Origin of the sequence: Cedecea selenatireducens (assembly GCF_042138895.1) — a bacterium.
In the GTDB taxonomy this organism is placed as follows: Bacteria; Pseudomonadota; Gammaproteobacteria; order Enterobacterales; family Enterobacteriaceae; genus Cedecea; species Cedecea selenatireducens.
The window spans coordinates 1-114170 of sequence record NZ_JBHIKW010000012.1 but is presented as its reverse complement, the minus strand read 5'-3'; the positions used below and the strand labels follow the sequence as shown (position 1 = coordinate 114170).

Sequence of the window (114170 nt, the reverse complement as noted above, 5' to 3'; positions counted from 1 at the left end):
GCGCCAACGTTGCCGTGCGCCTGGCTTACCTGGAAGCATCGCGGCTGAAAGCCGTGGCCTGCCTTGGGCCGGTGGTTCACGCGCTGCTGAGCGACCCCCAGCGCCAGGCCAACGTGCCGGAAATGTACATTGACGTGCTGGCCAGCCGCCTCGGCATGACCACCATCTCCGACAGCGCGCTGAGCGTGGAGCTGAACCGCTACTCGCTGAAAACCCAGGGCCTACTGGGCCGCCGCTGCCCAACGCCAATGCTGTCTGGTTTTTGGGAAAACGATCCGTTCAGCCCGGAAGAAGAATCTCGTTTAATCACTTCGTCATCTGCCGACGGCAAATTACTCCAGATCCCGTTTAACCCGGTGTATCAAAACTTTGACAAAGCGCTTAAAGAAATTACCGGCTGGGTGAAACAAAGATTACGTTAAATATTTGCTAAATTTTGGCTGTTTGCTAAAACAGTTGCTTCACAACAGGAGATCGTAATGACGTTACCGAGTGGACACCCGAAAAGTAGACTGATCAGAAAGTTCGCCGCGCTTGGCCCGTACATCCGGGAAGAGCAGTGTGCAGATAACCGTTTCTTCTTCGATTGCCTGGCGGTGTGCGTTAACGTAAAGCCCGCGCCGGAGAAACGTGAATTTTGGGGATGGTGGATGGTGCTGGAAGCCCAGGAAAAGCAGTTTACCTACACCTGGCAGTTCGGCCTGTTCGATAAAGACGGTAAATGGACGGCAACCCCGGCAAAAGACAAAGAAGTGGACGAAAAACTGGAGCAGACGCTGCGCGGTTTCCACAAACGCCTGAAAGATTTACTCGCCAGCCTTGAGCTTGGGCTGGTACCCGCCGAGAACTTCGCTGAAAAAAAGCTAAAACTCTCCGCCTGAAAATAAAAAATCCCCGTCAACCTGACGGGGATTTTTTTGTCCGCAGTATCGCGAATTAGAACTGGTAAACCATACCAACCGCAACAACGTCGTCGTTGTTCAGCTTCAACTTATTGTTGTCGCTCAGCTGGTTGATTTTGTAATCAACAAACGCAGACATGTTTTTGTTGAAGTAGTAGGTGGCGGCCACGTCGATGTATTTCACCAGATCCGCATCACCAATCCCTTCGATGTCTTTCGCTTTAGACTGAACATAGCCCAGGGATGGACGCAGGCCGAAGTCGAACTGGTACTGAGCGATGGCTTCGAACGCCTGGTTTTTGTTAGCAAAACCAGACACGCTGCTGCTGGTGCCGGCCAGGGAACCCGGGACGCTGATTGGGTTCATGTTACGGGTTTCAGCATACATGGTTGCCAGGTAAACGTTGTTCTTGTCGTACTTGATGCCGGTGGTCCAGGCTTCAGCTTTGTCGCCTTTACCGTAAACAGACGCTTTCTGCGCGTTGGTACGGTTAGAGTTGGCGTAGGCTGCGCCCACGCTCAGGCCGGTGTCAGCGATGTCGTAAGACAGGCTGGTGCCGAAGCCGTCACCGTTCTGGCGAGAGGTGTCGCTGCGGGTGTTCGCGCTGTCAGCCCCGTTTTTGCCCTGGTATTGCAGAGCCATCTTCAGGCCGTCAACCAGGCCGAAGAAGTTGTTGTTGCGGTAAGTCGCCACGCCGGTCGCACGGCCGGTCATGAAGGTGTCGGTTCTGACGAACGAGTCATCGCCGAACTCTGGCATCATATCGGTGTAAGAGGCGATGTTGTACAGCACGCCGTAGTTACGACCGTAGTCGAATGAGCCGTAGTCACCGGCTTTCAGGCCCGCGAACGCCAGGCGAGTTTTGGTGCCGGTAGAGTCGTTTTCTGCTTTGTTACCCGCAATCTGGTATTCCCACTGGCCGTAACCGGTCAGCTGGCTGTTAATCTGAGTTTCACCTTTAAAGCCCAGGCGAGCGTAGGTCTGGTCGCCGTCAGAGCCGGTGTTGTCGCTGAAGTAATGTTCAGCTTTTACGCGGCCGTACAGGTCAACCTTGTTGCCGTTTTTGTTATAAACTTCGGCTGCCTGAGAAGCAGAAGCAGCCACGATGCCCATTACCACTAATGCCAGTGTGCTCTTTTTCATTTGTTATCCCAAGAATGATGAAAGCTTGCAAAATTGTTCCAGGAGTCGGGCTCCCGCTAAAAACAGGAAGGGTTTTATCGTTCTCAGATTAAAGATTTATGACAATTTAGGAGAAAGATTAAATAAACGTAATAAAGTTTATATGTCATAAAAATGTAAAATATATCCGCTATTTTCAGCGATCGCTTTTCGCTTATTAGCCCTTTTCCCACGCGCCTGTTGGCAAGCCGCGCGAGTCCTGTTACAACGTCATCTGGCTTTTTAATTTCCCCTTTTTGTAGAAACGGCAGAGAATCATGAGTGACAGCCAGACGCTGGTCGTAAAACTAGGCACCAGCGTATTAACCGGTGGCTCCCGCCGCCTGAACCGCGCCCATATTGTTGAACTGGTTCGCCAGTGTGCCCAGCTGCACGCGGCGGGGCATCGTATTGTGATTGTGACCTCCGGGGCGATTGCCGCCGGGCGTGAACACCTCGGTTACCCCGAACTCCCCGCCACCATCGCGTCCAAGCAGCTGCTGGCCGCGGTAGGGCAAAGTCGCCTGATTCAGCTTTGGGAACAGCTGTTCTCTATTTACGGCATTCACGTCGGGCAGATGCTGCTCACCCGCGCCGATATGGAAGACCGCGAGCGCTTCCTTAATGCCCGCGACACGCTCAGAGCTCTGTTAGATAACAACATTGTGCCGGTCATTAATGAAAACGACGCCGTGGCGACGGCGGAAATCAAAGTGGGCGATAACGACAACCTTTCTGCGCTGGCGGCGATTCTGGCCGGGGCCGACAAGCTGCTGCTGCTCACCGACCAGCAGGGCCTGTATACCGCTGACCCGCGTAACAACCCGGCAGCGGAACTGATCAAAGAAGTGCACGGCATCGACGACGCGCTGCGCGCCATTGCAGGCGACAGCGTTTCTGGCCTTGGCACAGGCGGCATGGGCACTAAACTGCAGGCTGCGGACGTGGCCTGCCGCGCTGGCATCGACGTGATCATCGCCGCAGGCAGCAAGCCTGGCGTTATTGGCGACGTGATGGCCGGGAACCCCGTCGGTACACGCTTCCACGCGCAGCAGTCTCCGCTGGAGAACCGCAAACGCTGGATCTTCGGCGCCCCGCCAGCCGGTGAAATCACCGTGGATGACGGCGCATTGTCCGCTATTCTGGAACGCGGAAGCTCATTGCTGCCTAAAGGCATCAAAAGCGTGAGCGGTAACTTCTCCCGTGGTGAGGTGATTCGCATTCGTAGCCTGGAAGGGCGCGACATCGCCCACGGCGTTTGCCGCTACAACAGCGACGCCCTGCGCCGTATTGCCGGGCACCACTCCCAGCAAATCGACGACATCCTCGGCTATGAATATGGCCCGGTGGCCGTGCATCGCGACGACATGATTGTTAATTAAGGAGCAGATAAATGCTTGAACAAATGGGCAAAGCGGCAAAAGAGGCCTCTTACCAGCTGGCACTGCTCTCCGGGCGCGAGAAGAACCGCGTGCTGGAAAAAATTGCCGACTACCTTGAAGCGCGTGCGGAACATATCCTGACCGCGAACCAGCAGGACGTGGACGAGGCGCGTAAAAACGGCCTCAGCGAAGCCATGCTTGACCGCCTGCAGCTCACCCCGGCCCGCCTGAAAGGCATCGCCGACGACGTGCGCCAGGTTTGCAATCTCGCCGATCCGGTAGGGCAGGTGATTGACGGCGGGCTGCTGGACAGCGGGCTGCGCATCGAACGTCGCCGCGTGCCGCTCGGCGTGGTGGGCGTGATTTATGAAGCCCGGCCGAACGTCACCGTAGACGTTGCCTCTCTGTGCCTGAAAACCGGCAACGCCGCCATTCTGCGCGGCGGGAAAGAAACCTGGCGCACCAACAACGCCACGGTGGCGGTGATCCAGCAGGCGCTGGAAGAGTGCGGCCTGCCGAAAGCGGCGGTCCAGGCGATTGAAAACCCCGACCGTGCGCTGGTGACCGAAATGCTGCGCCTCGATCGCTACATCGACATGCTGATCCCTCGCGGTGGCGCGGGCCTGCATAAACTTTGCCGCGAACAGTCGACGATCCCGGTGATCACCGGCGGTATCGGTGTGTGCCACATCGTGGTGGACGACACCGCCGAGTTTGAACCGGCGCTGAAAATCATCGTTAACGCCAAAACCCAGCGCCCGAGCACCTGCAACACGGTGGAAACGCTGCTGGTGCACCAGGCGATTGCCGACAGCTTCCTGCCTGCGCTGAGCAAGCAAATGGCCGAGTCTGGCGTGACCCTGCATGCTGACGAGAAATCGCTGCCTGTGCTGCAAAACGGCCCGGCGGCGGTGGAGACGGTGAAAGAAGCGGACTACAACGACGAATGGCTGTCGCTGCATTTGAACGTGAAAGTGGTGGCCGACCTGGACGATGCCATCGCCCACATTCGCGAGCACGGCACCCAGCATTCGGACGCCATCCTGACCCGCACGCTGCGCAACGCGAACCGCTTTATTAACGAAGTGGATTCCTCTGCCGTATACGTCAACGCCTCAACTCGCTTCACCGACGGCGGCCAGTTTGGCCTTGGCGCGGAAGTGGCTGTCAGCACCCAGAAGCTGCACGCCCGCGGCCCAATGGGGCTTGAAGCCTTAACCACCTACAAGTGGATCGGCTTCGGCGACGACACGATTCGTGCGTAATTAAAAGCAGGGTGATGCAAAAACCAGCAGTCAGTTTGATAAGTGGTTGACGCATCACCCAATCTTCCTTACCCTTTTACACCGCAGTCACGCTCGTGGCGCGCCCTGAAAGCCGATATAGCTCAGTTGGTAGAGCAGCGCATTCGTAATGCGAAGGTCGTAGGTTCGACTCCTATTATCGGCACCATTTCAACTTCCTCAAGCGTCCGTATTAGTCCTTAAATCATCTGATTTATAAAGGTTTTTCTTGTTTTAAGTCCATGTTAGTCCGTAACTATCCAGTAGAATCCGGTACTGAATGTGTATAGGAATGTGTGTATGTTCCTGTTCGGTCCTGGACTCCTATACACATGCTTTTAAACGATATGCAGATTCGCCGCGCTAAGCCTGAAGCTAAAGCCTATACACTTGGGGATGGGCAAGGGTTGTCATTGCTTATAGAACCCAATGGAAGCAAGAGTTGGCGGTTCCGCTATCGCTATGCCGGTAAACCCAAAATGATCTCGCTTGGTGTTTATCCAACAATCACACTTGCCGATGCTCGTTCACGCCGTGACGATGCCCGAAAACTGGTTGCTGAAGGAAAGAACCCGAGTAAGGTTCTTAAAGAGCAGAAGATCGCTTTGCAAACTGAGTCTGAAAGCGCGTTCGAAAAGATAGCCACAGAGTGGCATCAGATGAAATCTGCTAAATGGTCGGCTGGCTATGCCTCAGACATCATGGAAGCGTTTCAGAACGACATATTTCCTTTTGTAGGGACGAGGCCAGTAGGTGAAATTAAACCGTTAGAGCTGTTAAACGTGCTGCGTAAAATTGAGAAACGTGGCGCGTTAGAGAAAATGCGCAAAGTTAGGCAGCGTTGTTCAGAAGTTTTTCGTTATGCCATTGCCACAGGAAGGGCTGAATTTAACCCTGCTGCGGATCTCTCCAGTGCTCTTGAAGTACATCAATCCAATCATTTCCCGTTCTTAAAGGCTGATGAGATACCTGATTTTCTTTGTGTTTTAGACAGTTACACAGGTAGTCGGCTTGTCCAGATTGCTACGAAGTTACTGATGATTACGGGTGTAAGAACCATCGAATTACGTGCGGCATTGTGGTCAGAGTTTGATCTGGATAACGCTATTTGGGAAATTCCAGCAGAAAGGATGAAAATGCGTAGGGCACACCTTGTGCCACTGTCGTCTCAAGCGTTAGATTTACTTAATGAACTCAAAATGATGACAGGGAATTATCGTTATGCATTTCCGGGGCGGAACGATCCGAACAAGCCTATGAGTGAGGCTAGTATCAACCAAGTCATAAAGCGTATTGGATATGCTGGGCGCGTTACAGGGCATGGATTTCGGCATACGCTTTCTACCATCTTGCATGAGAAAGGATATGACTCACAATGGATTGAGATGCAATTAGCCCACGTAGATAAAAATTGTATTCGAGGAACTTATAATCACGCTCAATACATTGAAAAACGGCGGTCAATGCTTCAATGGTATTCAAGTTTTTTATTTAACATAAAAGGATGATCTTATGGGTGAGTTTTCTAAACTAGTAGGGGATTATGGTGAGGACATAGTCTCGCATTTTCTTAATATATTTGGATGGGAGAACCATGCGGCAAATAAATATGTTGACTGCCACACGCGTAAACATGAAAAAAACACACATGGTATCGATGCATTATTTGTCTATAATTCACCGTTAGAATCGAAGACTATAGAGAATGTGATAGTATCATCAAAATATTCTTCAAATCCTTATTCTAAAGTGGCTTCCACCTTTAAAAGTCATTTCGAAGATATCGCTACAGCTATAGAGTGTTATGCAAAATCCTCGCTAAAAAAAGAAATCAATCAGCAGGTGATTTCTGCTGGTCGATATAATGGTTGTAAAAAAGTTGATACGGGTGTTCTTTTTTACATTAATAATGACAGTAACCCGGATAAACAAGATATTATTAGTTCTATTAAGAGTTCACAAATTAGCAGTGATCTTAAATACAGAACTATACATGTTGTGGATAATAAAAGAGCATCTTTTTTATATGAGAGTATTACTTATATAAAGAATAAATACGGGGATGATAAAGTTAATTTTTTCTATCCTCCAACATCTCTAAATCTTACCATTACTGGTAAGCGGTATTTTGGGAAAATATTCCCAGTTGAGTATATTTCTTCCCCAATAATTCCTTTTGTCATTGAAAGAGGTAATCAAGAACAACCTATTATTTGTTTGGTTTCATCTGAACCATTTTCCACTAATGGTATTGAGCATTTACTATCATGTACAAGGGATTTAGTAGCTGATATATCTAAAAATCTTTTATTCGTATTTAGTCATTATAACAAGCTGAATGCTAAAGAAGATTTGGACAGATTGCGTTTATCTCTTGACAGAGAGATAAATATTGAAATTGATTCTTACAATACCGATTTTAGAGGGTAAGATAATGGACTCTATGATTTTGCCAAGTGGCGATAATTTAAAAACTCTCTTGTCTCAATCAAAGATAAGTAAAAGTGAAGTGAAGTCCGTATTACGAGGGAGGGGAGTATTTTGTTCTAGTGACGAAAAAAATAATACGGTTCCATTATTGATTAAAACTCTAGTGAGTCCGTCGGAGTACTATTTCCTTCAGGATAGAATTAAAACCAAAGAACATAGCACAAAAATTAACATGAGGACTCTGAAATGGGACTCAGAAGAGTCTTTAATTGATTCTATAGGTGATGATTTCAACCTATCTGATTTGGTAGATGATCCTTTTTGTAATTATGAAGTGACAAATGTTTCTGACTTTTATGTAAAAGATAATGATGATTCTATAGCTTTAGACTTCACCATAAAACGTATAGATCTAATGAATGGTTGGCATGAAGCAGAACAGTATTTTTCTGGTAGAATTGAATTGGAAAAAAATAGTGAGAAGAAAGATGATGTCGAAGTAAATATTTCTCTCAATCACACATCTCAAGAAACAAAGTTAGTTGCAGATAAAATACTGAGAAGGTTAAATTCCCATTTGAAGGCCCAAGGACATATTAAGCAAAACTCTGAGATATTAAAAATTCAGTTTAATCATTTTGATAATGCTAAAAGAATACAATTTCTTGAGAATATTGCCAAATCTCATGTCCAAAACGAATTTTATTTTCAAAAAATTATAGATGTTGATTTCTATCCGGATGAAACAACCACTTTTCCAGATGATCTAAAGTGGTTAGAAAGAAATATTGAAGAATTAAAACTAAAAGGTACTTTAGGTGAGTCAATATTCTTCAGAAATAAAAGCCTTCACCCAAATCTGAAAATATCAAAGCTCGTGGCCAGTTACACAATGCAAGATATTGACTATGACGCAGAGTGTAAGATCTCATATGAATTTCCGGAGTATTCAACTAAGAAATCAGAAGTTGCTGAGCTTGTTATTGATTTTAAAGCATTTAATGGCAAAGGTGCTTCTGTTTCAAAAATTAATGAAATCAAAGCCAGTATTATGAAAACAATTGAAGCAAAAAAAGTAAAAGCCTATGATTTATATAAGTTTGTCGCTGATTAATTCGTTTGGTGATTTTTAGATTAATGTGTTAAGGCCGCGTAAAAAGGTGGCTTTAACACGTAATTGTCATCGTTCTTCAAATCGGTACTTACTTTAAGTGGAATATATAATTATTTATATTTCCAGCGCGCAATGCTCTCCCCGCCACGCCTGCCCGCTTCAGGGGGCGGTTTTAATGCAGGTGCATGAAGGTGTAAGTATCCCACCAAAACGGCCCATTCATTTTTAGAGATCTTCCGACATACTGATTATGTCACCTGAGGAGATCGCTATGCGTAAGATCCGATTCACCGAGCACCAGATCATTGCCGTTCTGAAATCTGTAGAAGCTGGTCGAACCGTCAAAGATGTGTGTCGTGAGGCTGCTATTTCTGAAGCCAGCTATTACAACTGGAAGGCGAAATATGGCGGTATGGAAGCCGCTGATATCAAAAAGATCAAAGATCTTGAAGACGAGAATCGTCGTCTGAAGCAGATGTTTGCCGATCTGAGTCTGGAATGCCGGACGCTGAAAGACGTCATAGAAAAAAAGCTTTAAAACCAGCGATAAAGCGTGAGCTCGTCAACTATCTGACCACGCAATTTACGATGAGCATACGCCAGGCATGCAGGACGTTATCGCTGAGCAGGACGGTGTTTCGTTATCAACCGGATACACGACGTGATGAACCGGTGATCCAGAGGCTGACCGAGGCAGCTGAACACTATCCTCGCTACGGATTTAAGAAGCTTTTTCAGGTGCTTCGCAGGCAGGGGCACGTCTGGAACCACAAGCGTGTACACCGGATTTACTGTCTGCTAAAACTCAATTTTCGTCGTAAGGGTAAACAACGCTTGCCGGTGCGCAATCCGGCTCCGCTGGCAACGCCGGAAGCACTGAACCAAAGTTGGTCGATTGATTTTATGCACGACGCGCTGACATGTGGCCGACGTTTTCGGACTTTCAATGTTGTCGATGATTTTAACCGTGAAGCGCTGGCTATCGAAATTGACCTGAATATCCCGGCGCAACGGGTCGTGCGGGTGCTGGACAGAATAGTAGCAAACCGTGGATATCCACTGAAGATGCGGATGGATAACGGGCCGGAACTGATATCACTGGCTCTGGCACAATGGGCTGAAGAGCATGTCGTGATGCTGGAATTTATCAAGCCAGGCAAACCGACGCAAAACGCATTTATCGAACGGTTTAACCGGACGTACCGGACTGAAATACTGGATTTTTATCTGTTCAGAACACTGAATGAAGCACGGGAAATAACGGAACGCTGGCTGAATGAATACAACAGCGAGCGGTACCATGAATCCCTGAATAACCTGACGCCGGAAGAATATCGGCTGATGGCTGAGAAAACGGAAAACTCAAAAAGTGTGTGGAACTAAAGCTGGGATACTTACAAAGGAAATTAGTGCCGATGGTGATTTTATGGTAAGTATGTTGAATATATGATTAAATCAGTATACAAAATTGAGTTGCGAGTGTATTACAAATCCTGGAATAGGAAAATGAAAAAATTTGTTAAGCTCAGCATTAAAGAACCAATATGAAGATTGTAAATCAACAGTAACGGAATGAAGAGCATGAGTGAAATAATTGTAGAAAAAGATGGCGATTATGAGATTGTTAATATTTTTTCGTTAAGTAATTTAAATAAAAATTTGGTATGTGAATTCTTTGCGATTTTCTCACGGTTTGAGTTCGCCATGAAGGAGTGTGGGAAATATAAGGCACCTAAGAGTCAGGACCCTAAGAAGGATCGAGTTGAGCCGAATTGGGATGAGTTGATAAATAAGCTTGCACCAAAATTGTGTTTAAAAACAAGTGGTAAGCTTGAGAGTGCTGTTAGAGATTTAGTAGGCAGCCCTCCAAAAGTCCAGACATATGATCTTTCCTTTAAAAATACCAAACCCTCTCGTCCTAATGATAACTATGCCGAAGCAATATCACTTACTCGGCGGGTGAGAAATAATTTGTTTCATGGAGGAAAGCATTCTGAACTATCAGAAGCACAGAAAGAAAGAGATGAGCGTTTATTAAGGGCATCAATTGTTGTATTAACTCACTGTCTTATTAACTGTCAAGAATTGCGGATCGATTTTGAAACATCTAAATGGTAAGTGTTTGTATAGGGCTTATTGCACCAATTACGAGGTTGGGTAACAAACATATATTTTGCATGGTGCAAGTGCGGTTTGACACATAGATTTTACCTATTGTGGACCAATGAAATATTGACCTGTGGGCATTGCAATGTTGATCACTACCAGCAGGGAGAGATGCTATGACACCATGCGAAATCGAGTTACTGACCATTGCTAAGCTTGAACATGATAGCCATCAGCTCAGCCGGTAGAACTGCGTGAAGTTCAGCGGCAGATTACGTAAGGGAAAACGGCAGTGATACGTTACTGGGAGATGATGAACGGACCTGCGTACAAATGGAATAAACCATTGCCGCGGCGTACTAAGTGATTAGCACCAACCCAGAACCAGACAAGTCTTGTGCTGGTGGATTCGGTCTGCATTGCTCCCATCCATGGTGACTATTCGTCGGTGTGTTGGTTCAAAATCGGGGAGTGTTGGTTCAATTTTTGGAAATAATTCATTTAAAAACAAATGTCTTTACAAATTGAACCGACTGAACTAACACTTTTTGAGTACACATGAAAGAATTTCCATAGCTTGGGTCTGTTCACGTTCAAAAATAGTGTCTTCGATATGATCACCGGCATGATGAGTCAAGCTCAATGGTGGTTGCATGTCAGAGAAGAGCATAATTCAACTAGTTCCTAATAAGTGAGTATCCGAAGAGCTGTTGATGGCAATCACAGGGCTAACTAAACATGGCATCAAATCTGCTCGGGAGAAGTCCTGGATGGAAGGCCGGGAGTATAGGCACTACTCTGGTGACTGCCAGCCAAAAGATAACAGTCCAATCATGTATAACCGGCTAGAAATTGATAATTGGGTTGAGCGCCAGAAGCGCGCAAAACCACGAACAAAACGCTCGGCCGGATAACTGGATTTCACCGGCATTGTGTTGATCATAGATTTTATACAAGGACGATGCGACTTTCGCGAAGTCTATGTGATGCCAAAACGCAGAATCTCTATTATTACGCCAGTTTCTTTAGTTTCTGGCGAAATCGTGATGTTCTCTTCCCATAAAGCTAGGAAACTGGCGTAATAGAAAAAGTGCTTACACCAGAAATCTAAGAAAATGGAGTGACGGAGTATTATTAAAGATTGTTCATATCCATACGGTTTAAGTTGAGATACTCCTCCAGCGATATCCCTATACTGCTTGCTACTTTTGAAAGGTGTTCGATGAGAAGCTCTTTTCTGATGGTTTCATTTGGAGCAAACATTTTGATTACTGTTACTGCGGTATCCTGCCCCTTACTGAATCGATCAAGAGAGGATGCGAAATTGTGTGACAGTTCGGATTCCATGAACTCGCTTTCGGTCAGCCCCAGGTTTATGGCGTGACGAGTAGCTTCGTGCTCAATTTCTAGAAGTAGTGCCTGATTTTCCTGTATAAACTGCGCCCTGGCAGCATCGAAGCAATCTTGTATAGTCATCAGTTTTATCCTTTTGTTATTGTTATCAAGGATAGCGACAACTCGCTGAAGTTTGAAGCTGGGTGGATTCATTATCATGAGTAAAAAACGAACGATTAATCATGACGAAAAACAATGTGAGGGTACTTCTGGGGGTATGTTTAAAAACGTAAAAAATAAAAAGTCATTTAAATCATGATGTTTTATTCCTATTATCGCACTATTTTCTTCTATCCTATTGATTTAATTAATCTTAAGTTCATGCAGAGTGAAATCGCGTAGCCTCTACTATTTCTTCTTTTCATTAGGACGCCGCTGGGAACCAAACTGTGTCGTCCTTCTGAAGCTGTTCTGGATTTCCTTCCTGATGCTCAGAAAGGGGCTTTCTCTCAGGAGATGGCGAGAAAGTTGTTGATGATGCAGGTAAGCGACTGAAATAAACATTAAGGGGGCAATTACCCCCTTATTTGTTAATTCGCCATACCCTTCCGCAAGTCTGTGCGAACCGGTTCATTATGATGATTACCATTGTCTTTTCTAGATTTTGCAATAGTATCATGTGGTTAATTGCATCTAAGTTTGCTTCATCTGGAGCACCATATCACGATGGTAATGAATTTATACCTTTCATTAGGCAACTGCAGATAATGAAACCGATGTATCAAGTTGATCAACCATTTCGCCGATTTGCGATTGTTCATAGCTCAGGACTGGTCGTTGCTTAACCACACTTACAACAAGTGGTTTAATCAGCATATTGGCCGTTGCTCGGTCTTGCTCTTTTGCGGCGAAGATAACCTCCAGGGCTTTTTGGTCAATTACTGTTGCCAGATTCGCGTTCAGGTTTTCAAGTTCGTGTTCTGTAAGCATGAAACTTGTTGCAAGCCATGTAACCTGTTCCTGGATGAGAGCCAGCACTTTTACTCGGTCGTCTTCAACCAGTGCACCCGCTATTTTTTTGGAAATCACTGTGGCAATCATTCCACCTAACAAGCCACCAGCTGCGCGTCCCGCTAAAGCACCGAAAGGGCCTAATGGACTAAGCATCATTCCGCCAGCAATAGAACCAATTGCACCCCCAGCTACACCAGATGAAGTAATTGCCAGATTTTTTATAAACTGTGCTCCAGAAATATGACCTCGCACCATTTTGATCATATCCGGACCAGTGGTCACGGCGACCAGTGCGAAAGAGGTAACTAGTGTGCCACGCATCATCTTGTTAAGGGAGTTGAGATTGTTAGCCCCGACTCCCTGTTGAAGCGCATTACGAACTGTCGGGCTGGCAGCGGCAAAATCAATATTTTTAAGTAACCCCTGAACGGCACTGATACGATGTAATTGCTGTACCGTCACATAAACTGTCAGTGTGCGGATAAATGTTTTACCTGCCTGTATTGCTGCCGTTTGCAATGCAGCCTTACGATCGCCGGTATTGAGGTAGAAAATAGAAGCTGTCAGACCGAAGCTGATACCTCCAGCTGCGAGGCTGATGATAGACCCTTCCGCAATGTCGTAAGTGATCGATTCGAACGTGCCAAATTTAGTGATGTTTTGTGCCTGGCTATAAGTCAGGTGTCCCTGACGCACAAGCTTTGTGGCTTCTGCAGGATCGGTAACGCCGGGGACTTTGCCATCGCGAATTTTGTTCTCCATCGTTTCAAGCGCTTTCGAATACTGGTCTTTAGGAACCTCTAACTGCATTGGGGCTCCGTTACTGTCATAATAGCGATAAATACCGTTTTGTCCGTCAAAACCAGCACCTACGCTACGTGCAGCAGTTGCACAGTATTTGGTCTGAATCTCTGAACCGTTAACCAGCCTGTCTGCACCATTTTTCGCATTATCATCACCGAGAATATGTGCATCTTTTAGTTGGATTTTATCCGTAAGATGATTTCCCCGTTCGGCTGCAAAACCATGTCCTTGTCCTCCCACCGCAAACATTTTTTCGTTAGTATTCCAGGCCTCCGGGAGTGTCATGAGAATCAGACCGTTTGTTGCTGCACTGGAAATAAATTCAGCCTGTGGGCGCTTGTGAATTTCAATGCAGAGTTTTTCCGTTTCCCGGCAAATATCAGAGCAATACCATTCCTGGCTCCCATCACCGTCCCGGAGTTTTGCGCTTTTAATCTCACTCAAACCGCATGAAGTGCAGGTACAAAGCTCGTCGACATAGTGAAACGAGACAAATTTTCGGCCATCCGAAAAAGAATAATAGTTCCCACCATCAAGATAACGGTTCAGGAGATCATCATTCGCTGCAGAGGGTAAATTCAGCCTATTACCAAAAAGACTTTTTAGCTCATCTGATGAATGTACAATTTTACTGTTTAACTGCTCATTAAATTCAGCCATTTTTCGTTCATACCAGGCATCATTCAAAAGCCAGTTTTCACCAGCCAGATCCTGCTCACGAGTGTCACCTTGAAAAATATGCTGTGAGACCAATTTCAAATAGATAGTCTCTACGAATTCCGCTGAGAGGTTACTTCCTTCTTTTAGTTCCGTCAGCCAAAGTTGGTTATTGATCCCTTTATGCTCATTTAACCCCGTATTGATGGCATTAGTTAACTTCTTGAGCTCCTGAATTTGGCTTGCTGCATAGAACTGTGTCAGTAAGGCTGCAATCCAGTATAGCAATCCTGCCCACCACATCAGTGAAGAAGAGATATTATATTGCCAGGCTATAAACGGTGTGGCCGCAGAGCAGGCCATCAAAAAGTAAGACGTATAAAAACAGCAATAATACTCTTTAAGTTTGGCATTGATATCGGCTGGTATAAGCCCGTTTTGTAGAATAGCCTTGGTTTGTACAGGTACTGCAAGCAGGCCACTGGCAAATGCAGCGGTTAAAATAAATTTCATTGAATCAAATGAATAAGCTTCGTAGGCAATATGTTTACCATCAAGTCCCCACATAAAGCTAATCACCATTCCTGCTATGGCAAGAGGTACACCCAGCAGCCAACGTGAGTGCAGCGCATAGGTTACTCGCTCTACAATATAGCCCGCCAATAAAGGTGGGCCCGCAACAATCAATGCACCCAATCCTAATATCACACCTAGAATATTGAGCGATGCCTTAAATAACGCTTTTATAATAACAAACCCTATTGCCAGTAAAATTAACGCACCAATTATCTGTAGCATTGTGGTTTTATCCTTGCTGTAATTTTTATTCGAGTGCTATGCCATCATAAATGTGTCAAGGTCATCCGCATTTTTGATTATCTTCGCCTCTTCAACACCGTGAGCTTGGGCAAGCGTGATGCTTGCTTCCAGCAACTGGCGGTTGTTTTCCACGTTAAATGCAGCTGCGGTGAGCTCGCCTAGCGCCGCGAACTCGTTCAGAATTCGGTTAAGTGCTTTCTGCTCAATCTCACTTAAGCGACATGTAAATTGTTCCATTTTTTTCGCCAGCAATTGGCGTGCTTTACAGTCCAGATTTTTAGCTACGGTAACCATAAACTTCCCTGAGATAGAACCAACCAATGCCCCCAAAACAGGTACAGGGATGATTGCCTGACCTGTGACAGACATTGCGCCAACAATGGCTGATTCCGCGCAGATGATAAGGCCAAGATCGGTAAATTCATCAGCATTAATCTCACCGCGCTGATAGGAGAGAGCAAGATTGCCTACACCTTTAGCGGCAGTGACCAGCGCGCTGGCGAACGGGGCTCCCAGAGAGGCATAATTGGTCAGGGTATAAATTGCCCCGGCAGACACACCGCCGATAGCGGCACCTTTCAATGTATCTAAGCCGACATCCTGCCAGTCCTGTCCATTGAACTCTCCACGAAATATATTTTTACCGTCACGATATTTGCTATATATACCCGTTACAAGAGCAAAGGTTCCACCGAAAGCTGCTCCCATTGTGGTTGCGCGCATACCTTCACTTAGGGAAGGTTGGTGATCATCAATAATTTCTGCTTTTTTTTCCTCGTTCTGTTCCGCTAATTCCTGATCATGATTATCAAGCGTTTCGTCAATTTTTCCCCACTGAACATCTTTGTAATCCGAGATTCCAGGATGCACGACATCATTAAAGGATCTTCCCGTTGTACTTTCAATTTCCGCAACTTTATCCCTGATAGCCTGTATTGTTTTTTCGCTCAAGCCCTCCACCGACTTTCCACCAATAACATCCTGAATCGTTTGCCAGGAGTCTTTGGGGATATGGTAAAAGGATTCTCCCTGGGTGAAATTGGGATAGGTTTCCATGTGCTGAAGGACATGATTCAGGTTATTATTAACTCCGTTGATAAACTTTGACTGTACGTCAATGCCATCTATCATATAATCTGCCGGAGCGGTTCGACCCACTCCGTCAAACGTGGCGCTAAGATCTGAGGCATCCTGAACACTTTCTTCTATTGCCTGGCGAGAGTTGCGTACGCCAACCTCTACCTGCTCAGCAATCTCACCGTGTTTGGTGCTCATAGAGCCCAGGATGTTACCCGGTGATGCGATGAAATCACGCACCTTTTGCATTTGTTCGCCAGCCAACTCAAATGCACGATCCTGCTGCGATAGTTTTACCAGTTCATTATCAATGCGGGTCTGATTAATGGCGTTAACCGCGCTGCCGATAAGCTGATCGCCAACTGCATTATGGTTATTGCTCATTACTGGATTTTCTTGTTGATCAGTTTTGATAATGCATTGATATGGTTAATCAATGCTCCTAATTGATCTTTCTGATGGGTATTAAACTGGCAATAATCTTGCGGCGCAGTCTTTTCCAGCACATCAACAATGCTTTCTGTACCATGATAGTGTTCGGATGTGAGCATCTTGAGTTCTTGCGCACCACGTTCCATTACCCGAAGTTCGCTGGTTTTTGCGCGAACTTGGCGCTCTTCCCGTTGTGCTTCATCAATGATTTTACCGTTTTTGCGACGTGCCAGTAAGGTTCCGCCAGCGATGCCTACAGCACCAATACCCCAGCCTATTGGACCCGCCAGAGCCAGTAGTGCGCTTCCTGCCGACATACCACCTCCACCCGCAGCTAGTGCGCCGCCGCCGAGCCATGCCAGCGCTGCATTTGTTGCGGCAGCTCCGCTTAACGTAGCGATAGCGGTACCCGTGGATGCTGTACCAAAAGTTGTTGCGACCGCCAGCGCAGCCGTAGGGGCAAATGCGGCGACGCCTGCTCCTACGGCAACCCCCGCAGTAGCCGTTCCTTTACCAATATGTGATGCGCGGTATTCTTCTTCCAGTTTTTCCACCACGTTATCAAATTCAGCGATTTTCGCTTTCAATTCACTCCAGGATTTATCAAATTCTTTGGGCGTATTCGCCAGTCGATTAACAAAATTTTCACCACGAGCAATAAGGTTCATGCTGCATTTCTGGCGTAAAAGAAAGAGGGCAGTGATCTCATCCTGAGTGTCTTTAGCCTGTACTTCATAACGGTTAGTTGCACTTTTGAGACTGGTTAATGCTTCTTTTCTCTCTGAACCACGTAACATTTTTTACTCCTGCTGTATGTTGTCAAAAATAATTTCACTGCTATGGGATTTCATTTCTATTATCTGCTGGTTGAGCTTCTGATAAAAATGTTGTTGTAGGCCAACTGGGGAAATAATAGTGAGGTTTGGTAACCAATAACGTAGTAATGGAAATAGCTGGTTTTCGTGTGCCATTTTGGTTTGCACGATCAAGTCGCCATTAGGTTCCTGACGAATTAACTTTTGGGCAGGAAGTACATTTCTACGTTTAAAAAAATAGCTTACGTCGGCTGAAATTTTAAGGAGTACAGTCTGCTTATCCAAAGAAAACCAGACATCATCTTCTTCAGCAAAATATTGCGTGATATGGGGTTGTGGTGTGAAGTACTCTGGTTTAAGTTTCAGCCAATGAATTTTGGTGAGCTGAAATCCTTTAACCTTTTCATTCTCTACCGCACCTAGATACCAGACGCTCTTTATATTAATAAGATTATAAGGCGCGACGGTGCGATGTTTCCCTTTATAATGAAATTCACAAAGGTTATTTTCACGAATCGCTTTATCGAACAAACTATAGTTATTCTCAAATATGCGTTTCGCTTCTGGATCTCCGGGCAGCGCTCTGATGATTAGTGAAGTCAGGTCAGGCTGGGAGAATATTTTTTTTGCGGGGAATAATTCTGCCATGCCCAGGACACTGATGAGATTTTGTTGTTCTTTGAGAGCCAGAGGTTTAGCGTAAGCGGGAGCCAGCCTGTAAATACCATCACCATCGGGGATGATTCTGTCGCCCAGACGATTAAGATCACGATACAAAGTACGTTCACTGATGTTGAATTCGTCCATCATCTTCTTACGTGATACAAAACCGCACTGGTAAAGTTCCGCAATAATAGCGGTTATTCTTTGTACCATAACCTCATGCCCGCTCATGCGCGTTCTCCTTGTAATTTTTCCTTGAGATTACCAATCGCTACTGACAGGGCATGTCAGTAGCGATTGGAGGATCATGTTTTCATATCGGCAAATTTTTCACATAACTTAAGGAGATTAAGTCGAAAAGTCAGTTAGTGGCTTTTGCGGTCAATAACATAATCAGTCTCCTGCAGGTAGTCGCTGACCAGCTCCCCATTAATTAACACACCCCAATGTGACCAATGTCCTCATCAGCTACATAAGGACACCCCATAAAAAAGCGTTTTACTGCCAACCAGCGCATAGCCATTCTGAAGCAAGCCTCGATCGGAACGCCCGTGACATTGTAAATAGACTCGTTCTGGGGCTATGGGGCATCAGCCGCAGCGTCTATAATCCGGGCAGAGGTTTGTACTGCTAAAGCCGTGGCTAATCGTCGGTTGAGATAGCATAAAACCTTGCGACATCCGGGGTCCTGGTTGCCGTGAGCGACCTACATTCACAAAGGTTAATATGAAACAAATTACGTTCAGCGATCTACAAAAACAAAGCGAGCAAGCCGCAAGCTCTCCTCGCTTACGTGCCCATCGTAATCTCCATCCTGAATTGAGCGATCCTGTTCAGCGCCTGGCTATTGCTATGGAGCCGGGTACCTATGTTCGCCCTCACCGCCACCCGCATACGTTTGAGCTGCTGACATCCCTTAGCGGGCGCTTTTTGGTATTGAATTTTGATGACAATGGCAACGTGACCCACCGCGTTGTGTTAGGTGAAGACTGCAAGGTGCTGGAGACGGAGGCTGGGACCTGGCATGCGGTGTTGTCGCTGGATAAAGGTGGGGTTATTTTTGAGGTAAAACATGGGGCGTACCAGCCTGTAGCTGAGCAAGATATGGCCCCATGGGCACCCGCCGAGAACGAGCCGGGAACGGCTGAGCTGGTGAAATGGTATGCCCTGGCGCAAGTGGGAGATGGCGGTTTTTCCCTGTAATATTACCGCACCCACCCATACTCTTTCCTGGCCTGGCGAAATAAGCGTAAAGCCGTATACAACGGCTTTAGCCCGTTCTTATCTCGTGTTTTCAACTGTAAGTAACCTAACTGGCCATCTCCGGGAATGTGGCAAGCACAAAGCGGAGTACCTGGTCGCCATCGAGTGACGCATAGGGCAGGCTTTCTATCACGGCAATCGGTCGTTGTACTCCGACGGTAGCCCTGATTTCATCGAGCTTGTATTGAATGTGCGGCGCAACCAGAAAACCATCAAATGCAGGCTGGACGCTGGCAAAGTTATCCAGCCCTACGGCGCTGACCAGCAGCTTATAACCTTCCTCGTCCGCTACTTTCTGCATTTTCTTCGCCAGAGAACCGGCCGTGTTCCCGAACAGGCAACATATGAGTAACTTTTTCATGAGTATGTCCTCTTGATTACTGAGGCATACACTATTCCTGGTGGTAACCATAAAGTGTGTGTGGGTTCATGTTTGCAGACAAAACTGCCAGAGAAACCATCTTTACAACTTGCCGTTGTTATCTTTTTGCTTTTAGGTTTCTTAAAGAAGTTTCGTCTTTGGAATATTAAATCTGGTAGTTGTACGAAATATAGACTCTCGATAGTATTGAATGAATCTTAATTTAAGATAAGGGAGCTTAAGTGGCTAATAAATCTGGTCGTAAATTTAAATACGGCGATCTTCCTATAAGATCAACCACCGTCAAGGTCGTGGAAATGATGGGGGGGGCTACCGTGTCTCAGGTTGATGAATATCTAAGAAATAAATTCCCGAATTATAAAGATAACACTAATGCAAACCTTATCGTTAACACCGTTAACTGCAACCGCAGCTATTGGAGTTTCAATAAAACGGCCCGGCGCACTGACGATGTAACACATCGCCATCACCAATACGATCGGCTCTTCAAAAGAGGCAACATTTTCGAAATTTATAACCCGGCAATACATGGCGTGTGGGAGCTATACGAGGATCTTCAGGGAAAATGGTGCTTCCGGGAAGTAAAGTCTGAATTTGAAGAGGCCGTAGATCGGGCATCTAGGCTAACGCCGGCCCAGCGCAGGCAGATTTTAGCGGCAGAAAGTAAAAGTCCTGAAGTTATAGAAGTGACCAGCCGTGCATTCAAGCGTAATCCATACGTTGTGGCTGAAACATTGTTCAGAGCAAATGGGACATGCCAGGGCTGCAAACGCGAAGCACCGTTTAAGAAGGCCGATGGAACACCTTATCTGGAGGTGCATCACATTGAATGGCTTTCCAGAGGAGGGGAGGACTCGGTAGAGAATGCGATTGCGTTATGCCCAAACTGCCACCGGCAAGCACACTTTGGCGAACTTGAGTTGGTTAAAGTCAATGGGGCTATTAAATAACAACCCGGGTGCTTTATAATCCTGGCACCAAAAATACCTCAGGGAATTTATAATGAAGTCAGTGATTGCTGGCAGCGCCATCGTGGGTGTTGCCCTTATTGTTTCATCCTTAATTAGTTCCGGCCCGGTTTTATTCAAGAATGAAAATATTATCTCCGTCACCGGCGGTTCCGTTAAGCTGGGTAACATCTACGATGAGCATAAAGTTGTCTCGGTGAAAATGATCTTTGATGACAACGTCTCGAATCAGGAGTTTTTGGAACAGGCTAATGCGGATGATTATAAAGTCGCCTTTAAAGACAAGCTCACCGAGCTGGCGAATTTAATCAATAAAGGCCGCAAAGAAGACGAGAAAACAACGGCAGAAAGCCTGACGCTGACTAAAGCAGCAAAATTAGAAATCACCACCGCAGTAAGATACCGCAGCGAATATCAGCCGGTATTTACCCTGGTGCTGGGGACTAAAATGGTCGATTTACCGGTAGGCACCCATCTGTATGGAAAATCCACTGAATCTGTTGACGCCTTCCTGAAGGAACAGCAGCCACAGTTTAACGCCGCGTTGTATCTGAAAAAGTAATTCTTTCAGGCTGATAAAGTCCGTTTGAAATAAAAAGCCCCCGGAGGCAGTAACTCCCGGGGGCTTCCAATCTGCCGCAAGAAACGCTTAGCCGCGGTTTTCTTCAATATAGCCGGCAAGCGTCGCCGGGGTTTTCAGCACGTTCGCCACTTCAGTTGGTGGAATGGTGCAGCCGTACACGTCCTGCACTTCCAGTACCAGATCCACCGCCAGAATAGAGTCGAGAATATCGGACTCAATCAGCTCATCGTTAAAGCCCACTTTGCGGGACAACACTTTTTCAAACAGGGCGAGAATTTCTTGTTCCATCTTTGTTTCCTGAGTCATTAATTCGTGCGAGCCTGGGTGTCCAGCAGCTTGCGGTCGATTTTGCCGTTAGGGTTCAGCGGCAAAGCGTCTTTAATAATGATTTGTGAAGGCACCATATAAGGCGGGATCACCTTCGACAGCGACGTTTTGATGGCTTCCGGCGCCAGGCCGGTGACGCAAAACGCCGCAATACGCAGCACGCCGCCGCCGGACTTCATCAGCGGCAGCACCACGGCCTCGCTAATGCCGGACATCGCCAGCAGGCGGTTTTCAATCTCGTTGATCTCAATGCGGTAGCCGTTCAGCTTGATCTGGCTGTCGTTGCGGCCCTGGCAGTAAAGCAGCCCGTCTTCGTAGCCGAGATCGCCGGTCCGGTAGCCCCGGTACTGCTCAGTTTCGCGGTACAGCAATTTCGCCGCGTTTTCCTGCGGCAGCCCGAGGTAACCGCGCATGACGTTTTTCCCCCAGATGATCAGCTCACCTTCCGGGGTAATTTCCATCCTCGACTCCGGCATCATGGTGCCCACCGGCAGCACGTCGTTTTCGCTGTGCAGGATCTCGTCGGTAATTTCAATCACCGTGGTGGCGATGGTCGCCTCCGTCGGGCCATAGGAATTCAGGATTTTGGCCTGCGGGAAGCGGCGGCGCAGCTGTTTTACCAGCGCCTTATTTAATACTTCGCCGATGAATACAAACACGCTCAGCTCGGGTAAATAGTCGCCGTTAAACTGCGGGGAAAGCAGTTTCTGGTAGGCAAAAGATGGCGTGGAAACCCAGGCCGATACGCCGTTGGTTTTCAGGCGTTCAAGCCAGTTCTCAGCGGCGATGTCCTCTTTCGCATTCAGCACGATGTGCCCGCCGGTGGCGAGGTTTGCCAGCAGCGGGATAAGGGAAAGGTCGAAGCTGAATACCGCGTGGTTCATCAGCACCGGCACGTCCGGCAGCGCAAAGTCCTGGCGCACCCACTGCATAAAGTGCCACAGGCTCTCGCGGCCAATCTGCACGCCCTTCGGTTTCCCGGTGCTGCCTGAAGTAAACATGATGTAGGCCAAATCTGGTTCGGCCAGCACGCTGCCCGCTTCTCCGGTCGCCACAAACTGCTTCGTTACCACATCGTAATAGTAAGGAGCGCTGGCAAGCTGGCAGATCTCTTTCAGACGCTCCTGCGGGTAGATGCAGTCCACCGGAATGTACGGGATGTTGTGCAGCAGGCAGCTATAGATAGCCACCGCAAACTCGGCCTGCTGATGCCCGTACAAAACTACCGGCGTGCCCGCCGGCTGCTGGTGCTGCGCGTAACGCTGCGCCCAGTCGGCTGCGGCGCTAGAAAGCTGCTGCCAGGTCAGGGCGCTATCGCTGCCGCTGATGGCTAACTGGTGTGGGCGAGCGGGATCGAGTAATGCCGCTCGCAGAAAATCCTGCAGTTCATGAAGCTCGGGGTGAAGGTTCATAGAGGTGACATTCCACTAAAGATGTAGAGGGAGGCCGCGGCGCTTGCCAGCGTCAGAATTCGTCCTAAAAACGCGATAACCGGATGGCGTAACCCGTTGCTCAAAGCAGGGCTGCTTTTGGCTGACCACAGCAGCATGTTATGCGCGACGGAAATGGCGCCGAACAGCGCGCCGCTGATGACATAGTGCCGTTCAAGCCCGTTCCATGCCCCCATGCAAAAGAGCGTGCAGAAAATGCCCACGTTCTGTGCCAGAGTTTTGTTTTGACGGAAGAAATCGAGCTTCATCAGATTCATGTAAATCGGCATAAAGACCACATCGCGCAGCCATTCAGACAGGCTGATGTGGAAGCGACGCCAGAAGTCCTGTGGGTTTTTAGCCAGAATCGGCATATTGAAGTTGGTCGGAATGTTCAGGCCAAACAGACGCCCGGCGCCGATCGCCATATTGCTGTAGCCCGCAAAATCAAAATAGAGGTAGGCGCTGTAGGCCAGCGACATCACCACGCCGACGGTGAAGGTAAACGGCCGGTGGCTCCAGGACTCAATCACCAGATTGTCGAGAAGCATCGCGAATAAGAACTTCTGCACAATGCCGGTGACGATTTGCTCCACGGCCAGCAGAAACTGTGCGCGCTCAAGCCTGAACACCGGCTGGTTGATATCGTTAACCCAGGTTCTCCAGCGGTACATCGGGCCCGCGAGGATCGCAAACGGCATAAACAGATAGCAGAAGTAATGCAAAAAGTTGCGGCCGTCCTTTTTGCTGCGGTAGAGCAGCACGTCAATGGCGCGGAACGTCATAAACGACAGGCCAATCATGCCCCAGTGGTTATTCAGGTGGAGTTTTACTAAAAACAGCGGCAGCAGGGTCAGGCTGACCGCCTGCCATGTCTTTAGCCAGCCTTTCTCTTTGAAGGTGACGAGAAGATAAAACGCAAAGAATACCGCTCCCGGAACAAGATAGTCGCCCTGGAAAATATATCCCCAAGCCAGCGCGGCGATGACGGAAAAAGCCGCCAGGTAGGTTAGCCGGTAATGCAATATGCGGTTAACCAGCGCAAACAGCAGCGCCGATGAAAACAGAAAGAAAAAAAATGTCCCGGAGCTATACATCATTCATCCTTCAGAATTTTTGGTATTCAAAGTGCACTTTGATATTCATGCTGTCGTCCACGGACGACCACGCAATAATGGTCACCGCCAGCAGCAGGTAAAGTACAAACAGGCGAACGGCGGTTTTCATCGTGCGAAGCTCTCAGCAATAAAGCGGTCCATGGCGACCCACGCCAGCTCGGTCGGATGCAGGCGGTCCCAGTTCCAGCCGTTTTGGTAAGGCTGGGCGTACATATCGAAATAGCGCACCTGGTTTTGCTCGAGATATGCCCTGATCTGGCGGTCGACGGGCTGGAATTTTTGGGGGTTTTTCAGCGCCCAGGGGTTAAGCGGGTCAACAATCACCACAAACTGGGCATGGCGCGACTTCAGCAACTCGATGGTGGCCTTGAAGGCTTCCATCTGGCTGTTTACCACCGGCGTTTCATACCACTCTTCCGCCGCTTTCTCGTCGTCATAAACGCTTTTGTCCATCCACAACGTCGCGGCGCTTTCCTGGCGGACCAGGTTTAACTCACGGGCGTGAGCCAGCTGCTGGTTCCAATCGGGAGCCACGTAGCTTTTAGCCGATTGCGGCCAGGGGCGGTGCGTCTCAGGCACAATACGCAGCAGCGCCAGCCAGTGGTTTTTGACCATCGTGCAGAAGTTAGCAAACTCATAATTAACTTCCTGCCAAATAATTTGCGGATGCCAGCCATATATTTTCATTTCGCCAAAGGTTAAATGGCTAATGTCCTCTCTATCAATGTGATGTAAATAATTGACGAGGTAAGGACGGGCTTTTTCATCCTCCATCAGGGGATTAAAAATAGCGGCCGGGAAATGATCGGCAAAAATGGCTGGAGGAATTGTGTCAAAATAAAAACTGTCCGGGGCAAACAACAGAACCACTTTACTGTTTGCGTTAAGGTCATTTTTAAAACGCGAAAGCAGCAGGAACTGAGTGATGTTATCCACATAACTATCCCCGTAGGCCACCACCGGCTGATGTAATTGCTTATTAAAGTAATTATATACCGCGTAATGTTCATCTTCCGAGGTCGACACTTCGGAGGCCCCGAGGAAAAATAGCGCATTGCCTTGTAATGCATGGGAAATCGTCGCTATTTTCTCTTTTTGTTCTTTCGGCGTGCCCTCCATTGATTTAATCAACGGCTGGAATGTTAGCGGCGTGGAGAAGCTCGTCACCAGGGCGGGAACGCAAAGGAGCAAGACGGCAAGAAGCGCCATCAGGATATGCAGGCAGAGTGTATTTTTGATGTTCATTATTAATGTAAGGTTACATGACTACCGTTTGTTTAAAATTTGTTATTTTTTATCAACACAACAAACCATCCCTGTGTACCGCAGCACTATATACCAGGCATCCCCCCGATGATGAGCGTTGCTGTGTAACGGTATGTACAATGAACGTAGCGGGGTAATAATAATTAGCGGCGTTATGTCAACATAAATCTGGTCAGGCTGTGGGGATTTTCACGGTCGTTTATGTCAGGTTGTCGATCTCTCCTGTATCGATTTATGATAAAGACAATCAATGCCCGGCGGATAAGCAAAGATGAGAGAAATAACTTTTTTCACCGGCGGAGGAACTTAATTGTTTATTTATGAGTGATGTTTTTGAGTAATATTTTAAATAGTGGTAAATAAAATAAATTCTTAAGGTTAATTTAATATATTGATGCTTTGGGTGTTGTTAATGGCATTGATTTTACTGGCTTTTATTTTCATGGCGTACCTGGCTACCTGTCGTGGAAGGGATAAAGAAAATAAAGCTGCATTTTATCGGCGGCTGGAGCAATATGTTTGTCCGTTCCGTTATGAGTTGCCTGAAACCTTCACCGTGAGTTAATGCCATGAGTTTGAAAATACGCAGAGCAAAACCTGAAGATGCCCCGCTTTTGGCGGCGCTGGGTAGCACCAGCTATCGCTATCACTTTGAACAGTATTGGGTTTCCGATGAGGAACTTCAGGCCTTTATTGAGCAGGAATACGCCCAGGATACGCTGGCCGAAAGCCTGGCCGATCCTACGGTCAGCTGGTTTATTGCCGAGGCTGAAAAGCCGGTCGGGTTTACCAAAATCAGCTGGAACCGCCCGGTACCGGAGCATTCTTTTGCCGGCGCTTTGCTTAACAAGCTCTACCTGGCGCCCGGCGAGACGGGTAAAAACTACGGCAGGCTGCTGTTCGAAGAAGTGCTGCAGCTGGCGCAGAAACGAGAGCAGAGTTACCTCTGGCTGGAAGTGCTGGAGGGGAACCTCGGCGCAAGGCGGTTTTACCAGGCCCAGGGTATGCGCCACTTAACCAGCGAAACGTTTTCCAGCGCCACGCAAACCAGCACCATACATATTCTGGGCAGGAGTCTTTAAACGTGATCAAATCAGGTCTTCTGTCTGCTTTTTTGATTGCCGCACTGAGCCTGCCTGCGGCGGCCATTGCCACACCGAACGTTCAGGTTGGCTTTTCGCCGGAAGGCTCGGCGCGGGCGCTTGTGCTGCAGGTTATCGCCGGGGCGAAAAAGTCTATCCGCATGATAGGTTACTCCTTCCAGGCTCCCGACATTGCTCAGGCGCTGGTGGACGCGAAAAAGCGGGGCGTTGAGGTGCGCGTAGTGGTTGATAAAAAGCGCAATCAGAACAAAGCCAGCCTGAAAGCGATGAACTTCGCCGTCGCGAACGGCATTCAGCTGCGCATCGACGGGCATTATCACATCCAGCACGACAAAACGATCATCGTGGATGATCAAACCGTTGAAACCGGTTCGTTTAATTACGCGCCTTCAGCGGAAACAGAAAACAGCGAAAACGTGGTGGTGCTCCGCGATATGCCGGACATCGCCCGCCAGTACGTTTCCCACTGGGAAAGCCGCTGGGCGCTGGGCGTGCCTTTCAAATTAATTCAATAAACTTTTCCACCCCATACCTTCACTCGTCCTTGTGAGCCCTTTTGAAAACCTGATTGATGTTTTATTTGTTATGTTATAACGTTCTTTCTTTTCGTGTAAGGGATACACAAGGGGACATTATGATCATGAGAAAATCGGCGTTTATTCTGGGCATGGGCGTTTTGCTGGCTGGGCATCAGGCGCTGGCGCACGGTCATCATCACGGCAAGCCGCTGACGGAAGTGGAACAAAAGGCGAGTGAAGGGATCTTTGACGACGTGAACGTGAAAGATCGCGCCCTGTCCGACTGGGACGGCGTCTGGCAGTCGGTCAATCCGTATCTGTTGAGCGGGGATCTGGATCCTGTGCTGGAGAAAAAAGCCAAAAAGAGTGGCAAGAGCCTGGCGGAGTACCGGGCGTATTACCAAAAGGGCTATGCGACAAACGTGGAGACGATGGGTATTGAAAATAACGTCATCGAGTTTCACGTCGGCAAAGAGGTGCAAAGCTGCCGCTACGACTACGCCGGACACAAAATCCTGACCTACACCTCGGGAAAGAAGGGCGTTCGTTATCTGTTTGAGTGCAAAGATGCGCAGTCAAAAGCGCCGAAGTTCGTCCAGTTTAGCGACCACATCATTGCCCCGCGTCAGTCGCAGCATTTCCATATCTTTATGGGGAGTGAATCACAAGATGCCTTGCTGAAAGAGATGGATAACTGGCCGACGTTTTACCCGTACAATATGACCAAAGCCCAGGTTGTCGACGAGATGCTGCATCACTAACGAAGTTAAGCGGGCGCGTCTTCGCGGCCCGCTGCTTTGACGCTTAGAACAGGTAACGAGTCCCAATGGTGAACTCGCTGGAGGCCAGGCGAGCCTTCATCTGCTCGTCCTTCAGGCCGCGCACGTTGCCGAAAGTGTTGTAGCCACTTTCCACTTTTCCCATATCCACATAGCGGTAGCCAACGTCGATGCTCAGGCGATCGACTGGCGAGTAGCTGACGCCCGCGCCCAGCGAATAAGCGAGATTGTTTTGCGTGCTGTCGGCATATTCACGGGACGTGTTGCCCTGCCAGCCGCCGGCTTTCACTTTTGCAACGCCGACGCCAGCGGTACCAAATAGCGACACGCCATAGCCGAGATCGTAGTCGCGATAAACGTTAAGCATCAGCCGCTCGGTGTTCAGCTTCAGGTGGTTGAAGCTTGTCGGGAAAGCGGTGGAGCCGCTGGTAAACTCGGTTTTCTGGCGGAAGGTGTATTCCCCTTCGGTGCGCCAGCCGTTGCCGTACTGGTAGCCCGCCGCCAGCGAAGCGCCGCCGAGCCTGTCTTTTTCTTTGCCGTCAACAAACTGGCCAACGCCCGGGCGGCTGCTGGTGTCCTGGTCGCTGGCACGCTGTTCGCTGTGCACGTATTTCGCCGAGGCGTAGTAGCCTTCATCGCTGGTGGCCGCGACGGCATGTCCAGCGCTCAGCAAAAGCGCCAGCGCCAGTAAACTTTTCTTGTGATTCATATCCCGCACCTTGTCGTGTTAGCCCGCGTTCAGCTCTTTATCAATGCTTTTCAGCCCTTCCAGCGCACAGGCCTGATCCAGATGGCCGCCCGGTGCGCCGCCGACGCCGACCGCGCCAATCACCTGTTCACCGGCCTTCACCGGCACGCCGCCCGCCAGCAGCAGGAAGCCTGGGATATCACGCATATTGGCCGCACCCGCGTTGGACTGAGAGCCTTTCATCACGTTGTCGGTTGGGTTTTTAGTGGTCAGGGAAGTGAAGGCCTTCATGCGGCTGGCTTCCACCGTGTGCGGCCCGGCGTTGTCCATGCGCTTCATCACCAGCGGCGTGCCTGAGCGGTCAACCACGGTGACAGCCACGTTGTAGTTATCTTTGGCGCACATCTGAAGGACGCTTTGTGCCAGCTTGTCGGCCAGCTCAAGGGAGATGTTTTTCTGGCTCAGCACGCCGGTGGCGGCGCTGGCGGTAGAGACGATGCCGCCCAGCAGCAGGGCGCTTAACAGAAGACGTTTCATGATGTTGCTCCAGAGTTGTTGGTTATGGGGCAATATTATGAAACGAGGCGCAGGCGGGAAATTGACGCGAACACCTAACTTTCCAGGTAGTTTTACTTAGGCTCTTTGGCGATGTCGCCGTAGGTTTTTAGCAGCTTAGGCAGGGAATTCACTTCCAGCTTGGAGAAAATATTGGCGCGGTGCGCTTCCACGGTGCGAGGGGAAAGCGAGCACTGCTGGGCAATTTCCTTGCTGGAATAACCCTGAATGAGCTGCTCCAGCATCTCTTTTTCTCGCGCGGTAAGCGTCGCCAGTTTCTCCTGCAGCGGCCGCCATTTTTGCCGTGCCTCAAACCGGGCCTTTTGCTGTTCCATCGCCGCCCCGACGGCCTCGAACAGCAGATCGGCATCAACGGGCTTGGTCAGAAACTCAAAGGCACCGTTCTTAAAAGCCCGGCGGCACAGGTCGATGTTGCCGTGTCCGGTCATGATAATCACCGGCAGCGTCAGGCCTTGCTGCGTCCATTCCTCCAGCAGCGTCAGCCCGGTTTTTCCCGGCATCCGAATATCCAGCAGCATGCAGCCGTCGAGCTGGCTAAGGTCACCGGCGTGCTGCTGAAAAGCCAGGGCGCTGTCGAAAGCGTGAGTTTGCCAGCCGACGGTAGAAAGCAGGAGGCTCAGCGAGTCGCGAATGGCGGCGTCATCGTCAATCAGCCAGATGCGCGGTTCCATTATTTCTCCTCATCCCGTAGCGGGAACCAAAGGCGGAAGCAGGCTCCGCTTCCTGGCGTGTTGCCGGCTTCAATGGTGCCGTTCAGGCGCTGTATTAGCGTATCGGCGAGCGCCATTCCCAGCCCGATGCCTTGCGCACGGGTGGTGAAGAACGGGATAAAGACCTGTTCCAGCGCTTCGGGGGAAAGCCCCGGCCCGCCGTCGGTCAGCGTCAGCGCGATACCCTGATTTTCAATCCTGGCGTCCAGATGTATCCAGCCTGTACCGCCGGTTTGTGCCTGAATCGCGTTACTGGCGATGTTATGCAGGATTTGCTCCAACCAAAGCGGCGGGGCAAACAGCGGCGGCAGGTCGTCAGCAAACTGGCTGGTGGCGCGGATTTTGCCGCCGCGAAGTTCGTTATCCAGAAGTTTACACACCCGCTGCCAAAGTCTTTGGAGATCGACCTGCTGGTACTCGGCACGTTCACTGGTGAGCTTCTGGCGGAACTGGCTGAGCAGGGCGTCGATGCGCTTGATTTGTAGCACGGCGGCATCCAGCAGGTCAGGAACCTGGGCCGGATTCTCCTGCTTGATCAGCCTCACCGCCGCCTGGTTGTAGCTCATAACGGCGGTTAGCGGCTGGTTTAGCTCATGCACCATGCCTGCCGCCAGCTCCCCCATGGTATTCAGCCGCGTCAGTTCGGCGTAGCGGGCGCGTAGATCGGCAATATCCCGGCGGCGCTTATTCGCCTGATACAGCGTCAGCAAATAAATCGCCAGCGCCCAGAAAAGTGCAGGAGAAAAGATAAGCCACCAGGGCAGCTTCGCCCATTCAGGGCTGTCGCTGACCGAAACTAAAAACGGCTGCGTAGGGCTGGCGACGGTTTTATCCCACCGCCAGTAATCTGCGGCGGCGTCGCCATGTTCGCAAAGTATTGTGTTATTCCAGCTGATGGCCAGATGCCTGAAGTTCTTTTTCTCGCCGAGCGTGTCGAGCAACGTCGGGAGATCAATCAGCAGCGAAAGGTTAGGGCGGTTCAGCCAGTAGCGGCCATGGGCTTCAGCAACGACGGGCAGGCGCGGTTCAAGGTTGTTATGCCGCCGCCACAGGACAAGCTGCGGCAGGATCTTTTGTACTTCACCGGCGTCCTGACTGGCCGGCAGCAGCGGGATGATGGCGTCGTGCTGCGACAGCTTGACCGTAATTTCACGATAAAGAATGCGGAAGTCGGCGGACTTCTCTTCGTACTGCTGCTGCAAGAACCAGGCACCAAGCCCCGCGCAGCTAAGCAGCGTGAGCAGCAGCCAGCTGATTATCCTTAACATGCGGAGTCCTTTTGTCGGCGACGGGTTAAAACGTGGGCTTCAGTATGGAGTAACTTTTAGGCAAAAAAAAGACGGGCGCTTGTGTGCCCGTCTTGTTCAGCTTTTAGAAAACTCAGTGTTTGTTACAGCCCGCGCACTGTTTGTTCTGGATCTGCTGGAAGAAGTCGTTGCCTTTGTCATCCACCAGGATAAACGCCGGGAAGTCTTCCACTTCGATTTTCCAGATGGCTTCCATACCCAGCTCAGGGTATTCCACCAGTTCAAGGCTCTTGATGCTGTTTTGCGCCAGTACGGCAGCCGGGCCGCCGATGCTGCCGAGGTAGAAGCCGCCGTGTTTGTGGCAGGCGTCCGTCACCTGCTGGCTGCGGTTACCTTTGGCCAGCATTACCATGCTGCCGCCGTTGGCCTGCAGCTGATCCACGTAGGAATCCATGCGGCCTGCGGTGGTTGGGCCCAGGGAACCAGAGGCATAACCTTCAGGCGTTTTAGCCGGGCCCGCGTAGTAAATCGGGTGATCTTTCACGTACTGCGGCAGCTCTTCCCCGTTGTCCAGGCGCTCTTTCAGCTTCGCGTGGGCGATGTCACGCGCCACGATGATGGTGCCGCTGAGCGACAGACGGGTGGAAACAGGGAACCCGGACAGCTGAGCGAGGATCTCGTTCATCGGGCGGTTCAGGTTCACTTTCACCGCTTCGCCTTCCCCGGCCTGACGCAATGCTTCCGGAATGTATTTGCCTGGGTTGCTTTCCAGTTTCTCAATCCAGATGCCGTCTTTGTTGATTTTCGCCTTGATGTTACGGTCGGCGGAGCAGGAGACGCCCATGCCGATCGGGCAGGATGCGCCGTGACGCGGCAGGCGAACCACGCGGATGTCGTGGGCGAAGTATTTGCCGCCGAACTGGGCGCCCAGGCCGAGCTTCTGCGCTTCTTCCAGCAGTTCTTGTTCAAGCTGCACGTCGCGGAACGCCTGGCCGTGCTCGTTGCCTTCGGTTGGCAGACCGTCGTAGTAATGGGTCGACGCCAGCTTCACGGTTTTCAGCGTAGATTCAGCGGAGGTGCCGCCGATAACAAACGCCACGTGGTACGGCGGGCAGGCTGCGGTGCCCAGGGTACGCATTTTCTCAACCAGGTAATTTTTCAGCTTCGCCGGGGTGATCAGCGCTTTGGTTTCCTGGTAGAGATAGGTTTTGTTGGCCGAACCGCCGCCTTTAGCCACACACAGGAATTTGTATTCGTCGCCGTCCACGCTGTAGAGGTCAATCTGCGCTGGCAGGTTGGTGCCGGTATTCACCTCTTTGTACATATCCAGCGCCGCGTTCTGAGAGTAGCGCAGGTTATCTTCAATATAGGTGTTGTACACGCCCTGAGACAGCGCCGCTTCATCGCCGCCGCCGGTCCAGACGCGCTGGCCTTTTTTACCCATGATGATGGCGGTGCCGGTGTCCTGGCAGGTTGGCAGAATGCCTTTGGCCGAGATTTCGGAGTTACGCAGGAACTGCAGCGCGACGTATTTGTCGTTTTCGCTGGCTTCCGGGTCGCTCAGGATGCTCGCCACCTGCTGCTGATGGGCCGGGCGCAGCATAAAAGCCGCATCGTGAAACGCCTGCTGTGCCAGCAGGGTCAGCGCCTGAGGATCCACCTTAAGAATGGACTGGCCTTCAAATTCGCTGACGGAAACGTGGTCGCGGGTTAACAGGTAATATTCGGTGTCGTCATGCGCCAGCGGGAAGGGATTTTGGTAAACAAAAGGTTTGTTCGACATAGCTCATTACTCCATAAAAATAAACCGCCGGAGGTCACCCTCCAGCGGCTTTAAATCAGAACATCAGGGACATCCACGGATAACCAATCACCAGCAGCGCGACCAGGAACAGGCCGCCGAAGATGGTGCCCAGGCGCCAGTAATCTTTGGTTGGCAGGTAGCCGCTACCGTAGTAGATAGGGCTCGGGCCGGTGCCGTACGGGGTGATGATGCCCATGATACCCAGCGAGGTCACCATCAGCAGACAGAACACTTCCATATTCATGCCCGGAATGGTGGAGGCGATGGTCAGCATCGCCGGCAGCAGCGCGGTGGTATGCGCGGTGGTGCTCGCAAACAGGTAGTGCAGCAGGTAGAACGCCAGCAGTAGCACGATGGTCGCGGTGCCAGGGGCGATGCCGGTCATCAGCGCGCCGCCTTCTTTACCTAACCAGGAGATGAAGCCGGTAGAAGACAGACCATCGGCCAGGGCAACCAGGGTGGCGAACCAGACGAAGGTGTTCCACGCCGCTTTGTTATTGGTGATGTCGTTCCAGTTCAGGACGCCGGTCCACAGCATCAGGACGATAACCAGCAGGGCAGCCAGCGCAGGCTCAATCCAGCTTGCCGCGAAGATCCACATCACCAGCGCGGAGCAGACGAACACCAGCAGCAGGATTTCGTTGCGGGACAGTTTGCCCAGTTTTTCCAGCTCACGGCTCGCCCATTTCGGCACTTCGTCGTTCACTTTCACTTCAGGCGGGTAGAGCCAGTAGGCCAGCAGCGGCATGGTCAGCAGTAACAGCAGGCCAAGCGGCAGGAAGGCGAGGAACCACATGCCCCAGGAGATGTTGATCCCGACGATGCTTTTCACCAGCGCCAGCGCCAGCAGGTTAGGGGCCAGGGCAGAGAGGAACATTGAGCTGGTGATACAGGCTGCGGTAATCGCCACCCACATCAGGTAAGAACCGATTTTACGTGCGCTCGGGTCGTTAGGTTTAGAGCCGTACAGCGGCGGCAGGTTGGCGATAATCGGGTAGATTGTCCCGCCGCTACGTGCGGTGTTGGACGGGGTAAACGGCGCCAGCAGCAGGTCGGCGAAGGCAATGGCGTAGCCCAGCGTCAGGCTGCGACGGCCAAGGTATTTCACCAGAATCAGCGCCAGGCGACGGCCAAACTGGGTTTTATCGTAGCCGGCGGCGAACATAAACGCGCCGAAGATAAGCCAGACGGTAGAGTTACCGAAGCCGCTGACCGCCCATTTAAAGGAGGCACCTGCCAGCTTGAATTTCGGGTCGGCCATTTGCTCCGGGCTGAACAGCAGCCACTGGCTGCCGAGCGAAATGACGACGATCCCGGTCAGGCCGATAACGGCGCCCGGCAGCGGCTCGAAGATAAGCCCGACGATGACGCCGACGAAGACAGCAAAGAAGTGCCAGGCGTACGGCGGCAGGCCGTCCGGAACCGGAACCAACAGCAGCAACAATGCCACAATGACGGGCAGCGCCATCATCAGCCAACGTTTGTTGCTGCCTGCTTTTTTAGTGCTCTCTTTGAGCGGCGGTAGATTGGTGGTTATTACACTCATAATGACACCGTTATAAGGAGTTAAGGATTCTGTTTTTATTTCCGCTTACTTTAGTTTTTAAACTTTCTTTATTAATTAAATGTTGGTTTCTGGTTGTAGCGGAAATAACCATTCATCGCTTTTTATCAGCGGTGAATTAAATTCTTTGGATAATTATATATTGCGCTTTCGGGGTATATGACAATTGATCGAGATCAAGAAACAGCATTCTGTTTATTCTTTTATAAAAAAATAATAGTTCGCCTGTTTGCAGGGTTATTTACGCAAAAAAGTTATCAATTTGATCATTAAAAATGCGCCTTTAAGTCCATTTTTAGTGGTTTAAGCTGACTCGATTCCGCTCCTTGTAAGGCCTGGCTTGTGTTTTTGTTGTTCGTGAGCAAGGTAACTGAAATGTTATATTAATTTAATAATCTGTTATCTTTTATATTTTAATTAATAACACGTTGTGGGTAATTGTGTTATCACCGTTCTTCAATAGTTTTTAAACTAACGTAAATAGTTTGGTAACTAAAAATAGTCTTATATTGTTGATATGCGAAATGGCCAATAACCAGAATGAAAATAGTGCCAGCAACCCAATTCTCAGTTTTAAAATTTAAAGTTTGGAGTCGACATTATGAGCACCGACAAACACATGTTAAGCCCATTTACTTTACCTAACGGTACGGCGTTAAAAAATCGTCTGTTAATGGCACCGATGACCACCTGTACCGGGTATTTTGATGGCACCGTGACCGAAGAGCTGGTGGAATACTACCGCGTACGCGCCGGCAGCATCGGCACCATCGTGGTGGAATGCTGTTTTATTGACGATCTGGGCCTCGCTTTCCCGGGCGCTATCGGGATTGATAACGACGAGAAAATTGCCGGACTGGCGAAAATCGCCTCCGCGATTAAGGGTGAAGGCTCCAGAGCACTGCTGCAGATTTACCACGGCGGCCGCATGGTCGACCCTAAGCTCATCGGTGGCCGTACGCCGGTTGCGCCAAGCGCGCTGGCTGCACCTCGTGACGGCGCAGCTACGCCGAACGCCCTGACCACTGAAGAAGTGGCAGGCATGGTGGGCAAATTCGGTGACGCCGTTCGCCGCGCAATTCAGGCCGGTTTTGACGGCGTGGAAATTCACGGCGCAAACACCTACCTGATCCAGCAGTTCTATTCCCCGAACTCAAACCAGCGCGACGACGAATGGGGCGGCAGCCGCGACAACCGCGCTAAGTTCCCGCTCGCTGTGCTGGATATCACCCATCAAATGGTGCGCCAGTACGCCGACGACGCGTTCATCATCGGCTATCGCTTCTCCCCGGAAGAGCTTGAAGTCCCTGGGATTCGCTTTGACGACACCATGTACCTGCTGGAAAAACTGGCCGCTCGCGGTCTGGACTACCTGCACTTCTCCCTGGGCTACTCGCTGCGTCCGTCGATCAACGACACCACTGACCCAACGCCGCTGATCAACAAATACTGCGAAATGCGTTCAGAGGCGCTGGCGCAGATCCCGGTGATGGGCGTGGGCGGCATCGTGAATGCTTCCGACGTGGAAACCGCGCTGGAGCACGGTTATGACCTCGTGGCCGTAGGCCGCGCCTGCATCGCCTACCCGGACTGGACTGCCCGCATCGCCAACGGCGAAGTGCTGGATCTGTTTATCGACAGCACCAAACGTGAAGAGCTGACCATCCCTGAGCCGCTGTGGCGCTTCTCGCTGGTCGAGGCGATGATCCGCGACATGAGCATGGGCGGCGCCTCTAAGTTCAAACCGGGGATTTTCGAAGAAACCGTTAGCGATGACGTCAACCAGCTGGTGATCAACGTCAGCTTAGACAGCGATCGTATCGCCGATATCGCGCTGGCCTCTGGCCCACAGGACGACGTTGAATTCACCACTAACTTCGAAGAAATTCGTACCCGCATTCTGACCGCTAACTCGCCGTTTGTGGACGCCATTTCTGGCGCAACGTCCCAGAGCGAAGCGGTGAAAAAAGCCGTTTCTAAAGCGATGGTGAAATCCAGCAAACAGCAGGCGTTTGAAGAAAGCGGCGGCGTTAGCGCCCCGCAGAGCTACGACGTTGTGGTCGTAGGCAGCGGCGGTGCCGGTCTGGCGGCGGCGATTCAGGCGCATGACGAAGGTGCCAGCGTTCTGATCGTTGAGAAAATGCCGTCCATCGGCGGGAACACCGTTAAGGCTTCAGCCGGGATGAACGCGGCGGAAACTCGCTTCCAGCGCGTAAAAGGCATTTTCGACAGCAAAGAGCTGTTCTACGCCGAAACCCTGAAGGGCGGCTACAACAAAAACAACCCTGAGCTGCTGCACCGCTTTGTGGAAAACGCCCCGCAGGCGATTGAGTGGCTGGCGGACCGCGGCATCATGCTGAACGACATCACCACCACCGGCGGGATGAGCATTGACCGTACCCACCGCCCTCGCGACGGATCGGCGGTTGGCGGCTATCTGATCAGCGGCCTGCTGCGTAACATCAACAAACGCAGCATCGACGTGCTGATGGAAACGGCGGTAACGGACATTCTGTTTGAGCAGGGCGCGGTGAGCGGCGTAGCGCTGCTGACGGACGAAAACGAAGCGCTCACGGTGCACGCGAAAAGCGTTATCGTGGCGACCGGCGGCTTCAGCGCCAACAGCCAGATGGTGGTGAAATACCGTCCTGACCTGGAAGGGTTTGTAACTACTAACCATAAAGGCGCGACCGGCGGCGGTATCGCCCTGCTGGAAAAACTGGGTGCCGGCACGGTGGATATGGGCGAAATTCAGATTCACCCAACCGTAGAGCAAACTACGTCGTACCTGATTTCTGAGTCCATTCGCGGCGGCGGGGCTATCCTCGTGAACCAGAAAGGCAGCCGTTTCTTTAACGAAATGGAAACCCGCGATAAAGTGTCGGCGCAGATTATCGCGCTGCCGGAGAAATTCGCTTATATCGTGTTCGACGAGAACGTGCGCACTAAAAACAAAGCGGCGGATGAGTACATCGCCAAAGGCTTTGTGGTTAGCGCTGAAGGTCCACGCGAGCTGGCGGAAAAACTCGGCATGGATTACCACACGTTCCTCGCCACGCTTGAGCGTTACAACGGCTTCGTGGAAAATCAGTACGACGAAGATTTTGGCCGTAAAACCGCGCTGCGTAACCCGATTAAAGATGGTCCGTTCCACGCCATCCGTATCGCCCCAGGGGTGCACCACACCATGGGCGGCGTGACCATCAACGCTGAAACCGAAGTGCTGGATAAACAGCATCAGGTTATCCCTGGCGTGTTCGCCGCGGGTGAAGTGGCCGGTGGGATTCACGGCGGAAACCGCATCGGCGGTAACGCGGTGGCTGATATTATTGTCTTTGGTACCCAGGCGGGCCATCAGGCGGCAAGCTGGGCAAAACGCTAAGCCCGAATGCGCTCCGGCCAGTGCCGGGGCGCAACCCTTTCAGCTAAAGGAGCCGCTATGTCACAAACCGAAGGTGTTTACGGGTACTCCGCGGTATTAATGGGCTCGCCCATCCTCCTCAAACTGTTCGAACATAACGAAACGCTCGCCTCTCAGGTGTTCCGCCTGATTAAACAATACGAAGACCTCCTGACCGTTAACCGGGCCGAATCCCAGGTGATGAGCATTAATCACGCCGCGGGCAGGCACCCGGTCACCGTCGGCCGCCCGGTGTTTGAGCTTATTAAGTGCGCGAAAGCCGCCAGCCTGTTTCCCGACAGTATCTTTAATCTGGCCATCGGCCCGCTGGTGAAACGCTGGAAGATTGGCTTCAAGGGCGACAGCGTCCCGCCGGAGCAGGATATTGCCGCGCTGCTGCCGCGCACGCAGCCGCATCAGGTGGTGCTGGACGAAGCCGAAGGCAGCGTTTATCTGGCGCATACCGGCATGGAAATCGATCTTGGCGCGATAGCCAAGGGCTATATTGCCGACCGCGTACGTGACTTCCTGAAGCGCCAGGGCGTGGAGCAGGGGCTGATTAATCTCGGGGGCAACGTGCAGACCCTGGGCTCGCCGGAAGGCGGCTGGTCCATTGGCCTGAAAAAGCCGTTTAGCGGCCCCGACGAGATGCTGGGCGTGATTGAGGTGGCAAACAAGTCGGTGGTGACGTCCGGCGTTTACGAGCGCTATTTCGAACTGGACGGCAAACGCTATCACCACATTCTCGATCCGCGTACCGGCTACCCGCTGGACAACGATCTTGATAGCGTGACGATCGTTTCCACCGACTCCATAGACGGGGATATCTGGACCACGTTGATTTATGGCATGGGCGTAGAAAAAGGCTGTGCGGTGTTGGCAAATCGCCCCGATATCGAGGCGATTTTTGTGACCAAAAGGCGAGAGATTATTCTCTCTTCCGCCAGCCAGTTCCGCTTTACGTTACTGGCTGACGGCTACCAACTGATTACTGGCAGTACTGCTTAAGCAGGCCAAGCTGCTCAACCTGCAGGCGGTAGCGGTAAACCGGGCGGCCGGTCATGCCGTAGTGAATGCTGGTGAACAGAATATTAATCTGTGCGAGCCAGATCAGATACTTACGGCATGACACGCGAGAGATATTCACCGCCGCCGCCAGCTCGTCGGTGGAGAACTCTTCCGTTGGGTGCGTGTCGATCCACTGGCAAATGGTGCGCAGCGTTTGCGGCGTCAGCCCCTTCGGCAGGCGCTTGGCGTCCGCCACCACCGGCGAGCCACCGTGCAGCAGACGGTCGACGTCAGCCTGCTCATAATATTTATGGGTGCCCATCAGGTTTTTCTTTTCGCGCCAGTTGGTTAGCGCCTCTTCAAAGCGCGGGAACTGGAACGGTTTAATCAGGTAATCGACCACGCCGTAGTGCATCGACTTCTGGATGGTGGCCGCGTCGGCCGCCGACGAGATAACGATCACGTCGATGGTTTTCCCCGCTTCACGCAGCGTAGGCAGCAGATCCAGGCCGTTATCCTGCTGCATATACACATCCAGCAGAATTAAATCTATTTTTAACTCCGGGTTGCTGACCATCTCCCGCGCCTGTTTCAGCGTGGAGGCGGAACCGCAGCAGCTAAAGCCCGGGATTTGGCTGACGTAGGCGCGGTTAAGCTCCGCGACCATCGCATCATCATCAACAATTAAGACATTAATCACGCATTGTTCCTTTCACTATCCCAGGGTAACTGCACAAAGAATTGGGTGAAGACGCCGGGTTCTGACTCCACCTGAATACTGCCGCCAAGCCGCTCAATCTGCTGCCGGGCGAGGAACAGGCCTACGCCACGCTGCTCGCCTTTGGTGGAGTAGCCTTTGTCAAAAATAGACTGAATATGGTCCGGCTCGATGCCCGGCCCGTCGTCGCTCACTTCGACGCTCAGCACGCCGTTCTGGTAATGCAGCAGGACGCCGACTTCGCCGTCAGGCTGGCCGCTCATTGCGTCCAGCGCGTTTTCGATCAGGTTGCCCAGCGCGGTAATCAGCGCCATCACCTGCAGCTCGTTCGGGTTGTCCGGCAACTGGCATTCCTCGGCAAGCGCCAGGTGATGGCCCGCTTCACGCGCGCGGTTAATCTTGCCAATCAGGAACCCGGCAATCACCGGCGACTTAATTTTGCTCTGCAGCGTGCCAATTTCCGTCTGGTAATTGCTCGCGGTTTGCAGAATGTACTCTTCAAGCTTGTCGTAATGCTTAAGCTGCAGCAGGCCGAGGATCACGTGCAGCTTGTTCATAAACTCGTGTGAGCGCTCGCGCAGCGCGTCGACATAATTCACCATGCCGTCTACACGCTGGGTCAACAAATTGATTTCCGTTTTGTCGCGGAAGGTGCTGATGGCGCCGATCACCTGGTTATTTATACGAATTGGCACGGCATTACACAATACCAGCCGGCCGTAGCTGATGATTTGCCTGTCCTGAATTGACGTGCCGGTGTGGAGCACTTCGCACAGCGTCGCCACCAGCGGCCCCGGCGGCACGGTTTTGCCGAGGCGGAAATCGTCCGGGGAGAGCAGCAGCTTGCGCGCCGCGTGGTTGATGAGCGTTACCCGGCCCTCGCGGTCAACGGCGATAATGCCCTCTTTAACGGACTGAAGCATCGCCTGGCGCTGCTCGAACAGCGCGGAAATTTCATACGGTTCGAAGCCGAACAGAATGCGCTTCAGCACGCGCACCAGCACCCAGGTGCCGAGCGAGCCGAACAGGGCGCTGAACAACACCGTCCAGAGCACGCTCCAGCGGCTTTTGCTGATCTGCTCGTCCACTTTGCTGAGCGAAATACCGATGGCTACCACGCCAATCTGCTTATGCTGCTCGTCATAAACCGGGGTAAATACGCGTAAAGCCTCTGCCAGCACGCCGTGGTTTATCGAGACGTTCTCTTTGCCTTCCAGGGCCGGGAAAATGTCATCACCGATAAAATGGGAGCCAATATTGCCGGGCTGAGGGTGTGAAAAGCGGATGCCGTTCATGTCGGTCACCACCACGAACAGCAGATCGTTACGTTCCTGCACGCGGGTGGCGACCGGCGGAATAATGTCTTTGCCGTGCGGCTGCGTCAGGCCGTATTTGATGGTCGGGTCGTCGGCCAGGGTTCTCGCCACCGCCAGCGCGGTGTCTTTCAGGCCGCTGCGGGTGGCGTTGCTTATCTGAATAAAATACAGCGCATAGACCACAAGCAGCACCGAGCCGATGACGGCGCACAGCATCAGCGTCACCGAGGTGCTGAGTTTCATCGGGCGTTTGGCCGTTGTTTGCGGGGGCTTCGTGTCGCTCATGGTTGTTCCGGTCCGGGGCGCAAACGCTGATTATCGCCGAAGGAACCGGATTGTAAAAGCCGTGTCAGAGATAGCGGCCAATATACCTCTGCGGAGAAACGCCCAGCTTTTTCCGGAACATAGCGATAAACGCGCTGCTGCTGGCGTAGCCGAGCGTGCTGGAGAGCGTGCTGATGGTGGTGCCGCGTGCAAGATGGCAGACGGCTTCCACCAGGTGCATCTGCTGCCGCCATTCGGTAAAACTGAGCTGCGTCTCTTCCCGGAACAGCCGCGACAGGGTTCTTTCGCTCGCACCAACCCGCTTGCCCCACCAGGCGAGGGTTTCGCGCTGGGAAAGGTCGCTGCACAGCGCGTCGCAAAGCTGGCGAATGCGCCGGTCGTGGGGCAGGGTGATGTGGCACAGGGCGATGTCCTGCAGGCGCAACAGTTCGTTGTGCAGCAGGTCATGCAGCAGCCAGAGGCGCTGAGGGTCGGCTGGCTTTTCCAGCCCCGCCACGGTGAGGGACTGAAACAGCGGCGTGACGGCCAGGCTGCGGCTGCGGCGGCTGAACGCGGCCGAGGCTGCAGGCGTCATGTACAGGTTGTGGGTCACCACTTTGCCGATGGCCTCTAAGCCGTGCGGCAGGCGCCCCGGCAGCCAGAGCGCGTGGCCGGGGGCGACGACCCAGACGTTTTGCTCGCTGCGGATCTTCGCCACGCCGCTGACCGGGTAAATCAGCTGGCCCTGTTCGTGGGCGTGAAACGGTTCCTGGCTTCCTGCGCTATAATGGAGTTCTCGTACTTCCAGCAACGCTTCCTGCGGACTCTGCTGTGTGCCTTGCTTTATCATCTGTTGCCTGCCGTTCGTCCGATTCTCGCCATTTCATGACGCAGTAGCGCGTTAAGACAATCTCTGTCCGCTTTGCGATATCCCTCCATCCGATCGCGCTATTCTGCCACGGGTGCTCTTCTCTTTTAAAGGTGAATAATTATCATTTCGATCCTCTTCTTATAACATGATACGGTCGATATGAAACAGGGCGGATGGGTAAACGGGAACATGCCTTTAAAGGCGTTAAGTTGTGCAGTCTTTGCGGCGTGCGCGGGCTTTGCCCAGGCAGCGGACAAGCCTGCTACGCAGGACGGCACGATGGTCGTTACGGCCACGGCACCTTCTTCTTCCGGCCAGGAAGATGAAACCAGCATTGTGGCGCATGAGGCGGTGGCGGGCACCAAATCCAGCTCGCTGATTAGCCGCACGCCGCAGAGTATTTCGGTGGTGACCCAGGCGCAAATCGCGGCCATGGCGGCAAAGAACATTCCGGAGACGCTGCGCTATGTGGCGGGCGTTTCTTCCGAAAGCGCAGGGCCGGATACCCGCTTTGATACCATCATGGTGCGCGGCTTTGAGGCCGACGAATATCTGGACGGCCTGCGCCTGCCGCGTGAAGCCTGGTGGAGCCGCCCGGCGTGGGACCCGTTCCTGCTCTCCCGCATTGAAGTGGTCAAAGGACCCGCTTCGGTGCTTTACGGCCAGGCGAACCCTGGCGGCGTGGTGAACCTCGTCAGCAAAACGCCGCAGGCCCAGCCGGGCGGCCAGGTTTACGTCAGCGCCGGGAATAACAGCCAGTTCGGTACCGGCTTTGACGTCACCGGCCCGCTGACCGACAGCAAAGAGTGGCTCGGCCGCGTGGCGGGCACCTTCTTCGATACCAAAACCCAGGTCGATCACACCCGCTACCAGCACTACGATATTGCGCCGTCCGTCACCTGGCAGCCGAACGACCGCACCAGCCTGACGCTGCTGGCGCAGCTGCGCCAGGACCCCGATACCGGCTTCTACAATATGCTGCCGATGAAGGGCACGCTGGTGAACAACCCGAACGGTCACATCGGCACAGATTTCTACGGCGGCCAGCCTGGATTTGACTCCTACACCCGCAGGCAGGGCAGCATCGGCTACCAGTTCCGCACCGAGCTGAACGACAGCGTCACCCTGCGCCAGAACGTCCGCTACAGCAGCAGCAGCGCGGATTACCGCATGGTGTACCCGTTCGGCACCTACGCGACCCAGCCGCTGGTGGACCGTTACTCCATGAACCTCACCGAGACGATGAGTAACTTTGCGGCGGATAACCAGGCTGAATTCCGTTTCGATACCGGCCCGGTGTCGCACACCGCGCTGCTTGGCGTGGACGTGATGCACTCTTCGGTGCGCAGCCGGGCGGGCTACGGCGACGCTTCGCCGCTGAATTACCTCCACCCGGACTACAGCACGCCGGTTGAAGTGCCTGAGTTCACCAGCAGCAGCCATTCGACGATGGATCAAACGGGGCTTTACCTGCAGGATCAGCTGGCGCTGGACAACTGGGTGATGAGCCTGGCGGGGCGCTACGACAGCGCGCAAACCAAAGCCACTAACCTGCTGAACGACACTCACCAGACTCGCAACGACTACGCGACAACCGGCCGCGCGGGGCTGCTGTACCACTTTGATAACGGCATTGCGCCATACATCAGCTACTCGACCTCGTTCGTACCAGGCGCCGGTACCGACTTTAACGGCAACGCGTTTAAGCCAACCAAAGGCAAGCAGACCGAAGTCGGGCTGAAATACGATCCGGTTGGGATGGACGCGCTGTTTACGCTTGCGCTGTTCGATCTGCGCCAGACTAACGTCGCCACGCCGGATCCCGATCACGTGAACTACAGCGTGCAGACCGGCGAGATCCGCTCCCGTGGGATCGAGCTGGAAGGCAAAATTAACGTTACGCCAGCCTGGCAGATCCTCGCTTCTTACTCGCTGACCGATCCGGAAGTGCTGCAAGCGAACGACGGCAGCCAGGGCAAACACCCAACGGGGATTTCACGCAACCTGGCTAAACTCTGGAGCCAGTACGCGTTCAGCGGCCCGCTGGACGGCTTCTCCCTCGGCGGTGGCGTGCGTTACGTCGGCCCAAGCTATGCCACGACCGACAACTCGCTGCAGGTGCCGGGCGCTACGGTGTATGACGCCCGCATTGGCTGGCAGTACCGCCAGTGGCAGGTCGCGCTTAACGCCGCCAACCTGACGAACAAAACTTACCTCGCCGCCTGCCAGAACAACGGCTGTGAGTACGCGGTTAAGCGTCAGTACGTGGCCACGTTAAGCTACCAGTGGTAAGCGAATGCTCTCCCGCAGACGTTTACTAACCTTTGCGCTGGCTGCCCCGTTTATCGGGGCGGCTGGTGCCGTTTCAGGTCCTCCGCAGCGCCTGGCCGTGCTCGACTGGGGGCTGACCGAGCTGATTCTGGCGCTCGGCGTCACGCCGCAGTCGGTTTCTGCTCCCGACTGGTACCGTAAGCTGATTGGCACCCCGGAACTGCCCGCCAGCGTGGTGGATATTGGCCTGCTGTTTCAGCCGAACCTCGAGACGCTGTACGCGCTGAAGCCCGATCTTATGGTGATCACCCCAGGCCATGCGCTGCTCAAGCCCCAGCTGGAGCGCATCGCGCCGACGCTTACCCTGCCAACCGGCAGCCTCGCCGAATGGAAAATTGCCCTCAATAAGCTGGCTATCGTGCTGCAGCGTGAACCTCAGGCTCGTGAGGTTACTGCTGCTTTTGAGCAGGCTGCGCTTCGTGCCAGAGAAGCTGCTCAGGCTTATCGACGCCCGCTACTGATCGCCACGCTGATAGACGCCCTGCATATGCGGCTGTACGGCGCAGGCAGCCTTGCGGGAGATGTCTTAACCCGCTGCGGGTTCCGTAATGCCTGGCAAGGCGGCGTTAATTCCCAGGGTGAAGCGATGGTCGAGCTGGCGCGCATCGGCACGGAAGATGCCGGGCTGATCCTGTTGCCGGAAGATGGCCAGCTGCCGCTGATTCAGCGCTGGCAAAGTTCATTGCTGTGGCAGCGCCTGCCGCTGACTTCTCAGCCTCAGCTGGCTTTCCCTGCGCAAAAATTCAATTCCGGCGGCGCGCTGGTGACGGCGACACGTATAGCCGAAGCGCTGGGGCAAATTGTGACGGGGTGGCAACGTGGCTGAGACGGGAAAAACGACGGCTTCCTGGCTGCTGATAGCCGCACTCTGGGCGGCAAGCCTGATCGTGGCGCTGCAAAGCGTGGCGCAGCACGGCGGGCTTGTTCACGGCCTGAGCGTGCTGTTCAGCTCGCAGATGCCGGATGCGCAGGCGGTGATCCTGCATTCCATGTGGTTCCCGCAGCAGGTGATGGCGTGGCTCGGCGGCGCGGGGCTGGCGATTTGCGGCTGGCTGATGCAGCGGGCGCTGCGCAATCCGCTGGCGGAGCCGATTACCCTCGGCATGACCTCCGGTGCGACGCTGGCTTTAGGCGTGGCTTCGATGTGGTTCCCGGCCACGCTGCTAACGGCGCGCACCGGCGTGGTGATTACCGGGGAACTTGCCGCTTTGCTGCTGGTTCTGCTGCTTGCGTGGCGGCAGCGCCTGTCGCCGCTGGTGATGATTCAGGCGGGGATGCTGGTCAACCTGTGGTGTGGCTCGCTGACGATGATCATGGCGGTAATCAACGATCGTTTTCTGCTGTCGGTGCTGATGTGGGGCGGCGGCTCGCTGGCGCAGCAGGACTGGGGCGGCGTGACGACGATCCTGCCCTGGCTGGGGCTGTGTTTGCTGGCATTGCTGTTGTTGCTTCGCCCGCTGGCGCTGCTCAGGCTGCCGGAGGCGATGGTGAGCAGCTTAGGTGCTTCTCCGCTGCTGATCCGTTCGGCGGCGATGGCGCTGGCTTTAGTGATGAGCGCTTTCATCATTAATAGCGTCGGGGTGATTGGTTTTATCGGGCTCGCCGCACCGCACCTGGCCCGGTCAGGTGGGGCGCGAACCACGCGGCAAATGCTCTGCCATTCGCTGCTTATCGGCGCCGGTTTGCTGTGGTTCACCGACCTTTGCGTGAGTCGCATTACGCTGCTGGACGGGCAACTGCTGCCCGTCGGCATGCTAACCGCCTTAACCGGCGGGCCGCTGCTGATCCTGCTGGCCTCTAAAGCCCGGCATCAGGTGCTGGACACCACGCCTTCGGCCTGGGAAGGCGAGGCGGGTGGCGGGCGCTTCCCGGCGGGCATGGCCTTTGCGCTGCTGCTGGTGGCTATCGTGCTGTCGCTGTTTGTCGGGCAGGGGCTGCACGGCTGGCACTGGACGACGCTTGCGGAACAGCACGCTCTGTTGCCGATGCGGCTCCCGCGGCTGCTGGCGGCATTAAGCTCCGGAGCCTTGTTAGCCTCGGCGGGCGTGCTGATGCAGCGCATCAGCGGCAACCCGCTGGCAAGCCCGGAGATCCTCGGCATCGGCGGCGGGGCGGCCATGGGCGTGACGGCGTTTCTGCTGCTGTTTCCTGGCGGAGGCACGGGACTGATGATCCTCAGCAGCGCTGCCGGGGCATTAATAAGCCTGCTGGTGACGCTGTGGAGCAGCCGCCAGAGCGCCTTTAACCCGCAGCGGGTGCTGCTGAACGGCCTGGCGCTGAACGCGCTGTTCCAGGCCATCGCCAGCATCGTGATGCTCAATAACCGGCAGGCCAGCTCAATGCTGTTGCAGCTGATGACCGGCAGCACTTACTACGTCAACAACGGCATCGCCATCGGCGTGTTCTTCGCCATGCTGGTGCTGCTTGCGCTTTCTCCACTCTGCAAACGCTGGCTGCTGCTGTTGCCCCTCGGGCAGGTGAGCGGCTCGCTAGGCGTGAACGTGGCGAAAGCGAGGATTAGCGTGCTGGCGCTGGCCGCCTTGATGACCGGGCTTGCCACGCTGATCGTCGGCCCGGTGTCGTTTGTCGGGCTGCTGGGGCCGCACCTGGCGCGCAAGATGGGGGCAAAACGCCCGATGGCGCAGCTGTTCACCGCCGCGCTGCTGTCGGCGCTGATTATGGTGCTGGCGGACTGGATGGGGCGCAATTTTCTTTATCCGCGTCAGCTGCCCGTGGGGCTGGTGGCGTCGCTGGTCGGCGTACCGCTGCTGGTATGGCCGCTGATCCGTAGCCGGGCGCATACACATCAACAATAGCGCCGGGAGAGTAATGTCGAAAAGGAAGCAACAATGTCTCTGTTAATGATGCTGTTCCGCCTGGTGGGCGGCTGGCTGGCACTGGCTGCCTTTGCCAGCGTGGTCAGCGGGCTCAGCAACGCCTCGCTGCTGGCGGTGATCAACCATAGCCTGACGCTGCCGCCCGATGGGCTGGCCGATGTGGCGCTGAAGTTTGTGCTTCTTGCCGCGCTGATGCTCACCACTCGCGTGCTGGCTGAAACGCTGTTTATGTGGCTCGGGCAAAAGGTGAAGGCGACCTTGCGTAAAGACGTGGTGAATCACGTCAGCCAAACCGCCTGGGCACAGCTGGAGAAAACCGGCATGGCAAAGGCGGTGTCTATTCTGACGCAGGATCTCGACACGCTGGTGGTCTTTTTCGTCAGCCTGCCGGGGCTGCTTATCTATGGGGCGGCGATTGTCGGCTGCCTGATCTACCTCGGCACGCTGTCGTGGCAGGTTTTGCTGCTGGCGCTGCTGGTGCTTGGCCTGGGCGCAATGGGCTACCGCGCCGCCCACGGCAAAGCGCTGGGGCTGCTGCGTAGCTCACGGCAGCGGGAAGATACGCTGATTGCCCAGTGCAAGAAACTGTTCGACGGCGGACGTGAGTTTCGCCTTAACCCACCGCGCAGGCGGCATTTCGTCGACGGGCCGCTGAGCGAAAATATCGAAGCGGTTCGCCTCGAACGCACGCGGGGCTACGTGTTTTATGGCCTGGCAAAAAGCTGGGGCAGCGTGCTGTTCTTCGCGTTTATCGGCGTGGTGCTTTATTGGCTGCGGGAGTCCCTGGCGCTTAGCCCGGCGGTGATGACCGGTTATACGATGATTTTTCTGTACATGATTGTGCCGGTAGAGGGCGTGCTCTCGGCCTTGCCAACGCTGACCAGCGCCCGCATCGCGCTCCAGCGAATCGCCCAGCTTAAAGCCGATCTGCCGCAGGAAAAGCTGCTGCCGCTGAAAAGGCCGCCCCATTTTGACAGCCTCGAGCTGACGGACATTCGCTACGAATATCAGGGCGAGGAGGGTGAACGTTTTACCCTCGGGCCGCTCAATCTTTGCTTCACCCGGGGCGAGCTGGTCTTTCTGGTGGGCGGCAACGGCAGCGGGAAAACCACGCTGGCGAATTTGCTGGTTGGCCTTTACCCGCCGGACGGCGGTGAAATCAGGCTTAACGGTATGCAGGTTACGGCGGAGCAGCGTGAAATCTACCGCCAGCACTTCGCCGTGGTGTTCAATGACTTCTTCCTGTTTGATGACGTGGACAACGTGCATGAGCGCACGGTGGACCAGGTGAATAAGCTGCTGCATCTGCTGAAGCTCGACCACAAAGTGGCCTTCCGCGACGGGCGTTTTTCGACAACCGCGCTTTCCCAGGGGCAGCGTAAACGCCTCGCGCTGCTGCAGGCCTGGCTGGAAAACCGGCCTTTCTATCTGTTTGACGAGTGGGCGGCGGACCAGGATCCCGGCTTTAAAGAGGTGTTCTACAAGGTGCTGCTGCCAATGTTAAAAGCGGAGGGCAAAACGGTGCTCGCCATTACCCACGACGACCGCTATTTCCCGCTGGCGGACAGGCTAATTAAGCTGGAGTCCGGGAAAGTGGTGGCAGACAGCGTGGTCAGGCCGCTGTCTGCCTGAATCGTGGATCTAAACCAAATGGCACGCGACGCGGTGAGCGTGGCCCACTTCACGCAGCACGGGGACTTCCTGGCGGCAGCGGTCGGTCACCAGCGGGCAGCGCGAGGAGAAGCGGCAGCCGGAAGGCGGGTGAGAAGGATCGGGGATTTCGCCCTGAATAGCGGCCACCGGCTCGCTGTTTGGATCCAGCGTCGGGACCGCGGCCAGCAGTGCCTGGGTATACGGGTGCAGCGGCTGGCTGAATAGCACGTCGCGGCTGGCGGTTTCCACCAGCTGGCCGAGGTACATCACCGCCACGTCGTCGCACAGGTGTTCCACCACGCCGAGATCGTGCGAGATAAACAGGAACGTCACGCCGCGTTCGTCGCGCAGATCGGAAAACAGATTGATGATCTGCGCCTGAATGGAAACGTCGAGCGCCGAAATCGGTTCATCCGCGATAATAAAATCGGGGTTAAGGATCAGCGCACGGGCGATGCCAATGCGCTGGCGCTGGCCGCCGGAGAACTCGTGCGGGAAGCGGTTGTAATGCTGAGGCGAAAGGCCGCAAATATTCATTACTTCCAACACGTTATCCCGCAGTTCGGCGCGGGTGCAAAGCTTGTGCTCCAGCATCGCCTCGCCGATGGCGTCTCCTACGCGGATGCGTGGGTTTAGCGAGCTGTAGGGATCCTGAAAGACGAGCTGAATTTTAGGCCGCAGCGCCCGCGACTCTTTGGCGCTCAGCTCGCTTAGCTCTTTGCCGCGATATTTCACGCTGCCGGCGGTTTTGTCATACAGGCCGAGCAGGGTGCGCCCAACGGTGGTTTTCCCGCTGCCGGACTCGCCTACCAGGCCGAAAATCGTGCCCTGACGAATGTTAAAGCTGACGCCGTCGACCGCGCGAAGCTCGCCGGTTTGCTGGCCGAACAGCCCGTCACGTAGCGGGAAGTGTTTTTTGAGTCCTTCGACTTCAATAACGTACTGATTGTTCACGATGCGGACTCCGCTAACTCGCTGTAGAAACAGGCGGCCTGTCGCCGCTGGCCGAGCAGCGCCGGAATGCCCTGGCGGCAGCGATCGGTGGCGTGCTCGCAGCGATCGGTAAAGGCGCAGTAAGGCGGCAGGGCAGCCAAATCGGGGACCTGACCGGGGATCGAATAGAGCCTGCGGCGGCGCTCGCCGGGCACCGGCCGGGAAGCGATCAGCCCTTTGGTATACGGGTGCAGCGGATGGCGGAGTACGTCAGCCGTTGGCCCTTGTTCGACGATGCGCCCGGCATACATCACCACGACGTGCTCCGCCATTTGGGCGATAACGCCGAGATCGTGGGTGATCAGCATCAGCGCCATGTGGTGCTGGCGCGCCTGATCCCGCAGCAGGCGGAGGATCTGAGCCTGAACGGTCACGTCCAGCGCCGTGGTGGGCTCATCGGCGATCAGCAGTTTTGGCCGGCAGCTCAGCGCCATGGCGATCATTACCCGTTGCAGCATGCCGCCGGAGAGCTGATGCGGATAGCTGGCCATCAGGCTCTCCGCTCGCGCCAGCCCGACGTCGGTCAGCATTTGTGTCGCCAGGTTCCAGGCGGCTTTCGGCGTTTCTCCGCGATGACGGATCGGCGGCTCACAAAGCTGATCGCCGATGGTCAGCACCGGATTCAGGGCGGTCATCGGCTCCTGGAAAATCATAGCCAGCTCGTTGCCGCGTAAATCTGCCATTTGCGCAGGCTTAAGGCCGAGCAGGTTCTTGCCCTGAAAGAGGATCTCGCCGCCGTCAATCCGCGCGGCCTGTGGAGGGAGTAAACCCATCAGCGACATGGCGGTCACGCTTTTGCCACAGCCGGACTCCCCGACGACGCCAACGGTTTGCCCGGCATGAACGGTAAACGACACGTCCTGCACGGCGCGCACGCGGCCCTGCTCTCCGGCGAAGGAGAGGGAGAGGTTGTTAAACTCAATCAGCGCTTCGCTCATTTCACGCCTCGCTTCATTTTCGGGTCCAGCGCGTCGCGCAGGCCGTCGCCCAGCACGTTAATCGCGATCACGGTGATAAAAATGGCTATTCCCGGCGGCATCCATAACCACGGGCGGCGCTGGAAGTCGATCAGGCTGTTGGCGCTGTCCATCATATTGCCCCAGGAAGGGGTGGGCGGCACGACGCCGAGGCCCAGGTAGCTCAGCGCCGACTCCATCAGAATGGCGTTTGCCACCGCCATGGTGGCCATGACCACCAGAATTGGAATGGTGTTCGGCAGCAGGTGGCCGAACAGGCGACGGCGGGCGGATAGGCCCAGCACGCGAGTTGCCAGCATAAAGTCGCGTTCGCGCAGAGAAAGGATTTGCCCGCGCACCAGTCGCGCCAGCTTCGGCCACTCCAGCAGGCTCAGCATGATTACCACCATGTAAATACGCGAGTCCGGCGAGAAGTCGAGCTCCGACAGCATCGCGCCCGCGACGATCAGCAGCGGCAGGCTGGGAATGGTCATCACCAGATCTGCCAGGCGCATAATCAGTTTGTCGGTCCAGCCGCCCAGGTAGCCGGAAACCGCGCCGAGCAGGTAGCCGAGGGTGACCGATAGCAGCATGGTCAACAGGCCGATGATTAACGAGATGCGCCCGGCAAGCAGCAGGCGGGTGTAGACGTCACGCCCGAGGAAGTCGGTGCCCAGCCAGTGCACTTCGCCCGGAGGTTTGTTGATCATCAGCGCGTCGGTGGCGTCGTCTTTCCACGGCGACCAGAGCGGCCCAAACGCGCACCATACCGCCATCACCATCAGCAAAATCAGGCACAACATCGCCAGATGGTTGCGCCTCAGCGCCTGCCAGGCCTGACGCCACGGCGAAGGCGTGACCTGCGCCAGCGCCGGGATTTCCGCCTTGCGCAGGCGGCGATTGGTAGAAAACAGAGAGCTTAACATCACGACCTCACACGAATGCGCGGGTCGGCCCACGCGTAAAGCACATCGGCAATCAGGTTGCCGAGGATCGTCAGCACCGCCAGAAACAGCGTGAAGCCCATCAGCACCGGGTAATCACGGGCGGCGAGTGAATCAATATGAATGTGGCCCGCGCCCGGCCAGTTAAAGACTTTTTCGGTAATGATCGCGCCTGAAAACAGCCCCGGCAGCTCAAAGCCCAGCAGGGTGATGATCGGCAGCAGCGCGTTGCGCAGGGCGTGTTTGAGGATAACGGTGCGCTCGCGCAGCCCTTTGGCGCGGGCGGTGCGGATAAAGTCCATCTTTACTACGTCCAGCATGCTGGCGCGGAAATAGCGCGTCAGGCTGCCTGCCTGCAGCATCACCAGGGCGAGGACGGGCAGCACAAGGTGGGCGGCAACCTGCACCACGTAGGCCCAGCCGGTTGCGTCGCTGCCGGTATTGGTCATGCCGCCGACCGGCAGCCAGTGCAGATCCACCGCGAACCATTTGATAAGCAACAGGCAGAGGAAAAAGGTCGGGAAAGACATGGCGGCGAACACCAGCACGCTCACCAGGTGGTCAAACAGCGAGTTGGGCTTCATGGCCGAGACAATGCCCACCGCCAGGCCAATGCCCCAGTAAAACACCAGCGCGATGGAGGCCAGCAGGAAAGAGTTCCAGATGTACTGGTTTAGCAGCTGGCTGACCGGAATCTGGTATTGCAAAGAGAAGCCTAAGTCGCCGGTCATGAGCTGACCAAGCCAGTGGATATAGCGGGTGAACAGCGGCTGGTCGAGGCCGTAAATAGCCTTTAGCTCGGCGACGCGGGCGGCGGTCAGCGTAATATTCCCGTCGATAAAGTCGCCGGGCGTTTTCGCGAACAGCATAAAGATAATAAACGAGGCGAGCAGCAGCATCGGCAGGGTTTGCAGCAGGCGGCGCAGAATAAAATTTTTCATTACGTTCTCACTGCCGCCGCCCCGGTAAAAGGGCGGCGGCGAGGTTTACTGCATTACTTAACGATTTTCACATCCGGCAGGCTGCCGGTCAGGCCGTTGTAGATGTCCGGCTTAAAGCCGGTGACGCGGGCGCTGCTGGCGGACAGTATTTTGCGGTTGCCGAGCAGAATCGCCGGTGGATCCGCAGCCAGCACCTTATACAGCTCGTGGTAGATAGCTTTACGCTTCTCTTCATCCAGCGTGGCGTTGCCTTCGTTTATCAGCTTATCGACCTGCGCATTGCTGTAGCCGGAGGCCTTCGCTTCATTGCTGTAGAAGTCCCAGACGCCGTCGTGCGGATCGTTCAGCGTGCTGGTGCTGAAGGAGGCCAGATCGTAGTTACCCGCTTTACGCTGTGCCATCAGGGCGTTGAAGTCGACGACCTGCGGCTTCAGCAGCACGCCGATTTGCTGCCAGTTCTCTTTAGCGATCGGGATCAGCGCGTCGTTCAGCACTTTTTTGCTCGCCAGCAGCGTCAGTTCCAGACGTTTGCCGTCCTTCACGCGGATGCCGTCCGGGCCTGGTTTCCAGCCGGCTTCATCCAGCAGCTTTTTCGCTTGCGTAGGATCGAATTTATACGGATTTACGCCTTCCGGATTATAGGCCCAGGAGATCGGCGAGATCGGTTCGTTGGCGACCGTGCCGTAGCCCTGGTAAACCACGTCGATCAGCTTCTGGCGATCCAGGCCGTAGATCAGCGCCTGGCGGACTTTTACGTCCTGCAGCGCCGGGCGACGAACGTTGAATTCAACCTTGCTGTAGTCGCTGGAGCCGTAAAGGTTGATATTGGCGAAGCCCAGCAGTTTCAGCTGTTCAATATCGTCCGGGCGTGAGGTAAAGGCGTCGTAATCCGTCTCGCCGGTCTGGAACAGCTGGAAGTTGGTGGACGGGTTAGTCACGCGGTAGATAAAGCGCGGCGTTGGCGGCGTGCCGCGGTAGAAATGGGTGTTGGCGTGGAAGCGAATTTCCTGCCCCGGAATGTACTTATCGTAAACATAAGGACCGTTGCCCAGCGGTTTACCGTGCAGGGTACGCAGGTAATCCAGGTTGCCGGGCTGGTAGCCTTTGCCGTAGTAAGCTTTCGACAGTACCGGGCCGCCAATCTTGCCCAGCGTTGTTGCGCCCGGTTGGGTGGTGGTGACCTGCAGCGTAAGCGGATCAATAACCTTCAGGCCGCTGACGCGGTCGGCTTTCCCGGCTTTGTAATCTGCGCCGCCGGCAATGTTGGCCAGCGTAATGTCGGTATCGCCGTCATATTTCGGGTCATACAGCACGGTGAGGGTGAACGCGACGTCTTCGGCGGTCAGCGGAGAACCGTCGCTAAAGGTCAGGTCAGGGCGCAGCTTGATGGTGTAGACCTTGCCGTCCGGGCTGACTTTCCAGCTTTCGGCGAGGCCTGGCACCAGGTTGCCGTGGCTGTCCCAGTCAATCAGGCGCGAGAAAATGACGTTGGTGACGTTTTCATCCCAGCCGTTAACGAAGAAGTAAGGGTTAAAGATGCCCTGTGGTTCAGAGATCCCGGCCACAACCGTGTCTTTGCGAAGCTTAGCGGTGGCAGGGATCTGGCTTGCGTCGGTGGCGGGCGTGATGCCTTCTTTTAAAATGTCATCGGCTGCTGCTGCGCCGGAGAAAACCACCACGCTGCTAATCAGGGCTGCCTGTAATGCCAGGCGAAAGCGCGTGGGTTTTGTTTGTAATGCGTCAAGTAACCTGGCCAATAGCATTCCCTCAAGATTTTTTGCTGTAAAATTTACAAATCATGACGAAAGATAAAAGCCGGAATTGTCACTGTCTAACAACGAAACGCTATGCCTTATAGCGATTTGTTCCTTTGCGCGGGGGAAGAGAATGATTTGTGCTGAAGCTGATTTTCGCCCAGGAGCCTGCATAACATTCCTGGAGGGGTATTTTCGAAGTGTAACCATTCCTTGCCACTCCCGACGCCAAATGTTAAAAGGTGCCCCTTTGACAAATCACAAAGGAGCAGGGCGTGAAAAACACGTCAGTCGCATCTGAGCCACAGGGCCAGAATGCGGGGCCGGAGGATGGCCATCAATTACAGCGCGGGTTGCAGAACCGCCATATTCAGCTGATTGCGCTGGGCGGCGCGATTGGCACCGGACTTTTTCTCGGCATTGGCCCGGCGATCCAAATGGCGGGGCCTGCCGTACTGCTGGGCTACGGCGTGGCGGGGATCATCGCGTTTCTGATCATGCGTCAGCTTGGTGAAATGGTGGTTGAAGAGCCGGTTTCTGGTTCGTTTTCCCATTTTGCCTATAAGTACTGGGGGCCTTTCGCCGGGTTCCTGTCCGGCTGGAACTACTGGGTGATGTTCGTGCTGGTCGGCATGGCGGAGCTGACCGCCGGCGGCATTTATATGCAGTACTGGTTCCCGGACGTGCCGACCTGGACGTGGGTGGCCCTGTTCTTCGTGGTGATTAACGCCGCGAACCTGGTGAACGTGCGCCTGTATGGCGAGATGGAGTTCTGGTTTGCGCTCATTAAGGTGCTGGCGATTGTCGGCATGATTGGCTTCGGTATCTGGCTGCTGGCCTCCGGCCACGGCGGAGAACGGGCGAGCGTCAGCAACCTCTGGCAGCACGGCGGCTTCCTCGCCACGGGCTGGCACGGGCTGATTCTGTCGCTGGCGGTGATCATGTTCTCGTTCGGTGGCCTGGAGCTTATCGGCATTACGGCGGCGGAAGCGCGCTCGCCGCAAACCACCATCCCGAAGGCGGTTAACCAGGTGGTTTACCGTATTCTGCTGTTTTATATCGGCTCGCTGGTGGTGCTGCTTTCGCTCTATCCGTGGCTGGAAATTAAGTCCAGCAGCAGCCCGTTCGTGATGATTTTCCACGAGCTGAACAGTAATGTGGTTGCCTCGGCGCTCAACTTCGTGATTCTGGTGGCTTCGCTGTCCGTTTATAACAGCGGCGTGTATTCCAACAGCCGCATGCTGTTCGGGCTGTCCGTGCAGCGTAATGCGCCAAAATTCCTGGCGAAAGTCAGCCGTGGCGGCGTGCCGGTGAATTCGCTGCTGCTGTCCGGCGCAATCACTTCGCTGGTTGTCGTTTTAAACTACCTGCTGCCGCATGAGGCCTTTGGTCTGCTGATGGCGCTGGTGGTGGCGACCCTGCTGCTGAACTGGATCATGATCTCGCTGGCGCACATTAAGTTCCGTCGGGCAATGCGCAGCCAGGGGCATGAAACCAGCTTCAGGGCGCTGCTGTACCCGTTCGGTAACTATCTGTGTATTGCCTTTATGATGATGGTGCTGGGGCTGATGTGTACCATCGACGGTATGCGTCTGTCTGCGATGCTGCTGCCGGCCTGGATAGTGTTCCTGTTTGTCGCCTTTAAGCTGCTGCGCCGTAAAGCCAGCTAAAGTCCAACAATAACGCCAACTGTTTTTAATAGGGTTGGCGTTATTTATCTTAAATTTAAAAAGAGCGCTTAATTTACCTTTGGGAAATAGAATCTTTCTGCCATAACAAAATAAACTACAGCGCTTTTACAATTAACGCCTAAGTTAATGACAAATTAATTTTCATTTTCGCCGCTTATCAAATAGTCCTTTCTTATTTACCTCGTTCGGCAGAATATATCGCCGCACACTGCAGCGCATCGCGCCAATAAATAACAACATCGCATACCTTTTGCCACGCTCGCTGGCACTCTTCTCTTTTACAGCTTGGGATTTATATGAGAGTTAACAACCCTGTTACGCAGCAGGAGCATCTTCTCAGGGACGGAGAGGCTTTGATGTCGACCACCGATATTCACAGCCATATTACTTATGCCAATTCTGCTTTTATTAAAGCCTGTGGTTTTACCGAACAAGAGTTAATGGGCGAGGCGCACAATCTTATTCGCCACCCCGATATGCCGCCCGAGGCGTTTGCCGATATGTGGGCCACTTTACAGCAGGGAGACAGCTGGACGGGGATGGTTAAAAATCGCCGGAAAAATGGTGATTTTTACTGGGTCCGTGCGAACGTGACCCCGGTTTACCATGACGGCGAACTGACCGGGTATATTTCGGTGCGAACGGTGCCGGAGCGAGAGGAAGTGGCGGCAAGCGAAGCGCTATATCAGGCCGTCAGAGAGAAACGTGCCGGGCACCTGCGCTTCTTTAAAGGGCTGGTTATCCGTCGCGGCTGGAAAAGCGTGCTGTCGCTCTTTCAGTGCCTTTCATTGTCTCAACGGCTCTTCGGGGCGCTGATTACGTTAGCGCTGGCCGTTGGCGTGATGCCGCTGGTGCATTTGAACAGCGGCGGGCAGGCGGCGCTGACCGTTTTGCTGCTTGCCGCGCTGGGGAGCTTTCTCCAGCAGCAAATTATCAGGCCGGTAAAAACCATCGTCCGGCAAATGCAGAGAATTGTCTCCGGGCAAAAAACCGGGCTGATTCAGCTTAATCGCGTGGATGAGATAGGCCTGATGATGCGTCTGGTAAACCAGTCGGGGCTTAATCTGCGCTCGCTGGTGGATGATGTGGGCGGCCAGGTCAGCGGCATCGGCGGGATAAGCCAGCAGCTGGCAGGTAGCAGCCGGGCGATGAGCGAACGTACCGATGAAACCTACGCCCAGCTGCAGCAGACGGCGGCGGCCATTGAGGAGATCTCCGGCGCGGTCGAGCAGACGGCGGATTCTGCCGCGCAGACGTCGCAAATGGCAGACAGGGCCAGCCAAAGTGCGCTGGAGGGCGAGCAGATGATGAAACGCACGCTGACGATGATGGAGTCGATGGCGGAGGCCAGCGAGCATATCGTCGAGATAATCAGCGTTATCGACAAAATTGCTTTCCAGACTAATATCCTCGCGCTGAATGCGGCGGTGGAGGCGGCCAGAGCGGGCGTTTCCGGGCGGGGTTTTGCGGTGGTGGCCGCTGAAGTCCGTAACCTGGCACAGCATTCCGCCTCGGCGGCGAAAGAAATTAAAACGCTGATCGATCGTAACGCAGCCAGCGTCAGCTCGGGCGTTGCCGAAGTGAAAAGTGCGGAAAAGCACATCAGCGAAATGGCAGAAGAGATAGTCAGGATGGCTGGGTTGATAAGAGAAATTGGCGATGCGACCCGCGAGCAGACCAGCGCGCTTGGGCTTATTAACCATTCGGTGGAGCAAATAAGTACCATGACGCAGAACAATGCCGACATGGTGGTGCAGGCAGGCGCGGTCGTTGAAAATCTTAATCAACGTGCGCGGCGCTTAACCAGCGCGATTAACGTCTACGGCAGTTAATTTTGCTGTGCCGGACGTGGGTGACAGTGATGTCCGGCACCTTATCCTCCTGGATTTACGCTATCATGCTGGCCTAAATTAAGCGGAAGTTTGAAAGGGCAGGGTGATGAGCGTTAGTCGGAAAGGGATGCTGTATGTGTTGTTTGCGGCGGTGCTGTGGGGAAGCTCCGGGGTGTGTGCGCAATACATTATGGAGCAGAGCCATATTTCCTCGGCGTCGCTGACCATGCTGCGGCTGCTGTTTTCCGGCCTGATTCTGCTGATGCTGTCGTTTATGCACGGGGACAAAATCTTCGCCGTGTTTAAGCTGCGTGAAGACCTGATTTCTCTGCTGATTTTTACCCTTTGCGGCGCGTTAACGGTGCAGTTGACCTTCCTGCTAACCATCGAGCAGTCCAACGCCGCAACCGCCACGGTCCTGCAGTTCCTCTCGCCAACCATTATCGTGGCCTGGTTTGCCTTCGTGCGTAAAAAGCGCTCTGGCAAGCTGGTTTATGCGGCGATCGGAACCTCGCTCATCGGGACCTTTGTGCTGGTGACTCACGGCAACCCTGCGTCGATTACCATCTCGGGCAGCGCGCTGTTTTGGGGGATTGCCTCCGCGTTTGCCGCAGCGTTTTACACGACGTACCCCTCGAAGCTTATCTCCCGCTACGGCACGTTACCGATAGTCGGCTGGAGCATGCTGCTGGGCGGCGCGGCACTGCTGCCGTTTTACGCCAGCCAGCCAGGCAGTTTTACCGCGAGCGGCGGCACGCTGCTGGCCTTTTTCTACCTGGTCATCGTGGGCACGGCTATTACCTTCAGCCTCTATCTGACCGGCGCGCAAATGATTGGTGGGGCAAAGGCCAGTATTCTCAGCTGCGCGGAGCCGTTAAGCAGCGCGCTGCTGTCGGTATTGCTGCTGGGGATTAGCTTTACGCTGCCGGACTGGCTGGGATCGCTGCTGATTATCTCTTCCGTGGTGCTTATCTCTTTGGATTCCCGAGGTAAGCTGCATTCGCGCTAAAGCTCTACATTTTGCAAGGTTTAATTGTCGACAGAAATATCATATTTTGGTGGGTAGAAGTTACCGTTGTGATAGGGTAAAAAGTGCGCTTCCGGGCGTAAGTCTGCACCACCGATAAAGGTATTTCAGTGTGATGATTGATAATCTAATTGAGCGTATCTCCACCGCCTTAGACGCCGAATATACCCTGGAAGGTTTGGTCAGACAGCTGTTGGAGATGCTGGAGCTGGTGACCAATATGGAATCCACCTACCTGACCCGCATCGACGCGGAGGGCAGCCAGCAGCATATTGTTTTTTCCCGCAATACGAAGGCGATGAATATCCCCGAGGGGCTCTCCGTTCCCTGGGAAGACACGTTGTGCAAACGCGCGTTGGACGAAGGCCGTCGCTATACCTGCGATGTGGCGAGCGTTTGGGGTGATTCTGAAGCGGCAAAGGCGCTGGGGATTGTGACCTACGTCAGCACGCCCGTGACGCTTGCCGATGGCTCGCTCTACGGCACGCTGTGCGCCGCCAGTTCCGAACAGCGCATCCTCACCGATCATAGTGAACAAGTGTTGCAGCTGTTTTCTCAACTGATTGCCCAGCAGATCCAAAATGAGCAGCTGATGAAGAAGCTGCAGCAGGCCAACGTCGCACTGACCACCGCCAGCTACACCGACGATCTCACCGGGCTGCCTAACCGCCGTGCGGTCTTCGATCAACTTCCTCGCCTGTTCTCCCGAGCCAAAGACGACGCCCGCTACGTGCTGGTGGCGTTTGCCGATCTCGACGGATTTAAGCAGATAAACGATATGCACGGCCATGAAACCGGAGACGATTTCCTTTGCGCGATCGGCAAGCGGCTCAAAGAGGGCGTGAGGGGCGATGAGATTCTGGGCCGAATTGGCGGGGATGAGTTTATCGTCGCCGGGGCAGGGCCGACGGAATACAGCGAAGCCTTGCGCGCGGCGACCGCCTTTCGTAACAGATTGTCAGCGCTGCTGAGCGGAGAGTATCAGCTAAAATCCTGCGTGATTGACTATGCCGGGCCAAGCATCGGCGCTATCGCCATTAATCCCGCGATCACCACCCCGGACGATGCGCTACGCGAGGCGGATACGCTGATGTATGTCGATAAGAAACGCCGTAAGAATAGCGCGGCGGTAAACTAAACGCCGCGCTCAGGCTTCAGGATGCTGGCGTCACCGGGACTGCACTGCCACTTAGCTCGGTGACCAAATCGTTCACGCCGTCGCTCATGTTGACGAAGCGGGTTAGCGGCGAGCGCGTAACCACCACGAAAACGCCCACGTTATTTTGCGGCACCATCGCCATGTAGGTGATGAAGCCACCGCCGCCGCCGGTTTTCTGAATAATGCCCGGGCGGCCCTCTTTCGGCGACATCCACACCCAGCCCATGCCCAGTGCATCGGCTTTGCCCGGCACGTCCATGCCAATAACCTTATGCAGCTGGCTGCGCTGATAAATCAGGGTTTGCATTCTGTCGGCCTGATTCCCGCGATGATGGAAGTCGGAGGAGAGGAATTGCTGCATCCAGCGCATCATATCTCCCGGCGTGGAATAGACGCCGCCGCTGCCGACGGCCGCCAGCGTGTTATCGCAGGGGCTGGCCCCTTTCTCGGCGATCATCAGGCGTTTGCACTGGTCTGGCGAAGGGGTAAAGGTGGTGTCTTTCATGCCCAGCGGGCGGGCAATCTGCTCATCGAACAGATCTGCGTAAGGCCTACCGGTTGCGCGAGACAGGGCATCGGCCAGCAGGTCAAACGCCAGGTTTGAATAGGCGGCGACGGTGCCCGGCGCGGCCTTCAGCGTAGCCTGTGAGAGCCAGTTCCAGCGCTGATCTCGCGTTGGCCAGGTAAACACCGTGCGGTGCGCTACGCCGCCGGGCTGTTCGCGCGGCAGAGAGCTGGTGTGGGTGGCAAGGTTAACCAGCGTGATCGGCTGGCCGTTAAAGGTCGGCACGCGCGCGCCGGGAGGCGCATACTTGCTGAGCGGATCGTTAAGCTGGACTTTTCCCTGATCGAGCATTTTAACCAGCATTTCGCTGGTCATTAGCTTTGTCAGGGAGGCGATGCGAATCACCGAATCCAGCTGCGGGCGAACGTTATTGCCCGGTCGGGTATCGCCGAAGCTGCGAAACACCCGCTGGTTGCCGTCAATGACTACGATGGCCATCCCGGTCGCACCGCTGCCGTAGTAGATGTGGTTTGCGTAGCGATCGACCACGTCGGCGGCGAATTCTGGCGCCGGTGATAGTTGCGCAAAACTAAGCGCTGGAAGCAGGGCTGCGGCCAGCATAAGAAGACGAGGGAGACGAGTTTTCAACGCAAAAATCCAGTTAGAAAAATAAAGCGGTATTGCAGGTATTTATACTACTCTGCGCCCTTATGCAAAGCGTCAATTCAGCGTTTGTGGCATGAAAAGCGTAACCGTGCGTTACATCACCAGATGGCGTACAAAACTTTGTCAGCCGGGGCTTCATGCAGCATTTTTTGTCTGTTTGTTCGTCGGTCCTGCTGACTGCGCGCTTTGACCGTAAAGAAAGATCTTAAATAAGAAGAAAAACTGACAATTTCACTACGCTGCTTTAGCAAAAAATGCGTATTATCCTGCCTGTTATTTATTGCGTCGCTGCAACTATTTTCCTTACGCAGCATCTTAGTTATAGCCCAAGGCGTACCGCTACTGATTGAGTTCTTTATGCGATACATAACCCTCTCGCATTAAGAAGTTAATATGTCAAATAAGCCGCTGTTTTATAAATGTCTTTTACACCCTCGCTACTGGTTGACCTGGTTTGGACTGGGTGTGCTTTGGCTGTGGGTGCAGCTTCCGTATCCGGTATTGATGAAGATGGGCGACCTCATTGGTCGTTTCTCCATGCGTTTCCTGAAGCGCCGGGTCACCATTGCCCGTCAAAACCTGCATCTTTGCTTCCCTCATTACACTGAGGCGCAGGTCGAGATGATCGTTCAGAAAAATTTCGGCTCGCTCGGTATGGGGCTGATTGAAACCGGCATGGCCTGGTTCTGGTCAGATGAACGCGTGCGCAAGTGGTTTGACGTCCGCGGCCTCGAGCACATCAACGCCGCCTGCGACAAAGGCAAGGGCGTGATGGTTATCGGCGTGCATTTTATGTCGCTGGAGCTCGGCGGGCGCGTCATGGGGCTGTGCCGCCCGATGATGGCAATGTACCGCCCGCACAATAACAAGGTGATGGAGTACGTGCAGACTCGCGGGCGTTCGCGTTCCAACAAAGCGATGCTCGACAGGCGCAATCTGAAAGGGATGGTGAAGGCGCTGAAATCCGGTGAGGCGGTGTGGTTTGCCCCTGACCAGGATTACGGCCCGAAAGGCAGTTCCTTTGCACCATTCTTTGCCGTTCAGGAGGCCGCGACAACCAACGGCACCTTTACCATTGCTCGCCTGGCAAAACCCGCCATTCTGACCACGGTTTTGATTCGTAAGCCCGGGGGCTCCGGTTATCAACTGGTTATTGAGCCTGAATTTTGTGACTATCCGGCCGAAGATGAGCAGGCCGCCGCGGCCTACGTGAACCGCAAGATTGAGCACGAAATCATGCGCGCGCCGGAGCAGTATCTGTGGCTGCATCGCCGCTTTAAAACCCGGCCGTTCGGCCATGCCGGGCTCTACACGATTTAATCTTCCGGCAGGTATGCTACGCTTTTTCCTTCTTAAATCTAAGGAGAGTCAGCATGCCTGCACCCCGCGTTGTGATGGTTATCGATATGCAAAACGGCGTTCTGGCGTCCCCCCGCCGGGCTCGCGAACAAACCGCCGCCAGAATTAATCAACTTATTGATGCGGCGGAAAAAGTGATTTTTATCCAGCATCACGAGGCGGAGCTTCAACCAGGCAGCCAGGCGTTCGACATTATTCCCGAACTGCATCGCCCGGCAGGGGCGCTGTATGTGACCAAAACGGCCTGCGATGCTTTCTACCGCACTACGCTGGATTCTTTGTTAAAACAAAATGAAATCAATGAGCTGGTGGTGTGCGGCTGCGCCACGGATTACTGCGTGGATACCACCGTCAAAAACGGCGTCAGCCGGGGCTATGCGATTACGGTTGCCAGCGATGCCCACACTACGGCTGACCGCGCGTCGGTAAGCGCCGAAGCGCTTATTCAGCACCACAACGAGGTTTGGGCTAATTTGTCGATTCCGGGCAATACGCTGGCGGTGAAAACGACCTCGGCCATTCTCAACGGCTGGCGCTAAGTTATGTAAACCCTCTCACTCCTTGATACAACATTCAGCAAGCATTATCGTAGAACGTTCGCTATAACCAGCAGATATAACAACAAAAAGTCGTATCAGGAGTGCTGTAATGTTTAAATCTTTCTTCCCGTCGCCGAAGCTGTTTTTTCTTTCGGCGGCACTATGGGGACTACTCGCAATCATATTTTGGCAGGCCGGCGGCGGCCTGTGGTTAGAAAACCTTGCGGGCGCCAGCCAGCAAATCCCCATTAGCGCGGCACGCTTCTGGACGCTAAAAGCATTTGTTTTTTATGTTTTTTACGCTGTCTGTGTCGGGCTTTTTGCCGGTGTGTGGGCGTTGGTGAGCCCACATCCCTGGCAACGTTGGTCGATTCTCGGCTCGTCGCTGATCGTCTTTGTGACCTGGTTTATGGTTGAGCTGGGCGTGGCGATTAACGCCTGGTATGCCCCGTTCTTTGACCTTATCCAAACCGCGTTGGCTTCCCCAAATAAAGTCCCTTTGCAGCGGTTCTATAGCGAAACCGGCGTATTCCTCGGCATTGCTCTTATTTATGTCACCGTCGGCGTGCTGAATAGCTTCTTTATCAGCCACTACGTCTTCCGCTGGCGCACCGCGATGAACGACTACTATATGGAAAACTGGCAGAAGCTGCGCCATATCGAAGGGGCGGCCCAGCGTGTGCAGGAAGACACCATGCGCTTTGCCTCCACGCTTGAGGATATGGGCGTGAGCCTGCTGCAGTCGGTGATGACCCTGATTGCCTTCTTGCCTATTCTTGTCGCGCTGTCTCCACACGTTAAAGAATTGCCGATTGTTGGCGCGGTGCCTTATGGCCTGGTAATTGCGGCGATTATCTGGTCGCTGATGGGAACCGGCCTGCTGGCTGCGGTCGGGATAAAGCTGCCGGGACTGCAGTTTAATAACCAGAAAGTGGAGGCCGCCTACCGTAAAGAGCTGGTTTACGGGGAAGATGACGCCAGTCGCGCGACTCCGCCAACGGTGAAAGCGCTGTTTGGCGACGTTCGACATAACTACTTCCGGCTCTACTTCCACTACACCTATTTCAACATCGTGCGCATCCTTTACCTCCAGATAGACAATGTGTTTGGCCTGTTCCTGCTGTTCCCTTCGATCGCCGCAGGTGCAATTACCCTGGGCCTGATGCAGCAGATAACCAACGCTTTTGGCCAGGTACGCGGCTCGTTCCAGTATCTGATCAGTTCCTGGACCACGCTGGTTGAGCTGATGTCTATCTACAAACGTCTGCGCAGCTTCGAGCGCACGCTGCAGGATGTGCCGGTGCCGGGTACCGAAGAAGCCGTCTAAGGCAAAAAGAAAAGGGATGGCGTAATGCCATCCCTTTTTTGATTAGTGCCCTGCGGAAGGGGCCCCCGGTGCGCCTGCCCGTATAAACGGCGGACGGGCAAACCAAATCACCACAATCAGCGCCATAAAGCCCCAGCCCAGCAGCCAGAAGTAGTCGATGGTCGACATCATATAGGCCTGCTGTTCGATGGTTTTATCCACCACGGCGAGGTGCTGCTGCGTAGCGCCGCCCATCTTATGCAGATAATCCATCGCCGAAGGGTTATAGGCCGACACGCTTTCCGTCAGGTTGGCGTGGTGGTAAACCTCGCGGCGGGACCAAATCCAGGTGGTCAGCGAAGAAGCAAACGACCCGCCGAGCACGCGGAAGAAGGTTGCCAGGCCAGAGCCTTCTGCGACTTCAACGCCGTGCAGGTTCGACAGCACAATGGTGGTTATCGGCATGAAGAAGAACGCCACGCCAATCCCCATGAACAGCTGCACTTCGGCAATAGTGCGGAAATCCACGCTGGTATTAAACTGCGCGCGCAGCAGGCACGAAGCGCCCATGGTCAGGAACGACAGCGTGGCCAGCAGGCGCATATCCACCTGGTTGGCGTAGCGCCCGACAATCGGCGTCAGCAGCAGCGGCAATACGCCCATCGGCGCGGCGGCAAGACCGGCCCAAATAGCGGTATAGCCCATCTGGGTCTGCAGCCACTGCGGCAGAATAATGTTGATGGCGAAGAACGCCGCGTACCCCAGCGTCAGCGACAATGTGCCGATGGCAAAGTTACGGTCGGCGAACAGCCGCAGGTTAACGATTGGGTGGCGCTCACCCAGTTCCCAAATGACAAACGATACCAGCGAAACGGCCGAGATAACCGACATGGTGATGATTTCCGGCGAGGCAAACCAGTCGAGATCGTTCCCCTTGTCCAGCACCACCTGAAGCAGCCCGACGCCGAGCACCAGCAGCGCAATGCCGATGTAGTCGATTGGGGCGATGGTGGTGGTCTCTTCGCGTTCACGCAGCTGCGCCCACACCACGATGGCGGCAAAGATCCCGATCGGCACGTTGATGTAGAAGATCCACGGCCAGGAATAGTTATCGGTTATCCAGCCCCCGGTGATCGGCCCGACAATCGGCGCGACAACCGTTACCATCGACAGCAGCGCCAGCGCCATACTTCGCTTGCTGGACGGGAAGATTATCAGCAGCAGCGTCTGGCACATCGGGAACATCGGCCCGGCGAAAAAGCCCTGCAGCGCACGGAAGATAATCAGCTCGGTCATGCTGTGGGCAAAACCGCACAGGAACGAGGTGAGGGTAAACAGCGCCACCGACCCGACGAACAGTTTGAGCTGCCCAAACCGGCGGGTAAACCAGCCGGTCAGCGGCAGGGCAATGGCGTTACACACCGCGAACGAGGTGATAACCCAGGTGCCCTGATCGGCGCTGACGCCGAGGTTACCGGCGATCGTCGGCAGCGCCACGTTAGCGATGGTGGAGTCCAGCACCTGCATAAAGGTGGCCAGCGACAGCGCGATGGTCGCCAGCAGCAGGCTGGGGGGCGTAAACGCCGCCTTATCTTGCATAACGACTCTCTTAGCGGTTGCCTGACGCTACCGGCTGGCTGTTGTCATGAAGGATTTTGGTGACCAGCTTGTCGGCTTCGTCCAGCGCGTTCTGGTAAACGTCGGTGGTGAAGCGCGGTGCGGCGACGGTCTTTTGCGGCAGCAGGTGGCCGTCAGCATTGCGGATATCCACGCGAGCAAACATCGACAGCCCTACGCGAAGCGGGTGCTTCTGCATGTCATGCGGGTCAAGCGTGATGCGGACCGGCAGGCGCTGCACGATTTTGATCCAGTTGCCGCTGGCGTTCTGGGCCGGTAACAGCGAGAAGGCGCTGCCGGTGCCGATGCCGAGGCTTTCAATGGTGCCCTGGTATTCCACGTCGTCGCCGTAGAGATCGGCGGTCAGCGTTACTTTCTGCCCCAGGCGCATGGCCTGCATCTGGCTCTCTTTGAAGTTGGCGTCAACCCACACCTGGTCCAGCGGCACAATCGCCAGCAGGGTAGTGCCGGAATCGACGCGCATGCCCAGCTGAACGGCGCGCTTAGCGACAAATCCGCTCACCGGCGCGACGATGGTGCTGCGCGCGTTGTCGAGGAAGCGCTGGCGCAGCGTGGCCACGGCGCTTTTAATTTCCGGATGGCTGTCGATGACCGTGTCATCCACCATTGCGAGGTTAGTGCGCAATGCCTGCTGGGCGGCGACCAGGTCGCTCTGCGCGCTGGTGACCGCATCGCGGTAGTGGGACAAGTCTTCAGCGGCAATCGCGCCGGTGGCAAAGATTTTCTGGCGGCGAGCGTAGTCGCTTTGCGCGGTTTGCAGCGCAACCTGCTTCGCGGCAACCTGGGCACGGTAGTTGTCCGCGGTGCTGTAAAGCCCGCGTACCTGGCGCACGGTGTTGGCAAGGTTGGCTTCCGCCTGCTGGAGCGCAATTTCGGTATCGCTTGGATCAAGCTGCACCAGCGGCTGGCCTTTTTCGACATAGTCGCCTTCATCGACGCTGACCTGAGTCACCGTCCCGCCGATTTGCGGCGTCAGCGTGACCTGGTTGCCGTTGACGTAAGCGTCGTCGGTTGTTTCGTAGTAGCGCGCGTAGAGCATGTACCACGCCACGCAGCCTGCGCCGATGAGCAACAGGATGATGAGAAAGATGGCGAAGTTACGCTTGCGTTTGCCCGGCGCGCGTTCAACCTGCTCGGTAGAGGTTTGCATTTTTTGTGGCCTTAATCAGAAAGCTCAGAGGTGGCGCTCGGTGATCTCATCCGGCAGCATTTTGATTAGCAGTTCATTGAGCTGCTTTGATTCTTCAGGCGTCAGGCGCTCGGTAAGGGTGCCGATAATCGACGCCAGCGCGTCGTTCTGGAAAGCTTCGCATAGCTCTTGCCCTTTCTCGGTCAGCGCCAGAATCACCTGACGTTTATCTTCGGGATTCACGTTTCGCACGATCAGATCTCGCTTCACCATTCGTTCAAGCATGCGGCTCATGGCGCCGGTATCCATCACCAGATTTTTGCTGACTTCAACCGGGCTGTTGAAGCCCTTAAAGATACTTATCAAGACTTTAAATTGCGCACCGGTAATGCCCATCGGCGAAAAATACTGGGTAATGAGCTGGTCTTTGAACTGGTTCGACAGGTGAATCAGCAGGCCAAGGTGCAGTTTAGAAGGAGGGATACCCGTAGAGTTACTCATGATATTTGCCTGGTCAGTAGTTGCAAATGAAATTACTGACCAGGCATCTAATTGTCAACGTTATGTCAGGATGAGAGCACGTTTTGTCAGCCAACCAGCCAGGACTGGGCCTCTTTTTTCATCGCAATTTCGAGGTCTGAGCCTTGCGTTGCAAACACGCGCTGTACAGGAAAACCTGATTTTTCCAGCAGATATGCGAGGGGGGCGTAGGCTGCCGGGTAGCGTTTTGCCGCCTCTTTATCAATGTCCACCGGGCCAAACGGGAAGTCGAATGAGCCAAAATCGTAAACCACCTGGCGGCGCAGAATTCGCCAGACGCCCTGGCGTTTTTCCAGCATGTCATAGAAACGGTTATGGCAGGTGGCGCCCATTTCTAACCTGTGGTTTTGGCCAATAATCATGGCGTTGGTTTCAGAGATCGCCTTGTCTTGTGCGCTATTGAAGCTGACGACCGGCGTACCAATCAGGTGTTTGGTGCTGATGTCGGACTTGCCCATCCGCATCGAGCCCTGGATAAATTCGCTGGCAAGGCCCTCAAACCAGGTGACTTCGATAGTGCCTTCCGGGTGGAAGAGCGCAGATAGCTTGTCCCACTGGGCAAGATCCCGGTGCATCCAGCCGTTGATTAAGTCGTTAATGGCGAGGCGGTCCTGCAAATAGTCACTGTTCATATAAGGCTCCTGTCAAGGTAAGGAGCCCATTGTTGCTCCGCGTTATTGATAAATGAAATATATTGATATGATGATTCAATCATTAAAATTGATGGCTGATGAGCATGGAATTAAGACACCTTCGCTACTTCGTGACGCTGGCCGAAACCGGTCATTTTGGCCAGGCCGCCGCGCGGCTGCACATTGTCCAGCCCGCGCTAAGTATGCAGATTCGCACGCTGGAAGACGAAGTAGGCGGGCCGCTGTTTACGCGCACCAGCCGTAAGGTCGAGCTAACGGAAGCGGGAAGATTGCTGCTGCCGGAGGCGAGACGCACGCTTGAACAGGCCGAGCACGGTAAAAATATAGTTCAGAGAGCGCTGCGGGGCGAAACCGGCCTGGTGAGAATTGGCTTTGCCGGTAACGCCGTGGTTTCCGGGTGCTTGATGAACGACGTTCGCGCTTTTCGCCGGCTTCTGCCGAAGGTCGAGCTTCAGCTTCAGGAAATGTCACCCCTCGCGCTCGGTGAGGCGCTCAGGCAGCGGGCTGTCGACGTAGCTTATACGCCGCTGATGGGCGAGCTTGCCGAAGATATTGAGGCGGTTAAAATTGCGGAATGGCCGATGATGGTTGCGGTGGCCGAAGGCAGCCCGCTGGCGGCCGAAAAGCGGATCACGCTTGAGATGCTGGCGCAGGTTCCTCATATTCAGTTCGCCGCCGGCGAGGGCGACGAAGCCCTGGAGCAGGTTCGGGAGCGGTGGGGCAGTGAAGTCCCCGAGCCGCTATACCGCGCATCCAGCACGCTTGGCGCACTGGCAATGGTGGCCTCCGGTTTTGGCATTGCGCTGCTGCCGCATTCTTTTACCCACATGGCTATCCCGCACCTGGTTTATCAGCCAATTTCCGATCGGCGACTGACGGCTGAATTGCTATTGTTAAGCCGTCGCGATGAAACTCAGGGGGCCGTTAAGGCCTGGGTTCGTCTGGCCCTGAAAAATAATCACAACGAAACGTTATGAGGATGACTTATTGAACAGGCAGCATGGATTGATGGCGCTCTCTCTGGGAGCCTTGTTGGTATTGACTGGGTGTACAACCAAAGGCAGCACGCCGGCCTCTACTACGACCGCGGCAGCTAAGCCAATAGATATCGAAACCGTTGCCCGGCGGAAAATCCCGGAAGGGGTAAAGGATAGGGCGGGCCTGGCAAAAGACCTGCTGACGACCTTAAAAAGCCAAAACCTTGAGCCGAACGAAGAGAACATCTGTTCCGTACTGGCCGTGGCGTTACAGGAGTCCAATCTGCAGGCTGACCCGGCGGTGCCGGGGTTGAATAAAATCGCCTGGAAAGAGATAGACCGCCGCGCCGAGAAAATGCACATTCCACCGCTGCTGGTGCATACCGCACTGCGCATTAATTCCCCCAACGGCAAGAGCTACAGCGAAAGGCTGGATAACGTCAAAACCGAAGGGCAGCTTAGCGCCATTTTTGACGACTTCCTGACGATGGTGCCGATGGGGCAGAAGCTGTTCGGCAGCTTTAACCCGGTGCGAACCGGCGGCACGATGCAGGTCAGCGTGGCCTTTGCCGAGAAGCATACCGACGGCTATCCGTGGAAGATGGAAGGCTCCGTGCGCCAGGAGGTCTTCACCCGCCGCGGTGGGCTTTGGTTTGGCACCTACCATCTGCTGAATTATCCGGCTAACTACAGCCAACCTCTTTATCGCTTTGCCGACTACAATGCGGGCTGGTACGCCAGCCGAAACGCTGCCTTCCAGAGCGCGGTCAGCCGCGCGGCGGGCGTGAAGCTGGCATTGGACGGGGACCTGATCCTCTATACCAGCGACAAGCCGAGCAGTACCGAGATGGCGGTGCGCAAGCTGTCAAAACAGCTGGATATGAGCGACAGCGAAATTCGCCGGGCGCTGCAAAAAGGGGACAGCATTGGGTTTGAAAAAACCAGCCTCTACAAGCAGGTCTTTGCGATAGCGGAGAAAAAGGCGGGTCAGCCGTTGCCGAAAGAGGTGCTGCCCGGCATCACGCTTGAAAGCCCGAAAATTACCCGCAATCTGACCACGGCCTGGTTTGCAAAACGGGTGGACGATAGACGGGCGAGCTGTATGCAGCGCTAAGCCGGAGCGGGCGGAGTCTGAAGACTTCCGCCTTTTGACTCAGTAAAACCAGGCTGAGTTGCGGCGGTGCCGCAGGCGTAGCGCCAGGGCGACGATGCCAATAGTCAGCGCGCCCAGCAGGAAAGGAATGAGTCCAAAAATGGTGCTGACCGCCAGGCCCATCTCAATGCGTGGGCGGCTGGCATCGTTGCTTTGGGCCAGGTATTCCAGCACGCCGGGAGCCTGAACGATAAGATTCAGCATTTGGGTGGCAACCCAGAAGCAAAACAGAACGAACAGCGCGTAGGCAACGTTGCCGGGCACCGACCCTTCCGTTTTTGTCGTCATTATTACCCGAGTTGCCGGAATAACGGCTTTCGAGAATGAAACATCAGCCATCATGACCTCCCGTAAAAGCGTAATGCGAATCAAATGTGTGACTCCCCATAGCGCGGATTTTGGCAGGTCATAAGCGTTGTCAATATCAGATTGCTGGTAATTTGTGGGGCAGAATCCTCCTGGTTTTGCGTTTTTTGCTTAACTTCACATTTTTGTAACTTAACGGAAATTTTATTAACATTATGCTAGCCGAGCCTGCGGCAACAGCGCGTTTCCCTGCCGCTGATGTGCGACAATGCCGGCAGGTTTATTTCTCAATGCGTGAGGCGGCTATGTTAACCCTGAAAATGCGTCGTGACTGGCACTACTATGCGGTGGCGATAGGGCTGATTTTTATTCTTAACGGCGTGATTGGCCTGATGGGGCTGGAAACGACGGGCTGGCAGAATTATGCGGTGGGGCTGGTGACCTGGGTGATTTGTTTCTGGCTGGCAGGCTTTATTATCCGCCGCCCCCGGGAAGAGTCGGAAACGGCGGAGCCTTAAGCGTTACGAAGTGATGGAGCTTTTCAGCGCACAATCCTGCTGGTGGCGCTCAAGGGCAAGCTCAATCAGGCGGGTGATCAGTTCCTGATAGCTGATGCCGCTGGCCTGCCACAGCTTGGGATACATGCTGATGTTGGTGAAGCCCGGCAGCGTATTGATCTCGTTGATGATAACTTCGTTGTTTTCGGTCAGGAAGACGTCAACGCGGGCCATGCCGCTGCACTCCAGCGCCTGATAAGCGCGAACCGCAATTTTACGAATCTTATCGTTAACGTCTGCGTCAAGCACCGCAGGGACGACCACCTTCGCGGCCTGCTCATCGATGTACTTGGTGTCGTAGGAGTAAAACTCGCTGTTGACCACGATCTCGCCGCAGGTGCTGGCCTGCGGGTAATCGTTCCCCAACACCGCACATTCGATTTCACGGCCTTTAATGCCGGTCTCGACCACCACTTTATGGTCAAACTCAAAGGCTAACGCCACCGCCGCGTGATACTGCTCTTCGCTATTGGCTTTGCTAACGCCGACGGAGGAGCCCTGGTTGGCTGGCTTAACAAACAGCGGCAGGCCGAGCTGTTTTTCTACCTCGGCGAAGCTGATTTTTGCACGGTTAGCGCGCGTCAGCGTAATGAATGGCGCCACGTTCAGACCCGCGTCACGCAGCAGGCGTTTGGCAATGTCCTTATCCATACTCACCGCTGAGCCCAGCACGCCCGAGCCAACAAACGGCAGATTAGCGACGCGCAGCATGCCCTGCAGGGAACCGTCTTCACCCAGCGTGCCGTGCACAATCGGGAAAATCACGTCGACCTGAGAAAGCTGTTCCGCGCCGTTAGCTTCAATAAGCTGATGCTCGGTCTGGCCTGGAACCAGCGCCACGTTCTTCTCTGACCGGTTCAGGGCGATAAGCGCCGGATTATTGGCGTTCAGCAGGTAGCTGGACGCATCGTTGATATGCCACTGGCCCTGTTTATCAATCCCCAGCAGCACCACATCAAATTTCGACTTATCAATGGCGTCGACGATATTTTTTGCCGACTGCAGCGACACCTCGTGTTCTGCCGATTTCCCACCAAACACGATACCAACCCGCAGTTTTGCCATGCCTTTAATCCACCCATCACTTTACGAAAGTGGACAACATAGCACGCTCATAACGGGGATTCATGTGGTTCCTGCATCAACAGGCCCGGTGGGGCAGGATATGTGCTTTAGTAAGCAATCATTTCCATATCGTAATGGTATGCCCGGCGTGCTGACGGCACTATTCATTAGTGTGATAAGCTTTCCAGAAATCGTTCTGTCTGGTTGCATCCCCTTTGAAAAAGCGCGCTATGGAGTCCTGGAAGGTTAACCTCATTTCAGTCTGGTTCGGCTGCTTCTTTACCGGCCTTGCGATCAGCCAGATTTTGCCTTTTCTTCCGCTCTACGTTGAGCAACTCGGCGTCACCTCCCACGAAGCACTCTCCCTTTGGTCCGGCCTCACCTTCAGCGTCACGTTTTTAGTCTCGGCAATTGTCTCTCCGATGTGGGGCAGCCTGGCCGACCGTAAAGGGCGCAAGCTGATGCTGCTCCGCGCCTCCTTCGGCATGGCAGTAGCTATTCTGCTGCAGGCTTTTGCCACCAACGTCTGGCAGCTGTTCCTGCTGCGGGCGGTGATGGGCTTGACCTCAGGCTATATCCCTAATGCCATGGCGCTGATTGCTTCGCAGGTTCCGCGTGAGCGCAGCGGCTGGGCCATCAGCACGCTGTCTACCGGGCAAATCAGCGGCGTGATCGTGGGCCCGCTGCTGGGCGGTTTTATGGCTGACCACTTGGGGCTCCGGCCGGTTTTCTTTGCCACCGCTGGGTTGCTGATGGTCAGTTTCCTGGTGACGCTGTTGCTGATTAAAGAGGGCGCACGGCCTAAAATCAGCAAGGATGAACGCCTGACCGGAAAGGAGGTGTTTGCCACGCTGCCTTATCCCTGGCTTATTTTCAGCCTGTTTATTACCACGCTGGTGATTCAGCTCTGCAACGGCTCGATTGGGCCTATCCTGGCGCTGTTTATTAAACAGCTTTCCCCGGACAGCCTTAACATCGCTTTTATGAGCGGGTTTATCGCCGCCTTGCCGGGGATTTCCGCGCTGTTTGCTGCGCCAAAACTTGGCAAACTGGGCGACCGCATTGGCACCGAACGTATTTTGATGGCGACGCTGTGCTGCGCGGTGGTGTTATTCCTGGCAATGTCCTTTGTGACCTCTCCGGTGCAGCTTGGAATATTGCGTTTTATGCTGGGCTTTGCCGACGGAGCCATGCTGCCAGCGGTGCAAACGCTGCTGCTGAAATACTGTAGCGACCAGGTGACCGGGCGCATCTTCGGGTATAACCAGTCGTTTATGTATTTAGGGAACGTCGCCGGGCCTTTAATGGGGGCAGGTGTGTCCGCAATGGCCGGTTTTCGTTACGTTTTTGCGGCAACCGCCGTGGTTGTGCTGCTCAATGTCTGGCAGCTTGCCGCTGCTCTTAAACGGAAAAATGCCCGGCAGCAGATACTCGACAGAAAAACCTGAGCGCTGTTTTTTTGTGGCGGCTGGCTATATTAATGCGTGAAATATGAAAATTGATGTCGACTTATTTTTCATTCGCTCAGCAGCCTGTGACTTAGTGAATAATATTCCATTATTCTTTTTTTGTAGTGCGAAAAATTCGCTTCCGGGATTATTATCAGACTGAATCGTTTTAAGCCTGCCGCTATTTGCTGTTCCGCACATATTTAACCCGGCATATTGCTCTCGGGTGGATCTGAGTGTTAACGTCATATCCTAACCCCGCAGGGACAGAGAAAATGAAAAATCTTATTGCAGAGTTATTGGTTAAACTCGCCGAAAAGGAAGAAGAGTCAAAAGAGCTGGTCGCTCAGGTGGAAGCCCTGGAAATAGTGGTGACGGCCTTATTGAGACGGCTTGAACAAGGCGAACGTTCGGCATTAGTTGCCAGTATTGAAGGGGCGTTAGATGATGCCTCCCCAAAGACCGCAGTGCCCGTCCAGGATACCGAATTACTCCGTCAATATTTAAAAAAGCTCCTTATCCATCCCCGTAGTTGAATCAAATTTTGCTGTCATATTAGTGTCATAAGTCATTTTTATACTCGCTCTGTTTTTATTTATATTCAGTAGTTACTACATGGAGAAAATAAAGTGAAACAGAGCGTAATTATCGCCAGCCTGCTGCCTTTGCTGCTTGCCAGCACCCCATCACAATCACAAGAAACATCATCATCCCCTCTGGAAAATCGCGCAGCTCAGGGAGATTTAACTCAGCCGGGTGGCGCCCGCCGTATTACCGGCGATCGGACAGAAGCTATTCGCGCCTCGTTAAACAATAAAACGGCAAAAAACATTATTCTGCTGATCGGTGACGGAATGGGCGATTCGGAAATAACCGCCGCCCGAAACTATGCCGAAGGGGCCGGTGGCTTCTTTAAGGGAATTGATGCGTTACCGCTCACCGGGCAATACACCCATTATTCTTTAGACAAGAAAACGAAAAAGCCGGATTACGTGACCGATTCTGCGGCCTCCGCCACGGCGTGGAGTACCGGCGTAAAAACCTACAACGGCGCGCTGGGCGTGGACGTTGACGGAAAAGACCACGTGACCATTCTCGAGCTGGCGAAGGCCGCCGGGAAGGCCACGGGGAACGTTTCAACGGCTGAAATTCAGGATGCGACGCCTGCCGCACTGGTTTCCCACGTCACCGGGCGTAAATGCTATGGCCCGAGCGCGACCAGTGAAAAATGCTCGACCAACGCGCTGGAGAACGGCGGCAAAGGCTCCATTACCGAGCAACTGCTGAATACCCGAGCCGACGTCACGCTTGGCGGCGGAGCAAAAACCTTCAGCGAAGTGGCGAAAGCCGGAGAGTGGAACGGTAAAACGCTGCGCGAGCAGGCGGATGCCCGCGGTTATCAGTGGGTAGACAACGCGGCAGGTCTTGCGGCGGTGACCGTCGCCAACCAGCAGAAACCGCTCATTGGCATGTTCGCGGACGGCAATATGCCGGTGCGTTGGGAAGGCCCGAAGGCAACCTACCATGGCAATATTGACCAGCCAGCGGTGACCTGTACGGAAAATCCAAAGCGCGACAGCAGCGTGCCGACCCTGGCGCAGATGACTGAAAAAGCTATCGATCTGCTTAAAGGCAACGAAAAAGGCTTCTTCCTGCAGGTTGAAGGCGCTTCTATCGATAAACAGGATCACGCCGCTAACCCTTGCGGGCAGATTGGCGAGACGGTCGATCTCGACGAAGCCGTGCAGAAAGCGCTCGAGTTTGCCCGTAAGGACGGCAATACCCTGGTCATCGTGACGGCGGATCATGCCCACTCCAGCCAGATTGTGGCTCCGGACACTAAAGCCCCAGGCCTGACTCAGGCGCTAAATACTAAAGATGGCGCAGTGATGGTCATTAGCTACGGTAACTCCGAGGGAGAATCTCAGGAGCACACTGGCACCCAGCTGCGCGTGGCGGCCTATGGCCCACATGCGGCAAACGTGGTGGGGCTGACTGACCAGACCGATCTGTTCTACACCATGAAATCGGCGATGGCGCTGGAATAAAGGTGTACAGACGTAACAGGTGAGAAAAAAATGCGGCGGAAACGTCGCATTTTTTTTGCCTTAGGCCAGGCTTTAATCGTCACTATAAAAAAGGAATAAGGTATGAAATTTTCATTATTAGCGGTGTTACTGGTAGGGCTGGTTGGGTCGGCAACGGCGGCGGATAAAACGATGACGCCGCAGCAGCAGCGCATGACGAGCTGTAATCAGCAGGCGGCATCGCAGTCCCTGAAAGGGGATCAGCGTAAGAGCTATATGAGCAGCTGTCTGAAAGGGGAAGCGCCTGCCGCGGCAGGGAAAACCCTGACGCCTCAGCAGCAAAAAATGAAGGATTGTAATGCGGATGCCGCGAAGCAATCGCTGAAGGGCGACGCCAGAAAAACCTTTATGAGCAACTGTCTGAAGAAAAAGTAAGTCGTTTTTAATGACCCTCACCCCGGCCCTCTCCCTGAAAGGGAGAGGGGGAAAATCGAAGATTGATGCTCGATCCAATTCCCTCTCCCCTGTGGGGAGAGGGGTAGGGTGAGGGGCTATTCCAGAATCAGGACTTCCCGAGCAGCTCCGACTTCGCCATACACTTCACCATCGCTTCCATCACGGCAGCGCGGAAGCCTTTCTCTTCCAGCACTTTGACGGCCTCAATGGTGGTGCCGCCAGGGGAGCAGACCATGTCTTTCAGCTCGCCCGGATGCTTTCCGGTTTCCAGCACCATCTTCGCCGAGCCCATCACCGCCTGAGCGGCAAACTGATAGGCCTGCTTGCGCGGCATACCGCCCAGAACGGCGGCGTCGGCCATGGCTTCGATAAACATAAAGACGTAAGCCGGTGCTGAACCGCTGACGCCCACCACCGGGTGGATCATCGCTTCGCTTACCACTTCTGCCTGGCCAAAGCTGCGGAAAATGCTTACCGCATCGGCAATATCTTCAGGCGTGACCAGCGCGTTTGGCGTCACCGACGTCATGCCTGCATTCACCAGCGCCGGGGTATTCGGCATTGCACGGATAATCTTGCGGTCGTGGCCCAGCACTTTGGCGAGGGTTTCCAGGGTAATGCCTGCGGCAATGGAGATAACAACGCTGTCTTTATTCAGCTCGGAATTCACTTCGCTCAGCACTTTCAGCATGATGTTTGGCTTCACCGCGCCAAAAACGATGTCGGCTATCTGCGCGACTTCCTGCGCGCTCTGCGCCGGATTAATGCCGTATTCTTCGCATAATGCCTGCACCTTGTCCGGCGACGGGGTATAAACCCAGATATTGCCCGCCGGCACCAGGCCGCTGGAAATCAGGCCGCCAAGGATCGCTTTGCCCATGTTACCGCAGCCAATAAAGCCAATTTTCTTATCCATAGCATTACTCCATGGTGATGTGTTTTGTTATCTGATGGTGATAGCTTAACGCGCTTTTTACCGCTTAGGCTACGTTTGCACTCAACGAGGTACGGTCGGGGGGCTGAAACAGATAAATTTTGCCATTCGGCAAAAGCACGGCAAAATCGCCCCATTCCCACCGACAGTCAGGAGCCATAATGCAAATTTGGGTGGATGCCGATGCGTGTCCAAAAGTGATAAAAGAGGTCCTTTTTCGCGCGGCCGATCGCGCTCAGGTGATGGTCACGCTGGTCGCAAACCAGGGGATGAAAACGCCGCCATCACGCTTTATTCGCAGCCTTCAGGTTGCCTCGGGGTTTGACGTGGCGGACAACGAAATTGTTCGTCGCTGCGAGAAAAACGATCTGGTGATCACCGCCGATATTCCGCTGGCGGCGGACGTGCTTGAGAAAGGGGCCATTGCGTTGAACCCCCGGGGCGAGCTTTACACGCCAGCAACCATTCGTGAACGCCTGACGATGCGTGACTTTATGGATACCCTGCGCGCCAGCGGCGTACAAACCGGCGGGCCGGATAGCCTGAACCAGCGCGACCGCCAGCTGTTTGCCAATGAACTCGAAAAGTGGCTGCTGATGGTCGCGCGGGCGCAGAAATCTTAAATAAAGCTGTCGTCGTCGTCGCCGTAATCGTCACCACCGAAATCATCGTTCCCGAAGCCGGTGTTGTCGTTAGCGTTGTCCTGTGACGGCCAGCCGCCCTGGTTCTGGAACTGGCGGTCGTCGACCTGGCTGTAGTCGTTGACTGAATCAAACGAGCTATTGTCGAAGGTTGGAGCCGGCTCGTTGATGATATTCACGATCTCTTCCGGCTGGCTGCGGTGGAACATGCTGGTCAGCATTTCTGCCACCACAACGCCCCCGGCTACGCCCGCAGCGGTTTGCAGCGCACCAGAAAGGAAGCCGCCTCCCGCACGCGGAGCGCTCGCAGGTGCCGCCTGTGGTGCACCATAGCCGGCAGGAGCACCGTACCCGCTTTGAGGTGCGCCGTAGCCCGGTGCGGCTGATGTGCCATAGTTCTGGCTGCCCGGAATCGGGTCGGAACCGCGAGGGCTATTATTGCTGTTGCTGCTGCCGCCGAATAATCCGGCCAAAAAACCGCCGCTGCTCTGCTGCTGGCGAGACTTCTGTTCAAGTTCGGTGACTTTCGCTTCCAGCTCCTGAATTTTACCGTTCAGCTGTTTCATGGCCGCTTCCTGGATAAGGATCGTCTGCGCCATGTAGTAGGCGGCACCTGGCTGCTGGCTGAGGTGTTGCGCAATCCGCTGTTCTGCGGCCGCATCCCGGGTGGCACTTTGGCTCTCGGCCTGTTTCAGACGGTCAAAAAGCCCGTCGATAAGACGCTGCTCTTCAGATTGCATGGTTCATACCTCTGTCATGATGAAGTCTTAAAACGAGTCTGGATCAACTTGAGCGTAGGTGAAACGCCTTAATCGTAAAGCTAACCATAAATGTGTTACCGAATCTCAGATTAAGGGTTGTCATTGGCCTGGCGTTTAAAGTATTGTGACGCTGCTGGCGGGTGGTGGATTTAGTTTACACTTATTAACCTCCAGTTAAGGCCGTTATTACTGGCTTCTTTGTGGTAGAAATTGTGATTGTAACTATAAGTTTACGTTTTGTTGCGTACTAGTTTGATGGTATTATCGCGTTCTGTTTCCTGCTTTTATCCCTACTGGCCTGAGGCCTGCACTTCCGAGGATTATCCCTGATGACTCAACCCCTTTTCTTGGTCGGCGCGCGCGGCTGTGGCAAGACGACCGTCGGTCAGGCTCTGGCGAGAACGCTGGGTTATGCATTTGTCGATACCGATAGTTTTCTGCTGACCCACACCGGAAAGAGCGTGGCGGAGATTGTGGCCGAAGAGGGCTGGGAAGGGTTCCGTACCCGTGAGTCTGATGCGCTTCAGCGGGTGACGGCGCCGGCGACCGTTGTGGCCACCGGCGGCGGCATGGTGCTGGCAGACAGCAATCGTCAGTTTATGCAGGAAAACGGCATTACCATTTGGCTGCACGCTCCGGCGCAGGTCCTGGCTTCACGCCTGAATGCTTCTCCGGAGGAAGATCAGCGCCCAACCCTGACTGGAAAAGGCGTCACCGATGAAATCGTGGATGTGCTGGCCGCTCGAGAAGGGCTGTACCGCCAGGTTGCCCGTCACATTGTGGACGCAACCTGTCCCCCGGATGCGGTGGTGGAAGCTATCCTCAGCGCATTACAAATGGCCCGCGCCAGTTAGCCTATACTTAACGCTCATCCATAAGAAATAAGGACGAGCGATGGCAACTCAACCTCCTTACCCCCGTGAAGCCCGAATTGTCGAAGTGCAGAAAGGCGTGCCGGGTTCAACCGTCACCGGGTACCAGCTGCGGGCGGATCACCCTCATCAGGACACGCTGATAAGCGAACACGAAACGCATCAGGAAGCGCTGGACGCAAAACAGCGCTATGAAGATCCGCAGAAATCCTGATCGATGGCTGCAGACGTTGGTGTTTCATCTTTGATCAGAGAAACTTTTATCTCGTTAATTTACTTAAAATATATCTATTTAGAGATGTTGCACAGTAGTTGATGTTTCGTTAAGGATTTCGATATCACTCTGGTTGTATGCTGCGGATTACGGCGAGCAAAAAACGATCGACCCCGGCGGAGTTATTTCATAGCGGACGTGGAGCAGTGCAGCGAAAAGGGCGGTGACTGAGTAATAGCGGAGCGAAGCATGAAACCAACTGTAGCCATTCTCACCGTCGGCAAAGTGTCAGTGAGTGAGGTTTTGCCATTTTTAACCGAACATATCTCTGAGCAACAAATCTCGCAGGTAAGCCTGCTGGGCAACCTCTCTCCTGATGAGGTCCGGCGCCAGTTTTCCCCTTCGCCCGGAGAAGAGTCCTTGCTCACTTTGCTGGCGGACAACACCATTACTTCGGTCGGGCGCGACAAAATCTCCATTGCGATGCAGGGCATCATCGAACAGCTGGATAATCAGGGCTACGAAGTCATTCTGCTGATGAGCACCATGCCGCTGACGGGGCTTAGCGCCCGTAACGCGATTCTGCTGGAGCCTGAGCGTATTATTCCGCCGCTGGTGGCTTCGATTGTGGACGGTCATCAAGTGGGGATTATCCTGCCGGTCGCCGACATGATTAAGTTTCAGGAGCTGAAGTGGCGCAAGCTGACCCATCCCCCGCTTTATGCCCTCGCGAATCCGGTGCACGGCAGCGAAGCCGACTTGCTTGAGGCCGGAAGAAAGCTGATGGCGGACGGGGCGGATGTTCTGGTGCTGGACTGCCTTGGCTACCATCAAAAGCACCGGGATTTACTGCAAAAGCAGCTGGATGTGCCGGTACTTTTATCCAACGTGCTGGTCGCCAGATTAGCGGCAGAATTGCTTATCTGAACGGAATTAACAATTTGCGTGACAGGCCAGAGAGTTCGCCTCTATAGTGGATTTTTCACTAAAGTCGATTAAGGGCCTGTCCATGCTTCAGAGTAACGAGTACTTCTCCGGTAAAGTAAAATCCATCGGTTTTACCAGCAGCAGCACTGGCCGTGCCAGCGTTGGCGTGATGGCGGAGGGGGAATACACCTTCGGGACCGCCCAGCCGGAAGAGATGACCGTTGTGAGCGGCGCATTACACGTTCTGCTGCCGGGGGAAACCGAGTGGAAAACCTATGCTGCGGGCGAAGTGTTTAACGTGCCGGGCCACAGCGAGTTTCATCTCCAGGTTGCCGAGCCAACGTCCTACCTTTGCCGCTACCTGGCAGATAAATAACTGAATTTTTTAGCCCCTCGTTTACGGCGAGGGGCTATCTCTCACGACTCAGCCGCTTAATTAACGCTGCGCTTCGCCGCCCAGCGCTTCTACCAGGTTAGTCACCAGCGCCGACAGTTCACCGGTCATCAGGATGAAATCGGCATCGAAACGTCCGCCAAAATCTTCCCGGTCGATATCGTCGTTCTGTTCGCGCAGGATATCGGCAAACTTCAGGCGTTTGATCGAGCCGTCGTCGGCCAGTACGAACTGAATACGCTCCTGCCAGTCCAGCGCCAGCCTGGTGACCACTTTGCCGGTTTCAATGTGCGCCGCGATTTCGTCGCACACCAGCTCCTGCTGCTTGCAGCGGATCACGCCGCCGCCTTCAAGGATAGCCTTGAGTTCAGCTTCGTCCATCAGCGCAAAACCTGCCGGAACATCTCCTGAACGCACCCACTCGGTAAGGGTCAGCTCGATAGGGTTTTCCAGCGCCAGCGGTACCACCGGCAGCGAACCCAGACTTTTACGCAGCAGTGCCAGCGTGTCTTCCGCTTTTTTGGCGCTGGCGCAGTCGATCATGATCAGGCCGTTGACCGTATCTACCCACATCATTGTCTGGCTAAAACGGCTGAAAGCGCGCGGCAGCAGGGAGTGCAGGACTTCGTCTTTCAGGGCGTCTTTTTCGGTCTTTTTCAGCTTGCGGGCCTGCTCTGCTTCAAGCTTATTGATTTTGGCTTCCAGAGCCTGTTTGATGACCGGGGCCGGCAGAATTTTTTCTTCTTTACGGGCGCAAATCACAATCTGGCCGTTGGCAACATGGGTTAATGCATCGCTGTGCGAGCCCATCGGCGACACCCAGCCGGTTTTAGCCATGTCCTGGCTGCCGCAAGGGGTGAAGGTGAAGGCGGCTAACTGTTTTTCCATTGCATCCGCCGTCAGCGTGATGTCACGGCTTAAACGGTAAACCATTAAATTTTTAAACCACAGCATGATTCTGTCCCAGGTTGTCAGTTAAACGCAGCGGGCATGATAACGAATTGACGGCCTCGTTTCATTGCCTTTGCTTACGCTGCATTTTATGTTGTTGATAATTATCACCAAATGAGGAAGCTCTTGTGCGCATAGGTATCGATCTCGGTGGGACTAAAACAGAAGTGATTGCGCTGGCAGACGACGGGAAACAGCTCTACCGCCACCGTTTGCCAACGCCTAAAAATGACTACCAGGCCACTATCAAAAACATTGTTGAGCTGGTGCGGCTGGCGGAAGAAGCCACGGGCGAGACCGGTACGGTAGGGCTTGGGATCCCGGGGTCGATTTCCCCTTATACCCGGGTGGTGAAAAATGCGAACTCAACCTGGCTTAACGGACAGCCGTTTGATAAGGATCTCAGCCTGGCGCTGAAGCGAGAAGTCAGGCTGGCTAACGACGCCAACTGCCTGGCCGTTTCGGAAGCTATCGACGGTGCCGCTGCTGGCGCACAGATCGTCTTTGCGGTGATCGTCGGCACCGGGTGCGGGGCGGGCGTGGCGATTAATGGCCGCAGCCTGATTGGCGGCAACGGTACGGCGGGCGAGTGGGGGCATAACCCGCTGCCGTGGATGGACGAAGACGAGCTGCGTTTCCGGGAAGAAGTGCCGTGCTACTGCGGCAAGCAGGGGTGCATTGAGACCTTTATTTCCGGCACCGGCTTCGGCACCGACTACCAGCGCCTGAGCGGAAAAACGCTGAAAGGGCATGAGATCTTTAGCCTGGCCGAGCAGCAGGATCCGCTGGCCGAGCTGGCCATCAGCCGCTACGAGACTCGTCTGGCGAAGTCGCTGGCGCATATCGTGAATATTCTGGATCCGGATGCGATCGTGCTGGGCGGTGGAATGAGTAACGTGGAGCGTTTATACCGGACGGTGCCCCAGCTGATTAAGCCGTGGGTGTTTGGCGGTGAGTGTGAAACGCCGATTCGCAAGGCGGTACACGGCGATTCCAGCGGCGTTCGCGGTGCGGCGTGGTTGTGGCCTCTGGAGAAGTAAATCGCCCCTCACCCCGGCCCTCTCCCAGAGGGAGAGGGGGGAAACAGCCGATAGAGAACATTCTTTTTTCCCTCTCCCTTTCAGGGAGAGGGTTAGGGTGAGGGTAAAAATATGAAGCGAGGCACGGTTCCGGCTTAAATCGCCTCGTTTTCTCTCCGACTGGCCAGGGTCCGGACGTCGGGAACGGCCGGAGGCTGAGAGCGTCGGAAACGCATCTCAGCCGCCCCAGGGCTGGAAGTGAACGGAACCTTAGCCGATCCTTCATAAGCGTATTTGTGACGACCAGACACTTCCCTGGGAGTGAGCCAGGGTCAAGCTCAATCCACTGCAAAAACCTTATCCAGTCGGCTCACGCCCAGGCCGTTGATCTTCTTCACCTTAATTTGCACCGGGATCCGCTCTTTCATCGCCTCAACGTGGCTGATGACGCCGATAGTTTTGCCGCTTGCGTTCAGCGTATCCAGCGCGTCGAGCGCGGTATCCAGCGTCTGCGCATCGAGGGTGCCAAAACCTTCATCCAGAAACAGGGAGTCAATGCGGGTTTTATGGCTCACCAAATCGGATAACGCGAGCGCCAGCGCCAGACTCACCAGGAAACTTTCTCCGCCGGAGAGCGTGCGTGTATCCCGCACCGCATCTGCCTGCCAGGTATCCACCACCTGCAGCTCGAGCGCTTCGTTGTCTTTGCGCTGAAGCAGGTAGCGCCCGTGCAGGCGGTTAAGCTGATTGTTTGCCAGCCAGACCAGATTATCCAGCGTCAGCCCCTGGGCGAATTTACGGAATTTATCCCCTTCTTTGGAGCCGATGAGCGAATTGAGGTAGCCCCAGTCTTCCGCCTGCGCCTCACACGCTTTGATCTCCTGCATCAGCGCCTGCTGGCGAACCCGATTTTCCTCGTCATGACGCAGCTGCTGGGTGATTTGCCCCTGGCGAGAGGCGTTTTCGCGCAGCTGGAGAGTAAGCGCTGCGATACGTTCATCCAGCATGCTGACTTCGGTCTCTTCGCTCAGGGTTTCTGGCCGCCCTGAGAGATGCTGAGCCAGCGCGCTTTCAGCCTGTTCCAGCAGCGTAGTCTGTTGCTGCTGTTGGCGTTCCAGCTGCTGCTTACGTTGCTCAAGCTCAAGTCGCCCGGCCTCTTCCAGCAGCGCGCTTCGGAAGTCGGCTTCGTCGCTGAACTGGCTGGCCGAGAGCGCATTGCTGAACTGCTCCTGTGCCGCCGTGGCTTCTCTTTCACTTTGCTTCAGCTGTTCTTGCAGGGACTGACGCTGTCCTTCGAGCAGGTTGCAGTCGTTATGCAGCGTCTGCCAGTTTTGCAGCGCAGCCTGGCGCTCGTTTGCCTCCAACGGCGGCGGCGTTGAGCCGTCGTCCATTAGATTGGAGAGCAGCATCTCAAGGCTGGAAAGCTGCTGGTGAAGCTGCGGCAGCTTGTCCTGCTGTTGCTGCCATTGCAGGGATTCTTTTTGACGAGCTTCGAGCCAGTTTTGCTCTTCTCCCGGCTCGGGGCGCACAAGACCGGCCCGCTCCAGCGCTGCCTGTAGAGACGTGCGCTGTGCCATAAAGTCGGCACTCAGCTTTTCATGCTGCTGGCTGTCGCGCTGAAACTGCACCTCCAGCGCCTGACGCTCGCCTAGCTGGCGCAGCTGCTGTTCACGCTGTTCCTGCTCGTTAAGCCAGGCGGTGAGATCGTCCTGCGGCGTTAAAGCGATACCTGCTTCTGCACACTGCTGCTGCCAGCGGGCGGACAGAGAGGCTTCCTCTTCCTGCAGCGCGGTGCTTACCTGCACCAGTTTTTCGCGCTGTTGGCGTTGGGTATCAAGCTGACCTTTCAGGGCGAAGCCAAGCTCCGCGAGTTTGGCGACCTCTTGCTTAAGGGCGGCAAGACGCTGCTGGTTCTCGCCCGGCTCCAGCGTTTTATAGGCTTCTACGGCGGGATGTTGGGTTGAGCCGCAAAGCGGGCACGGGGAATCCGGTTGTAAAAGCGCACGCTCGGCTTCAAGGCTTTGAATGCGCCTTTCCTGCTCGACGACTTTTTCCAGATCGGCCTCATGCTGGCGTTTGTCTTTGTATTGCTGACGTTTTTGGCTGAGCTCAGCATCACGCCCGGCAATCAGTTTATCCAGTTCGGCAAGCTCCCGCTGCTGCTCGGCTTTACGTTTCTCCAGCGTGGCGAACTGTGGCTGCAGGGCGGCCAACTGCTGGCGAGCAGGCCGGGTTGCCAGCATTCGCTGTAAATGAGCGCTCACTTCATCAGGAGAAAGGCTAAGCGTCGGCTCCGGCAGCGCCTGCAGCTTTTGCTGGCTGGCCTGCAGCGTCTGCTGGAGCTCAGCCAGCTGTCTCTCATCACGCTGCTGCTGCGTAAACGCCATGCGCCAGCCCGTCAGCTCGGCGGCCCACAGGCGATAGCGGTCATTGGCGGTGAGCCAATCCTGTACCCGCAGTGCTTCTGACTGAAGCTTTTGAGCCTGCCCGGCGGCTAACAGGCGGGTTTGCTGACGACGAACGGTGAGCTGCTGTAAGCGGGTATTCACTTTCTCTGCGGCTTCGCCGTTTTGCCTTAACGTCTGCTGCTTTTCCTGCAACCGCTGCCAGTGAGGCCGCAGTTTTTCGGCAGGCAGGGCGCGGGTCAGCTTCGCCAGCATCGGCTCTGCGTCTTTAAGGGCCTGACTGGCACCGTTCAGCGCCTGCAGCTTCTGCTCTTTGTCGGCGGCGAGCCGGGCGCGCTGGCTGAGCCAGTGCTGATGTTGCTGTTGTTGCTGCTGTTCGTCCGACAGCTTTTTTTCTTCAAAAGTAAGCGCCTGCAAACTCTGCGTAAGCTGCTGTTGCTGCTCCTCATTCAATAGCGCAACGCCTGAAGCCTGGGCCAGCAGGTTTTCAAGACGGCTTTTGATTTGCTTATGATTTTCAAAGACCGCCGCAGACACGGTGCCGTAGATTTCGGTGCCGGTCAGCTCCTCAAGCAGCGAGGCGCGGTCGTTGGCGTCGGCGTTTAAAAAAGCGGCGAACTGCCCCTGGGAGAGCATCATCGAGCGGGTGAAGCGGTCGTAATCCAGCCCGGTAAGCGAGGCGACAATCTCAAGCTTGTCTTTAATTTTATCCGCGAGGATTTTGCCGTCGCTGATTTGGGCCAGCTCCACGCGCGGTGCCTGAAGGTTGCCGTTTGCCGCGTTACGGGCGCGGTTCTGGCTCCAGAAAGCCCGGTAGCCAACGCCTTTGACCTCGAACTCCACTTCGGCCAGGCACTCAGCGGTGTCCCTGGTCATCAGGTCGTTTTGCGACTGAGAAACGGTGCTGAGGCGCGGCGTTTTGTGGTACAGCGCCAGGCAAATTGCGTCGAGCAGGGTGGTTTTGCCCGCGCCCGTCGGGCCGGTGATAGCGAACAGCCCGTTGCTGGCGAAGGGCTCCTGGGTGAAATCAATTTTCCATTCGCCTTTCAGGGAGTTTATGTTTTTTAACCGCAGGCTTAAGATTTTCATGCCTGTTCCTCCTGCTGGTGCAAGTCTGAAAGGGTTTGTGCAAACAGCGTTCTTAACCGTGCGGCACGCTCGTCGCTGGTCTCTTCCTGGCTCAGCCGTCGCTCAAAAACTTCTTCAACGCTTAACTCGCTCAGCGTCTCTTTATGCTGGCTGGCAATGACCCGCTCGCGCTGTTCGCGGCTGCGGCGCAGCAGGACGACTTCGACCGGCAGTTCGTCGGTAAGCGCCTGGACCTGGCGCTGCATATCGTGCAGATATTCATCGGTGGCGATTTCGATATCCAGCCAGACTTTCGGCTCAGCCGGCGCATTTCGCCACTGTTCAAGCTGCTGCTCAATTTCACCCAGCGAACCTTTGACGATGGCCAGCGGCTGGCTAATGGGTACCTCCAGAGGTTCGACGCTTGCCAGCGCCGCGCCGCTAAACTCTACGAGAAACACACTTTTTGCTTTGCCGGTTTCGTCGAAACTCAGCGGAATAGGCGAACCGCTGTAGCGAATATGCTCGCTGCCGCCGATTTTCTGCGCGCGATGAATATGCCCGAGCGCGATGTAGTCGGCTGGCGGGAAGTGCTGCGCCGGGAACGCGTCCAACGTGCCGATATAAATGTCGCGAACCGCGTCAGATTTTGTTACGCCAACGGTAGTCAGGTGCCCGGTGGCGATAATCGGCAGCGGCCTGTCGCCGCGCAGGGCAACGGCGGCCTCATAGCAGTGCTGATAATGTTCGCTGATGGCTTCCATTAAAGAACGCTGTTTCTCATGACCAGACAGCCCGGCCTGGCTGCTTTGAATGTCGCGGGGGCGCAGGAAAGGAATGGGGCAAAGGATAGCGCCTGGCGTGCCGTCTTTTTGATTAAGGACCAGTGCCTGCTCGTCTTTGTTGTGGCGTGCGCTGGCAATCACTTGGGTATTCAGGCAGGCCAGCAGCTCGCGGGATTCGTTGAGCGTGGCAACGGAATCGTGGTTACCCGCCAGCACCACGAGCTGGCAGCCGGTGGCCTGCAGCTGCACCACAAAGCGGTTATACATTTCGCGGGCGTAGCTCGGCGGTGAGCCGGTATCAAAGATATCCCCCGCGACAATAATCGCCTCCGCCTGATGTTCGAGCGCGGCGTTTATCAACCAGTCGAGAAAGGCCTGGTGTTCAGAAGCCCGGCTTTTGGTATAGAAGTTTTGGCCGAGGTGCCAGTCTGAAGTGTGGAGAATGCGCATAACCTGTCCCATGGCAAAGAGGCGAATGACCGATTATAAGCTATTGAGTCAGAAGCGTAACCGTCAGCAAAAATCTGGGGCTGTCATAATTCAAAAAGGTGAAATATCTGGCCGTAATCTTTTTCATAAATCTGTCACAAATCTGACGCATACTGGCGCACAATTAATAAGAGATGGTCTCTTTTCAACAGGGTAAATCATGGCGAGACGCATTTTAGTCGTAGAAGATGAAGCTCCGATTCGTGAAATGGTGAGCTTTGTGCTCGAGCAAAATGGCTTCCAGTCGGTAGAGGCGGAAGATTATGACAGCGCGGTTAACCTGCTGATTGAACCTTTCCCCGATCTGATCCTGCTGGACTGGATGCTGCCAGGTGGTTCAGGGATCCAGTTCATCAAGCACCTGAAGCGTGAGGCATTAACTCGCGAGATCCCGGTGATGATGCTGACCGCCCGCGGCGAAGAAGAAGATCGCGTCCGCGGCCTTGAGGTCGGTGCCGACGACTACATCACCAAGCCGTTCTCCCCGAAAGAGCTGGTGGCACGTATCAAAGCCGTGATGCGCCGTATTTCACCGATGGCGGTGGAAGAGGTGATTGAGATGCAGGGCCTGAGCCTTGACCCTTCATCGCACCGCGTGATGACCGGTGAAGATCCGCTCGACATGGGGCCAACCGAATTTAAGCTGTTACACTTCTTTATGACCCACCCGGAGCGCGTTTACAGCCGTGAACAGCTGCTTAATAACGTGTGGGGGACTAACGTTTACGTTGAAGACCGTACCGTAGACGTGCATATTCGCCGCCTGCGTAAAGCTCTGGAAACAAGTGGTCATGACAAAATGGTGCAAACAGTTCGCGGCACGGGTTATCGTTTTTCAACCCGTTTCTAATATGCTGACAGGAGCGTGACGCGTGCTGGAACGGCTGTCATGGAAAAGGCTGGTACTGGAGCTGATGCTCTGTTGTTTACCGGCGGCGATTCTCGGATTGATTTTTGGCCATCTGCCGTGGTTCTTACTGGCGGCAGTGACCGCCCTGTTAAGCTGGCATTTCTGGAATTTACTTCGTCTCTCCTGGTGGCTGTGGGTTGACCGCAGCATGACCCCGCCGCCCGGGCGGGGAAGCTGGGAGCCTTTGCTTTACGGGCTGCACCAGATGCAGCTGCGTAATAAAAAGCGCCGTAAAGAGCTGGGCAACCTTATTAAGCGGTTCCGCAGCGGTGCGGAATCACTGCCTGATGCGGTGGTACTGACCACCGAAGAAGGCACTATTTTTTGGTGTAACGGCCTGGCGCAGCAACTGCTTGGCCTGCGCTGGCCCGACGACAGCGGCCAAAATATTCTCAACCTTCTGCGTTACCCTGAATTCACTCAATACGTAGCGAAGCAGCAGTTCGGCCGCCCGCTGACGCTGGTGCTGAACAACGGCCGTCATCTTGAGTTCCGCGTGATGCCTTATGCCGACGGGCAGTGGCTGATGGTGGCGCGTGACGTCACGCAGATGCACCAGCTTGAAGGCGCTCGCCGTAACTTCTTTGCCAACGTCAGCCACGAGCTGCGCACCCCGCTGACCGTGTTACAGGGTTATCTGGAGATGATGCAGGATCAGGCGCTGGAAGGGCCGCTCAAGGACAAAGCGTTGCATACCATGCGTGAGCAAACGTCGCGTATGGAAGGGCTGGTCAAACAGCTGCTCACCTTATCGAGGATTGAGGCTGCACCGGCGATTTCGATGAACGAAAAAATCGACGTGCCGCTGATGCTGCGCGTGGTGGAGCGCGAGGCGCAAACGCTAAGCCAGCAGAAGCAAACGCTCACTTTTAACGTCGAGCCTGGGCTTCAGGTTTACGGCAACGAGGAGCAGCTTCGCAGCGCTATCTCGAACCTGGTGTATAACGCCGTAAATCACACGCCGGCCGGGACCCATATTACGGTCACCTGGCGCAAGCTGCCTCACGGCGTGGCGTTTAGCGTCAGGGATACCGGGCCTGGAATTTCCGCCGAGCATCTTCCTCGCCTGACCGAGCGCTTTTACCGGGTCGATAAGGCGCGCTCTCGCCAGACGGGCGGCAGCGGGCTTGGGCTGGCTATCGTTAAGCATGCCCTTAGCCACCATGATGCGCGGCTGGAGATCGAAAGCCAGCCGGGGCAGGGATCGACGTTTTCGTTTATTCTGCCAGAACGCCTGATTGCTCATGATTCTGCGGCGGTTGCACATTAACTCGCCATAACCGTCAAGTCCGCTTTCCACAGGCCAGTTTTCTGGCCTTTTTTGTGCGTATTTTCACCACTCGTTAAGTGATGAATATCGAATTGATGCTTTTTTGTCCGAATGATAAGCCATAACAAAAGCGTATAATCAACTTTATTCACTGGTTATGCGTATTTATAAAGGATATATTTCTGGTTTCCCGATCCCTTCTTGTCTTCAAACGCTATAAGCGTTTTAATTGCCCCCCTGTTATTACCAGACCGACTGAAATTGAGTGGTAATTCGACTAACTATTCTTCGCCACCGATCTGGAGAAGCATATTCCGCTGTCGTTACCGGTAATAGCCGCGTTTTTACCGAACGTTATCTGGACTGAACCTCGGTTTAAAAATTTGAGCATTTTCAACACCACACATCCACAGGCTGCTTTATTTTATGACCTATCATTTGAAATCTCGTGACATCATCGCTCTGGGCTTTATGACCTTTGCGCTGTTTGTGGGCGCGGGCAACATCATTTTTCCTCCTATGGTCGGCTTACAGGCTGGCGAGCACGTCTGGACGGCGGCGCTTGGCTTCCTGGTGACCGCAGTAGGTTTACCTGTTCTGACTATCGTGGCGATCGCACGCGTGGGCGGGGGTATTGATAGCCTCAGCTCGCCGATTGGCCGCCGTGCCGGCATTTTGCTGGCAACCGTCTGCTACCTGGCCGTAGGGCCGCTGTTTGCCACGCCGCGTACCACCACCGTTTCTTTTGAAGTGGGGATTGCTCCGCTGACAGGCATGGGCGATATGCCGCTGTTTATCTACAGCCTGGTGTACTTTGCGCTGGTGATCGGCATTTCTCTGTATCCCGGCAAGCTGCTGGATACCGTGGGCCACGTGTTGGCGCCGGTGAAAATCATCGCGCTGCTGATCCTGGCGGCCGGTGCAGTGTTGTGGCCAGCCGGCGGCCTGAGTACGGCGACTGAAGCCTACCAGAACGCGGCGTTTTCTAACGGCTTTGTGAACGGCTACCTGACGATGGATACCCTGGCTTCGCTGGTGTTCGGGATTGTTATCGTTAATGCTGCCCGCTCCCGTGGCGTGACCGAATCTCGCCTGCTGACCCGCTACACCATCTGGGCTGGACTGATTGCCGGTATCGGCCTGACGGTTATCTACCTGGCGCTGTTCCACCTGGGGTCCGATAGCGCGAACCTGGTCGATCAGAAAGCCAACGGTGCGGCTATTCTGCACGCCTATGTCGCTCATACCTTTGGTGGGGCAGGAAGCTTCTTCCTCGCGGCGCTGATTTTCCTGGCCTGCCTGGTCACTGCCGTTGGCCTGACCTGTGCCTGCGCGGAGTTCTTTAGCCAGTATCTGCCGCTCTCTTATCGCTCGCTGGTGTTTATCCTCGGTCTGTTCTCGATGATTGTATCCAACCTGGGCCTGAGCCATCTGATTCAGATCTCTATCCCGGTGCTGACGGCAATCTATCCGCCATGTATCGCACTGGTGGTGCTGAGCTTTACTCGTCCGTGGTGGAACAATTCCACCCGCGTTATTGCGCCGGCGATGCTGATAAGCCTGCTGTTTGGTATGATTGACGGCGTTAAAGCTTCGGCCATCAGCGACGTGCTGCCTGGCTGGGCGGCGAAACTGCCGCTGGCGGATCAGGGACTTGCCTGGCTGCTGCCGACCGTCGCGATGGTGGTTATCACCGCTATCTGGGACAAAGCAGCAGGGCGCCAGGTGACCTCCGCCGCCCACTAAGTTTTTGATTGCTATGTAACCACGGAGTCGTCCTCCGTGGTTTTTTTATTGTAAAGCGTGGTACTGGATTAATGGAAAACACCAACAAGCTCAAGCGCGGTTTGAGCACCCGGCACATTCGATTTATGGCGCTGGGGTCGGCGATTGGAACAGGGCTGTTTTACGGTTCGGCGGACGCCATCAAAATGGCGGGGCCGAGCGTGCTGCTGGCGTATATTATCGGCGGCGTGGCGGCCTACATCATCATGCGCGCGCTGGGCGAAATGTCGGTGCACAACCCTGCGGCCAGCTCGTTTTCACGTTATGCCCAGGACTACCTGGGGCCACTGGCAGGTTATATCACCGGCTGGACCTACTGCTTTGAAATATTGATTGTTGCCATCGCCGACGTGACCGCCTTTGGGATCTATATGGGCATCTGGTTCCCGGCGGTGCCGCATTGGGTCTGGGTGCTGAGCGTGGTGCTTATTATCAGCGCCATCAACCTGATGAGCGTGAAGGTATTCGGCGAGCTGGAGTTCTGGTTCTCGTTCTTCAAGGTTGCCACCATCATCATTATGATTATTGCCGGGATCGGCATTATCGTTTGGGGGATTGGCAACGGCGGCCAGGCGACCGGTATCCATAACCTGTGGAGCAACGGCGGCTTCTTCAGCAACGGCTGGCTCGGGATGATAATGTCGCTGCAGATGGTGATGTTTGCCTACGGCGGGATTGAGATTATCGGCATCACGGCAGGCGAAGCGAAAGATCCGCAGAAGTCTATTCCGCGCGCCATCAACTCCGTTCCGCTGCGTATTCTGGTGTTTTATGTGGGCACGCTGTTCGTCATCATGTCCATCTATCCGTGGAACCAGGTGGGCACCGAAGGCAGCCCGTTTGTGATGACCTTCCAGCATATGGGCATTACCGCCGCGGCCGGTATTCTGAATTTTGTGGTTATCACCGCTTCTCTTTCGGCGATTAACAGCGATGTGTTTGGCGTGGGCCGTATGCTGCACGGCATGGCCGAGCAGGGCAGCGCGCCTAAAGTGTTCGCCAAAACCTCTCGCAACGGTATTCCGTGGGTCACCGTCGTGGTGATGGCCTGTGCGCTGCTGCTGGCGGTTTACCTGAACTACATCATGCCGGATAACGTCTTCCTGGTGATTGCTTCCCTGGCGACCTTTGCCACCGTGTGGGTGTGGATAATGATCCTGCTGTCGCAGATTGCCTTCCGCCGCCGCCTGTCGCCGGAAGAGGCGAAAGCGCTGAAGTTCCCTATTCCCGGCGGCGTTGCAACCACGGTTGTTGGCCTGGTGTTCCTGGTGTTTATCATCGCGCTGATTGGCTACCATCCGGAAACCCGTATTTCGCTGTACGTGGGCTGCGGCTGGATTGTGCTGCTGCTTATCGGCTGGCTTGTTAAGCGCCGGGTGAACGCGCAGTAATCGATTTTTGCCCCTCTTCCTGAAAGGAAGAGGGGACAAATTATCCTCGCCTCCACCCCTCCCATCCTCCCCAAAATTAACCCTCAATGATGAGTGATAAAGCCTTATGCTGTGGCAAGGTGGCGTCATTTTTAAGCGATGGGAAAGTTACTATGTTGAATGCCTGGCACCTTCCGGTGGCGCCGTTTCTTCAGAAGCGTGAGCAAAGCCTGACCATAACGCTGTGGCTGGCGGGAGATGACCTGCCGGAAAAAGTGGTTCTGCGCGGCGAAAAAGATAACGAAGAGATTTCCCTGGCCATGACGCGTCAGAAACACGCTCCCCTGGAGGGCGTTGTTGCCTGGAAGGTGACTCTTGATACCTCCGAAGGGCAGCCGCGCCGTCGCTACAGTTTTAAACTGCTCTGGCAGGACCGGCAGCGCTGGTATACGCCCCAGGGCCTGCGGAAAACTCCGCCGGCTCGCCTGGAACAGTTTGCTTTTGATACGCCTGATACCGGCCCTGACTGGGTGCAGGATCAGGTGTTTTATCAGATCTTCCCGGATCGTTTTGCACGAGGATCAAATCGCCAGCCGGCTCAGAACAACGTTTATTTTCATCATGCGGCAGGGCAGGACATCGTTCGGCGTGAATGGGACCAGCCGTTAACCGGGGAAGCGGGAGGATCGACCTTTTACGGGGGCGATCTCGATGGTATCAGCGAGAAGCTGCCGTACCTAAAAAAGCTTGGCGTGACGGCGCTTTATCTGAATCCTATTTTTACCGCGCCCAGCGTGCATAAGTACGACACTCAGGATTACCGGCAGGTGGACGAGCAGTTTGGCGGTAACGCCGCTTTCCTGCGGCTGCGGGAAAATACGCGCAGGCAGGGGATGAAGCTGATGCTGGACGGCGTCTTTAACCACAGCGGCGATACGCATGCCTGGTTTGACAGGCATCAGAGTAGCGACAGCGGCGCCTGCCACAATCCGCAGTCACCGTGGCGCGACTGGTACAGCTTCTCCGACGAGGGGTTTGCGCTGGACTGGCTGGGCTATTCAAGCCTGCCGAAGCTGGACTATCGCTCGGCTACGCTGGTGGATGAAATCTATCGCGGCGAGCAAAGTATTGTGCGGCACTGGCTGCGGGAGCCGTGGGGCATTGACGGCTGGCGTCTGGACGTTGTGCATATGCTTGGCGAAGCGGGCGGGGCGAAAAACAACCTGCAGCACGTCGGCGGCATTACCCTGGCGGCAAAAGAAACAAAAGCGAATGCTTACGTCCTGGGTGAACACTTCGGCGACGCCCGCCAGTGGCTGCAGGCTGATACCGAAGACGCCGCCATGAACTATCGCGGTTTTACTTTCCCGCTGTGGGGATTTTTGGCGAATACCGATATCTCTTACGAGCCGCAGAGCATTGACGCGCAGGCCTGCATGGCGTGGATGGAAGAGTATCGTTCGGGGCTTTCCCATCAGCAGCAACTGCGGATGTTTAACCAGCTCGACAGTCATGATACGGCGCGCTTTAAATCCATCCTCGGCAAAGACGTTGCCCGCTTACCGCTGGCCGTTATCTGGCTGTACGCTTGGCCCGGCGTGCCCTGTATTTACTACGGTGATGAGGTGGGACTCGATGGTAACAACGATCCTTTCTGCCGCAAGCCATTCCCGTGGAATCAGCGGGATCAGGATGTAGACCTGCTGGCGCTCTATCAGCGTTTAGGCAAACTGCGTAAGCAAAGCCGGGCGTTACGGCAGGGCGGCTGCCGGGTTGTCTATGCCGAAGGCGATGCGGTGGTGTTTGCTCGCGTCTACCAGAATGAACGCGTATTGGTGGCGATTAACCGCGGCGAGGCGATTACCGTGACTCTGCCGTGGGATGCGCTGCTCAGCGGCAGGGCCTGGACGCAGCTCGAAGGCGAAGCCGGGCTTGATAACCGCGAATTGACGCTGCCGGCGGTTTCTGCCTCCGTGTGGCGGAGCCTGTAGGCAGACAAAAACAAAAAAGGCCGCATTTGCGGCCTTTCTTCGAACTTGCTTAGCGATTACAGCTTAGCAACGTTCTCGCTCAGGTACTTGGCCACGCCGTCCGGAGACGCGTTCATGCCTTCTTTCCCTTTTTCCCACTGAGCCGGGCACACTTCGCCGTGCTCTTCGTGGAACTGCAGCGCGTCAACCATACGCAGCATTTCGTCGATGTTACGGCCCAGCGGCAGGTCGTTAACCACCTGGTGGCGAACGATACCGGCTTTGTCGATCAGGAAGGAGCCGCGCAGTGCAACGCCAGCTTCCGGATGTTCAATACCGTAGGCTTTCTGAATTTCACGTTTGATGTCAGCCACCATCGCGTATTTCACTTCACCGATGCCGCCTTTATCAACCGGGGTTTTACGCCATGCGTTGTGTACGAACTCGGAGTCAAAAGATACACCAACGACTTCTACGCCGCGCTTCTGGAATTCTTCGTAACGCTTGTCGAACGCGATCAGTTCAGACGGGCACACGAAGGTGAAGTCCATCGGCCAGAAGAAGACCACGGTAGCTTTACCGTTGGTGTGTTTTTTGAAGTTGAAGTTTTCAACGATTTCGCCATTGCCCAGGACGGCAGCAGCGGTAAAGTCAGGGGCTGGACGAGTAACCAGGACCATATGTACTCCTGTTAATTTTGTTAAAGTGAATGTTAACGCAACGGGGGGAGTATAGGGGCTCCATTCCATGTAGCTCAATGGCATCTTGCCAATCAATCAGATAGGTTTTGGCTATCAAAAAGACGCTTATGTTGATGCCGGTAACCAAGATAGCCCTTTTTCCGAAAAGGGCAAGTTGTTGTAACGTGAACCGAGAACGATCACAAACTTTTTTGTTCCGCCATCGCCATCATGCGCGGATAGAACTGCCAGAACAGTTCCTCCAGCTGGCCATAATGGGCATCGAGATCGTGCCAGGAGTCTCGCAATGCGTCGAGCTTTGGTCTACGGCTTGCCATCCCGTTGAGAACATTAGCAATAAAGCTCATTTCCCGGTAACGCTCCAGCCAGCGTTCACGCCATAAATAGTTATTGAGGTTAATGAAACGCGGCGGCGTGTCGGCAAGCCAGGGCTCAATTTGCCCGCGAGCATAGGCGACAAAATCCTCAAGCTCGATATCCGGGCAGACCTTATCCCAGTGGCGCGACAGGAAGTGGTCCCACATAACGTCCAGCGAAATAGGCGAAACGCGCCGCGTTTTGGGGCCGAACCAGCCTCGGGCCAGAGCGACCTCCGGCAGACCGTCCGTGAGGGCGTCCACCCGGCGATGCATATAAATGCCGGCCACGACCTCGGGCGAAAAGCTGTCGTCCGGGCTGCCGCGCACGAAATCCGCCAGCAAATTTCCCAGCAGGGAACTTTGGGCCAGATGGGCAAGATGCAGGTGGGCGAGAAAATTCATCGAATAGTTATTCCATTTATGGCTTTAAAACGGCCTGAGCGGGGTAAACGTGTTGCAGGGAAAGCCCCCTGCCACTAGACTAAGCCGCCTGTTTTTAAGTCTGAGTGCTATACCATGCGCGTTGCTGATTTTTCCTTTGAACTGCCTGAATCCCTGATTGCTCATTATCCGCAAGCCGAGCGCAGCAGCTGTCGTTTGCTGTCTCTGGACGGGCCGACGGGCGCGCTGACGCATGGCACTTTCACCGATTTACTCGACAAGCTCAACCCCGGTGACCTGCTGGTGTTCAATAACACCCGCGTTATCCCGGCCCGCCTGTTTGGCCGTAAAGCCAGCGGCGGTAAGATTGAAGTGCTGGTCGAGCGCATGCTGGATGATAAACGCATTCTGGCACATATTCGCGCTTCTAAAGCGCCAAAACCCGGCGCTGAACTGCTGCTGGGCGATGATGAAAGCGTACACGCCACCATGGTTGCGCGCCACGATGCGCTGTTTGAAGTCGAGTTTAACGACGAGCGTGCGGTGCTGGATATTCTGAATAGTATCGGCCATATGCCGCTGCCGCCGTATATCGACCGCCCTGATGAAGAGGCAGACCGCGAGCTTTATCAAACGGTTTATAGCCAGAAGCCGGGTGCCGTTGCTGCGCCGACGGCGGGCCTGCACTTTGACGAGCCGCTGCTGGAAAAACTGCGTAATAAAGGCATAGATATGGCGTTCGTCACGCTGCACGTTGGCGCGGGGACGTTCCAGCCGGTGCGTGTGGACAGCATTGAAGACCATATCATGCACTCTGAGTATGCCGAAGTGCCTCAGGATGTTGTGGACGCGGTGCTGGCCTGCAAAGCACGTGGTAACCGCGTTATTGCCGTAGGGACGACGTCGGTACGTTCTCTGGAAAGCGCCGCTCAGGCGTCTAAAAACGATCCGATCGAGCCGTTCTTCGGCGATACCCAAATCTTTATTTATCCGGGCTATCAGTACAAAGTTGTCGACGCGCTGGTGACGAATTTCCACCTGCCAGAGTCTACGCTGATTATGCTGGTCTCCGCGTTTTCCGGATACAAAAACACAATGCACGCCTACCACGAGGCGGTGAAGGCAGAATACCGCTTCTTTAGCTACGGCGATGCGATGTTTATTACCTGCAATCCGCAGGCGATTAACGAACGCCCCGGGGCGTGATTGCCCCTCACCCTAACCCTCTCCCCAGGGGGGAGAGGGGACTACACAGGTCTTATTTTTTCCCCCTCTCCCTTCCAGGGGGAGGGCCGGGGTGAGGGTAACCCACCCCAGCTTATTCCGCCGTGAGCCCCGCCCGCGGCGTTAATTTATTCACCAGACTGTTTCTCTGGTGCTGGAGGAAATGTGAAATTTGAATTAGATACCACAGACGGCCGCGCACGCCGCGGTCGCCTGGTCTTTGAGCGTGGCACCGTCGAAACCCCGGCCTTCATGCCGGTGGGTACTTACGGCACCGTAAAAGGGATGACGCCGGAAGAAGTTGAAGCCACGGGCGCGCAGATTATCCTGGGCAACACCTTCCATTTATGGCTGCGTCCAGGCCAGGAAATCATGAAGCTGCACGGCGACCTGCATGATTTTATGCAGTGGAAAGGCCCAATCCTGACGGACTCCGGTGGTTTCCAGGTGTTCAGCCTGGGCGACATCCGTAAGATAACCGAGGCGGGCGTTCACTTCCGTAACCCGATCAACGGCGATCCTATTTTCCTCGATCCTGAAAAATCCATGGAAATTCAGAACGATCTCGGATCTGATATCGTGATGATCTTCGACGAATGTACGCCTTACCCGGCGGACTGGGATTACGCGAAGCGCTCCATGGAGATGTCCCTGCGCTGGGCGCAGCGTAGCCGCGATCGCTTTGATTCTCTTGAGAATAAAAATGCGCTGTTCGGTATTATTCAGGGCAGCGTTTACGAAGATTTACGAGATATCTCGGTAAAAGCTCTGGTAGAGATTGGCTTTGATGGCTACGCTGTCGGCGGCCTGGCGGTAGGAGAGCCGAAGGAAGACATGCACCGTATTCTGGAGCACGTCTGCCCGCAAATTCCTGCCGACAAACCACGTTACCTGATGGGCGTAGGTAAACCGGAAGACCTGGTTGAAGGGGTACGCCGCGGTATCGATATGTTCGACTGCGTCATGCCAACTCGTAATGCGCGTAACGGTCACCTGTTTGTCACCGATGGCGTGGTGAAAATCCGCAATGCTAAGCATAAAGATGACACCGCACCGCTGGATGCCGAGTGTGATTGCTATACGTGTCGCAATTATTCACGTGCTTACTTGCATCATCTTGACCGTTGCAACGAAATACTGGGCGCGCGTCTCAATACCATTCATAACCTGCGCTATTACCAGCGTTTAATGGCTGGTTTACGCAAGGCCATTGAAGAGGGTAAATTAGAGCACTTCGTGACGGATTTTTACGAGCGGACAGGTAAGCCGGTTCCACCTTTGAACGTTGATTAATTAAATAATGAGGGAATTTTAATGAGCTTTTTCATTTCTGATGCTGTCGCTTCTGCGGGTGCTGCTCCAGGACAGAGTCAATGGACTTTGATTCCAATGTTGGTGGTCTTCGGCCTGATTTTCTATTTTATGATCCTGCGTCCGCAGCAAAAGCGTACCAAAGAGCATAAGAAACTGATGGACTCTATCGCTAAAGGCGATGAAGTGCTGACCAACGGTGGCCTGGTTGGCCGCGTGACCAAAGTAGCTGAAACAGGCTATGTTGTTATCGCGCTGAACGACACTACCGAAGTGGTTATTAAGCGTGATTTCGTAGCTGCCGTTCTGCCGAAAGGCACCATGAAGGCGCTGTAATTTTCGTTTTCCCTAAGGGAACTAAATGTGTTAAACCGTTATCCTTTGTGGAAGTACATCATGCTGATCGTCGTGCTTGCGATTGGTCTGCTGTATGCGCTTCCCAACCTGTATGGTGAGGATCCGGCCGTTCAATTAACTGGCGTGCGCGGTGCCGCCGCCAGTGAACAAACGCTGATCCAGGTCGAAAACACCTTAAAACAAGAAAAAATTACCGCTAAGTCTGTGGCGCTGGAAGAGGGCGCTATTCTCGCTCGCTTCGACTCGACTGATACCCAGCTCCGCGCGCGTGAAGCGCTGATGAGCGTGCTGGGCGACAACTATGTCGTGGCGCTTAACCTTGCTCCCGCTACCCCACGCTGGATGTCGACTATCGGCGCAAATCCGATGAAACTCGGCCTTGACCTGCGCGGTGGCGTTCACTTCCTGATGGAAGTGGATATGGACACAGCGCTTGGCAAACTCCAGGAACAAAATATCGATGGCCTGCGCAGCGATCTGCGTGATAAGGGCATTGCCTACACTAACGTGCGCAAAGCGGACAATTACGGCGTAGACATTGTCTTCCGTGACGCTGGCTCGCGCGACTCAGCAAGAGATTATCTCTCTACTCGTCACCGTGACCTGGTGTTCTCGAACCAGGGAAGCAACACGCTGCGTGCCGTGATGAGCGATGCTCGCCTGAGCGAAGCGCGTGAATATGCGGTACAGCAGAACATCAATATCCTGCGTAACCGTGTTAACCAGCTTGGCGTAGCCGAACCGCTGGTTCAGCGTCAGGGTGCTGACCGTATCGTGGTTGAGCTGCCTGGTATTCAGGACACCGCTCGCGCAAAAGAAATCCTGGGTGCGACCGCTACGCTGGAATTCCGTCTGGTTAACACCAATGTGGATGCAAGTGCTGCAGCCTCTGGCCGCGTGCCGGGTGACTCCGAAGTGAAGCCGACTCGCGAAGGCCAGCCGGTTGTGCTGTACAAGCGCGTGATTCTGACCGGTGACCACATCACTGACTCCACCTCCAGCATGGATGAATACAACCAGCCACAGGTAAACATTTCCCTGGACAGCGCTGGCGGTAACATCATGTCTAACTTCACCAAAGACAACATCGGCAAGCCGATGGCGACCCTCTTTGTGGAGTACAAGGACAGCGGTAAGAAAGACGCCAATGGCCGTTCTGTACTGATGAAAGAAGAAGAAGTTATCAACGTGGCGAACATTCAGTCTCGCCTGGGTAACAGCTTCCGCATCACTGGTATCAGCAACCCGAATGAAGCTCGTCAGCTGTCTCTGCTGCTGCGTGCCGGGGCGCTGATCGCGCCAATTCAGATTGTTGAAGAGCGTACTATCGGTCCAACGCTGGGTCTGGAAAACATCAAGCAAGGCCTGGAAGCGTGTCTGGCAGGTCTGGTGGTGTCTATCATCTTCATGCTGTTCTTCTATAAGAAGTTTGGCCTGATCGCGACCACGGCGCTGCTGGCTAACCTGGTGCTGATTGTCGGGATTATGTCTCTGTTGCCGGGCGCAACGTTGACCATGCCGGGTATCGCGGGGATCGTCTTAACCCTTGCGGTTGCGGTGGACGCCAACGTCCTGATCAACGAGCGTATCAAAGAAGAGATCAGCAACGGGCGTACGGTCCAGCAGGCGATTGATGAAGGCTACAAAGGCGCGTTCAGCTCCATTTTCGACGCCAACATCACCACGCTTATCAAAGTTATCATCCTGTATGCCGTAGGCACCGGGGCAATCAAAGGCTTTGCTATCACCACCGGTATTGGTGTCGCAACCTCGATGTTTACCGCAATTGTCGGGACTCGTGCCATTGTGAACCTGTTGTACGGCGGCAAACGCATCAACAAGCTGTCTATCTGAGGAGTGCGTTGTGGCACAGGAATATACTGTTGAACAATTGAACCACGGCCGTAAAGTCCACGACTTTATGCGCTGGGATTACTGGGCCTTTAGCATCTCCGGTATCCTGCTGATCCTTTCCGTCGTGATTATCGGCGTGAAAGGCTTCAACTGGGGTCTGGATTTTACGGGCGGAACGGTAATCGAAATCGGGCTGGAAAAACCGGCCGATCTTGATGCGATGCGTGCTTCCCTGCAGAAAGCGGGCTTTGAAGAGCCGCTGGTGCAGAACTTTGGCAGCAGTCGCGACATCATGGTGCGCATGCCGCCTGCCAAAGGTGAAACCGGCGGCCAGGTGCTGGGTAGCAAGGTTGTGAGCGTGATTAACGAAGCAACCAACCAGAATGCCGCGGTGAAACGTATTGAGTTTGTTGGCCCGAGCGTCGGTGCCGATTTGGCTCAAAACGGTGCGATGGCGCTGCTGGTAGCGCTGATTTCCATCCTGGTTTACGTCGGCTTCCGCTTTGAGTGGCGCCTGGCAGCCGGTGTGGTTATCTCGCTTGTGCACGACGTGATTATCACGATGGGCGTGCTGTCGCTGTTCCACATCGAGATTGACCTGACTATCGTTGCGTCACTGATGTCGGTTATCGGTTACTCGCTGAACGACAGCATCGTGGTCTCGGACCGTATTCGTGAAAACTTCCGCAAAATTCGTCGCGGGACGCCTTACGAAATCTTTAACGTCTCCCTGACCCAGACGCTGCACCGTACCTTGATCACTTCAGGCACCACCTTAGTGGTTATCCTGATGCTGTATCTGTTCGGTGGGGCGCTGCTGAAAGGCTTCTCCCTGACGATGCTTATCGGCGTGAGCGTCGGTACGGCTTCTTCTATCTACGTCGCCTCTGCGCTGGCGTTGAAGCTGGGCATGAAGCGCGAGCACATGCTGCAGCAGAAGGTAGAGAAAGAAGGGGCGGATCAGCCGTCCATTCTGCCGTAATAGCGTTTAGAGTCTGATAAAACCGCAGCCTTCGTGCTGCGGTTTTTTTTCGTCCGGTGTTTTTCTCCTGACAGTATGCTGTCAGGAGGGGGTCAGTAGACTCGTGGTTACTGACAACACAGGAGAAAAACAATGAGCGCAATCATCAACTGGTTTGAGATACCCGTTTATATTCATCCGCTTGGGCTGTCATTCTGGGGAGAGGTCTGGCTGCTGGTTGCCTGGGGCGTGTTTATCAGGAGCGCCACGATCGTTCTCTTCAGGCCTTTATTGCTCTTCAGAAGGCCAAAGGTTACCTGCCTGGAAAATAAAAAACCGGCCAGAAGGCCGGTTTTTTGGTCTGCTGTGACGGTTAGAAGTTGTAACCGACAACGAAGTAGCCGCCCCAGCCGGTTGCGCGAACGGTTTCAGTCATCCAGTTTAACTGGGTGCCGTCGTTCCACTGGCCGCCGTTATGGAAGTAACGGGCAACGATTGAGTAATGCAAGTGATCGTAGTTCAGCGACAGGATGTGGCTGGAAGCGATGGAGTTGCTGGTACGCTGCTTCAGACCGTTAGTGCCGTAGTCGCTGTCTTTGCCCAGATCTGAACCCCAGTCAAAGTTGGTGAAACCGATATAGCTCAGGTTACCGCCCCACAGGGAAGTAATCGGCACGAAGTATTTCACCTTGAAGCGGTAGCCATCCCACTCGTTTTCGTTGGTCGCTTTATAGTTCTGCCACTGATACTTGGCATACACGTTCAGGGACAAACTCATTGGCAGGCCGGTATCGATGTCGGTACCCAGACCCATGTACCAGGTGCTTTGGCGACCCGTCGCGTTACGGCCCATGTCGTAAATGTAGTTGTTGGCGAAGTACCACTCTTTGAACGGACCAAAGCTCAGATCGGTGCCGGTCAGCTTATCAATGGAGAAGCGAGGTTCGATTTCCATAAACAGTGGGGAACCGTGGTTCCAGATGCCTTTCGCCTGGGTGTTACCGCCGAAGAAGACTGGCGCATCCATATAGCCGTAGAAATCGAACCAGTCTTTTTTGGCGAAAGCTTCGTATTCCAGGTAGGTATCGTTGCGCAGCTGCGGCCCGAAACGGGTGTGGTAGCTGCCCACAACGTTAACGCTCTGGTGCCACCAGTCGGAGAGGTATTCGCTGTTTTTTGCTTCTTCTGCGCTGGCAGAGAAAGAGCTGGAAAGCGCCAGAACGGTGCCGGCTGCCAGAATAATTTTTTTCATATTTTTAGCCACTGTTTACGTAATTTTGGTGCGATGCGGATGTGAGATGTCATCCATGGCCGCCGGTCTCAGGGGAAGGACCTTTGCAGCGCGTCTATTATAGAAATCCCTGCTCACAAAAAGATGTTCTATTTCACATTCTTCTCATATGCGTAATCGATTGCGTTCACGTTTGCGCACATTAAAAACGGCGTGATTGTACCTGCTTCGTCAAATTACGCAAACGTATGCCGGGTTGTTACATCTAAGTGTGATGCGGATCACTATAAAGGCGGGGGGATAATAGGGGATTTGCTTCACATATTGTGCGAGGCGTGTGAAAGAGTGTGACGAACTCCCTCGCCAGGCAAGGGAGTGGAGGGCTACCGGGCTGGCGCTGGCTGTGCGGCAGAAACCGGCTGAATATCGTGAATGCGTACAAAACCTAACTGCTCAGGCGTAATTCCGGACAGGCGCAGCGGAATCGACACATCGCTGGGTGCAAGAATGCTGGCCGGGGCGTCTATTTGCTGAGTCTGTACGTTCACTTCCTGGAAGCTGTCCGTGGTGCCCTGGATCTGGCCCCATTCTACTTTTCCGCTAAAGGCCGGTAACGGATCGTTAGATTCACCCTGGATCAGCAGCGTGGCGCGGGTGCCGTTAGCTTCTGCCGAGATATTGGTCAGCGACATTTTCAGGTTACCAATCTGGCTGTTCAGGCGAGCCGCCGTGTTTGAACCAGGCAGCAGATAAACGCCGCTGGTGGACTTCGCGTTCAGGGCGTTTTGCTGGGTAAGCTTCACCGTTTGCTGGCTGAGTTTCGTCATCTCCTGATTTAGCGAGCCAATCTGGCTGCGCATCTGACGCACTTCGGTTTGCTGGGCGCAGGCGGTGAGGCTCATCAGGCTTGAAACCAGGATAATTCTTAAGTAAGTCTTTGTCATGGTTGGTTTTTCCTTGTTTTCGTTCGCTGATTTAAGCGTAGTTCCCCGCGCTTGAAAAGTCATATTTAACGCCGTCGGGGCCGGTGCTGTCTTTGTACTCCCGCGACTTCGCGGTAAACTGTTGTTCATCTTTATAATCCCAGCAGGAAACGCTATGCATTGCCCATTCTGTTTCGCCGTGGACACCAAAGTTATTGACTCTCGCCTGGTGGGTGAAGGTTCCTCCGTACGCCGTCGGCGCCAGTGCCTGGTTTGTCACGAACGCTTCACGACTTTTGAGGTTGCGGAGCTGGTGATGCCAAGAGTTGTGAAGAGCAATGAGGTGCGCGAGCCGTTTAACGAAGATAAGCTGCGCAGCGGCATCCTGAAAGCGCTGGAAAAGCGCCCGGTTAACTCTGACGACGTGGAAATGGCGATCAGCCATATTAAGTCGCACCTTCGAGCAACCGGAGAACGTGAAGTCCCGAGTAAACTCATCGGCAACCTGGTGATGGAGCAGCTCAAAAAGCTGGATAAAGTCGCCTATATTCGCTTCGCTTCGGTCTACCGTAGCTTTGAAGATATCAAAGAGTTTGGTGAAGAAATCGCCCGTTTACAGGATTAATGCCGATGTCCCTTGATGAACAGTTTATGGCTCGTGCGCTGGAGCTGGCGAAGCGCGGACGTTTTACCACGGCACCGAACCCGAATGTCGGCTGCGTGATTGTCAAAGACGGCGAAATTGTCGGGGAAGGTTTTCATTTGCGCGCCGGTGAACCTCACGCGGAAGTACACGCTTTGCGTATGGCTGGCGAGCAGGCGCGAGGCGCGACGGCCTATGTAACGCTCGAACCTTGTAGCCACCATGGCCGCACGCCACCGTGCTGCGACGCCTTAATTGCCGCAGGCGTATCTCGCGTTGTTGCCGCCATGCAGGACCCGAATCCGCAGGTTGCCGGGCGTGGCCTCTATCGCCTGCAGCAGGCTGGCATCGAAGTCAGCCATGGCTTAATGATGAACGAGGCCGAAGCCCTGAACCGTGGTTTCCTCAAGCGTATGCGCACCGGTTTCCCGTTTATCCAGCTTAAACTCGGCGCTTCGCTGGACGGACGTACCGCAATGGCGAGCGGGGAGAGTCAGTGGATTACTTCTCCTCAGGCGCGTCGCGACGTTCAACGCCAGCGCGCACAAAGTGCCGCTATCCTCTCAAGCAGCGCCACCGTGCTGGCGGATAACCCGTCATTAACGGTACGTTGGGATGAACTGGATAGCGCCAGCCAGGCGATTTATGCTCAACAGGATTTGCGCCAGCCTGTTCGCATCGTGGTTGATCGCCAAAACCGCGTGACGTCGCAGCATCAAATTATCGCTAACCCTGGGCAAACGTGGCTTGCCCGCTGCCATGCCGATGAACAACATTGGCCGGAAAACGTCGAACAGCTGTTGGTTCCGGAACATAACGGCCATCTTGATTTGGTGGTGCTAATGATGCAGCTTGGCAAACGCCAGGTGAATTCTGTCTGGGTTGAGGCGGGGGCAACGCTTGCCGGTGCGCTGCTGCAGGCAGGCCTGGTGGATGAGCTTATTGTCTACGTCGCGCCAAAACTATTAGGCAATGATGCCCGCGGATTGTGCGAGCTTCCTGGCCTTGAAAAACTTGCTGATGTACCGGAGTTTAGCTTTAGCGAAGTCCGGCAGGTTGGCCCTGATTTGTGTCTGCACCTGACGCCCGTTTACGGACGCCAGTAAAACGTAAGCAGCCACGAAAAGATTATGATAAAATCCGCCCCCCTGCGGGGCTAAACAGAACCCGTAAAGGAAGATTATGAACATTATTGAAGCTGCCGTTGCTACTCCTGACGCTCGCGTCGCCATCACCATCGCGCGTTTTAACAACTTCATCAATGACAGCCTGCTGGAAGGTGCTATCGACGCCCTGAAACGCATCGGCCAGGTGAAAGACGAAAACATCACCGTAGTTTGGGTGCCGGGCGCTTACGAGCTGCCACTGGCCGCTGATGCGCTGGCGAAAACCGGTAAATACGATGCGGTTATCGCGCTGGGTACCGTGATTCGCGGAGGCACTGCGCACTTCGAATACGTTGCCGGCGGTGCCAGCAACGGTCTGTTAAGCGTAGGCCAGGACAACGGCATTCCCGTTGCCTTCGGCGTGCTGACCACTGAAAGCATTGAACAAGCCATCGAACGCGCTGGCACCAAAGCCGGTAACAAAGGTGCAGAAGCTGCACTGACCGCGCTTGAAATGATTAATGTATTGAAAGCCATTAAGGCCTGATTTTTTGTAAGGGGAAATCTGTGAAACCTGCTGCTCGTCGCCGCGCCCGTGAGTGTGCCGTCCAGGCGCTTTACTCCTGGCAGTTGTCTAAAAACGATATCGCTGATGTCGAATACCAGTTCCTGGCGGAACAGGACGTCAAAGACGTTGACGTTGTCTATTTCCGCGAGCTGCTGAGCGGTGTGGCTACCAACAGCGAGTATCTGGATGGGCTGATGAAGCCTTACCTGTCTCGTCTGCTTGAAGAGCTGGGTCAGGTGGAAAAAGCGGTACTGCGCATTGCGCTGTTTGAACTGTCCAAACGTGACGATGTGCCGTACAAAGTGGCCATCAACGAAGCGATTGAACTGGCGAAAACCTTCGGCGCCGAAGACAGCCACAAGTTCGTTAACGGCGTTCTCGACAAAGCCGCTCCCGCTATTCGTCCCCACAAGAAGTAATCTCCTGGCCGGGTTTTCCCGGCCACATTTTTTCTGCAACTGACATTCTTGAGGTATCACGCATGGCATGCGGTGAGTTTTCCCTGATTGCCCGTTACTTCGATCGCGTAACAAGTTCCCGTCGTGATGTGGAAGCCGGTATCGGCGACGATTGTGCGTTGCTGTCGGTACCCGAAAAACAGCTGCTGGCTATCAGCACCGATACGCTGGTCAGCGGCAATCACTTCCTGCCGGATATCGATCCGCGCGATTTGGGCTACAAAGCACTGGCGGTGAATTTAAGCGATCTGGCCGCCATGGGCGCAGATCCGGCCTGGCTTACGCTTGCAATAACGCTCCCTGAAGTGGATGACGCGTGGCTTGCCGCGTTCAGCGATAGCCTGTTTGAGCAGCTGGATTATTACGATATGCAGCTGATTGGCGGCGATACAACCCGTGGCCCACTTTCCCTGACGTTGGGCATCCACGGCATGATCCCTGCTGGTCGGGCGCTTAAGCGCAGCGGTGCAAAAGCCGGAGACTGGATTTATGTCACCGGTACGCCGGGTGACAGCGCGGCTGGCCTGGCGATCCTGCAGGAACGACTGCAGGTAGCGAACGCGCAGCATGCGGATTACCTGCTCAAGCGGCATCTGCGGCCAATGCCGCGCGTTTTACACGGCCAGGCGCTGCGCGATCTGGCCAACAGCGCTATCGATCTTTCAGATGGCCTGATTTCCGACCTCGGCCATATCCTGAAGGCCAGCAGCTGCGGGGCACGTATCGATCTTGATTTGCTGCCTTACTCCGAAGCGTTGCGTGAGCACGTAGAGCCGGAACAGGCGCTGAAATGGGCGATGTCAGGCGGTGAGGACTATGAGCTGTGCTTCACCGTGCCGGAGCTAAATCGCGGGGCGCTGGAAGTGGCTATCGGTAACTTGGGCGTGCCTTATACCTGCATTGGGCAGATTGTTTCTGCGTCTGAAGGGCTGCAGTTTACCCGAGAAGGTAAGCCTGTGGCGCTTGAGATGCAGGGTTACGACCACTTTTCTTAGTGGCTGACGGTGACCCTCACCCTAACCCTCTCCCTAAAAGGGAGAGGGGATTTAAAAGCGCCCTAAAGGGGAGAGGGAGCAAAATCCCCAGCTGATAACGTTGATCGGCAAGGGGAGGGCATTATTTATATCCCGCCACGGGATGGCGCTGATAAAGCGTCTCCAGCTCGGCAATCTCCTGCGGCTTCAGCGTTAAATCTACGGCACCCAGTAAATCATCCAGCTGTTCCTGCCTTGATGGGCCGATAACGGGCGCGGCGATACCCGGTTTACTGAGCAGCCATGCCAGCGCTACCTGCGCGCGTGAAGCGCCTTTATCGGCCGCGACGTTTGCCAGCCGTTCAGCGATAAGCGCGTCGTTTTCGTTATTCGTCTGGTATAGAGACTTCCCAACTTCATCTGAAACAGATCTTGCCGTGGTATCGCCCCACGGGCGGGTCAGCTTGCCTCGTGCGAGCGGGCTCCAGGGGATCACCGCTATTTTTTCTTTGTAGCACAGCGGCAGCATATCCAACTCTTCTTCGCGGTAAATCAGGTTGTAATGATCCTGCATGGTGACAAACCGCGCCCAACCTGCCTGAGACTGCAAAGCCAGGGCCTGTGCGAACTGATCGCTGCGCATTGAAGAGGCGCCGATGTAGCGTGCTTTACCGGCCTTAACCACGTCGTTAAGCGCCTCAAGCGTCTCTTCAATGGGCGTGCCGTAGTCCCAGCGGTGGATTTGCAGCAGATCGACATAGTCGGTGCCGAGGCGTTTCAGGCTATCGTCAATCGAACGCAGGATCTGTGGGCGAGAGAGGCCCTGAGGGAGATCGCCGACTTTGTTGTAAACCTTAGTCGCCACGACGACATCCTCGCGGCGGGCAAAATCACGCAGCGCACGGCCCAGGATCTCTTCGCTGCTGCCGTCGGAGTAATTATTCGAGGTATCGAAGAAGTTGATCCCTTTATCCAGCGCGTGGCGGATGATTTCCCGGCTGCTTTCTTCGGGAAGCGTCCAGGCGTGGCTGCCGCGATCGGGTTCACCAAAGGTCATGCAGCCGAGGCAAAGACGGGAAACCTTAAGGTCGGTGGTGCCTAACGGGGTGTATTGCACGATGTCGCTCCTGCTTATGTTGTAGGGTTATCCTAAAAGCATAGCAGGCCGTACACGTCATACTTCAAACCACAGCGGTGTTGGCGGCGCTCTCATACCCGAATCACTTACCTGAGTAAGCTCATCGGGATATGTTCACTTGCCGTCGTGCTGTGGATTGAATTATTTAGTGTACGGATGAAGTTAACTTAGCCAGCCCCGAATCTTAGCTTCGATACCGGCGGCATCAAGGCCAATCGCGGCGCGCGCTTCTTCCTGGGTACCCTGAGGAATGAAGAAATCAGGCAGGCCGAGGTTGAGTACGGGCACAGGTTTGCGGTGCGCCATCAGTACTTCGTTCACGCCGCTCCCAGCTCCGCCCATAATGGCGTTTTCTTCAATGGTCACCAGTGAATCGTGGCCTGCTGCAAGCTCCAGAATCAGTGCTTCATCCAGCGGTTTAACAAAACGCATATCGACCAGCGTGGCGTTGAGTGCTTCGGCGGCGGCGGCGGCTTCTGGTAGCAAAGTCCCAAAGTTCAGCAGCGCAATTTTTTCGCCTTCGCGCTTCACCACGCCTTTACCGACAGGCAGCTCGGTTAGCGGAGCAAGCTCTGCACCGGTACCGGTACCGCGTGGATAGCGTACGGCGCTTGGGCCTTCGCTGTAGTGGTAGCCGGTATGCAGCATCAGGCGACATTCGTTTTCGTCGCTCGGGGTCATGATAACCATGTCCGGAATGCAGCGCAGGAAGGAGATATCAAAGGCGCCCTGATGCGTCTGGCCGTCGGCACCGACAATCCCGGCGCGATCGATGGCGAACATCACCGGCAGCTTTTGAATGGCCACGTCGTGAATCACTTGGTCGTAAGCACGCTGCAGGAAGGTGGAGTAGATGGCCACGACCGGCTTATAGCCGCCAATCGCCAGGCCTGCTGCGAAGGTCACCGCGTGCTGCTCGGCAATCGCCACGTCAAAATATTGGGCAGGATACTGGCGCGAAAACTCCACCATGCCGGAGCCTTCACGCATGGCCGGGGTGATGGCCATCAGCTTGTCATCGTGGGCTGCGGTTTCGCACAGCCAGTTGCCGAAAATCTTCGAGTAGTTCGGCAGGCCGCCGGTGCTTTTCGGCAGCGTTCCGCTCTGCGGATCGAACTTTGGTACGGCGTGGAAGCTGATCGGATCTTTTTCCGCAGGCGCGTAGCCACGCCCTTTTTTGGTCATGATGTGCAGGAACTGCGGGCCTTTCAGGCTGCGCATGTTTTTCAGCGTATTCACCAGGCCAATCACATCATGGCCGTCGATTGGGCCGATGTAGTTAAAGCCGAGTTCTTCAAACAGCGTACCCGGCACGACCATGCCCTTGATGTGTTCTTCGGTGCGCTTCAGCAGCTCTTTAATCGGCGGTACGCCGGAGAAGACTTTCTTGCCGCCTTCGCGCAGCGTCGAATAAAGCTTGCCGGAAAGCAGCTGCGCCAGATGGTTGTTCAGCGCGCCTACGTTCTCGGAAATCGACATCTCGTTATCGTTAAGCACGACAAGCATGTCCGGGCGGATATCGCCCGCGTGGTTCATCGCCTCGAAGGCCATGCCGGCGGTGATTGCACCGTCGCCGATCACGCAGACGGTTTTACGGTCTTTACCTTCTTTTTCCGCGGCAACGGCGATCCCGATGCCTGCACTAATAGAGGTGGAGGAGTGACCCACGCTCAGCACGTCGTACTCGCTTTCCGCCCGCCACGGGAACGGATGCAGGCCACCTTTCTGGCGAATGGTGCCAATTTTATCGCGGCGGCCGGTCAGAATTTTGTGCGGATAGGCCTGGTGGCCTACGTCCCAGATGAGTTGATCGAACGGCGTGTTATAGACGTAATGCAGCGCCACGGTCAGTTCGACCGTACCAAGTCCGGAGGCAAAGTGCCCGCTGGAACGGCTTACGCTGTCTAGCAGATAGCGGCGCAGCTCATCGCAAAGCTTAGGTAAGCTTTCTTTAGGCAGCACTCGCAGATCCGGGCTGGCATCCACCAGAGCAAGGGTCGGGTATTTGGCGATATCAAAACTCATCAGAAATCTAAACTCATCGTTGTTATGCGTTATTTATCACGGTGGATAATGTAGTTTGCCAGCGCTTCCAGTGCCGCCGTGTCCAGCGACAGCTCAGCAAGCTCGGCCAGAGCCTGCAGTGCTTCCTGATAGAGATCCTGCGCTTTTGCCTGAGCCTGTTCAAGCCCCAGCAGCGCCGGGTAGGTACTTTTGCCCAGCTGTTGATCGGCCCCCTGGCGTTTGCCAATGACAGCGGTATCACCAATCACGTCGAGAATATCATCCTGCACCTGGAAGGCGAGGCCGATACTTGCAGCATAGCGATCCAGAATCGGCAGGGCTTTGCGCCCTCGCTCTCCGGCACTTAATGCGCCCAGGCGAACCGCCGCGCGAATCAGGGCGCCGGTTTTATGCAGATGGATACGCTCCAGCGCCGCCAGATCAATTTGCTTGCCTTCGGCGGCCAAATCCAGCGCCTGACCGCCGCACATGCCTGCCACGCCGCTGGCGGTTGCCAGTTCTGAAACCATAGCTAAGCGATCGGCAATCTCAACGCCCGGCATTGGCGCATCACTCAGTATAGAAAACGCCAGCGTTTGCAGGGCGTCGCCGGCCAGAATTGCGTTCTCTTCGCCAAATTTAATGTGGCAGGTTGGCTGACCGCGACGTAAATCATCGTTGTCCATCGCCGGTAAATCATCGTGGATCAGGGAGTACGCGTGAATACATTCCACGGCGGCGGCCGGTGCATCCAGCGCTTCGTCCGCTACGCCAAACATTTCACCGGTGGCGTACACCAGGAAAGGGCGCAGGCGCTTACCGCCTAATAGTGAGCCATAGTGCATCGCTTCAACCAGTGGACTGTTCTGAAACGGCAGCGGCGCCAGAAAGCGTGAAATGGCGTCATTGACCCGAACAACATGGGCCTGAAGCTGTTGATTGAAATCCATGTTACTCGGCGTCCGGGGTAAAAGGAGTCAGAGGGGCGTCTTCGCTGTCGCTCAGTAGGATCTGTACGCGCTGCTCCGCCTGCTGGAGTTTCACTTGCCCCTGGCGAGCCAGCTGCACGCCGCGTTCAAATTCGTTTAACGCCTCTTCCAGGGCGAGATCGCCGCTTTCCAGACGAGTAACTATTTGCTCCAGTTCGACCAGCGCGGTTTCGAAGCTGGCCGGGGATTCAGTTTTTTTCGGCATAGTGAATGTCTGACTCTGTTTTAATTCGACGCCGACATGGTAGCGGAGTCAATGTGATTATCAAGCAGGCTCGTTCAAGTCGGTTAAGGTGCGCAGTCTTTGCGGGATGGTGATATACTTGCGCGCCTCGGATGCAGGTGGCATTACGCCGCTGCAAGTACTTCTTTTTATGCCCGCGTGCTGCGCAGTCAGCCCGGCTGACTAAACGAACCCTTACCGCCATGAAGTTTATCATTAAATTGTTCCCGGAAATCACCATCAAGAGCCAATCTGTGCGCATTCGCTTTATTAAGATGCTCACCGGGAATATTCGTAACGTTTTAAAACACTACGACGAGAACCTGGCGGTCGTTCGCCACTGGGACAACATCGAAGTTCGCGCCAAAGATGAAAACCAGCGTATCGCGATTCGTGAAGCGCTGACCCGCATTCCGGGTATTCATCACATCCTTGAAGTAGAGGATGTACCGTACACCGACATGCATAACATCTTTGAGCAGGCGCTGGAACTTTATCGCGATAAGCTGGAAGGTAAGAGCTTCTGCGTGCGCGTAAAACGTCGCGGTAAACACGAATTTAGCTCTATCGAGGTTGAGCGCTACGTTGGCGGCGGCCTGAATCAGCACATTGAATCCGCGCGCGTTAAGCTCAACGATCCGGACGTGACGGTTAACCTGGAGATCGAGAACGATCGCCTGCTGCTGGTTAAAGGCCGCTACGAAGGCATCGGCGGTTTCCCGATTGGTACCCAGGAAGACGTGCTGTCGCTGATTTCCGGCGGTTTCGACTCCGGCGTTTCCAGCTATATGCTGATGCGTCGCGGCTGCCGCGTGCATTACTGCTTCTTTAACCTTGGCGGTGCCGCGCACGAAATCGGCGTTAAGCAGGTGGCTCACTACCTGTGGAACCGCTTCGGCAGTTCTCACCGCGTGCGCTTCGTGGCGATCAACTTTGAGCCGGTGGTCGGCGAGATCCTCGAGAAGGTTGAAGACGGCCAGATGGGCGTGGTGCTGAAGCGTATGTTTGTACGTGCGGCCTCTCAGGTTGCCGAGCGTTACGGCGTTCAGGCTCTGGTGACCGGTGAAGCTTTAGGCCAGGTATCCAGCCAGACGCTGACCAACCTTCGCCTGATCGATAACGTTTCCGATACGCTGATCCTGCGTCCGCTTATCTCTCATGATAAAGAGCACATCATCGATCTGGCGCGCGAAATCGGTACCGCTGATTTTGCCCGCACCATGCCAGAATACTGTGGCGTTATCTCGAAAAGCCCAACCGTAAAAGCGGTGAAGGCGAAGATTGAAGAAGAAGAGCAGAAGTTCGACTTCTCTATTCTGGAGCGCGTGGTTGCGGAAGCGACCAATATCGATATCCGCGATATTGCGACCCAGACTCAGCAGGAAGTGGTTGAAGTCGAAACGGTTAAAGCGTTTGGGCCAAACGAGGTGCTGCTGGATATTCGTTCCAACGACGAAGTGGACGAGAAACCTTTTGTACAGGAAGGCGTTGAGGTTGTGGCGCTGCCGTTCTACAAGCTGAGCACCAAGTTTGGCGATCTGGACCAGAGCAAAACCTACCTGCTGTGGTGTGAGCGCGGCGTGATGAGCCGCCTGCAGGCGCTGTACCTGAGCGAGCAGGGCTTCAAGAATATTAAGGTGTACCGCCCGTAAAGGACTGA

105 protein-coding genes, 1 tRNA gene and 1 pseudogene (1 of these 107 running past the window's edge) are annotated in these 114170 nt (G+C 54.5%); 61 read left to right on the top strand and 46 right to left on the bottom strand.

From position 1 onward, the window contains the following. Positions 1–422 carry the 3' end of an esterase FrsA gene (gene frsA / locus ACE38U_RS18185; RefSeq protein WP_375530298.1) on the top strand. 826 nt of this gene lie to the left of the window's left edge, so 422 of the gene's 1248 nt are visible here — the last part of the coding sequence; its start codon lies off the left edge, out of view; it ends in the stop codon at positions 420–422. A 57-nt stretch (positions 423–479) separates the two neighbouring features. After that, the gene (gene crl / locus ACE38U_RS18180; protein WP_038475322.1) at positions 480–881 is read left to right on the top strand and encodes a sigma factor-binding protein Crl; all 402 of its coding nucleotides are present in this window, start codon (positions 480–482) and stop codon (positions 879–881) included. A 55-nt stretch (positions 882–936) separates the two neighbouring features. Here the strand turns inward: crl and ompC are convergent, their stop codons facing one another. Further along, positions 937–2046: a porin OmpC gene (gene ompC, locus ACE38U_RS18175; protein ID WP_038475320.1), complete on the bottom strand. Its 1110-nt coding sequence runs from the start codon at positions 2044–2046 to the stop codon at positions 937–939. A gap of 296 nt (positions 2047–2342) precedes the next feature. On the opposite strand from ompC, the gene proB reads away from it, so the two are divergent. The 9 genes from proB to xisR all read left to right on the top strand — a co-directional run bounded on the left by proB (position 2343) and on the right by xisR (position 11293). Further along, a complete protein-coding gene (proB, locus tag ACE38U_RS18170; protein WP_008457354.1) occupies positions 2343–3446 on the top strand; it encodes a glutamate 5-kinase in 1104 nt (367 codons plus the stop codon). Positions 3447–3457: 11 nt separating this feature from the next. Beyond that, complete coding sequence (gene proA, locus ACE38U_RS18165) at positions 3458–4711, top strand: glutamate-5-semialdehyde dehydrogenase (RefSeq protein WP_375530297.1); 1254 nt, start codon at positions 3458–3460, stop codon at positions 4709–4711. A 111-nt stretch (positions 4712–4822) separates the two neighbouring features. Continuing rightward, positions 4823–4898, top strand: a tRNA-Thr gene (locus tag ACE38U_RS18160). Positions 4899–5061: 163 nt separating this feature from the next. Then, positions 5062–6237: a tyrosine-type recombinase/integrase gene (locus tag ACE38U_RS18155; protein ID WP_375530296.1), complete on the top strand. Its 1176-nt coding sequence runs from the start codon at positions 5062–5064 to the stop codon at positions 6235–6237. 4 nt (positions 6238–6241) lie between these two features. Further along, positions 6242–7159 (top strand): GapS4a family protein, encoded by a 918-nt coding sequence (gapS4a, locus tag ACE38U_RS18150; RefSeq protein ID WP_375530295.1) that lies wholly within the window; start codon positions 6242–6244, stop codon positions 7157–7159. A gap of 4 nt (positions 7160–7163) precedes the next feature. Continuing rightward, on the top strand, positions 7164–8273 hold the full coding sequence (gene gapS4b, locus ACE38U_RS18145; protein WP_375530294.1) for a GapS4b family protein: 1110 nt from the start codon (positions 7164–7166) through the stop codon (positions 8271–8273). 271 nt (positions 8274–8544) lie between these two features. After that, positions 8545–9656, top strand: a protein-coding gene (locus tag ACE38U_RS18140; protein WP_375530293.1) for an IS3 family transposase whose coding sequence is annotated in 2 segments (ribosomal slippage) — positions 8545–8806 and positions 8806–9656 — 1113 coding nt in all. Because the reading frame shifts where the segments join, the coding sequence is not laid out codon by codon here. 198 nt (positions 9657–9854) lie between these two features. Continuing rightward, entirely contained in the window at positions 9855–10391 is a 537-nt protein-coding gene (locus ACE38U_RS18135) for a hypothetical protein (protein ID WP_375530292.1), read from the top strand. Between the two features lie 695 nt (positions 10392–11086). Further along, positions 11087–11293, top strand: a complete 207-nt coding sequence (xisR, locus tag ACE38U_RS18130; RefSeq protein ID WP_375530315.1) for an excisionase family protein — start codon at positions 11087–11089, stop codon at positions 11291–11293. Positions 11294–11513: 220 nt separating this feature from the next. On the opposite strand, the gene ACE38U_RS18125 is transcribed toward xisR, so the two are convergent. After that, positions 11514–11855 (bottom strand): DUF6388 family protein, encoded by a 342-nt coding sequence (locus ACE38U_RS18125; RefSeq protein WP_375530291.1) that lies wholly within the window; start codon positions 11853–11855, stop codon positions 11514–11516. A gap of 288 nt (positions 11856–12143) precedes the next feature. On the opposite strand from ACE38U_RS18125, the pseudogene ACE38U_RS18120 reads away from it, so the two are divergent. After that, positions 12144–12274 (top strand): annotated as a pseudogene (locus tag ACE38U_RS18120) (arsenate reductase); the annotation flags it as partial. 190 nt (positions 12275–12464) lie between these two features. Here the strand turns inward: ACE38U_RS18120 and ACE38U_RS18115 are convergent. From ACE38U_RS18115 to ACE38U_RS18100, 4 genes are read right to left on the bottom strand one after another with little or no spacing between them, the layout of a single operon-like run. Beyond that, positions 12465–14987: a YeeR family protein gene (locus ACE38U_RS18115; protein WP_375530290.1), complete on the bottom strand. Its 2523-nt coding sequence runs from the start codon at positions 14985–14987 to the stop codon at positions 12465–12467. 36 nt (positions 14988–15023) lie between these two features. Next, positions 15024–16469, bottom strand: a complete 1446-nt coding sequence (locus ACE38U_RS18110; RefSeq protein WP_375530289.1) for a hypothetical protein — start codon at positions 16467–16469, stop codon at positions 15024–15026. Further along, entirely contained in the window at positions 16469–17314 is an 846-nt protein-coding gene (locus tag ACE38U_RS18105) for a hypothetical protein (protein WP_375530288.1), read from the bottom strand. Before ACE38U_RS18105 ends, ACE38U_RS18110 begins: the two co-directional genes overlap by 1 nt. 3 nt (positions 17315–17317) lie before the next feature. Further along, positions 17318–18226, bottom strand: a complete 909-nt coding sequence (locus ACE38U_RS18100; protein ID WP_375530287.1) for a helix-turn-helix transcriptional regulator — start codon at positions 18224–18226, stop codon at positions 17318–17320. 495 nt (positions 18227–18721) lie between these two features. Between ACE38U_RS18100 and ACE38U_RS18095 the strand changes: the two genes are divergently transcribed. Continuing rightward, complete coding sequence (locus tag ACE38U_RS18095) at positions 18722–19198, top strand: WbuC family cupin fold metalloprotein (RefSeq protein ID WP_375530286.1); 477 nt, start codon at positions 18722–18724, stop codon at positions 19196–19198. 106 nt (positions 19199–19304) lie between these two features. On the opposite strand, the gene ACE38U_RS18090 is transcribed toward ACE38U_RS18095, so the two are convergent. After that, on the bottom strand, positions 19305–19619 hold the full coding sequence (locus ACE38U_RS18090) for a PTS sugar transporter subunit IIB (protein ID WP_375530285.1): 315 nt from the start codon (positions 19617–19619) through the stop codon (positions 19305–19307). Positions 19620–19861: 242 nt separating this feature from the next. On the opposite strand from ACE38U_RS18090, the gene ACE38U_RS18085 reads away from it, so the two are divergent. Both ACE38U_RS18085 and ACE38U_RS18080 read left to right on the top strand, forming a co-directional pair. After that, a complete protein-coding gene (locus ACE38U_RS18085) occupies positions 19862–20590 on the top strand; it encodes an HNH endonuclease (protein ID WP_375530284.1) in 729 nt (242 codons plus the stop codon). A gap of 52 nt (positions 20591–20642) precedes the next feature. Beyond that, positions 20643–21170, top strand: a complete 528-nt coding sequence (locus tag ACE38U_RS18080) for a hypothetical protein (RefSeq protein WP_176981881.1) — start codon at positions 20643–20645, stop codon at positions 21168–21170. An 87-nt stretch (positions 21171–21257) separates the two neighbouring features. Here ACE38U_RS18080 and ACE38U_RS18075 read toward each other — a convergent pair whose 3' ends face one another. From ACE38U_RS18075 to ACE38U_RS18060, 4 genes are all read right to left on the bottom strand, one after another. Beyond that, positions 21258–21479: an acyl carrier protein gene (locus ACE38U_RS18075; protein ID WP_038475264.1), complete on the bottom strand. Its 222-nt coding sequence runs from the start codon at positions 21477–21479 to the stop codon at positions 21258–21260. A 17-nt stretch (positions 21480–21496) separates the two neighbouring features. After that, entirely contained in the window at positions 21497–22930 is a 1434-nt protein-coding gene (locus tag ACE38U_RS18070; protein ID WP_375530283.1) for an AMP-binding protein, read from the bottom strand. Then, positions 22927–24045 carry an MBOAT family O-acyltransferase gene (locus ACE38U_RS18065; protein ID WP_375530314.1) on the bottom strand — a complete coding sequence of 373 codons (1119 nt, stop codon included), beginning with the start codon at positions 24043–24045 and terminating at the stop codon, positions 22927–22929. Before ACE38U_RS18065 ends, ACE38U_RS18070 begins: the two co-directional genes overlap by 4 nt. 126 nt (positions 24046–24171) lie before the next feature. After that, positions 24172–25311, bottom strand: coding sequence for a D-alanyl-lipoteichoic acid biosynthesis protein DltD (locus ACE38U_RS18060; RefSeq protein WP_375530282.1), 1140 nt, complete (start codon positions 25309–25311; stop codon positions 24172–24174). Positions 25312–25744: 433 nt separating this feature from the next. Here ACE38U_RS18060 and ACE38U_RS18055 point away from each other — a divergent pair, with 433 nt between their 5' ends. From ACE38U_RS18055 to zinT, 4 genes are all read left to right on the top strand, one after another. Next, positions 25745–25897: a hypothetical protein gene (locus tag ACE38U_RS18055; RefSeq protein ID WP_375530281.1), complete on the top strand. Its 153-nt coding sequence runs from the start codon at positions 25745–25747 to the stop codon at positions 25895–25897. A 4-nt stretch (positions 25898–25901) separates the two neighbouring features. Beyond that, on the top strand, positions 25902–26414 hold the full coding sequence (locus ACE38U_RS18050) for a GNAT family N-acetyltransferase (protein WP_038475255.1): 513 nt from the start codon (positions 25902–25904) through the stop codon (positions 26412–26414). A 2-nt stretch (positions 26415–26416) separates the two neighbouring features. Beyond that, complete coding sequence (locus ACE38U_RS18045; RefSeq protein WP_511161099.1) at positions 26417–26950, top strand: phospholipase D family nuclease; 534 nt, start codon at positions 26417–26419, stop codon at positions 26948–26950. Between the two features lie 125 nt (positions 26951–27075). Next, on the top strand, positions 27076–27714 hold the full coding sequence (gene zinT / locus ACE38U_RS18040) for a metal-binding protein ZinT (RefSeq protein ID WP_370527381.1): 639 nt from the start codon (positions 27076–27078) through the stop codon (positions 27712–27714). Positions 27715–27757: 43 nt separating this feature from the next. Here the strand turns inward: zinT and ACE38U_RS18035 are convergent, their stop codons facing one another. From ACE38U_RS18035 to ACE38U_RS18010, 6 genes are all read right to left on the bottom strand, one after another. Further along, positions 27758–28441: an outer membrane protein gene (locus tag ACE38U_RS18035; RefSeq protein ID WP_081948172.1), complete on the bottom strand. Its 684-nt coding sequence runs from the start codon at positions 28439–28441 to the stop codon at positions 27758–27760. A gap of 18 nt (positions 28442–28459) precedes the next feature. Next, a complete protein-coding gene (locus ACE38U_RS18030; RefSeq protein ID WP_375530280.1) occupies positions 28460–28957 on the bottom strand; it encodes a GlcG/HbpS family heme-binding protein in 498 nt (165 codons plus the stop codon). Between the two features lie 92 nt (positions 28958–29049). After that, the gene (locus ACE38U_RS18025) at positions 29050–29667 is read right to left on the bottom strand and encodes a response regulator transcription factor (RefSeq protein WP_176981877.1); all 618 of its coding nucleotides are present in this window, start codon (positions 29665–29667) and stop codon (positions 29050–29052) included. Next, the gene (locus ACE38U_RS18020) at positions 29667–30974 is read right to left on the bottom strand and encodes a sensor histidine kinase (RefSeq protein WP_375530279.1); all 1308 of its coding nucleotides are present in this window, start codon (positions 30972–30974) and stop codon (positions 29667–29669) included. Before ACE38U_RS18020 ends, ACE38U_RS18025 begins: the two co-directional genes overlap by 1 nt. A 112-nt stretch (positions 30975–31086) precedes the next feature. Further along, entirely contained in the window at positions 31087–32736 is a 1650-nt protein-coding gene (gene fumA, locus ACE38U_RS18015; protein ID WP_038475242.1) for a class I fumarate hydratase FumA, read from the bottom strand. A 55-nt stretch (positions 32737–32791) separates the two neighbouring features. Then, a complete protein-coding gene (locus tag ACE38U_RS18010; protein ID WP_304515773.1) occupies positions 32792–34303 on the bottom strand; it encodes a DASS family sodium-coupled anion symporter in 1512 nt (503 codons plus the stop codon). A 619-nt stretch (positions 34304–34922) separates the two neighbouring features. Between ACE38U_RS18010 and ACE38U_RS18005 the strand changes: the two genes are divergently transcribed. Next, a complete protein-coding gene (locus ACE38U_RS18005; protein ID WP_375530278.1) occupies positions 34923–37703 on the top strand; it encodes an NADH-dependent fumarate reductase in 2781 nt (926 codons plus the stop codon). Positions 37704–37760: 57 nt separating this feature from the next. After that, positions 37761–38729, top strand: coding sequence for an FAD:protein FMN transferase (locus tag ACE38U_RS18000; RefSeq protein ID WP_375530277.1), 969 nt, complete (start codon positions 37761–37763; stop codon positions 38727–38729). Here the strand turns inward: ACE38U_RS18000 and dcuR are convergent. From dcuR to ACE38U_RS17985, 3 genes are all read right to left on the bottom strand, one after another. After that, a complete protein-coding gene (gene dcuR / locus ACE38U_RS17995; protein ID WP_331636619.1) occupies positions 38710–39429 on the bottom strand; it encodes a two-component system response regulator DcuR in 720 nt (239 codons plus the stop codon). The two genes, ACE38U_RS18000 and dcuR, sit on opposite strands and share 20 nt — an antisense overlap. Further along, positions 39426–41048: a sensor histidine kinase gene (locus ACE38U_RS17990; protein WP_038475231.1), complete on the bottom strand. Its 1623-nt coding sequence runs from the start codon at positions 41046–41048 to the stop codon at positions 39426–39428. The genes dcuR and ACE38U_RS17990 overlap by 4 nt, the downstream gene beginning before the upstream one ends. Before the next feature lie 64 nt (positions 41049–41112). Continuing rightward, a complete protein-coding gene (locus ACE38U_RS17985; RefSeq protein ID WP_375530276.1) occupies positions 41113–41877 on the bottom strand; it encodes an AraC family transcriptional regulator in 765 nt (254 codons plus the stop codon). 180 nt (positions 41878–42057) lie between these two features. Here ACE38U_RS17985 and ACE38U_RS17980 point away from each other — a divergent pair, with 180 nt between their 5' ends. The 4 genes from ACE38U_RS17980 to ACE38U_RS17965 are packed head-to-tail and all read left to right on the top strand — an operon-like array spanning position 42058 to position 48698. Beyond that, on the top strand, positions 42058–44190 hold the full coding sequence (locus ACE38U_RS17980) for a TonB-dependent siderophore receptor (RefSeq protein WP_375530275.1): 2133 nt from the start codon (positions 42058–42060) through the stop codon (positions 44188–44190). Between the two features lie 4 nt (positions 44191–44194). Next, positions 44195–45055, top strand: coding sequence for an iron-siderophore ABC transporter substrate-binding protein (locus tag ACE38U_RS17975; protein WP_375530274.1), 861 nt, complete (start codon positions 44195–44197; stop codon positions 45053–45055). Continuing rightward, positions 45048–47045: a Fe(3+)-hydroxamate ABC transporter permease FhuB gene (fhuB, locus tag ACE38U_RS17970; protein ID WP_375530273.1), complete on the top strand. Its 1998-nt coding sequence runs from the start codon at positions 45048–45050 to the stop codon at positions 47043–47045. Before ACE38U_RS17975 ends, fhuB begins: the two co-directional genes overlap by 8 nt. Before the next feature lie 33 nt (positions 47046–47078). Then, positions 47079–48698, top strand: coding sequence for a cyclic peptide export ABC transporter (locus ACE38U_RS17965; RefSeq protein ID WP_375530272.1), 1620 nt, complete (start codon positions 47079–47081; stop codon positions 48696–48698). 9 nt (positions 48699–48707) lie between these two features. Here ACE38U_RS17965 and ACE38U_RS17960 read toward each other — a convergent pair whose 3' ends face one another. Genes ACE38U_RS17960 through ACE38U_RS17940 form a run of 5 tightly spaced genes read right to left on the bottom strand, consistent with a single transcriptional unit; the run spans position 48708 to position 54316 of the window. Further along, a complete protein-coding gene (locus ACE38U_RS17960) occupies positions 48708–49673 on the bottom strand; it encodes an ABC transporter ATP-binding protein (protein ID WP_375530271.1) in 966 nt (321 codons plus the stop codon). Beyond that, a complete protein-coding gene (locus ACE38U_RS17955; RefSeq protein ID WP_375530270.1) occupies positions 49670–50650 on the bottom strand; it encodes an ABC transporter ATP-binding protein in 981 nt (326 codons plus the stop codon). The genes ACE38U_RS17960 and ACE38U_RS17955 overlap by 4 nt, the downstream gene beginning before the upstream one ends. Continuing rightward, positions 50647–51594, bottom strand: coding sequence for an oligopeptide ABC transporter permease (gene opp4C / locus ACE38U_RS17950; protein WP_038475212.1), 948 nt, complete (start codon positions 51592–51594; stop codon positions 50647–50649). The genes ACE38U_RS17955 and opp4C overlap by 4 nt, the downstream gene beginning before the upstream one ends. Next, complete coding sequence (locus ACE38U_RS17945) at positions 51594–52553, bottom strand: ABC transporter permease (RefSeq protein ID WP_038475210.1); 960 nt, start codon at positions 52551–52553, stop codon at positions 51594–51596. The genes opp4C and ACE38U_RS17945 overlap by 1 nt, the downstream gene beginning before the upstream one ends. A 53-nt stretch (positions 52554–52606) precedes the next feature. Further along, complete coding sequence (locus ACE38U_RS17940) at positions 52607–54316, bottom strand: ABC transporter substrate-binding protein (protein WP_375530269.1); 1710 nt, start codon at positions 54314–54316, stop codon at positions 52607–52609. Between the two features lie 266 nt (positions 54317–54582). Here ACE38U_RS17940 and pheP point away from each other — a divergent pair, with 266 nt between their 5' ends. The 4 genes from pheP (at position 54583) to ACE38U_RS17920 (ending at position 59995) form a co-directional block, all read left to right on the top strand. Continuing rightward, positions 54583–55977 (top strand): phenylalanine transporter, encoded by a 1395-nt coding sequence (gene pheP, locus ACE38U_RS17935; protein WP_176981867.1) that lies wholly within the window; start codon positions 54583–54585, stop codon positions 55975–55977. A 317-nt stretch (positions 55978–56294) separates the two neighbouring features. After that, positions 56295–57830 carry a methyl-accepting chemotaxis protein gene (locus tag ACE38U_RS17930; protein WP_375530268.1) on the top strand — a complete coding sequence of 512 codons (1536 nt, stop codon included), beginning with the start codon at positions 56295–56297 and terminating at the stop codon, positions 57828–57830. Positions 57831–57936: 106 nt separating this feature from the next. Next, positions 57937–58839, top strand: a complete 903-nt coding sequence (locus ACE38U_RS17925) for an EamA family transporter (RefSeq protein ID WP_375530267.1) — start codon at positions 57937–57939, stop codon at positions 58837–58839. A gap of 133 nt (positions 58840–58972) precedes the next feature. Next, entirely contained in the window at positions 58973–59995 is a 1023-nt protein-coding gene (locus ACE38U_RS17920) for a sensor domain-containing diguanylate cyclase (RefSeq protein ID WP_038475197.1), read from the top strand. Positions 59996–60011: 16 nt separating this feature from the next. Here the strand turns inward: ACE38U_RS17920 and ampH are convergent, their stop codons facing one another. After that, positions 60012–61169 carry a D-alanyl-D-alanine-carboxypeptidase/endopeptidase AmpH gene (gene ampH / locus ACE38U_RS17915; protein WP_375530266.1) on the bottom strand — a complete coding sequence of 386 codons (1158 nt, stop codon included), beginning with the start codon at positions 61167–61169 and terminating at the stop codon, positions 60012–60014. Between the two features lie 411 nt (positions 61170–61580). Here ampH and lpxP point away from each other — a divergent pair, with 411 nt between their 5' ends. From lpxP to sbmA, 3 genes are all read left to right on the top strand, one after another. After that, positions 61581–62507 carry a kdo(2)-lipid IV(A) palmitoleoyltransferase gene (lpxP, locus tag ACE38U_RS17910; RefSeq protein WP_038475192.1) on the top strand — a complete coding sequence of 309 codons (927 nt, stop codon included), beginning with the start codon at positions 61581–61583 and terminating at the stop codon, positions 62505–62507. Between the two features lie 53 nt (positions 62508–62560). Next, entirely contained in the window at positions 62561–63085 is a 525-nt protein-coding gene (locus ACE38U_RS17905; protein ID WP_038475190.1) for an isochorismatase family protein, read from the top strand. 109 nt (positions 63086–63194) lie between these two features. Further along, positions 63195–64412, top strand: a complete 1218-nt coding sequence (gene sbmA / locus ACE38U_RS17900; RefSeq protein WP_038475188.1) for a peptide antibiotic transporter SbmA — start codon at positions 63195–63197, stop codon at positions 64410–64412. A 42-nt stretch (positions 64413–64454) separates the two neighbouring features. Here sbmA and ACE38U_RS17895 read toward each other — a convergent pair whose 3' ends face one another. The 4 genes from ACE38U_RS17895 to ACE38U_RS17880 all read right to left on the bottom strand — a co-directional run bounded on the left by ACE38U_RS17895 (position 64455) and on the right by ACE38U_RS17880 (position 68330). Beyond that, the gene (locus ACE38U_RS17895; RefSeq protein WP_038475186.1) at positions 64455–65990 is read right to left on the bottom strand and encodes a DHA2 family efflux MFS transporter permease subunit; all 1536 of its coding nucleotides are present in this window, start codon (positions 65988–65990) and stop codon (positions 64455–64457) included. Between the two features lie 10 nt (positions 65991–66000). Continuing rightward, positions 66001–67179 carry an HlyD family secretion protein gene (locus tag ACE38U_RS17890; protein WP_038475184.1) on the bottom strand — a complete coding sequence of 393 codons (1179 nt, stop codon included), beginning with the start codon at positions 67177–67179 and terminating at the stop codon, positions 66001–66003. Positions 67180–67203: 24 nt separating this feature from the next. Next, on the bottom strand, positions 67204–67659 hold the full coding sequence (locus ACE38U_RS17885) for a transcriptional regulator, SarA/Rot family (RefSeq protein WP_038475182.1): 456 nt from the start codon (positions 67657–67659) through the stop codon (positions 67204–67206). A gap of 86 nt (positions 67660–67745) precedes the next feature. Further along, the gene (locus ACE38U_RS17880) at positions 67746–68330 is read right to left on the bottom strand and encodes a nuclear transport factor 2 family protein (RefSeq protein WP_375530265.1); all 585 of its coding nucleotides are present in this window, start codon (positions 68328–68330) and stop codon (positions 67746–67748) included. A gap of 104 nt (positions 68331–68434) precedes the next feature. Here ACE38U_RS17880 and ACE38U_RS17875 point away from each other — a divergent pair, with 104 nt between their 5' ends. After that, positions 68435–69328, top strand: coding sequence for a LysR substrate-binding domain-containing protein (locus ACE38U_RS17875; RefSeq protein WP_375530264.1), 894 nt, complete (start codon positions 68435–68437; stop codon positions 69326–69328). 31 nt (positions 69329–69359) lie between these two features. Then, positions 69360–70442 (top strand): DUF1615 domain-containing protein, encoded by a 1083-nt coding sequence (locus ACE38U_RS17870; protein ID WP_038475176.1) that lies wholly within the window; start codon positions 69360–69362, stop codon positions 70440–70442. A gap of 39 nt (positions 70443–70481) precedes the next feature. Here the strand turns inward: ACE38U_RS17870 and ACE38U_RS17865 are convergent, their stop codons facing one another. Continuing rightward, positions 70482–70820 carry a DUF2755 family protein gene (locus ACE38U_RS17865; protein ID WP_038475174.1) on the bottom strand — a complete coding sequence of 113 codons (339 nt, stop codon included), beginning with the start codon at positions 70818–70820 and terminating at the stop codon, positions 70482–70484. A 272-nt stretch (positions 70821–71092) separates the two neighbouring features. On the opposite strand from ACE38U_RS17865, the gene ACE38U_RS17860 reads away from it, so the two are divergent. Beyond that, a complete protein-coding gene (locus ACE38U_RS17860) occupies positions 71093–71305 on the top strand; it encodes a DUF2754 family protein (RefSeq protein ID WP_052049067.1) in 213 nt (70 codons plus the stop codon). 3 nt (positions 71306–71308) lie between these two features. On the opposite strand, the gene ddlA is transcribed toward ACE38U_RS17860, so the two are convergent. Beyond that, positions 71309–72409 (bottom strand): D-alanine--D-alanine ligase, encoded by a 1101-nt coding sequence (gene ddlA / locus ACE38U_RS17855; protein ID WP_038475170.1) that lies wholly within the window; start codon positions 72407–72409, stop codon positions 71309–71311. Positions 72410–72639: 230 nt separating this feature from the next. Between ddlA and ACE38U_RS17850 the strand changes: the two genes are divergently transcribed. From ACE38U_RS17850 to ACE38U_RS17835, 4 genes are all read left to right on the top strand, one after another. Continuing rightward, on the top strand, positions 72640–73857 hold the full coding sequence (locus ACE38U_RS17850; protein WP_038482915.1) for a multidrug efflux MFS transporter: 1218 nt from the start codon (positions 72640–72642) through the stop codon (positions 73855–73857). Between the two features lie 275 nt (positions 73858–74132). Further along, positions 74133–74393 (top strand): anti-adapter protein IraP, encoded by a 261-nt coding sequence (gene iraP, locus ACE38U_RS17845; protein ID WP_038475168.1) that lies wholly within the window; start codon positions 74133–74135, stop codon positions 74391–74393. Between the two features lie 93 nt (positions 74394–74486). Beyond that, positions 74487–75905 (top strand): alkaline phosphatase, encoded by a 1419-nt coding sequence (phoA, locus tag ACE38U_RS17840; RefSeq protein WP_375530263.1) that lies wholly within the window; start codon positions 74487–74489, stop codon positions 75903–75905. Between the two features lie 102 nt (positions 75906–76007). Then, positions 76008–76319, top strand: a complete 312-nt coding sequence (locus tag ACE38U_RS17835; RefSeq protein WP_038475163.1) for a PsiF family protein — start codon at positions 76008–76010, stop codon at positions 76317–76319. A 127-nt stretch (positions 76320–76446) separates the two neighbouring features. Here ACE38U_RS17835 and proC read toward each other — a convergent pair whose 3' ends face one another. Next, entirely contained in the window at positions 76447–77256 is an 810-nt protein-coding gene (proC, locus tag ACE38U_RS17830) for a pyrroline-5-carboxylate reductase (RefSeq protein ID WP_038475161.1), read from the bottom strand. A gap of 179 nt (positions 77257–77435) precedes the next feature. Between proC and ACE38U_RS17825 the strand changes: the two genes are divergently transcribed. After that, entirely contained in the window at positions 77436–77897 is a 462-nt protein-coding gene (locus ACE38U_RS17825) for a YaiI/YqxD family protein (RefSeq protein WP_038475159.1), read from the top strand. Here ACE38U_RS17825 and ACE38U_RS17820 read toward each other — a convergent pair. Continuing rightward, complete coding sequence (locus tag ACE38U_RS17820; protein WP_375530262.1) at positions 77894–78655, bottom strand: DUF2076 domain-containing protein; 762 nt, start codon at positions 78653–78655, stop codon at positions 77894–77896. The genes ACE38U_RS17825 and ACE38U_RS17820 overlap by 4 nt on opposite strands. Positions 78656–79005: 350 nt before the next feature. Here ACE38U_RS17820 and aroL point away from each other — a divergent pair, with 350 nt between their 5' ends. From aroL to ppnP, 4 genes are all read left to right on the top strand, one after another. Beyond that, on the top strand, positions 79006–79530 hold the full coding sequence (gene aroL, locus ACE38U_RS17815) for a shikimate kinase AroL (protein WP_375530261.1): 525 nt from the start codon (positions 79006–79008) through the stop codon (positions 79528–79530). 40 nt (positions 79531–79570) lie between these two features. Next, positions 79571–79762, top strand: a complete 192-nt coding sequence (locus tag ACE38U_RS17810) for a YaiA family protein (protein WP_038475152.1) — start codon at positions 79571–79573, stop codon at positions 79760–79762. A gap of 249 nt (positions 79763–80011) precedes the next feature. Further along, on the top strand, positions 80012–80689 hold the full coding sequence (locus tag ACE38U_RS17805; RefSeq protein ID WP_375530260.1) for an AroM family protein: 678 nt from the start codon (positions 80012–80014) through the stop codon (positions 80687–80689). Positions 80690–80771: 82 nt separating this feature from the next. Then, on the top strand, positions 80772–81065 hold the full coding sequence (gene ppnP / locus ACE38U_RS17800) for a pyrimidine/purine nucleoside phosphorylase (RefSeq protein ID WP_008454495.1): 294 nt from the start codon (positions 80772–80774) through the stop codon (positions 81063–81065). A 60-nt stretch (positions 81066–81125) separates the two neighbouring features. Here the strand turns inward: ppnP and rdgC are convergent, their stop codons facing one another. After that, a complete protein-coding gene (gene rdgC / locus ACE38U_RS17795; protein ID WP_038475148.1) occupies positions 81126–82037 on the bottom strand; it encodes a recombination-associated protein RdgC in 912 nt (303 codons plus the stop codon). Between the two features lie 125 nt (positions 82038–82162). On the opposite strand from rdgC, the gene mak reads away from it, so the two are divergent. Further along, positions 82163–83074, top strand: coding sequence for a fructokinase (mak, locus tag ACE38U_RS17790; RefSeq protein WP_375530259.1), 912 nt, complete (start codon positions 82163–82165; stop codon positions 83072–83074). Positions 83075–83391: 317 nt separating this feature from the next. Here the strand turns inward: mak and sbcC are convergent, their stop codons facing one another. Next, a complete protein-coding gene (sbcC, locus tag ACE38U_RS17785; RefSeq protein WP_375530258.1) occupies positions 83392–86547 on the bottom strand; it encodes an exonuclease subunit SbcC in 3156 nt (1051 codons plus the stop codon). Then, the gene (gene sbcD, locus ACE38U_RS17780; protein WP_375530257.1) at positions 86544–87761 is read right to left on the bottom strand and encodes an exonuclease subunit SbcD; all 1218 of its coding nucleotides are present in this window, start codon (positions 87759–87761) and stop codon (positions 86544–86546) included. The genes sbcC and sbcD overlap by 4 nt, the downstream gene beginning before the upstream one ends. 199 nt (positions 87762–87960) lie before the next feature. Between sbcD and phoB the strand changes: the two genes are divergently transcribed. The 5 genes from phoB (at position 87961) to malZ (ending at position 95126) form a co-directional block, all read left to right on the top strand. After that, on the top strand, positions 87961–88650 hold the full coding sequence (gene phoB, locus ACE38U_RS17775) for a phosphate response regulator transcription factor PhoB (protein ID WP_008454506.1): 690 nt from the start codon (positions 87961–87963) through the stop codon (positions 88648–88650). 22 nt (positions 88651–88672) lie between these two features. Next, positions 88673–89980 (top strand): phosphate regulon sensor histidine kinase PhoR, encoded by a 1308-nt coding sequence (gene phoR / locus ACE38U_RS17770; RefSeq protein WP_176981851.1) that lies wholly within the window; start codon positions 88673–88675, stop codon positions 89978–89980. Positions 89981–90406: 426 nt separating this feature from the next. Beyond that, entirely contained in the window at positions 90407–91726 is a 1320-nt protein-coding gene (gene brnQ / locus ACE38U_RS17765) for a branched-chain amino acid transporter carrier protein BrnQ (protein ID WP_375530256.1), read from the top strand. Positions 91727–91797: 71 nt separating this feature from the next. Then, the gene (proY, locus tag ACE38U_RS17760) at positions 91798–93156 is read left to right on the top strand and encodes a proline-specific permease ProY (protein ID WP_038475136.1); all 1359 of its coding nucleotides are present in this window, start codon (positions 91798–91800) and stop codon (positions 93154–93156) included. Between the two features lie 152 nt (positions 93157–93308). Then, positions 93309–95126, top strand: coding sequence for a maltodextrin glucosidase (malZ, locus tag ACE38U_RS17755; protein WP_375530255.1), 1818 nt, complete (start codon positions 93309–93311; stop codon positions 95124–95126). Between the two features lie 56 nt (positions 95127–95182). Here malZ and ACE38U_RS17750 read toward each other — a convergent pair whose 3' ends face one another. Both ACE38U_RS17750 and acpH read right to left on the bottom strand, forming a co-directional pair. Next, positions 95183–95785, bottom strand: coding sequence for a peroxiredoxin C (locus ACE38U_RS17750; RefSeq protein WP_016535150.1), 603 nt, complete (start codon positions 95783–95785; stop codon positions 95183–95185). A 200-nt stretch (positions 95786–95985) separates the two neighbouring features. Continuing rightward, the gene (acpH, locus tag ACE38U_RS17745; protein WP_375530254.1) at positions 95986–96567 is read right to left on the bottom strand and encodes an ACP phosphodiesterase; all 582 of its coding nucleotides are present in this window, start codon (positions 96565–96567) and stop codon (positions 95986–95988) included. A gap of 114 nt (positions 96568–96681) precedes the next feature. Between acpH and queA the strand changes: the two genes are divergently transcribed. From queA to secF, 5 genes are all read left to right on the top strand, one after another. After that, positions 96682–97752 carry a tRNA preQ1(34) S-adenosylmethionine ribosyltransferase-isomerase QueA gene (gene queA, locus ACE38U_RS17740; RefSeq protein WP_375530253.1) on the top strand — a complete coding sequence of 357 codons (1071 nt, stop codon included), beginning with the start codon at positions 96682–96684 and terminating at the stop codon, positions 97750–97752. A gap of 183 nt (positions 97753–97935) precedes the next feature. Further along, entirely contained in the window at positions 97936–99063 is a 1128-nt protein-coding gene (tgt, locus tag ACE38U_RS17735) for a tRNA guanosine(34) transglycosylase Tgt (RefSeq protein ID WP_375530252.1), read from the top strand. A 21-nt stretch (positions 99064–99084) separates the two neighbouring features. Then, the gene (gene yajC / locus ACE38U_RS17730; RefSeq protein ID WP_038475125.1) at positions 99085–99417 is read left to right on the top strand and encodes a preprotein translocase subunit YajC; all 333 of its coding nucleotides are present in this window, start codon (positions 99085–99087) and stop codon (positions 99415–99417) included. A gap of 27 nt (positions 99418–99444) precedes the next feature. Continuing rightward, positions 99445–101292 (top strand): protein translocase subunit SecD, encoded by a 1848-nt coding sequence (gene secD / locus ACE38U_RS17725; protein ID WP_071842940.1) that lies wholly within the window; start codon positions 99445–99447, stop codon positions 101290–101292. A 10-nt stretch (positions 101293–101302) separates the two neighbouring features. Beyond that, complete coding sequence (secF, locus tag ACE38U_RS17720) at positions 101303–102274, top strand: protein translocase subunit SecF (RefSeq protein WP_038475121.1); 972 nt, start codon at positions 101303–101305, stop codon at positions 102272–102274. A 352-nt stretch (positions 102275–102626) separates the two neighbouring features. On the opposite strand, the gene ACE38U_RS17715 is transcribed toward secF, so the two are convergent. The 3 genes from ACE38U_RS17715 to ACE38U_RS17705 all read right to left on the bottom strand — a co-directional run bounded on the left by ACE38U_RS17715 (position 102627) and on the right by ACE38U_RS17705 (position 104588). Next, the gene (locus tag ACE38U_RS17715) at positions 102627–103505 is read right to left on the bottom strand and encodes a nucleoside-specific channel-forming protein Tsx (protein ID WP_038475117.1); all 879 of its coding nucleotides are present in this window, start codon (positions 103503–103505) and stop codon (positions 102627–102629) included. Between the two features lie 362 nt (positions 103506–103867). Beyond that, a complete protein-coding gene (locus tag ACE38U_RS17710; protein ID WP_038475115.1) occupies positions 103868–104428 on the bottom strand; it encodes a SadB/YajI family lipoprotein in 561 nt (186 codons plus the stop codon). 31 nt (positions 104429–104459) lie between these two features. Continuing rightward, positions 104460–104588: a hypothetical protein gene (locus ACE38U_RS17705; RefSeq protein WP_255483372.1), complete on the bottom strand. Its 129-nt coding sequence runs from the start codon at positions 104586–104588 to the stop codon at positions 104460–104462. Here ACE38U_RS17705 and nrdR point away from each other — a divergent pair. From nrdR to thiL, 5 genes are all read left to right on the top strand, one after another. Next, a complete protein-coding gene (gene nrdR, locus ACE38U_RS17700; RefSeq protein ID WP_016535162.1) occupies positions 104583–105032 on the top strand; it encodes a transcriptional regulator NrdR in 450 nt (149 codons plus the stop codon). The two genes, ACE38U_RS17705 and nrdR, sit on opposite strands and share 6 nt — an antisense overlap. 5 nt (positions 105033–105037) lie before the next feature. Then, on the top strand, positions 105038–106156 hold the full coding sequence (ribD, locus tag ACE38U_RS17695; protein WP_375530251.1) for a bifunctional diaminohydroxyphosphoribosylaminopyrimidine deaminase/5-amino-6-(5-phosphoribosylamino)uracil reductase RibD: 1119 nt from the start codon (positions 105038–105040) through the stop codon (positions 106154–106156). 76 nt (positions 106157–106232) lie between these two features. Continuing rightward, positions 106233–106703, top strand: coding sequence for a 6,7-dimethyl-8-ribityllumazine synthase (gene ribH, locus ACE38U_RS17690; protein WP_038475111.1), 471 nt, complete (start codon positions 106233–106235; stop codon positions 106701–106703). 20 nt (positions 106704–106723) lie between these two features. Further along, positions 106724–107143: a transcription antitermination factor NusB gene (nusB, locus tag ACE38U_RS17685; protein ID WP_038475109.1), complete on the top strand. Its 420-nt coding sequence runs from the start codon at positions 106724–106726 to the stop codon at positions 107141–107143. 62 nt (positions 107144–107205) lie between these two features. Then, the gene (gene thiL, locus ACE38U_RS17680; protein ID WP_375530250.1) at positions 107206–108177 is read left to right on the top strand and encodes a thiamine-phosphate kinase; all 972 of its coding nucleotides are present in this window, start codon (positions 107206–107208) and stop codon (positions 108175–108177) included. 121 nt (positions 108178–108298) lie between these two features. Here thiL and ACE38U_RS17675 read toward each other — a convergent pair whose 3' ends face one another. The 4 genes from ACE38U_RS17675 to xseB form a co-directional block, all read right to left on the bottom strand. Next, positions 108299–109273 (bottom strand): aldo/keto reductase, encoded by a 975-nt coding sequence (locus ACE38U_RS17675; protein ID WP_375530249.1) that lies wholly within the window; start codon positions 109271–109273, stop codon positions 108299–108301. A gap of 183 nt (positions 109274–109456) precedes the next feature. Then, positions 109457–111319, bottom strand: a complete 1863-nt coding sequence (gene dxs, locus ACE38U_RS17670; RefSeq protein ID WP_375530248.1) for a 1-deoxy-D-xylulose-5-phosphate synthase — start codon at positions 111317–111319, stop codon at positions 109457–109459. A 29-nt stretch (positions 111320–111348) separates the two neighbouring features. After that, entirely contained in the window at positions 111349–112248 is a 900-nt protein-coding gene (ispA, locus tag ACE38U_RS17665) for a (2E,6E)-farnesyl diphosphate synthase (RefSeq protein WP_038475101.1), read from the bottom strand. A 1-nt stretch (position 112249) separates the two neighbouring features. Next, on the bottom strand, positions 112250–112492 hold the full coding sequence (gene xseB / locus ACE38U_RS17660) for an exodeoxyribonuclease VII small subunit (RefSeq protein ID WP_039290760.1): 243 nt from the start codon (positions 112490–112492) through the stop codon (positions 112250–112252). 221 nt (positions 112493–112713) lie between these two features. On the opposite strand from xseB, the gene thiI reads away from it, so the two are divergent. Continuing rightward, on the top strand, positions 112714–114162 hold the full coding sequence (thiI, locus tag ACE38U_RS17655) for a tRNA uracil 4-sulfurtransferase ThiI (RefSeq protein WP_375530247.1): 1449 nt from the start codon (positions 112714–112716) through the stop codon (positions 114160–114162). Positions 114163–114170 lie beyond the last annotated feature (8 nt).

Excerpts from the sequence above, each read along its gene's own strand:
- ACE38U_RS17865 (WP_038475174.1), bottom strand. The coding sequence starts at position 70,820 with ATGGCTGATGTTTCATTCTCGAAAGCCGTTATTCCGGCAACTCGGGTA.
- ACE38U_RS18020 (WP_375530279.1), bottom strand. The coding sequence starts at position 30,974 with ATGTTAAGGATAATCAGCTGGCTGCTGCTCACGCTGCTTAGCTGCGCG.
- ACE38U_RS17860 (WP_052049067.1), top strand. The coding sequence starts at position 71,093 with ATGTTAACCCTGAAAATGCGTCGTGACTGGCACTACTATGCGGTGGCG.
- sbmA (WP_038475188.1), top strand. The coding sequence starts at position 63,195 with ATGTTTAAATCTTTCTTCCCGTCGCCGAAGCTGTTTTTTCTTTCGGCG.
- ACE38U_RS18010 (WP_304515773.1), bottom strand. The coding sequence starts at position 34,303 with ATGAGTGTAATAACCACCAATCTACCGCCGCTCAAAGAGAGCACTAAA.
- ACE38U_RS17835 (WP_038475163.1), top strand. The coding sequence starts at position 76,008 with ATGAAATTTTCATTATTAGCGGTGTTACTGGTAGGGCTGGTTGGGTCG.
- ppnP (WP_008454495.1), top strand. The coding sequence starts at position 80,772 with ATGCTTCAGAGTAACGAGTACTTCTCCGGTAAAGTAAAATCCATCGGT.
- ACE38U_RS18055 (WP_375530281.1), top strand. The coding sequence starts at position 25,745 with ATGGCATTGATTTTACTGGCTTTTATTTTCATGGCGTACCTGGCTACC.
- ACE38U_RS18005 (WP_375530278.1), top strand. The coding sequence starts at position 34,923 with ATGAGCACCGACAAACACATGTTAAGCCCATTTACTTTACCTAACGGT.
- ACE38U_RS18125 (WP_375530291.1), bottom strand. The coding sequence starts at position 11,855 with ATGACTATACAAGATTGCTTCGATGCTGCCAGGGCGCAGTTTATACAG.
- ACE38U_RS17920 (WP_038475197.1), top strand. The coding sequence starts at position 58,973 with ATGATTGATAATCTAATTGAGCGTATCTCCACCGCCTTAGACGCCGAA.
- phoB (WP_008454506.1), top strand. The coding sequence starts at position 87,961 with ATGGCGAGACGCATTTTAGTCGTAGAAGATGAAGCTCCGATTCGTGAA.
- ACE38U_RS17905 (WP_038475190.1), top strand. The coding sequence starts at position 62,561 with ATGCCTGCACCCCGCGTTGTGATGGTTATCGATATGCAAAACGGCGTT.
- ACE38U_RS18155 (WP_375530296.1), top strand. The coding sequence starts at position 5,062 with ATGCTTTTAAACGATATGCAGATTCGCCGCGCTAAGCCTGAAGCTAAA.
- acpH (WP_375530254.1), bottom strand. The coding sequence starts at position 96,567 with ATGAATTTTCTCGCCCACCTGCATCTTGCCCATCTGGCCCAAAGTTCC.
- ACE38U_RS18110 (WP_375530289.1), bottom strand. The coding sequence starts at position 16,469 with ATGAGCAATAACCATAATGCAGTTGGCGATCAGCTTATCGGCAGCGCG.
- proB (WP_008457354.1), top strand. The coding sequence starts at position 2,343 with ATGAGTGACAGCCAGACGCTGGTCGTAAAACTAGGCACCAGCGTATTA.
- sbcD (WP_375530257.1), bottom strand. The coding sequence starts at position 87,761 with ATGCGCATTCTCCACACTTCAGACTGGCACCTCGGCCAAAACTTCTAT.
- ACE38U_RS17820 (WP_375530262.1), bottom strand. The coding sequence starts at position 78,655 with ATGCAATCTGAAGAGCAGCGTCTTATCGACGGGCTTTTTGACCGTCTG.
- iraP (WP_038475168.1), top strand. The coding sequence starts at position 74,133 with ATGAAAAATCTTATTGCAGAGTTATTGGTTAAACTCGCCGAAAAGGAA.
- ACE38U_RS17750 (WP_016535150.1), bottom strand. The coding sequence starts at position 95,785 with ATGGTCCTGGTTACTCGTCCAGCCCCTGACTTTACCGCTGCTGCCGTC.
- crl (WP_038475322.1), top strand. The coding sequence starts at position 480 with ATGACGTTACCGAGTGGACACCCGAAAAGTAGACTGATCAGAAAGTTC.
- thiI (WP_375530247.1), top strand. The coding sequence starts at position 112,714 with ATGAAGTTTATCATTAAATTGTTCCCGGAAATCACCATCAAGAGCCAA.
- malZ (WP_375530255.1), top strand. The coding sequence starts at position 93,309 with ATGTTGAATGCCTGGCACCTTCCGGTGGCGCCGTTTCTTCAGAAGCGT.
- ACE38U_RS17850 (WP_038482915.1), top strand. The coding sequence starts at position 72,640 with ATGGAGTCCTGGAAGGTTAACCTCATTTCAGTCTGGTTCGGCTGCTTC.
- gapS4b (WP_375530294.1), top strand. The coding sequence starts at position 7,164 with ATGGACTCTATGATTTTGCCAAGTGGCGATAATTTAAAAACTCTCTTG.
- yajC (WP_038475125.1), top strand. The coding sequence starts at position 99,085 with ATGAGCTTTTTCATTTCTGATGCTGTCGCTTCTGCGGGTGCTGCTCCA.
- ACE38U_RS17940 (WP_375530269.1), bottom strand. The coding sequence starts at position 54,316 with ATGCTATTGGCCAGGTTACTTGACGCATTACAAACAAAACCCACGCGC.
- ACE38U_RS18030 (WP_375530280.1), bottom strand. The coding sequence starts at position 28,957 with ATGAAACGTCTTCTGTTAAGCGCCCTGCTGCTGGGCGGCATCGTCTCT.
- dxs (WP_375530248.1), bottom strand. The coding sequence starts at position 111,319 with ATGAGTTTTGATATCGCCAAATACCCGACCCTTGCTCTGGTGGATGCC.
- ACE38U_RS17875 (WP_375530264.1), top strand. The coding sequence starts at position 68,435 with ATGGAATTAAGACACCTTCGCTACTTCGTGACGCTGGCCGAAACCGGT.
- ACE38U_RS18105 (WP_375530288.1), bottom strand. The coding sequence starts at position 17,314 with ATGTTACGTGGTTCAGAGAGAAAAGAAGCATTAACCAGTCTCAAAAGT.
- nrdR (WP_016535162.1), top strand. The coding sequence starts at position 104,583 with ATGCATTGCCCATTCTGTTTCGCCGTGGACACCAAAGTTATTGACTCT.
- ACE38U_RS17705 (WP_255483372.1), bottom strand. The coding sequence starts at position 104,588 with ATGCATAGCGTTTCCTGCTGGGATTATAAAGATGAACAACAGTTTACC.
- ddlA (WP_038475170.1), bottom strand. The coding sequence starts at position 72,409 with ATGGCAAAACTGCGGGTTGGTATCGTGTTTGGTGGGAAATCGGCAGAA.
- brnQ (WP_375530256.1), top strand. The coding sequence starts at position 90,407 with ATGACCTATCATTTGAAATCTCGTGACATCATCGCTCTGGGCTTTATG.
- ACE38U_RS18075 (WP_038475264.1), bottom strand. The coding sequence starts at position 21,479 with ATGGAACAAGAAATTCTCGCCCTGTTTGAAAAAGTGTTGTCCCGCAAA.
- fumA (WP_038475242.1), bottom strand. The coding sequence starts at position 32,736 with ATGTCGAACAAACCTTTTGTTTACCAAAATCCCTTCCCGCTGGCGCAT.
- ACE38U_RS17895 (WP_038475186.1), bottom strand. The coding sequence starts at position 65,990 with ATGCAAGATAAGGCGGCGTTTACGCCCCCCAGCCTGCTGCTGGCGACC.
- sbcC (WP_375530258.1), bottom strand. The coding sequence starts at position 86,547 with ATGAAAATCTTAAGCCTGCGGTTAAAAAACATAAACTCCCTGAAAGGC.
- ribD (WP_375530251.1), top strand. The coding sequence starts at position 105,038 with ATGTCCCTTGATGAACAGTTTATGGCTCGTGCGCTGGAGCTGGCGAAG.
- ACE38U_RS18080 (WP_176981881.1), top strand. The coding sequence starts at position 20,643 with ATGAAGTCAGTGATTGCTGGCAGCGCCATCGTGGGTGTTGCCCTTATT.
- ACE38U_RS17955 (WP_375530270.1), bottom strand. The coding sequence starts at position 50,650 with ATGAGCGAAGCGCTGATTGAGTTTAACAACCTCTCCCTCTCCTTCGCC.
- queA (WP_375530253.1), top strand. The coding sequence starts at position 96,682 with ATGCGCGTTGCTGATTTTTCCTTTGAACTGCCTGAATCCCTGATTGCT.
- ACE38U_RS18025 (WP_176981877.1), bottom strand. The coding sequence starts at position 29,667 with ATGGAACCGCGCATCTGGCTGATTGACGATGACGCCGCCATTCGCGAC.
- aroL (WP_375530261.1), top strand. The coding sequence starts at position 79,006 with ATGACTCAACCCCTTTTCTTGGTCGGCGCGCGCGGCTGTGGCAAGACG.
- ACE38U_RS17980 (WP_375530275.1), top strand. The coding sequence starts at position 42,058 with ATGAAACAGGGCGGATGGGTAAACGGGAACATGCCTTTAAAGGCGTTA.
- ACE38U_RS18090 (WP_375530285.1), bottom strand. The coding sequence starts at position 19,619 with ATGAAAAAGTTACTCATATGTTGCCTGTTCGGGAACACGGCCGGTTCT.
- ACE38U_RS18035 (WP_081948172.1), bottom strand. The coding sequence starts at position 28,441 with ATGAATCACAAGAAAAGTTTACTGGCGCTGGCGCTTTTGCTGAGCGCT.
- lpxP (WP_038475192.1), top strand. The coding sequence starts at position 61,581 with ATGTCAAATAAGCCGCTGTTTTATAAATGTCTTTTACACCCTCGCTAC.
- proY (WP_038475136.1), top strand. The coding sequence starts at position 91,798 with ATGGAAAACACCAACAAGCTCAAGCGCGGTTTGAGCACCCGGCACATT.
- ACE38U_RS18100 (WP_375530287.1), bottom strand. The coding sequence starts at position 18,226 with ATGAGCGGGCATGAGGTTATGGTACAAAGAATAACCGCTATTATTGCG.
- ACE38U_RS18095 (WP_375530286.1), top strand. The coding sequence starts at position 18,722 with ATGAAACAAATTACGTTCAGCGATCTACAAAAACAAAGCGAGCAAGCC.
- ACE38U_RS17930 (WP_375530268.1), top strand. The coding sequence starts at position 56,295 with ATGAGAGTTAACAACCCTGTTACGCAGCAGGAGCATCTTCTCAGGGAC.
- ACE38U_RS17890 (WP_038475184.1), bottom strand. The coding sequence starts at position 67,179 with ATGCAAACCTCTACCGAGCAGGTTGAACGCGCGCCGGGCAAACGCAAG.
- gapS4a (WP_375530295.1), top strand. The coding sequence starts at position 6,242 with ATGGGTGAGTTTTCTAAACTAGTAGGGGATTATGGTGAGGACATAGTC.
- ispA (WP_038475101.1), bottom strand. The coding sequence starts at position 112,248 with ATGGATTTCAATCAACAGCTTCAGGCCCATGTTGTTCGGGTCAATGAC.
- ACE38U_RS17965 (WP_375530272.1), top strand. The coding sequence starts at position 47,079 with ATGTCTCTGTTAATGATGCTGTTCCGCCTGGTGGGCGGCTGGCTGGCA.
- ACE38U_RS18060 (WP_375530282.1), bottom strand. The coding sequence starts at position 25,311 with ATGAACATCAAAAATACACTCTGCCTGCATATCCTGATGGCGCTTCTT.
- ACE38U_RS18135 (WP_375530292.1), top strand. The coding sequence starts at position 9,855 with ATGAGTGAAATAATTGTAGAAAAAGATGGCGATTATGAGATTGTTAAT.
- ACE38U_RS18000 (WP_375530277.1), top strand. The coding sequence starts at position 37,761 with ATGTCACAAACCGAAGGTGTTTACGGGTACTCCGCGGTATTAATGGGC.
- thiL (WP_375530250.1), top strand. The coding sequence starts at position 107,206 with ATGGCATGCGGTGAGTTTTCCCTGATTGCCCGTTACTTCGATCGCGTA.
- xseB (WP_039290760.1), bottom strand. The coding sequence starts at position 112,492 with ATGCCGAAAAAAACTGAATCCCCGGCCAGCTTCGAAACCGCGCTGGTC.
- ACE38U_RS17990 (WP_038475231.1), bottom strand. The coding sequence starts at position 41,048 with ATGAGCGACACGAAGCCCCCGCAAACAACGGCCAAACGCCCGATGAAA.
- ACE38U_RS17945 (WP_038475210.1), bottom strand. The coding sequence starts at position 52,553 with ATGAAAAATTTTATTCTGCGCCGCCTGCTGCAAACCCTGCCGATGCTG.
- ACE38U_RS18065 (WP_375530314.1), bottom strand. The coding sequence starts at position 24,045 with ATGTATAGCTCCGGGACATTTTTTTTCTTTCTGTTTTCATCGGCGCTG.
- opp4C (WP_038475212.1), bottom strand. The coding sequence starts at position 51,594 with ATGTTAAGCTCTCTGTTTTCTACCAATCGCCGCCTGCGCAAGGCGGAA.
- ACE38U_RS17870 (WP_038475176.1), top strand. The coding sequence starts at position 69,360 with ATGGCGCTCTCTCTGGGAGCCTTGTTGGTATTGACTGGGTGTACAACC.
- zinT (WP_370527381.1), top strand. The coding sequence starts at position 27,076 with ATGAGAAAATCGGCGTTTATTCTGGGCATGGGCGTTTTGCTGGCTGGG.
- ACE38U_RS17885 (WP_038475182.1), bottom strand. The coding sequence starts at position 67,659 with ATGAGTAACTCTACGGGTATCCCTCCTTCTAAACTGCACCTTGGCCTG.
- ACE38U_RS17880 (WP_375530265.1), bottom strand. The coding sequence starts at position 68,330 with ATGAACAGTGACTATTTGCAGGACCGCCTCGCCATTAACGACTTAATC.
- ACE38U_RS17710 (WP_038475115.1), bottom strand. The coding sequence starts at position 104,428 with ATGACAAAGACTTACTTAAGAATTATCCTGGTTTCAAGCCTGATGAGC.
- ACE38U_RS17975 (WP_375530274.1), top strand. The coding sequence starts at position 44,195 with ATGCTCTCCCGCAGACGTTTACTAACCTTTGCGCTGGCTGCCCCGTTT.
- proA (WP_375530297.1), top strand. The coding sequence starts at position 3,458 with ATGCTTGAACAAATGGGCAAAGCGGCAAAAGAGGCCTCTTACCAGCTG.
- ACE38U_RS17985 (WP_375530276.1), bottom strand. The coding sequence starts at position 41,877 with ATGATAAAGCAAGGCACACAGCAGAGTCCGCAGGAAGCGTTGCTGGAA.
- ompC (WP_038475320.1), bottom strand. The coding sequence starts at position 2,046 with ATGAAAAAGAGCACACTGGCATTAGTGGTAATGGGCATCGTGGCTGCT.
- proC (WP_038475161.1), bottom strand. The coding sequence starts at position 77,256 with ATGGATAAGAAAATTGGCTTTATTGGCTGCGGTAACATGGGCAAAGCG.
- ACE38U_RS18115 (WP_375530290.1), bottom strand. The coding sequence starts at position 14,987 with ATGCTACAGATAATTGGTGCGTTAATTTTACTGGCAATAGGGTTTGTT.
- ACE38U_RS18050 (WP_038475255.1), top strand. The coding sequence starts at position 25,902 with ATGAGTTTGAAAATACGCAGAGCAAAACCTGAAGATGCCCCGCTTTTG.
- ACE38U_RS17810 (WP_038475152.1), top strand. The coding sequence starts at position 79,571 with ATGGCAACTCAACCTCCTTACCCCCGTGAAGCCCGAATTGTCGAAGTG.
- ACE38U_RS17805 (WP_375530260.1), top strand. The coding sequence starts at position 80,012 with ATGAAACCAACTGTAGCCATTCTCACCGTCGGCAAAGTGTCAGTGAGT.
- ACE38U_RS17925 (WP_375530267.1), top strand. The coding sequence starts at position 57,937 with ATGAGCGTTAGTCGGAAAGGGATGCTGTATGTGTTGTTTGCGGCGGTG.
- ribH (WP_038475111.1), top strand. The coding sequence starts at position 106,233 with ATGAACATTATTGAAGCTGCCGTTGCTACTCCTGACGCTCGCGTCGCC.
- rdgC (WP_038475148.1), bottom strand. The coding sequence starts at position 82,037 with ATGCTGTGGTTTAAAAATTTAATGGTTTACCGTTTAAGCCGTGACATC.
- ACE38U_RS17825 (WP_038475159.1), top strand. The coding sequence starts at position 77,436 with ATGCAAATTTGGGTGGATGCCGATGCGTGTCCAAAAGTGATAAAAGAG.
- ACE38U_RS18070 (WP_375530283.1), bottom strand. The coding sequence starts at position 22,930 with ATGAACCTTCACCCCGAGCTTCATGAACTGCAGGATTTTCTGCGAGCG.
- ACE38U_RS17715 (WP_038475117.1), bottom strand. The coding sequence starts at position 103,505 with ATGAAAAAAATTATTCTGGCAGCCGGCACCGTTCTGGCGCTTTCCAGC.